At 69.8% G+C, this 111,226-nt stretch carries 115 protein-coding genes, 4 tRNA genes and 1 pseudogene (1 of these 120 cut by a window edge); 51 read left to right on the plus strand and 69 right to left on the minus strand.

Annotated elements, in window-relative coordinates; all coding sequences use genetic code 11:
* Positions 1–462: 462 nt before the first annotated feature.
* Together DDE18_RS19405 and DDE18_RS19415 are read left to right on the plus strand one after the other, a co-directional pair.
* Entirely contained in the window at positions 463–951 is a 489-nt protein-coding gene (locus DDE18_RS19405) for an ester cyclase (protein WP_165821248.1), read from the plus strand.
* An 847-nt stretch (positions 952–1,798) separates the two neighbouring features.
* Positions 1,799–2,272: a hypothetical protein gene (locus DDE18_RS19415; RefSeq protein ID WP_116573934.1), complete on the plus strand. Its 474-nt coding sequence runs from the start codon at positions 1,799–1,801 to the stop codon at positions 2,270–2,272.
* Positions 2,273–2,314: 42 nt separating this feature from the next.
* Here the strand turns inward: DDE18_RS19415 and DDE18_RS22660 are convergent, their stop codons facing one another.
* Positions 2,315–2,734, minus strand: a complete 420-nt coding sequence (locus DDE18_RS22660; RefSeq protein ID WP_133241278.1) for a hypothetical protein — start codon at positions 2,732–2,734, stop codon at positions 2,315–2,317.
* 294 nt (positions 2,735–3,028) lie between these two features.
* Between DDE18_RS22660 and DDE18_RS22665 the strand changes: the two genes are divergently transcribed.
* On the plus strand, positions 3,029–3,424 hold the full coding sequence (locus DDE18_RS22665; RefSeq protein WP_133241279.1) for a hypothetical protein: 396 nt from the start codon (positions 3,029–3,031) through the stop codon (positions 3,422–3,424).
* Positions 3,425–3,689: 265 nt separating this feature from the next.
* Here DDE18_RS22665 and DDE18_RS19425 read toward each other — a convergent pair whose 3' ends face one another.
* Together DDE18_RS19425 and DDE18_RS19430 are read right to left on the minus strand one after the other, a co-directional pair.
* Complete coding sequence (locus tag DDE18_RS19425) at positions 3,690–4,325, minus strand: dihydrofolate reductase family protein (RefSeq protein ID WP_245916884.1); 636 nt, start codon at positions 4,323–4,325, stop codon at positions 3,690–3,692.
* Positions 4,326–4,426: 101 nt separating this feature from the next.
* Entirely contained in the window at positions 4,427–5,005 is a 579-nt protein-coding gene (locus DDE18_RS19430) for a dihydrofolate reductase family protein (protein WP_116574063.1), read from the minus strand.
* Between the two features lie 287 nt (positions 5,006–5,292).
* Here DDE18_RS19430 and DDE18_RS19435 point away from each other — a divergent pair, with 287 nt between their 5' ends.
* The 3 genes from DDE18_RS19435 (at position 5,293) to DDE18_RS19445 (ending at position 6,705) form a co-directional block, all read left to right on the plus strand.
* Positions 5,293–5,631, plus strand: a complete 339-nt coding sequence (locus tag DDE18_RS19435) for an ArsR/SmtB family transcription factor (RefSeq protein WP_116573937.1) — start codon at positions 5,293–5,295, stop codon at positions 5,629–5,631.
* Positions 5,632–5,636: 5 nt separating this feature from the next.
* The gene (locus tag DDE18_RS19440; protein WP_116574064.1) at positions 5,637–6,134 is read left to right on the plus strand and encodes an SRPBCC family protein; all 498 of its coding nucleotides are present in this window, start codon (positions 5,637–5,639) and stop codon (positions 6,132–6,134) included.
* Positions 6,135–6,288: 154 nt separating this feature from the next.
* The gene (locus tag DDE18_RS19445) at positions 6,289–6,705 is read left to right on the plus strand and encodes a hypothetical protein (RefSeq protein WP_116573938.1); all 417 of its coding nucleotides are present in this window, start codon (positions 6,289–6,291) and stop codon (positions 6,703–6,705) included.
* A gap of 557 nt (positions 6,706–7,262) precedes the next feature.
* Here DDE18_RS19445 and DDE18_RS19450 read toward each other — a convergent pair.
* Positions 7,263–9,713, minus strand: coding sequence for a phytase (locus DDE18_RS19450; protein ID WP_245916886.1), 2,451 nt, complete (start codon positions 9,711–9,713; stop codon positions 7,263–7,265).
* A 677-nt stretch (positions 9,714–10,390) separates the two neighbouring features.
* Between DDE18_RS19450 and DDE18_RS19455 the strand changes: the two genes are divergently transcribed.
* From DDE18_RS19455 to DDE18_RS19475, 4 genes are all read left to right on the plus strand, one after another.
* Positions 10,391–11,830, plus strand: a complete 1,440-nt coding sequence (locus DDE18_RS19455) for a calcium-binding protein (RefSeq protein ID WP_133241280.1) — start codon at positions 10,391–10,393, stop codon at positions 11,828–11,830.
* A gap of 270 nt (positions 11,831–12,100) precedes the next feature.
* On the plus strand, positions 12,101–12,595 hold the full coding sequence (locus tag DDE18_RS19460) for a GNAT family N-acetyltransferase (RefSeq protein WP_116573941.1): 495 nt from the start codon (positions 12,101–12,103) through the stop codon (positions 12,593–12,595).
* Between the two features lie 86 nt (positions 12,596–12,681).
* Positions 12,682–13,053: a nuclear transport factor 2 family protein gene (locus tag DDE18_RS19465; RefSeq protein ID WP_165821249.1), complete on the plus strand. Its 372-nt coding sequence runs from the start codon at positions 12,682–12,684 to the stop codon at positions 13,051–13,053.
* A gap of 520 nt (positions 13,054–13,573) precedes the next feature.
* Positions 13,574–14,638, plus strand: a complete 1,065-nt coding sequence (locus DDE18_RS19475) for a glycoside hydrolase family 10 protein (protein ID WP_170313300.1) — start codon at positions 13,574–13,576, stop codon at positions 14,636–14,638.
* Between the two features lie 301 nt (positions 14,639–14,939).
* Here the strand turns inward: DDE18_RS19475 and DDE18_RS23125 are convergent, their stop codons facing one another.
* The 4 genes from DDE18_RS23125 to DDE18_RS24295 form a co-directional block, all read right to left on the minus strand.
* Positions 14,940–15,092, minus strand: coding sequence for a hypothetical protein (locus DDE18_RS23125; protein WP_165821188.1), 153 nt, complete (start codon positions 15,090–15,092; stop codon positions 14,940–14,942).
* 231 nt (positions 15,093–15,323) lie between these two features.
* On the minus strand, positions 15,324–15,668 hold the full coding sequence (locus DDE18_RS19480) for a VOC family protein (protein ID WP_116573944.1): 345 nt from the start codon (positions 15,666–15,668) through the stop codon (positions 15,324–15,326).
* Positions 15,669–15,828: 160 nt separating this feature from the next.
* Positions 15,829–16,068, minus strand: a complete 240-nt coding sequence (locus DDE18_RS19485; RefSeq protein ID WP_116573945.1) for a hypothetical protein — start codon at positions 16,066–16,068, stop codon at positions 15,829–15,831.
* 26 nt (positions 16,069–16,094) lie between these two features.
* A complete protein-coding gene (locus DDE18_RS24295) occupies positions 16,095–16,787 on the minus strand; it encodes a sulfite exporter TauE/SafE family protein (RefSeq protein ID WP_116573946.1) in 693 nt (230 codons plus the stop codon).
* 56 nt (positions 16,788–16,843) lie between these two features.
* Here DDE18_RS24295 and DDE18_RS19495 point away from each other — a divergent pair, with 56 nt between their 5' ends.
* On the plus strand, positions 16,844–17,188 hold the full coding sequence (locus DDE18_RS19495) for a cupin domain-containing protein (RefSeq protein ID WP_116573947.1): 345 nt from the start codon (positions 16,844–16,846) through the stop codon (positions 17,186–17,188).
* 106 nt (positions 17,189–17,294) lie between these two features.
* Positions 17,295–17,822 carry a maltokinase N-terminal cap-like domain-containing protein gene (locus tag DDE18_RS19500; RefSeq protein ID WP_116573948.1) on the plus strand — a complete coding sequence of 176 codons (528 nt, stop codon included), beginning with the start codon at positions 17,295–17,297 and terminating at the stop codon, positions 17,820–17,822.
* On the opposite strand, the gene DDE18_RS19505 is transcribed toward DDE18_RS19500, so the two are convergent.
* Positions 17,812–18,825 carry a nitronate monooxygenase gene (locus tag DDE18_RS19505; RefSeq protein ID WP_245916887.1) on the minus strand — a complete coding sequence of 338 codons (1,014 nt, stop codon included), beginning with the start codon at positions 18,823–18,825 and terminating at the stop codon, positions 17,812–17,814. The two genes, DDE18_RS19500 and DDE18_RS19505, sit on opposite strands and share 11 nt — an antisense overlap.
* A gap of 40 nt (positions 18,826–18,865) precedes the next feature.
* Positions 18,866–19,726, minus strand: a complete 861-nt coding sequence (locus DDE18_RS19510; RefSeq protein WP_165821251.1) for an acyl-CoA thioesterase — start codon at positions 19,724–19,726, stop codon at positions 18,866–18,868.
* Positions 19,727–19,816: 90 nt separating this feature from the next.
* Between DDE18_RS19510 and DDE18_RS19515 the strand changes: the two genes are divergently transcribed.
* Both DDE18_RS19515 and DDE18_RS19520 read left to right on the plus strand, forming a co-directional pair.
* Positions 19,817–21,031: an acetyl-CoA C-acetyltransferase gene (locus DDE18_RS19515; protein ID WP_116573950.1), complete on the plus strand. Its 1,215-nt coding sequence runs from the start codon at positions 19,817–19,819 to the stop codon at positions 21,029–21,031.
* A gap of 56 nt (positions 21,032–21,087) precedes the next feature.
* Entirely contained in the window at positions 21,088–21,588 is a 501-nt protein-coding gene (locus DDE18_RS19520) for a MarR family winged helix-turn-helix transcriptional regulator (RefSeq protein ID WP_116573951.1), read from the plus strand.
* Positions 21,589–21,612: 24 nt separating this feature from the next.
* Here the strand turns inward: DDE18_RS19520 and ettA are convergent, their stop codons facing one another.
* The 5 genes from ettA to DDE18_RS19545 form a co-directional block, all read right to left on the minus strand.
* Positions 21,613–23,295 (minus strand): energy-dependent translational throttle protein EttA, encoded by a 1,683-nt coding sequence (gene ettA / locus DDE18_RS19525; RefSeq protein ID WP_116573952.1) that lies wholly within the window; start codon positions 23,293–23,295, stop codon positions 21,613–21,615.
* A 49-nt stretch (positions 23,296–23,344) separates the two neighbouring features.
* Positions 23,345–23,761, minus strand: coding sequence for a single-stranded DNA-binding protein (locus tag DDE18_RS19530; RefSeq protein ID WP_116573953.1), 417 nt, complete (start codon positions 23,759–23,761; stop codon positions 23,345–23,347).
* A 163-nt stretch (positions 23,762–23,924) separates the two neighbouring features.
* Positions 23,925–25,580: a GTPase family protein gene (locus DDE18_RS19535; RefSeq protein WP_116573954.1), complete on the minus strand. Its 1,656-nt coding sequence runs from the start codon at positions 25,578–25,580 to the stop codon at positions 23,925–23,927.
* A gap of 46 nt (positions 25,581–25,626) precedes the next feature.
* Complete coding sequence (locus DDE18_RS19540) at positions 25,627–27,384, minus strand: dynamin family protein (RefSeq protein WP_245916888.1); 1,758 nt, start codon at positions 27,382–27,384, stop codon at positions 25,627–25,629.
* A complete protein-coding gene (locus tag DDE18_RS19545; RefSeq protein ID WP_116573955.1) occupies positions 27,381–28,499 on the minus strand; it encodes a PrsW family intramembrane metalloprotease in 1,119 nt (372 codons plus the stop codon). Before DDE18_RS19545 ends, DDE18_RS19540 begins: the two co-directional genes overlap by 4 nt.
* Before the next feature lie 60 nt (positions 28,500–28,559).
* On the opposite strand from DDE18_RS19545, the gene DDE18_RS19550 reads away from it, so the two are divergent.
* From DDE18_RS19550 to DDE18_RS19560, 3 genes are all read left to right on the plus strand, one after another.
* The gene (locus tag DDE18_RS19550) at positions 28,560–29,999 is read left to right on the plus strand and encodes an aminopeptidase P family protein (RefSeq protein WP_245916889.1); all 1,440 of its coding nucleotides are present in this window, start codon (positions 28,560–28,562) and stop codon (positions 29,997–29,999) included.
* On the plus strand, positions 29,978–31,216 hold the full coding sequence (locus DDE18_RS19555; protein WP_245916890.1) for a methyltransferase domain-containing protein: 1,239 nt from the start codon (positions 29,978–29,980) through the stop codon (positions 31,214–31,216). The genes DDE18_RS19550 and DDE18_RS19555 overlap by 22 nt, the downstream gene beginning before the upstream one ends.
* A gap of 62 nt (positions 31,217–31,278) precedes the next feature.
* Positions 31,279–31,355 (plus strand) — tRNA-Arg (locus DDE18_RS19560).
* A gap of 264 nt (positions 31,356–31,619) precedes the next feature.
* On the opposite strand, the gene DDE18_RS19565 is transcribed toward DDE18_RS19560, so the two are convergent.
* From DDE18_RS19565 to DDE18_RS19575, 3 genes are read right to left on the minus strand one after another with little or no spacing between them, the layout of a single operon-like run.
* Positions 31,620–32,645 carry an adenosine deaminase gene (locus DDE18_RS19565; protein ID WP_211754652.1) on the minus strand — a complete coding sequence of 342 codons (1,026 nt, stop codon included), beginning with the start codon at positions 32,643–32,645 and terminating at the stop codon, positions 31,620–31,622.
* Positions 32,642–33,379, minus strand: a complete 738-nt coding sequence (locus DDE18_RS23465; protein WP_211754653.1) for a DsbA family protein — start codon at positions 33,377–33,379, stop codon at positions 32,642–32,644. The genes DDE18_RS19565 and DDE18_RS23465 overlap by 4 nt, the downstream gene beginning before the upstream one ends.
* A complete protein-coding gene (locus DDE18_RS19575; RefSeq protein WP_116573958.1) occupies positions 33,339–33,866 on the minus strand; it encodes a MauE/DoxX family redox-associated membrane protein in 528 nt (175 codons plus the stop codon). Before DDE18_RS19575 ends, DDE18_RS23465 begins: the two co-directional genes overlap by 41 nt.
* A gap of 63 nt (positions 33,867–33,929) precedes the next feature.
* Here DDE18_RS19575 and orn point away from each other — a divergent pair, with 63 nt between their 5' ends.
* Entirely contained in the window at positions 33,930–34,592 is a 663-nt protein-coding gene (orn, locus tag DDE18_RS19580) for an oligoribonuclease (RefSeq protein ID WP_116573959.1), read from the plus strand.
* A 46-nt stretch (positions 34,593–34,638) separates the two neighbouring features.
* Positions 34,639–34,714: transfer RNA gene (locus tag DDE18_RS19585), tRNA-His, on the plus strand.
* Between the two features lie 60 nt (positions 34,715–34,774).
* On the opposite strand, the gene DDE18_RS19590 is transcribed toward DDE18_RS19585, so the two are convergent.
* Positions 34,775–35,725, minus strand: a complete 951-nt coding sequence (locus DDE18_RS19590; RefSeq protein ID WP_116573960.1) for a pirin family protein — start codon at positions 35,723–35,725, stop codon at positions 34,775–34,777.
* A gap of 75 nt (positions 35,726–35,800) precedes the next feature.
* Complete coding sequence (locus tag DDE18_RS19595) at positions 35,801–37,810, minus strand: sensor histidine kinase (RefSeq protein ID WP_133241281.1); 2,010 nt, start codon at positions 37,808–37,810, stop codon at positions 35,801–35,803.
* A gap of 76 nt (positions 37,811–37,886) precedes the next feature.
* Here DDE18_RS19595 and DDE18_RS19600 point away from each other — a divergent pair, with 76 nt between their 5' ends.
* Together DDE18_RS19600 and DDE18_RS19605 are read left to right on the plus strand one after the other, a co-directional pair.
* The gene (locus DDE18_RS19600; protein ID WP_116573962.1) at positions 37,887–39,455 is read left to right on the plus strand and encodes a phytoene desaturase family protein; all 1,569 of its coding nucleotides are present in this window, start codon (positions 37,887–37,889) and stop codon (positions 39,453–39,455) included.
* A 54-nt stretch (positions 39,456–39,509) separates the two neighbouring features.
* A tRNA-Lys gene (locus tag DDE18_RS19605) sits at positions 39,510–39,582 on the plus strand.
* A 200-nt stretch (positions 39,583–39,782) separates the two neighbouring features.
* Here DDE18_RS19605 and DDE18_RS24300 read toward each other — a convergent pair.
* Positions 39,783–39,845, minus strand: a pseudogene (locus tag DDE18_RS24300) (hypothetical protein); the annotation flags it as partial.
* A gap of 378 nt (positions 39,846–40,223) precedes the next feature.
* Between DDE18_RS24300 and DDE18_RS19615 the strand changes: the two are divergent.
* A complete protein-coding gene (locus tag DDE18_RS19615; protein WP_116573963.1) occupies positions 40,224–40,754 on the plus strand; it encodes a hypothetical protein in 531 nt (176 codons plus the stop codon).
* Positions 40,755–40,937: 183 nt separating this feature from the next.
* On the opposite strand, the gene DDE18_RS19620 is transcribed toward DDE18_RS19615, so the two are convergent.
* The 3 genes from DDE18_RS19620 to DDE18_RS19630 all read right to left on the minus strand — a co-directional run bounded on the left by DDE18_RS19620 (position 40,938) and on the right by DDE18_RS19630 (position 42,762).
* Positions 40,938–41,393, minus strand: coding sequence for a Clp protease N-terminal domain-containing protein (locus tag DDE18_RS19620; protein ID WP_165821252.1), 456 nt, complete (start codon positions 41,391–41,393; stop codon positions 40,938–40,940).
* A 169-nt stretch (positions 41,394–41,562) separates the two neighbouring features.
* Positions 41,563–42,108: a hypothetical protein gene (locus DDE18_RS22670; RefSeq protein WP_133241282.1), complete on the minus strand. Its 546-nt coding sequence runs from the start codon at positions 42,106–42,108 to the stop codon at positions 41,563–41,565.
* A 264-nt stretch (positions 42,109–42,372) separates the two neighbouring features.
* Entirely contained in the window at positions 42,373–42,762 is a 390-nt protein-coding gene (locus tag DDE18_RS19630) for a hypothetical protein (protein ID WP_116573966.1), read from the minus strand.
* 248 nt (positions 42,763–43,010) lie between these two features.
* Between DDE18_RS19630 and DDE18_RS19635 the strand changes: the two genes are divergently transcribed.
* Both DDE18_RS19635 and DDE18_RS19640 read left to right on the plus strand, forming a co-directional pair.
* The gene (locus DDE18_RS19635; RefSeq protein ID WP_165821253.1) at positions 43,011–43,559 is read left to right on the plus strand and encodes a P-loop nucleotide/nucleoside kinase family protein; all 549 of its coding nucleotides are present in this window, start codon (positions 43,011–43,013) and stop codon (positions 43,557–43,559) included.
* Between the two features lie 127 nt (positions 43,560–43,686).
* The gene (locus DDE18_RS19640; RefSeq protein WP_116573968.1) at positions 43,687–44,637 is read left to right on the plus strand and encodes a methylenetetrahydrofolate reductase; all 951 of its coding nucleotides are present in this window, start codon (positions 43,687–43,689) and stop codon (positions 44,635–44,637) included.
* A 383-nt stretch (positions 44,638–45,020) separates the two neighbouring features.
* Here DDE18_RS19640 and DDE18_RS19645 read toward each other — a convergent pair whose 3' ends face one another.
* Entirely contained in the window at positions 45,021–46,298 is a 1,278-nt protein-coding gene (locus DDE18_RS19645) for a low temperature requirement protein A (protein ID WP_245916891.1), read from the minus strand.
* Positions 46,299–46,765: 467 nt separating this feature from the next.
* Between DDE18_RS19645 and DDE18_RS19650 the strand changes: the two genes are divergently transcribed.
* The 4 genes from DDE18_RS19650 to DDE18_RS19665 all read left to right on the plus strand — a co-directional run bounded on the left by DDE18_RS19650 (position 46,766) and on the right by DDE18_RS19665 (position 50,536).
* A complete protein-coding gene (locus tag DDE18_RS19650) occupies positions 46,766–48,424 on the plus strand; it encodes an NAD(P)/FAD-dependent oxidoreductase (RefSeq protein WP_116573969.1) in 1,659 nt (552 codons plus the stop codon).
* 10 nt (positions 48,425–48,434) lie between these two features.
* Positions 48,435–49,229, plus strand: coding sequence for an SDR family NAD(P)-dependent oxidoreductase (locus DDE18_RS19655; RefSeq protein ID WP_116573970.1), 795 nt, complete (start codon positions 48,435–48,437; stop codon positions 49,227–49,229).
* A gap of 240 nt (positions 49,230–49,469) precedes the next feature.
* A complete protein-coding gene (locus tag DDE18_RS19660; RefSeq protein WP_116573971.1) occupies positions 49,470–49,820 on the plus strand; it encodes a UBP-type zinc finger domain-containing protein in 351 nt (116 codons plus the stop codon).
* Between the two features lie 134 nt (positions 49,821–49,954).
* Positions 49,955–50,536 (plus strand): DinB family protein, encoded by a 582-nt coding sequence (locus DDE18_RS19665; RefSeq protein ID WP_116573972.1) that lies wholly within the window; start codon positions 49,955–49,957, stop codon positions 50,534–50,536.
* A gap of 85 nt (positions 50,537–50,621) precedes the next feature.
* Here the strand turns inward: DDE18_RS19665 and DDE18_RS19670 are convergent, their stop codons facing one another.
* A complete protein-coding gene (locus DDE18_RS19670) occupies positions 50,622–51,569 on the minus strand; it encodes a sulfite exporter TauE/SafE family protein (protein ID WP_116573973.1) in 948 nt (315 codons plus the stop codon).
* A gap of 722 nt (positions 51,570–52,291) precedes the next feature.
* Positions 52,292–52,873 carry an AMIN-like domain-containing (lipo)protein gene (locus DDE18_RS19680; protein WP_211754654.1) on the minus strand — a complete coding sequence of 194 codons (582 nt, stop codon included), beginning with the start codon at positions 52,871–52,873 and terminating at the stop codon, positions 52,292–52,294.
* Positions 52,874–53,068: 195 nt separating this feature from the next.
* On the opposite strand from DDE18_RS19680, the gene DDE18_RS19685 reads away from it, so the two are divergent.
* On the plus strand, positions 53,069–55,096 hold the full coding sequence (locus DDE18_RS19685) for an ATP-binding protein (RefSeq protein WP_116573974.1): 2,028 nt from the start codon (positions 53,069–53,071) through the stop codon (positions 55,094–55,096).
* Positions 55,093–56,757 (plus strand): FAD-dependent oxidoreductase, encoded by a 1,665-nt coding sequence (locus DDE18_RS19690; RefSeq protein WP_116573975.1) that lies wholly within the window; start codon positions 55,093–55,095, stop codon positions 56,755–56,757. Before DDE18_RS19685 ends, DDE18_RS19690 begins: the two co-directional genes overlap by 4 nt.
* 274 nt (positions 56,758–57,031) lie before the next feature.
* Here the strand turns inward: DDE18_RS19690 and DDE18_RS19700 are convergent, their stop codons facing one another.
* Both DDE18_RS19700 and DDE18_RS19705 read right to left on the minus strand, forming a co-directional pair.
* Positions 57,032–59,017, minus strand: a complete 1,986-nt coding sequence (locus DDE18_RS19700; protein WP_165821254.1) for an Ig-like domain-containing protein — start codon at positions 59,015–59,017, stop codon at positions 57,032–57,034.
* A 158-nt stretch (positions 59,018–59,175) separates the two neighbouring features.
* A complete protein-coding gene (locus tag DDE18_RS19705; RefSeq protein ID WP_116573977.1) occupies positions 59,176–59,682 on the minus strand; it encodes a hypothetical protein in 507 nt (168 codons plus the stop codon).
* 194 nt (positions 59,683–59,876) lie between these two features.
* Here DDE18_RS19705 and DDE18_RS19710 point away from each other — a divergent pair, with 194 nt between their 5' ends.
* The 3 genes from DDE18_RS19710 to DDE18_RS19720 all read left to right on the plus strand — a co-directional run bounded on the left by DDE18_RS19710 (position 59,877) and on the right by DDE18_RS19720 (position 62,921).
* A complete protein-coding gene (locus tag DDE18_RS19710) occupies positions 59,877–60,809 on the plus strand; it encodes an endonuclease/exonuclease/phosphatase family protein (protein ID WP_116573978.1) in 933 nt (310 codons plus the stop codon).
* A 194-nt stretch (positions 60,810–61,003) separates the two neighbouring features.
* Entirely contained in the window at positions 61,004–61,390 is a 387-nt protein-coding gene (locus tag DDE18_RS19715; RefSeq protein ID WP_116573979.1) for a DUF2784 domain-containing protein, read from the plus strand.
* Between the two features lie 16 nt (positions 61,391–61,406).
* Complete coding sequence (locus DDE18_RS19720; RefSeq protein WP_116573980.1) at positions 61,407–62,921, plus strand: hypothetical protein; 1,515 nt, start codon at positions 61,407–61,409, stop codon at positions 62,919–62,921.
* 29 nt (positions 62,922–62,950) lie between these two features.
* On the opposite strand, the gene DDE18_RS19725 is transcribed toward DDE18_RS19720, so the two are convergent.
* From DDE18_RS19725 to DDE18_RS19745, 6 genes are read right to left on the minus strand one after another with little or no spacing between them, the layout of a single operon-like run.
* Entirely contained in the window at positions 62,951–63,250 is a 300-nt protein-coding gene (locus DDE18_RS19725) for a GroES family chaperonin (RefSeq protein ID WP_116574072.1), read from the minus strand.
* A gap of 40 nt (positions 63,251–63,290) precedes the next feature.
* Complete coding sequence (locus DDE18_RS19730) at positions 63,291–63,539, minus strand: DUF3618 domain-containing protein (protein ID WP_116573981.1); 249 nt, start codon at positions 63,537–63,539, stop codon at positions 63,291–63,293.
* Positions 63,536–64,291, minus strand: coding sequence for an energy-coupling factor ABC transporter ATP-binding protein (locus tag DDE18_RS19735; protein ID WP_116573982.1), 756 nt, complete (start codon positions 64,289–64,291; stop codon positions 63,536–63,538). Before DDE18_RS19735 ends, DDE18_RS19730 begins: the two co-directional genes overlap by 4 nt.
* A complete protein-coding gene (gene cbiQ / locus DDE18_RS19740) occupies positions 64,288–64,956 on the minus strand; it encodes a cobalt ECF transporter T component CbiQ (protein WP_116573983.1) in 669 nt (222 codons plus the stop codon). Before cbiQ ends, DDE18_RS19735 begins: the two co-directional genes overlap by 4 nt.
* 1 nt (position 64,957) lies before the next feature.
* Positions 64,958–65,266 (minus strand): PDGLE domain-containing protein, encoded by a 309-nt coding sequence (locus tag DDE18_RS23135; RefSeq protein WP_165821255.1) that lies wholly within the window; start codon positions 65,264–65,266, stop codon positions 64,958–64,960.
* A complete protein-coding gene (locus DDE18_RS19745) occupies positions 65,263–65,952 on the minus strand; it encodes an energy-coupling factor ABC transporter permease (protein ID WP_165821256.1) in 690 nt (229 codons plus the stop codon). Before DDE18_RS19745 ends, DDE18_RS23135 begins: the two co-directional genes overlap by 4 nt.
* A 56-nt stretch (positions 65,953–66,008) precedes the next feature.
* On the opposite strand from DDE18_RS19745, the gene bcp reads away from it, so the two are divergent.
* The gene (gene bcp / locus DDE18_RS19750; RefSeq protein WP_116573984.1) at positions 66,009–66,488 is read left to right on the plus strand and encodes a thioredoxin-dependent thiol peroxidase; all 480 of its coding nucleotides are present in this window, start codon (positions 66,009–66,011) and stop codon (positions 66,486–66,488) included.
* On the opposite strand, the gene DDE18_RS19755 is transcribed toward bcp, so the two are convergent.
* The 3 genes from DDE18_RS19755 to DDE18_RS19765 all read right to left on the minus strand — a co-directional run bounded on the left by DDE18_RS19755 (position 66,477) and on the right by DDE18_RS19765 (position 71,030).
* Positions 66,477–66,875: a hypothetical protein gene (locus DDE18_RS19755; protein WP_116573985.1), complete on the minus strand. Its 399-nt coding sequence runs from the start codon at positions 66,873–66,875 to the stop codon at positions 66,477–66,479. The genes bcp and DDE18_RS19755 overlap by 12 nt on opposite strands.
* Complete coding sequence (locus tag DDE18_RS19760) at positions 66,872–68,464, minus strand: glycoside hydrolase family 13 protein (protein ID WP_342748974.1); 1,593 nt, start codon at positions 68,462–68,464, stop codon at positions 66,872–66,874. Before DDE18_RS19760 ends, DDE18_RS19755 begins: the two co-directional genes overlap by 4 nt.
* 229 nt (positions 68,465–68,693) lie before the next feature.
* Positions 68,694–71,030 carry a helix-turn-helix transcriptional regulator gene (locus DDE18_RS19765; protein WP_116573987.1) on the minus strand — a complete coding sequence of 779 codons (2,337 nt, stop codon included), beginning with the start codon at positions 71,028–71,030 and terminating at the stop codon, positions 68,694–68,696.
* A gap of 199 nt (positions 71,031–71,229) precedes the next feature.
* Here DDE18_RS19765 and DDE18_RS19770 point away from each other — a divergent pair.
* Together DDE18_RS19770 and DDE18_RS19775 are read left to right on the plus strand one after the other, a co-directional pair.
* Positions 71,230–71,311, plus strand: a tRNA-Leu gene (locus tag DDE18_RS19770).
* 26 nt (positions 71,312–71,337) lie between these two features.
* The gene (locus DDE18_RS19775; protein ID WP_116573988.1) at positions 71,338–71,862 is read left to right on the plus strand and encodes a COG4315 family predicted lipoprotein; all 525 of its coding nucleotides are present in this window, start codon (positions 71,338–71,340) and stop codon (positions 71,860–71,862) included.
* On the opposite strand, the gene rdgB is transcribed toward DDE18_RS19775, so the two are convergent.
* From rdgB to DDE18_RS19800, 5 genes are all read right to left on the minus strand, one after another.
* Positions 71,859–72,515 carry an RdgB/HAM1 family non-canonical purine NTP pyrophosphatase gene (rdgB, locus tag DDE18_RS19780; protein ID WP_281258415.1) on the minus strand — a complete coding sequence of 219 codons (657 nt, stop codon included), beginning with the start codon at positions 72,513–72,515 and terminating at the stop codon, positions 71,859–71,861. The two genes, DDE18_RS19775 and rdgB, sit on opposite strands and share 4 nt — an antisense overlap.
* Position 72,516: 1 nt before the next feature.
* A complete protein-coding gene (gene rph / locus DDE18_RS19785) occupies positions 72,517–73,254 on the minus strand; it encodes a ribonuclease PH (protein WP_116573989.1) in 738 nt (245 codons plus the stop codon).
* Positions 73,251–74,090, minus strand: a complete 840-nt coding sequence (locus DDE18_RS19790) for an SGNH/GDSL hydrolase family protein (RefSeq protein WP_116573990.1) — start codon at positions 74,088–74,090, stop codon at positions 73,251–73,253. The genes rph and DDE18_RS19790 overlap by 4 nt, the downstream gene beginning before the upstream one ends.
* 156 nt (positions 74,091–74,246) lie before the next feature.
* Positions 74,247–75,056: an ABC transporter permease gene (locus DDE18_RS19795; protein ID WP_116573991.1), complete on the minus strand. Its 810-nt coding sequence runs from the start codon at positions 75,054–75,056 to the stop codon at positions 74,247–74,249.
* Positions 75,053–75,967 carry an ABC transporter ATP-binding protein gene (locus DDE18_RS19800; protein WP_170313301.1) on the minus strand — a complete coding sequence of 305 codons (915 nt, stop codon included), beginning with the start codon at positions 75,965–75,967 and terminating at the stop codon, positions 75,053–75,055. The genes DDE18_RS19795 and DDE18_RS19800 overlap by 4 nt, the downstream gene beginning before the upstream one ends.
* Positions 75,968–76,078: 111 nt before the next feature.
* Here DDE18_RS19800 and DDE18_RS19805 point away from each other — a divergent pair, with 111 nt between their 5' ends.
* Positions 76,079–77,263 carry a sensor histidine kinase gene (locus DDE18_RS19805; protein ID WP_116573992.1) on the plus strand — a complete coding sequence of 395 codons (1,185 nt, stop codon included), beginning with the start codon at positions 76,079–76,081 and terminating at the stop codon, positions 77,261–77,263.
* A complete protein-coding gene (locus DDE18_RS19810; protein ID WP_116574075.1) occupies positions 77,260–77,913 on the plus strand; it encodes a response regulator in 654 nt (217 codons plus the stop codon). Before DDE18_RS19805 ends, DDE18_RS19810 begins: the two co-directional genes overlap by 4 nt.
* A 247-nt stretch (positions 77,914–78,160) precedes the next feature.
* On the opposite strand, the gene DDE18_RS19815 is transcribed toward DDE18_RS19810, so the two are convergent.
* Positions 78,161–79,567 carry an NAD-dependent succinate-semialdehyde dehydrogenase gene (locus DDE18_RS19815; RefSeq protein ID WP_342748977.1) on the minus strand — a complete coding sequence of 469 codons (1,407 nt, stop codon included), beginning with the start codon at positions 79,565–79,567 and terminating at the stop codon, positions 78,161–78,163.
* Between the two features lie 343 nt (positions 79,568–79,910).
* Between DDE18_RS19815 and DDE18_RS19820 the strand changes: the two genes are divergently transcribed.
* Both DDE18_RS19820 and DDE18_RS23140 read left to right on the plus strand, forming a co-directional pair.
* Positions 79,911–80,525 (plus strand): VOC family protein, encoded by a 615-nt coding sequence (locus tag DDE18_RS19820; protein WP_116573993.1) that lies wholly within the window; start codon positions 79,911–79,913, stop codon positions 80,523–80,525.
* 171 nt (positions 80,526–80,696) lie between these two features.
* The gene (locus DDE18_RS23140) at positions 80,697–81,044 is read left to right on the plus strand and encodes a hypothetical protein (protein WP_165821257.1); all 348 of its coding nucleotides are present in this window, start codon (positions 80,697–80,699) and stop codon (positions 81,042–81,044) included.
* Positions 81,045–81,454: 410 nt separating this feature from the next.
* Here DDE18_RS23140 and DDE18_RS19830 read toward each other — a convergent pair whose 3' ends face one another.
* The gene (locus DDE18_RS19830; RefSeq protein ID WP_245916892.1) at positions 81,455–82,270 is read right to left on the minus strand and encodes an alpha/beta fold hydrolase; all 816 of its coding nucleotides are present in this window, start codon (positions 82,268–82,270) and stop codon (positions 81,455–81,457) included.
* Positions 82,271–82,277: 7 nt separating this feature from the next.
* Here DDE18_RS19830 and DDE18_RS19835 point away from each other — a divergent pair, with 7 nt between their 5' ends.
* Positions 82,278–82,997: an immunity protein Imm33 domain-containing protein gene (locus tag DDE18_RS19835; RefSeq protein WP_116573996.1), complete on the plus strand. Its 720-nt coding sequence runs from the start codon at positions 82,278–82,280 to the stop codon at positions 82,995–82,997.
* Positions 82,998–83,042: 45 nt separating this feature from the next.
* On the opposite strand, the gene DDE18_RS19840 is transcribed toward DDE18_RS19835, so the two are convergent.
* From DDE18_RS19840 to murI, 3 genes are all read right to left on the minus strand, one after another.
* A complete protein-coding gene (locus DDE18_RS19840; protein WP_116573997.1) occupies positions 83,043–83,228 on the minus strand; it encodes a hypothetical protein in 186 nt (61 codons plus the stop codon).
* A gap of 219 nt (positions 83,229–83,447) precedes the next feature.
* A complete protein-coding gene (locus tag DDE18_RS19845; protein ID WP_116573998.1) occupies positions 83,448–84,230 on the minus strand; it encodes an MBL fold metallo-hydrolase in 783 nt (260 codons plus the stop codon).
* Positions 84,227–85,081, minus strand: coding sequence for a glutamate racemase (gene murI / locus DDE18_RS19850; RefSeq protein WP_116573999.1), 855 nt, complete (start codon positions 85,079–85,081; stop codon positions 84,227–84,229). Before murI ends, DDE18_RS19845 begins: the two co-directional genes overlap by 4 nt.
* An 86-nt stretch (positions 85,082–85,167) precedes the next feature.
* Here murI and DDE18_RS19855 point away from each other — a divergent pair, with 86 nt between their 5' ends.
* Positions 85,168–86,193 carry an alkaline phosphatase family protein gene (locus tag DDE18_RS19855; protein ID WP_116574000.1) on the plus strand — a complete coding sequence of 342 codons (1,026 nt, stop codon included), beginning with the start codon at positions 85,168–85,170 and terminating at the stop codon, positions 86,191–86,193.
* Positions 86,194–86,222: 29 nt separating this feature from the next.
* Here DDE18_RS19855 and DDE18_RS19860 read toward each other — a convergent pair whose 3' ends face one another.
* The 10 genes from DDE18_RS19860 to clpS all read right to left on the minus strand — a co-directional run bounded on the left by DDE18_RS19860 (position 86,223) and on the right by clpS (position 93,698).
* Entirely contained in the window at positions 86,223–87,170 is a 948-nt protein-coding gene (locus DDE18_RS19860; protein WP_116574001.1) for a PLP-dependent cysteine synthase family protein, read from the minus strand.
* A gap of 9 nt (positions 87,171–87,179) precedes the next feature.
* A complete protein-coding gene (locus DDE18_RS19865) occupies positions 87,180–87,464 on the minus strand; it encodes a MoaD/ThiS family protein (protein ID WP_116574002.1) in 285 nt (94 codons plus the stop codon).
* Entirely contained in the window at positions 87,464–87,916 is a 453-nt protein-coding gene (locus DDE18_RS19870) for a M67 family metallopeptidase (protein ID WP_116574003.1), read from the minus strand. The genes DDE18_RS19865 and DDE18_RS19870 overlap by 1 nt, the downstream gene beginning before the upstream one ends.
* Before the next feature lie 83 nt (positions 87,917–87,999).
* Positions 88,000–88,905, minus strand: coding sequence for a carbohydrate ABC transporter permease (locus DDE18_RS19875; RefSeq protein WP_211754655.1), 906 nt, complete (start codon positions 88,903–88,905; stop codon positions 88,000–88,002).
* Positions 88,902–89,804 carry a carbohydrate ABC transporter permease gene (locus DDE18_RS19880; protein ID WP_116574004.1) on the minus strand — a complete coding sequence of 301 codons (903 nt, stop codon included), beginning with the start codon at positions 89,802–89,804 and terminating at the stop codon, positions 88,902–88,904. Before DDE18_RS19880 ends, DDE18_RS19875 begins: the two co-directional genes overlap by 4 nt.
* Positions 89,797–90,843 carry an ABC transporter ATP-binding protein gene (locus DDE18_RS19885; protein WP_116574005.1) on the minus strand — a complete coding sequence of 349 codons (1,047 nt, stop codon included), beginning with the start codon at positions 90,841–90,843 and terminating at the stop codon, positions 89,797–89,799. The genes DDE18_RS19880 and DDE18_RS19885 overlap by 8 nt, the downstream gene beginning before the upstream one ends.
* Before the next feature lie 10 nt (positions 90,844–90,853).
* The gene (locus tag DDE18_RS19890; RefSeq protein WP_116574006.1) at positions 90,854–92,266 is read right to left on the minus strand and encodes an ABC transporter substrate-binding protein; all 1,413 of its coding nucleotides are present in this window, start codon (positions 92,264–92,266) and stop codon (positions 90,854–90,856) included.
* Between the two features lie 87 nt (positions 92,267–92,353).
* On the minus strand, positions 92,354–92,824 hold the full coding sequence (locus tag DDE18_RS19895) for an NUDIX hydrolase (protein ID WP_245916893.1): 471 nt from the start codon (positions 92,822–92,824) through the stop codon (positions 92,354–92,356).
* Positions 92,821–93,405, minus strand: coding sequence for a DUF2017 domain-containing protein (locus DDE18_RS19900; protein ID WP_116574007.1), 585 nt, complete (start codon positions 93,403–93,405; stop codon positions 92,821–92,823). Before DDE18_RS19900 ends, DDE18_RS19895 begins: the two co-directional genes overlap by 4 nt.
* Positions 93,402–93,698, minus strand: coding sequence for an ATP-dependent Clp protease adapter ClpS (gene clpS / locus DDE18_RS19905; RefSeq protein WP_116574008.1), 297 nt, complete (start codon positions 93,696–93,698; stop codon positions 93,402–93,404). Before clpS ends, DDE18_RS19900 begins: the two co-directional genes overlap by 4 nt.
* Positions 93,699–93,724: 26 nt before the next feature.
* On the opposite strand from clpS, the gene DDE18_RS19910 reads away from it, so the two are divergent.
* Together DDE18_RS19910 and DDE18_RS19915 are read left to right on the plus strand one after the other, a co-directional pair.
* Complete coding sequence (locus DDE18_RS19910; RefSeq protein WP_116574079.1) at positions 93,725–95,011, plus strand: nicotinate phosphoribosyltransferase; 1,287 nt, start codon at positions 93,725–93,727, stop codon at positions 95,009–95,011.
* 54 nt (positions 95,012–95,065) lie between these two features.
* Positions 95,066–95,638 carry a nicotinamidase gene (locus tag DDE18_RS19915; protein ID WP_116574009.1) on the plus strand — a complete coding sequence of 191 codons (573 nt, stop codon included), beginning with the start codon at positions 95,066–95,068 and terminating at the stop codon, positions 95,636–95,638.
* Between the two features lie 9 nt (positions 95,639–95,647).
* Here the strand turns inward: DDE18_RS19915 and DDE18_RS19920 are convergent, their stop codons facing one another.
* Positions 95,648–96,205: a DUF1697 domain-containing protein gene (locus tag DDE18_RS19920; protein ID WP_116574010.1), complete on the minus strand. Its 558-nt coding sequence runs from the start codon at positions 96,203–96,205 to the stop codon at positions 95,648–95,650.
* A 32-nt stretch (positions 96,206–96,237) separates the two neighbouring features.
* Between DDE18_RS19920 and DDE18_RS19925 the strand changes: the two genes are divergently transcribed.
* The 3 genes from DDE18_RS19925 to DDE18_RS19935 are packed head-to-tail and all read left to right on the plus strand — an operon-like array spanning position 96,238 to position 98,634.
* The gene (locus DDE18_RS19925) at positions 96,238–97,044 is read left to right on the plus strand and encodes an ABC transporter substrate-binding protein (protein WP_116574080.1); all 807 of its coding nucleotides are present in this window, start codon (positions 96,238–96,240) and stop codon (positions 97,042–97,044) included.
* A gap of 40 nt (positions 97,045–97,084) precedes the next feature.
* Entirely contained in the window at positions 97,085–97,876 is a 792-nt protein-coding gene (locus tag DDE18_RS19930; protein ID WP_116574011.1) for an amino acid ABC transporter permease, read from the plus strand.
* Positions 97,876–98,634, plus strand: coding sequence for an amino acid ABC transporter ATP-binding protein (locus DDE18_RS19935; protein WP_116574012.1), 759 nt, complete (start codon positions 97,876–97,878; stop codon positions 98,632–98,634). The genes DDE18_RS19930 and DDE18_RS19935 overlap by 1 nt, the downstream gene beginning before the upstream one ends.
* 8 nt (positions 98,635–98,642) lie before the next feature.
* Here DDE18_RS19935 and DDE18_RS19940 read toward each other — a convergent pair whose 3' ends face one another.
* Positions 98,643–99,563 carry a LysR family transcriptional regulator ArgP gene (locus DDE18_RS19940; protein ID WP_116574013.1) on the minus strand — a complete coding sequence of 307 codons (921 nt, stop codon included), beginning with the start codon at positions 99,561–99,563 and terminating at the stop codon, positions 98,643–98,645.
* Between the two features lie 72 nt (positions 99,564–99,635).
* On the opposite strand from DDE18_RS19940, the gene DDE18_RS19945 reads away from it, so the two are divergent.
* On the plus strand, positions 99,636–100,235 hold the full coding sequence (locus DDE18_RS19945) for a LysE/ArgO family amino acid transporter (RefSeq protein ID WP_211754656.1): 600 nt from the start codon (positions 99,636–99,638) through the stop codon (positions 100,233–100,235).
* Positions 100,236–100,314: 79 nt separating this feature from the next.
* Entirely contained in the window at positions 100,315–101,229 is a 915-nt protein-coding gene (locus DDE18_RS19950; RefSeq protein WP_245916894.1) for an oxygenase MpaB family protein, read from the plus strand.
* Positions 101,230–101,235: 6 nt separating this feature from the next.
* On the opposite strand, the gene DDE18_RS19955 is transcribed toward DDE18_RS19950, so the two are convergent.
* The 3 genes from DDE18_RS19955 to hppD all read right to left on the minus strand — a co-directional run bounded on the left by DDE18_RS19955 (position 101,236) and on the right by hppD (position 105,311).
* A complete protein-coding gene (locus DDE18_RS19955) occupies positions 101,236–102,051 on the minus strand; it encodes an oxygen-binding di-iron domain-containing protein (RefSeq protein ID WP_116574014.1) in 816 nt (271 codons plus the stop codon).
* 64 nt (positions 102,052–102,115) lie between these two features.
* Positions 102,116–104,047 (minus strand): tetratricopeptide repeat protein, encoded by a 1,932-nt coding sequence (locus DDE18_RS19960; RefSeq protein WP_116574015.1) that lies wholly within the window; start codon positions 104,045–104,047, stop codon positions 102,116–102,118.
* A gap of 52 nt (positions 104,048–104,099) precedes the next feature.
* A complete protein-coding gene (gene hppD, locus DDE18_RS19965) occupies positions 104,100–105,311 on the minus strand; it encodes a 4-hydroxyphenylpyruvate dioxygenase (protein WP_116574016.1) in 1,212 nt (403 codons plus the stop codon).
* Between the two features lie 82 nt (positions 105,312–105,393).
* Between hppD and DDE18_RS19970 the strand changes: the two genes are divergently transcribed.
* Positions 105,394–105,858, plus strand: a complete 465-nt coding sequence (locus DDE18_RS19970; RefSeq protein ID WP_116574017.1) for an Lrp/AsnC family transcriptional regulator — start codon at positions 105,394–105,396, stop codon at positions 105,856–105,858.
* Here the strand turns inward: DDE18_RS19970 and DDE18_RS19975 are convergent.
* From DDE18_RS19975 to DDE18_RS19995, 5 genes are read right to left on the minus strand one after another with little or no spacing between them, the layout of a single operon-like run.
* On the minus strand, positions 105,855–106,493 hold the full coding sequence (locus DDE18_RS19975; RefSeq protein ID WP_116574018.1) for an IclR family transcriptional regulator: 639 nt from the start codon (positions 106,491–106,493) through the stop codon (positions 105,855–105,857). The two genes, DDE18_RS19970 and DDE18_RS19975, sit on opposite strands and share 4 nt — an antisense overlap.
* Positions 106,494–106,519: 26 nt before the next feature.
* Positions 106,520–108,295 carry a DEAD/DEAH box helicase gene (locus DDE18_RS19980; protein WP_116574019.1) on the minus strand — a complete coding sequence of 592 codons (1,776 nt, stop codon included), beginning with the start codon at positions 108,293–108,295 and terminating at the stop codon, positions 106,520–106,522.
* Positions 108,292–108,561, minus strand: coding sequence for a DUF3039 domain-containing protein (locus DDE18_RS19985; protein WP_116574020.1), 270 nt, complete (start codon positions 108,559–108,561; stop codon positions 108,292–108,294). Before DDE18_RS19985 ends, DDE18_RS19980 begins: the two co-directional genes overlap by 4 nt.
* A gap of 27 nt (positions 108,562–108,588) precedes the next feature.
* Positions 108,589–109,146: a YqgE/AlgH family protein gene (locus DDE18_RS19990; RefSeq protein WP_116574021.1), complete on the minus strand. Its 558-nt coding sequence runs from the start codon at positions 109,144–109,146 to the stop codon at positions 108,589–108,591.
* Between the two features lie 51 nt (positions 109,147–109,197).
* A complete protein-coding gene (locus tag DDE18_RS19995) occupies positions 109,198–109,722 on the minus strand; it encodes a hypothetical protein (RefSeq protein ID WP_116574022.1) in 525 nt (174 codons plus the stop codon).
* A 135-nt stretch (positions 109,723–109,857) separates the two neighbouring features.
* On the opposite strand from DDE18_RS19995, the gene DDE18_RS20000 reads away from it, so the two are divergent.
* Positions 109,858–110,589 (plus strand): TetR/AcrR family transcriptional regulator, encoded by a 732-nt coding sequence (locus DDE18_RS20000; RefSeq protein ID WP_116574023.1) that lies wholly within the window; start codon positions 109,858–109,860, stop codon positions 110,587–110,589.
* A 7-nt stretch (positions 110,590–110,596) separates the two neighbouring features.
* On the opposite strand, the gene DDE18_RS20005 is transcribed toward DDE18_RS20000, so the two are convergent.
* Positions 110,597–111,226, minus strand: the 3' portion of a protein-coding gene (locus DDE18_RS20005; protein WP_165821258.1) for a DUF3048 domain-containing protein. 381 nt of this gene lie beyond the right edge of the window; 630 of the gene's 1,011 nt are visible here — the last part of the coding sequence; its start codon lies off the right edge, out of view; it ends in the stop codon at positions 110,597–110,599.

A 111,226-nucleotide genomic window follows, 5' to 3' on the forward strand; every position in this document is an offset into this window, starting at 1 on the left:
GGCTCATGTGCTGCTCCCGCCTGTGTTCGCTCCGGAGTGGACGTCGAGGCGGGCATTGCTACTACGAGCAGGGCAGTCCCTTCTTGGGCCACACCTCGTCACGGTGCCCGGCAGGCGGCAGACCGATAGTGAGCCACACCCGGAAACGGGTGGGCAGCCCAATAGAGAGCGAACCCGCCGGGCACCTGGACCGAGTCTGGCCAGACACCGGCCCTACGGGAATCGTCTAGTAGCCCAGATCGACGCAGCCCTTCGGCGCTGGCTCCTGCGGCTCGCGCCTGTCGCCGGTCACCTCGATGCAACCGTCCAGCGCGATCTTCTGTGTGCCCATGAGCGGGCGCATGGACGGCTCTTACCCACTTGTGCGCGTTGTCGGTCATGCGATGGGCAGACGCGACGGGGCTTGTACGGTTGCGAAGGGCGTCACCGCTATTCAATGACCGGTCAGCAAGGGGGCCGAACGTGACAGATGTAGGGCGAAACAAGGAGGTCTCCCGGCGGTGGATCGAGGTCTTCAACCTGCGCGACGACGCAGCGGAGGCGGATGTACGAGCGCCCGAGTTCATTGCCTACCCGCCCGCGAGCCTCGACCCTGATCCGCTGCGCTCGGAGCCTTGGGCCAAGTTCTTGGCTGGCTTCGTCGAGGGCTTTCCCGACCTTCGCCTGACGGTGGAGGTTGCGGTGGGCGAAAACGACCTGGTGGCGCAGAGGATCCATTTCGAGGGCACGCACACGGGCGTATTCCAGGGGCTCCCACCGACTGGGAAGAAGGTGGCGTTCGAGGGGCTTGAACTCAACCGTCACGGCGACGACGGGCGGGTCGTGGAGCACTGGTTCCAGTTGGACACGCTCACGCTCCTTCAGCAGCTTGGCCTGATCGTCATACCCGGCCCTCGATTGCTGCCGCGAATCCTGGCCAGCCCACTCACGAAGTTGCGCAAGAAGCGCTGAGCGTCGCCTCGCGAAGTGGTGTCGGGAAGGGTCGCAGCCTGGACAGGACGAGGCGAGGCTATCCGGGCGATCACGAGTCCCGGGACCCGACGGGCCAGCGTCATGGTGGTCCTCAGGCCATGCGCCGCCCGCGCCCTCATCGTCGGCGAGCCGAACGACTGTCGGGTGCGTCTTTTCGCCGCCATTGGGCGTGGTAGAGGTGCCGGAGTCTGTTACGTCGCTCCCCCGCTACTGCCTGCGACGGGTCTACATGAACGAGCTACCGCCGATACGACAGGCGTCAGGATTTCGGACCGGGTTGATCGCACCGGAACCCGTAGATGCCTTAGGTCGCTAGGGGCCTCATCCTGCCTCCTTGCGCATGTTGACCGCAGTGGAAACGACCACTAGACGACCAGCGCACCCTTAAGTGGGCGAGCGTAGGGGCCCTAGCTGTACCCGGTCAGGACGTTGGCGCGAGGTATCCCGTGCGCCTCCACCGGCCTCGTCACAGGTGGCGAGCTTGTGCGGGAGTGGTCGGTCGCGCGGCCGCGCGGTGGGGGCGCGCCTTGAGCTTGGATCCGAAGCTCCGGAGAGATCGATGTCGGCGGCGAGCTCGCAACCGAGAACCCGACGATCTCGACGATGGCGCACACGATGGCTCCGAGCCCGCGCGCGGCCCTTTCGCACGTGGGGGAGCCGCCCGTGAACGGCACGCGGGTGAGGTCGGGGGCGATGTCCACAGATCTCGGAACCACCTTGCCGGCGACTGCCGATTTCTCGGGAACTCAGAGGAACGGGCACGCTTGGGTGGACCAAACAGCGCCGAAAGACGGATGGCGTACGTCGCCAACCTCGGGAGGAAGGGATGAGCATCAACGCACACACGTACGGCGACCACTACTCGGGCGCCGGCGGCGACCCCGGCAATGACACCGCGCGTCATGCGGAGCCGCCGAGCGGCTCTGACGGTTCACAGGCGGCGGCTCGCTTGCTGGAGTTGACCGCTCGCGAGATCGACCAGTGGCGCTCCGATGCCAAGAGCGAGGCCGCCGCGATCGTGGCAGGCGCCCACGAAGAGGCCGCCAAACTCGTGCGAGCCGCGCGCGAGGAGGCCGAACGCCTGGTCACCGCGGCGCGGGACGAGGTCACGCAGACGGTGAAGGACGCACGCGTGGAGGCAGACCGCGTGCGGGAGGAGACGACCGCGCTCCGCGAGCGCTGCGACGAGGACATCGCTCATCTCCAGCAGGTAGCGACCGAACACAGAGAGCGGCTTCGGAACCACCTCACCGAGATGCTCCACCGGGTCAACTCCACCCCCGGCGACCGCAACGAGTAGCCGCAAGCGGACCTCTGCCGGAGTTGGAGGATTGGCCGCCCGTCACTCGCCTTGCGCGTTGAGGTAGCTGAGCAGCCCGTGGATGCGGTGCGGCGAGGTGGCAGTCGGCACCTGCAAGCTGAGCCGGGCCACGCTGTCCAGGACGAACCGGCGGCCTTCCTGGGAGCCAGCCCACTCCGGGCCGGACAATGCATGGTTCCAATCGCCTCCCCACACGGTGGCCGCTGCGTTATCGATGGCGGCGACTGTGCTGGCCGTCATCGCCGCGGTCGTCGCGCCAATCCACGGGTCCCTGCTTCCACACGACCGCCATGGCAGGACCGAGGAACACACCACAACCGCATCGACTTCCGCCATGGCGGTCGCGCCATGCGGATCCGGTAGCGCAGTCAGCGGCTGGCGTGCTGCCACCGCCGCCCAGCGGCGTCGAGCCGCCATCCAATTACTGGTGGTGTGCACCATCTGTGATCTGGTCGAGGTGCCGGGCGTCCCAGCGCCCTTGCAGGTTCCATGTCCCGATGCGCACAGCCGGAGTGTGACCGACACGAGCGACCGGCGCCCACAATCGGGGGAAATCGGTTGGAGCCCGAGCCATTCAACCGACTGACCGTGGACACACCCGGGGCCGTCAGTTGGCGATGCCCAGGCGTGAGGACTGCCACAGTGGAACCCGACACCAGACGTCACCAGTTCGTGCAGCAGACCCGACTTCCGTTTCCAAGGACAGCCTCGGTCCGCGAATCGTAGAGTCCAGGCATGACCCGTACCAGAGCCGCCTGCGTTGCGGTCGTTGCGATGATCGTGACGATGTTTGCTCCAGCCCCGGTACAGGCCGGCGCGGTCGGCCCCTATTGGGGGATGAAATCCGCGGCAGTGGCCACGAGGCTGGGTTGCCTCAACTTCGGCGACAACGGAAGTGGCGCGATGCACTACTCGTCGGGGGTCTGCTGGCTCAACGGCCGAAGGGTCAACATCATCACCTTCCGCGGGCCAGCGCAGCAGGGTGAATGGAATGGATTCGCAGTGGCTTCGTTCGGCCCGCGGTTCTTCTGGGCCAACGGCAAGGGAGCGTTGATTGTCGCGCGGAACGGCAATCTTGCCGCAGCTCGAGTTGGAGCGCGCGCCCTCCCCGGAGTAGTGCGGCACGGCTGAACTCGATCCGCCGTTTGGTCTTGCTACCCATCTAGCGGCCGCGGACCGCAAACGCCCGGATCGCATGCGTAGGGTTTCCGGGACACATGTGGCAACTCACCATTGTCAGCGTCTTTTCGCCGCGAGCGGACCGCGCAGGAGATTGATCCATCGCTGACCCACCCGCCGGCTCTGCCGTGGGGGCGATGCGTGCCGCTTTTCCGCGGGGCTTCATTTGCCGCGAGGTACGAGTTCTTCGCGTGGCCCCCGACCATATCCCCACTGATCAGGTGCTGCCCGTCTCGTACCGCGGCCGACCGGTCGTGCGGTAGGTATGGATCGTGAGCCCCTTGGGGGTGGACCGCCAGGCAACCAGTTCGAGCCCTATGTCCGCTCCGGTGGCGGGGAAGAGTCGCCTGCCCTGGCCGACAATCACCGGGGAGATGAGCAGGACGATCTCGTCGACAAGCCGGTGGTCGAGCAGCCAGCACATCAGGGTGCCGCTGCCCCAGACTTGCAGCTCGCCGCCTGGCTCGGCCCTCAGCTCGCGGATGGCGGACTCGACGTCACCGGACAGGACGGTTGTATTCGCCCATTGCGGGGCTCTGAGCGTGGTTGACGCGACGTACTTGTGCCGCGTGTTCAACGCCGCGCCGACGGGGTTCCCCGGATCCATGCCCGCCCCCCAGGAGCCGGCGAAGATCTCGTAGGTGTGCCGACCCAACAGGAACGCGTCGTCGCGCTGAAACGCATCGCTGATGAACGCCGAGGCCTCGTCGTCGAGCAGGGGCGGGCCCCAGCCGAAGCGCTCGAATCCGTCGCTGCCATCCTCTTCCGGCCGACCGTCTTCGCGCCGGGTCCCGACCTCGATCCGTCGATGCCCTTGGGTCACTCCGTCGAGGGAGACATTGGTGATGGTCATCAGCTTCATGGTCGCAACTCCCTTTCGTACTCGGTCGTCGTTCGGTAGATCGGTCTTCGGCGCCGATCTCAGTCACCGGGCCGGGTGTGCATTGGATCGACTCAGACGTGCAGGTAGGGGCGGTAGATGAGCTCCTGGGTTCTGTCGTCGAGCGTCCGGCTCTCGATCAGCTCGAGGTCGAAGTCGGCCGCGCCTTGGAAGATCGGGTCCAGTCCGGTCTGACCTGTGATCACAGGGAAGATCGTCACCTGAACACGGTCGACCAGACCGGCGGCCATCAGCGCCCGGTTCAAGGACAGGCTGCCGTGCGAGCGCAACGGCACCTCGGACTCCTCCTTGAGCCGAGCGACGACATCGACGGCGTCGCCGCTCGCGACGGTCGCGTCCGGCCAGTCGAGGGGTCCTTCCAGGGTCCTCGACACCACCGTCGCCGGCAGGTTCCTCATCCGCGTGACCCACGGGTCACGCACATCGGACTCCTCGGAACTCGTGGCCAACATCTGGGCGAACGCCCGATACGTGTTGGCGCCAAAGACCATCCGCTGCTGCTGGTCGAACAAGACCAGTCGATGCTCGAGCAGCTCCGGTCCCTGCTTGCCCCAGTAACCGGACCAGTTGCCGCTGGCGGCGCCGTAGCCGTCGAGGCTCGAAAAGACATCGAAGGTGTAGATAGCGGTCATCATGCGCTCCCACGTGCGTTCGGCCCGCCCCTCGTGAGCGAACCTCTCAGCATGGCTACGAACACCCTCGCCCCCATACGACATCGCCTCCCCGAATTCAGCGAGGAGCTTCTGGTATCCCGTCCGAGCGGTCCAACCGCGACCGACGGTGCGTCACACCGCCGCCTGTCGGCAGTGACCGATGTGCCCCAACATGCCGATGTGGCGCTCATCGGTGCGCTGAGCCGAGCGAGACGCGGCGGGCCACGCCGCTTGCATAACATGTCCATATGGGTATGTAATTCACCATGGCCAGAGCAGCAACAACGAGCGACGCGTTCAACGCCGTGGCTGAGCCGCGCCGCCGCCAGATCCTTGAGCTCCTCGCGGAGGGCGAGCGTCCGGTTGCCGCCCTCGTCGAACGGCTCGGCGTGGCCCAGCCCCTGGTGTCCAAGCACCTGCGGGTCCTTCGAGAGGTGGGCCTGGTGAACGTGCGGGAGGAGGGTCGACGGCGCCTGTACAGGATGGATGGGCGACCGCTCCAGGACATCTACGTGTGGGTCAGCAGGTACCAAGCCGTGTGGGACGAGCGGTTCGACCTGGTCGACACCGTTCTCGGCGAGCTCAAGGCTCGAGAAGGAGAGTGATCCAGATGGTCCCCGCGAGCAAGGGCAGCGCCGTCGTGACGCTGCCGACTGACACCCAGATTCTGATCACCCGGGAATTCAACGCACCCGCGCCCCTGGTCTTTCGAGTCTTCACCGAGCCGGAGCTCATCCAGCGCTGGTGGGCCGGCCGGCACGGCACCGTCACCAGCGTCGAGGTCGACCTGAGGGTCGGCGGTTCGTGGCGCTACGTGATGGAGGCGAACGGGGGCTTCGAGGTCGCCTTCCACGGGGAGTACCACGAGGTCGTACCCGACCAGCGCCTCGTCAACACAGAGATCTTCGAGGGCGTGCCCGAGACCGACGCACCCCCAGCGCTGTGCACGTACACGTTCACCGAGCACGACGACACCACGACGCTCACCATGCTCACCGAGGTGCCCGACAAGGCGACCCGCGACGCGATCATCGACTCCGGCATGGAGTCCGGAATGCAGGATGGCTACGACATCGCCGAGGAGATCGCCGTCGAACTGGCCGGCTGAAGCCAGCCCGACAGGCATTACAGGAACCCGAGCCGAGCGCCCACAACTGCGGCGTTCCGCTCGGTCCTGCCGAGATCACGTCGTTGCCGCCGAGCGCGGGTGATCCTTGCGGCTTGTCACCTCGTCATCGCTTGCCGCGACCTACCCTTGAGCCGTGGCCAGACAACGGTGGCTCGAGATCGCGGCCATCTTCGCTGCCCTAGGTGGAGCATTATGGCTCGTCAAGCTGGGCTTCGTCGCCGCAGCCAGCGGGGGCGAGAACGCCGCGATCGCCACCTGCTACCTGGGCGGGTGGGCGTTCATGTGTGTCGGATCCACGTGGGCGGGAACTCGACTGGCGCTGCATCGCCCAGTCGTGGTTCTGGCAATCCTCGTGCTTCTCTCGCCGCTCCTGGTCTTCGTCTCCTACACGCTGATCGACGCTCTTGCCCAGCCCAGTTTGGGCCAGCTCGGTCCCGCGTGGTTCGAAGCGGAGGCCGGGATCATCGTGACGGGGCTGATTTGGCTCCTCTTGGGCCTCGCGGCGCTCCGCTGGAGCCGACTCGGGCGCAGTCGAGTTGGGCAGACCTGATGGCAAGCCGAAGTCAAGAGCGCTCGCCAATGGACGGACCTTCCGCCGAGCGCGCGATCTTGCCGATGTGCGGGCGTGGATCGGTGAGGCGGTCGCCCCGGCTTCACCTGATCCTCACCCGGCCAACTTTGAAAACCAGTTGAAGAATGCTCCTGTGGCGATGACCCCGAGTACCACGGCGACGAGCCATACGCCAGCCATGTCCAGACCTCATCGACCTCCGCCGGCGACAACTTCAACGGCGTCGCCACCACGACCACTCCCATCGACATTCAGGAAGTGTTGCGATGACTCACTGAGAGCGCCCGATGACAGGTCGGGCTTCGTCACATCGGCGTCGCCGGAGAGGTCCGGCACGGCAGCGGCGTTCATGGACTCGACGAGACGACGCTCGGCGGCGTGCTTGGCCGGACCGACCTGGCGCGGGCCTTCTTCTCTCGCTCGACGGCGAGGCTCTGCTTGCCCTGCACGGCGGCGAGAAGGTCGACCTCGGGGACGCCCTTGACGAAGGAACCTAGGCGGGGTGCCGGCGATCCCCAGCCGTCTTGTCGTCGGCCCTACTTGGTCGTGGCGCCGTTGTAGTGGTTGAGGATCTGGCTCGGTCTCAGGGCGGTGTCGGTGAAGGTGACCGACAACATCGCCGTGCCGCTGGCCGGAGACACCGTGAAGGACGCCGTGGGTGCCGGGGCAGGAGTTGTCGACGCTGCCAGGGGGACGTATTTGAGGTTGGCTGTGGTGCCGCCGCTGTTGGATTCGTCGTGGACCACCAGCGCCCCGTGCGGGAACCCGGGACCCAGCGATGCCCCCGTCACGGCGAGTCCGTCGGTGACGGACACTGAGTCGATGGACCCGTTCGACGGCACCGAGAACGAGCGGATGTGCGCGTACGTGACCCGGTCGTAGACCACGATCTTGCTGCTGCCTTGGCTGGATGCATACAGGTACCCGGTCTTGTCGGGGCCGTAGGCGATGTCGAGTCCCTCGACGTCGGCGGTGAGCCTGCCCGCGCCGACCTTGTCGACCGAGGTGCGGGTCGTTCCTCCACCGGGTTCGGCGTTGTACCGCCAGATGCCGACGTCCTCCTCACCGAAGTAGGCGTAGCCCAGGCCGTCGTCGGCGACGCAGCCTTCGGTTTGCCCACCTACGTCAAACGACCTGACCCTCGTCGCTGTGACCTCGCCGCCCGTGCTGCCCAGCTCGTATTGGTCGACCCTGCCGTCTGTGGCGGTGACGAACGAGTAGAACTTCCCGGTCGCGGGGGAAACGTAGAGGCAGAAGCCGTAGTTGCTGGATTGGGTGTAGAGGGTGCCCAGGCTCTTGGTGCTGCTCAACAGCCGGGTGGTTGGGTCGAGGACCCAGAACTCCTGGGAGGAGTTGCTGCGGTTGTTCGCACCAACCAGCACCACCGATGTGCCGCCGAGGCTGAACCCGGCGCGGAGGTCGACGTTGCCGATCTTGCCGTCCTCGCGGAACTGGAGCAGCGCCCCGGTCATGTCGAACACGCCGATCCCGCCGCCACTGTCGGCCTTGTTGTCGCCGATGACGACGCTGAGGGACGGGTCGGTGGCATTTGCGTAGATGGCGGAGTCGTCGGAGATGTCACCTGACCCGGACGGCCATGAGGCGGTTTCCACGGTGGGGAGGGCGGGGTCGGGTGGCAACAACGAACCGGTGGGTGCCGGAGGTGGTTGCGGCTCCTGCACCGTGACCGCGGCAGTTCGGGTGGCGGTGTCGAAGCCCGTCGCATTCGTGGCCCGCAACGACACCGTGTAGGTGCCGGCGGCGGTATAGGTGTGCGACGGGTTCTGCGCCGTCGACGTGGTGCCGTCACCGAAGTCCCACGACCAGCTCGTCGGGCTGCCGGTCGAGGTGTCGGTGAAGGTGACCGACAACGGCGCCGTGCCGCTGGCCGGAGACACCGTGAAGGACGCCGTGGGTGCCGGGGCCGGAGGCGGCTCCTGGACCGTGACCGCGGCAGTTCGGGTGGCGGTGTCGAAGCCCGTCGCATTCGTGGCCCGCAACGACACCGTGTAGGTGCCGGCGGCGGTATAGGTGTGCGACGGGTTCTGCGCCGTCGACGTGGTGCCGTCACCGAAGTCCCACAACCAGCTCGTCGGGCTGCCGGTCGAGGTGTCGGTGAAGGTGACCGACAACGGCGCCGTGCCGCTGGCCGGAGACACCGTGAAGGACGCCGTGGGTGCCGGGGCCGGAGGCGGCTCCTGGACCGTGACCGCGGCAGTTCGGGTGGCGGTGTCGAAGCCCGTCGCATTCGTGGCCCGCAACGACACCGTGTAGGTGCCGGCGGCGGTATAGGTGTGCGACGGGTTCGGCGCCGTCGACGTGGTGCCGTCACCGAAGTCCCACAACCAGCTCGTCGGGCTGCCGGTCGAGGTGTCGGTGAAGGTGACCGACAACGGCGCCGTGCCGCTGGCCGGAGACACCGTGAAGGACGCCGTGGGCGCCGGGGCCGGTGTCGTCCCCGCTGCCGGCCGCAACGCTGTCAGCCAGCCAGCCAGCGCGCGCGCCGAGCTCACCGTCCAGGTCTGCCCGCCGGTTGCTCCTGCGTCCTGTTGCGGACGATAGGCGTGCTCCGAGGCCTCGCCACTCGTCCGCTCCCACGCTTCCGTCCACCCCGCGGGTTGGGTCGTGGTGAACGTGCCGGCGTTGGCGCCCACGGCGCCGATGAGCATCGTCCCACCGGTCGTCGTCGTGATACTCGGGACCGTGATCGTGGTCCTGGCCGTGCTGCTGCTCGCCACGGACACCGACGTGTCGATGGGGCGTTCCACGTCGACACCCATGTAACGCGCCATGCCCCCACTCCAGACCTGGCGCGACGAGAGGGTCCAAGTCCAGCCGGTGCGCTGAGCGTCGCTGGCCGTCACCACGTGGTAGAACGCAAACACCGTGCTGGCGTTGCCGGCCCGCAACTTGCCCGGCAGCAGCGAGGTCCATCCCGCCGGGGTTGTGCTGAGGTTCGGCGTGTTGTCGGCAGTGAGGCTCGCCACCAGGACATCGCCCGCTACGGTTTCCACCGGCTTGGTCAGCGTCACCGAACGCGTCGCCGTGGTCTCAGCGACCGACGTCGCACCTCCGTAGCTCACGACTCCCGCGGCCATTGCCTGCTGGGTCGGCGACATCCCGACCCAAGCCAGGGCAAGCATCAGGGCGATCGCCAACCCTGGGGGCCAACCGACTCTCGATCGTGGACGTCGGATGTGGCTAGCTGAGCCAGCCATGAGGTTCCTCCGGGGGGCGCGGTGGACCTCGGGGTCCTGCATGGGCAACGAGGGGACGAGCGCCGGTACCCGAGGCAGGGCGCCCCTGCAGCACTGATCCGTCTTGCCGACACTCCAAGTTAGATCGGCACGATCGAGCGCCGCATCCCCAAAATGGGAACCAGGTTCCTGCGATGACTCGGACCACGTTCCATGCCAGCGCAGCGACCTGTGAGCACGTCCAGAAGCGCATTCTCATGCCGGGTTCCGCTCGCTCCTGCCGATGAGCGGGCGCACGTGCTGGCAGTGCTCGAGGCCGACGAACGTGGCGTTTGGAGGAACTTTGGCACGCACCGGCTGACGCCGGGCGCAAGTGCACTGGGCTCGCGGCCTGATCGGTCTTCCACCGATATCCCACTAACGCCGCTACCCTCAGCGGGCCAGTCCAACCATGGGGGAAGATCGTCTTGAATCGCACGCGTGCCCTGCACCGGCCCGTAATCGCCGTGCTGATGGCGGTGGCAAGCAGCGGAGCCGTCGTCGGTGCGCCCGCGCACGCCGACACCCCCACGTGCGACGGCAAGCCCGCAACCATCGTGGGCCCCGGACCCGGCAACGTCACCCATGGCACATCGGGCGATGACGTGATCGTGACCGTGGCAGAGGGAGCCAACAACTCCCCCACCGGCGCCATCTATACCTACGAGGGCGACGACACCGTGTGCATCGTCCCCGGTATCGGCCCAATCCCCCAATGGAACTCCCCAGTCATGTTCACCATCCTCACCGGGCCCGGCAACGACAAGGTCTTCAACCAGGAGCCCCGACCGACCAACAACCTGTCCGTCGTCCTCGGGCTCGGGTCCGACACCTACGTCGGTAACGACCGCGCCAGCGAGACCGTCTACGCCGGGGAGAACGTCCAGAATGAGTCGCTCGGACCCGACGACGCGAAGGACTTCATCTCCACCGCAGGCGGCATGGATTGGATCTACAGCGGCTCACCAGAACCGGGCAGCGTGAATGAGGACGTCCTCTCCACCGGCCTCGGCAGCGACCTCATCACCCACGCCGGAACAGGGACCACGATCGACAACGGCGTCGAAGCCGAAAAGGGCGACCGCCTCAACCTCGTCGCGGGCGGATGGAACCAGCATCCCGTCACCATCGACAACCGCACCCGGACTGCGACCGCGGACACCGGCGTGTTCCTCCGCTGGAACAACGTGCGCCTCTTCGAAGTCCGAGGCGACTCCCCGCTGCGCTTCGTCGGCTCCGACACTCTCGAAGGCCTGTACGTGAGGTCCTCCCTCCCCTTGAACGGGCGCATCAACGTCCCCGTCGACGCGTCCATGAACGGCGGCAACGACTACTTCTGGTTCTACAACGGCATCGCCCCAGGGCGGGTGGACGGCGGGGAGGGCACCGACTGGCTGACGCCCGAGGACCGCGACGACTGCACCGACATCACCTCAACCCTCAACGCCACGATGACATGCACCGTGGAAACCGCCGGGTCCACCGTCACCGACAACGTCGCACTGGCCGGGTGGGAACGCTATGCAACCTTCCACGCGCAACGGAACGCCACCGTCACCGGCACCACCGGACCCGACGAGATCTTCATCTACGCCTCCAACATCACCGCCCGAGGCCTCAGTGGCAAGGACACCATCGCGGCGGGCCAGGACCACACCCGCGCGGTCCTGCGCGGCGACCAAGGCGCAGACCGGCTCTACGGCGGCGACGGTAAGGACACCCTGCTCGGTGGACGCGGTGCAGACAGGATTCACGGACGTGAGGGCCGCGACCGCATCCTCGGCGGGAAGGGCAACGACACCGCCAAGGGCAACGCCGGGAACGACTACTGCATCGCCGAAGTGCGCCGCTCCTGTGAGAAGCCCTGACTCGCCACATGCGGTGCCGTGCCCATCTCCCTCTTCCCTCGATGGGCTGGACGCGCTGATCTGCCGCGATATGTGCGTCTTCTCGCCGTGCCGGGGTACCGCCCAAGTGCGTGCTCGTCGGGTTTTTCCTTCGGGTGAGACACGCTCACGCCCGTGGGTGCGAGCCATCCCCAACTCTCATGCCGCTCATGGTGCGCACTCGTGCCGATGAGCGATTTGCCGACCGCTTGTCGTAGCAGTGAGTTGCGACAACGCGGTTAGCTGCACGCCATGATGGTCGCTGCTGGCGTCACGATCCGCGCAACAGTCGCCGACGACGCCGAGGCATTGGCCCGACTCCAGGTCGACGTTTGGGAGGAGGCCTACGCAAACCTAATGCCAGCGACGGTGTTCGATGAGCGGCGGGCCACGATCGCGGAACGGATCGACCGCTGGCGCCGGATACTTGCCGAGGCGCCATCGCGCACAACCGTTGCGGAGTTCTCAGCCGGGCTCATTGGATTTGCCAGCGTTGGCCCGCCCCGGGCCGGCGACGTCAATGTCGACGAGGAGCTGTGGCCGCTGTATGTGCGGGCCTCGTGGTCGGGCAAGCGGTTGGGGCACGGACTGCTGATGGCGGCCCTGGCTGACCACCCCGCCTACCTCTGGGTGCTCCGGGGAAATGATCGGGCGATCGCTTTCTATCGGAAGCATGGTTTCGCCGAAGATGGCGTGACGCGAACGGATGAGTACGGCACCGAACTGCGCATGGTCAGGCACTCCTGAACTCGGCCATGCGGGCGATAGAGTGCCCGCTCTTGCCGGGGGCGCGCGCATGGTGAACAAGGCGAAGTCATGTCAGGGTGACAGTCGTGGATGCCGTCTGGGAGGTCATCGAACGCGCGGAAGCGCGCGCCACGGCGCTGGCCAACGCCGATGCTGGGCAGCTCGGACGGCTGTTGCATGAGGACTTTCGCTGGACAACCCACATCGGCCAGACGTTCAACCGCGAGGAGTACATCCGCCGAAACACGGAAGGGCAGACGGTCTGGCGGTCGCAGGAGCTGAGCGGTGCCAATGTCGCAATCGTGGCTGACACCGCCGTTCTGGTCGGCGAGGTCACCGATGTTGTGCTTCGTGTCGGAAGCCCTGAGACGTTCCGCATGCCGATAACTCAGGTGTGGGTTCGTCAGGACGATGAATGGAAGTGCCTCGCCGGCCATGCGGGGCCACGCCTGACCTGACGTCCGCCCGCTCATGCCGCGATCCGCTCGCCAGGCCGGCCGGAGACGGCCCGGCACGAAGGACACTTAGATCTGCTACGCGAGCAGCTCGATGGCTCCAGGGGCTTTTTGACGCCCAGAACGATGAATTGCCGGCGTCATCCTCAGCGCGCACTTGGACGGCCGCCGGGTGAGGAGGCCGATCCGTCAATGTTCCCCTGGTAGACCTCGCCAATATCTATTGCAGTGCTGTTGAGGTGCACCTGAACATGTCAAGCAGGGCGTTGCTCGCTGGGAAATGTTAGCGTTAACGAACGTTGTCAACAGCGAGGCCGATCCCTCGCGTCGGTCGACCCCAACGGTGCGAGCAGCGCGTCAATCGACAGCAGCTCGTGGGCGGGACCAGGCACCACGTCCCGGACACACACCGCCAGCCGTGCCCGCCAGGAATGGCTCGGCCGAGGACGCGCTCGCACAACCACCATGACGCCGGCCCCGACCGTCGCCCAGGCATCCCCACTCACAAGGAGAACGATCCGTCATGCCGTGGCTTAACAGGAAGTGCCGTCTCCTCAAGGTCGTGACAGCGGCGGCATGCATGGTCGTCAGCTCGGTCACTGCTCTCACCTCGAGCCCCCCGGCTCATGCCGCCGGGGCGACCACACTGGGTGCGGCAGCGGCCGGCAGCGGACGCTACTTCGGCACGGCAGTGTCCTTGAGCAAGCTCGGCGACTCGACGTACTCCACCATTCTCGACCGTGAATTCAACATGATCACCGCCGAGAACGAGATGAAGTGGGACACCATCGAACCCTCCCGAGGGTCGTTCAACTTCGCCCCCGCCGACTCGATTGTCAGCCACGCCTCCGCGCACGGTCAGCGAATGCGGGGCCACACCCTGGTCTGGCACTCCCAACTGCCCAGCTGGGTCAGTTCCATCACCGACGCCGACACCCTGCGCAGTGTGATGAACAACCACATCACCACCGCCATGACTCACTACAAGGGCAAGATCTACGCCTGGGACGTGGTCAACGAGGCCTTCGCCGACGGCAGCACGCAGCTCCGCAGCTCGGTGTTCGAGAACGTGCTGGGCAACGGCTTCGTCGAGGAGGCCTTCCGCACCGCCCGGAACGCCGATCCCTCGGCGACGCTCTGCTACAACGACTACAACATCGAGAACTGGTTCGACGCAAAGACCCAGGGTGTCTACAGCATGGTCAAGGACTTCAAGTCCCGCGGCGTACCCATCGACTGCGTCGGCTTCCAAAGCCACTTCGGCACCAGCGGCCCGCCGGCCAGCTTCCAGACCACCCTGTCCAACTTCGCCGCGCTCGGCGTGGACGTGCAGATCACCGAACTCGACATCGCGGAGGCGTCCACCACCGCTTACACCGACACCGTCCGAGCCTGCCTCAACGTCGCTCGCTGCACGGGCATCACGGTGTGGGGCATCCGCGACAGCGACTCGTGGCGCACCGGTGAGAATCCGCTGCTGTTCGACAACAGCGGCAACAAGAAGCCCGCCTACGGCGCGGTACTCACCGCCCTGGGCGGCAGGAGCAAGTCGCGCGGTGTTGCCAACGGCTCTCGAATTGTTCAATGAGGGCGAACACGCCAGCCGCCGTGCTCGTCACACAGATGCACAGATGCACAGTTGCATGGCCAGGCCGGGTGATGTGTCACCTGGAGTGGGCAAGCGGCGTGATGCTCTGCGCCCGCGCTGATCAGTTTGGAAAGCCCGCATCTGCCGCGAGTCGTGCGTCGCAATAGTGCGTCCTAGCGGCGCCAGTGACGCCGGAGCCGACGACCACGCGCCCGTCGCAAGCGCACTCTTCTGCCGCGAATCGCGCGTGGTGACCTGCCTCGTTCGACCCAGCGCGCAGTGCTCGTCGCAGCTAAGCGGCTCAGTCTTCGTCGGCGCCTTCTGCAGGATCCATGGAATGTGCCCGGATCTCGGTTTCGTCGAACTCGGGATCGCCCTCGGCGGGTGCTTCGCTGTGGACGCGGTCTTCCTGGACGTGGTCTTTGTCGCCGTGGTTGCCTGAGATCGCTGACATGTGTGAATCGCCTCGATTCTCGCTGGATCTCTCATGTCCCTGAATCCAGGGTAGGACGGCGCCGGGCAGCCGACCACGGGCGAAGGCGCCGTTCGCGCGATGACCGTTTAGGAGTCACGTCCTGCCCTCCCCATTGGGTCAACGATCTCCAACTCCTCGGTCCTTTCGCCCACGCACTCACATGCCGCTGATCAGATGGCGGCATAGCGTCCGCGCGTGCCGCTGATGCCGTCAGGGGCCAAGGACGCAGAACTCGTTGCCTTCAGGATCGGCCAACACGACCCAGGGTCGATCCCCCTGGCCGATGTCCACCCGCCGTGCGCCATGAGCGACCAGCCGAGCCACCTCGGCGTCCTGGTCATCAGGCCGGAAGTCGAGGTGCAGTCGGCTCTTGGCCTTCTTGCCCTCCTCGAGCCGGACGAAATCCAACCCCGGCGTGCGATCCGGCTCCGGGCGGATCTCGAACTCGTCAGCAGAGGAGTGGACGACAACCCAGCCAAGGGCGTCGGCCCACCACTGCCCCAAGGTCACTGGATTCAACGAGTGGACAATTACCTGTTCCCATTCCAAAGCCACCGGGCGAACTTAGACCTGCCAGGGCTTCAGGAACAGGCATTTTCATTGCGCGAAGCCGCTCGTCCTGGACGACGTCACTTCGCCGCCGATGTGCCGCCACCCGAACGCACGGATCTGCCGCAGACAGCGTCAGGGGTTACCTCGCGCCGCGCCGCGGCGGTCACTGGGTCGCGGCACCGAGCGCTGAGAGAGCGGAGATGAGGAGGAGGGCCATCACGACCTTGTCGTAGCGAGAGGCAGTGAAGCGACGGAAGAGATGTGTGCCCGCGACCTGACCTGCAAGTGCCGCGACGATCAACCATGGCCACGCCGGGTAGACCTCCCAGACACCCGCGGCGGCCAGGGCGATCACGCTGAGGGGAAGACGGGCCAGCGACAAGGCAACCAGAGTGTCGCGCATGACAGGTGGCGTGAGGTTTCTGTGGGTCAGGTAGAGCACCGTGGGCGGGCCGCCCAGTGAGTCGAGGTGCTCAGGGCACCCGAAGCGAAACCAGCCCCTGCGGCCCAGGTATTCGGCACGGCTTCTTTGCTCGGCTCAGCTCGCACCCGGATCGCGACTGCCGCGATGACCACGAGTGCCACCAGCACCTGGAGCCATCGGGCAGGAAGTTGGACGAGCAACACTGCCCCGGCGGCCATTCCCGGAACAGACCACAGGGCAAGCCGCCGCACTTCTGCGGAGACAGGCCGGGGCAGCTGCCTCCGAATGGCCAGGATCGCCAAGTCGCAGGCAGTCCCGGTGATAAGCACGGTCGAAATGGCGAACGGGCCGCCTAGGACGGCCATGAGGATCGGGGCGCTCAGCAACGCGTAGCCGAATCCGGAGACCGACTGCATCGTCGCACTCACCAAGATGAGCACCCACAGTGCCACGAGCACTCCGTCAACTGGGGCGCTCCACTCACCGCGTCGGACTCCCGGGGCCGAGGAGTGCCGCTGCCATGGCAGCACGGTAACAGCGGAGGCTGGTGCATCGAGCACGCCCGGACCTGCCTCGATCCGCGCAGGGGTGCGGGATAGAGGACGTTCACCCAGCTGGCCATGGGACTCGATCGCGTTGCCCTTTGAGTCGATAACGACGCGACCGCCTCCCATCTGATTCACGGGCGGGGGTGCCATCAGCGCCCCTCGTGCGGTATCTTGTCGACAGTTGACACTTAACTGAGGAGAACTTCATGCGTCCGTACGTGCATGTACCTGCGGCCAAGATCCTGGGAGAACTCGAGCCCAACGGACACCGACCCGGCTTCGACTCGGGCGATCCCAAGACGGCGATCCTGCGGTTCGACACCGAGGTCAAGACGGGCGTCTGGGAGTGCCAGCCCGGCGGCTGGCAGGCGACTCGCGAGGACACCGAGGTGTGCTACATCGTGAGCGGCCGCGCGACCATCACCGACGGTGAGACCGGCACGAGCTACGAGATCTCCGCCGGCGACGTCATCGTGCAGCCCAAGGGATGGTCGGGCCGCTGGGAAGTGACCGAGACGATTCGCAAGGTCTACTGCCACGGCTTCGACTGAGCGCCGTCTCACTCGACACGCCACCACGTGCGGGCCGCCCCTCAGCGAGGGGCGGCCCGAGGGCAATTCCGGCACCGGTGACCTTCGATCTGTAGGGTCTCGCGGCATGGCCATCGTGCACTCCTCTTCGACGATCCGGCCGACCAAGCCCGAGCTGCTAGAGGCGGTGCTCGGCGGGCCGGTCGAGGTGCTCGGCAGCTACCGGTTTGACGACCCCGCGGGCGAGGTCGGCGTCGAGGCGTTCGTGGTACGACGCGGCGCGCAGCTGCAGCACGTGGTCTTCACCTACCGCGGCGCGCCACTCGAGGTGGGCGACGCGCGGCTGGTGAGCACGATGGAGCACTCCGAACTGGGTCAGCGTTGGGTGTACGACGGCACCACCGACCCGGTCGCGGTCGATTGCTTCCGCCGGGCGGTCCTGGGTGAGCAGGACCAGGCGATCCTCGAGCTGTGGGAGGACGGCCGGATGGTCGGCACCCGGGAGCCGACAGTGCGGCTGATCGTCAGGGCCGGGGCAACGGCGGACGGCGCGACCGTGCGGATCGTCCGCAACCTGGGCGACGCAGCTACTGGTCCGGCGCTCGTGGCGAGCTGGACTGGAGGCGAGGCGGTCGTCGCCGGGCTCAGCGACTGACCAGGGCGCGGGTGATCTCCCCGGCCGGGACGCTGCGCGCCCGGGCGTGGCCGGTCCCCGACCACAGGTGCGCCACCTGCGGATCGCCAGCAGCCACCGCCGCGGCCCGGAGCGGCGCCGTGACGTGGTGGACGTGCGGATAACCGGCAGGCGCGTCCTGGTGGTCGGCCATGAACCGGTTGGCCAGGCCGCGGGCCCACCGGCCGGTGTAGGCGCGGGTCACTGCCGTCTCCCGGAACGCCGGGTCGGCCAGCGCCGCGCGGTGGACCGGGTTGGTGCCCGCCTCCTCGGCTAGGAGGTACGCCGTGCCGACCTGGGCCGCGACCGCGCCGTGCTCGAGCACGGCGGCCACGTCAGCCGCGGTGGCCACGCCGCCTCCCGCCACCACGGGCACGTCGACGGCACGGTGGACTGCGGAGAGGAGGTCCAGCAACGGGATGGAGTCGGGCTCGGCTGCCTGGTCCCACGTCCCGCGGTGCCCGCCGGCCTCGGGACCCTGGACTGCGAGTGAGGCGGCCCCGCGCGCCGCGGCCTCGCGTGCCTCCGCCACCGTCGTCACGGTGACAGTGGTGTGGATGCCGCGCTCCGCCATCCGTCGCAGGAGCTCGGGAGTGGGACAGCCGAACGTGAACGACACGACGTCCGGCCTGGTGTCCAGGACCAGCTCGACCTTGGCCTGCCACTCGTCGTCGTCCCAGCGCGGCGCTCCGAGCTCGGCTCCGAGGCTGGCAGCCTCCGGCTCCAGGGACCTGCGGTAGGCGTGGACGGCGTCGAGGTCCGGCTCGAAGTGCGAGACCAGGAAGAGGTTCACCCCGTACGGCGAGGACGTGGCTGCGCGCACGGCCTCGATCCCGCTGGCCACCTGCTCGGCCGTCTTGTAGCCGGCCGCGAGGAAGCCAAGGCCACCGGCGTCCGACACCGCGGCGGCGAGCTGTGGCGTGGAGGGGCCACCGGCCATGGGGGCACCCACGACGGGAGTCTGGAGATCGCGCAGGTCCAGCACGGCGTCCACGCTAGCGGTCAGCACAGCTGGCCTTGACTTTTCAGGCCCCCATGAACTTCACGAGCGCCGCCCGGTGGCCGTCCTGGATCGGCGCCGGGCGCATCGACGCCGGGTCCACGTTGACGATCACCACCTCGGCGCGGGAGAGCACCGCGTCGCCGTCGCAGATGGCCGACTCCAGCGCGACCGAGCTGGACCCGACGTGGGTGACCCACGTCCAGCAGTCGTAGGGCTGCTCCCGGAACAGGATCGGCAGGCGGTAGTCGACGTTCGTCTGGGCGACGACGACTTCGAGGCGCCGTTCGTCGTCCGCGGCCTGGCCGGCGTCGCGGAGCATGGAGACGCGGCCCTCCTGGAGGTATTCGAAGTACTTCACGTTGTTGACGTGGCGATAGACGTCCACGTCGGAGAAGCGCACGTGCACCGGATAGTGGGACGCGCCCTCGCGGCGTACCTCCTGGGAGCGGGACGTGCGCACCGGCTCCGCGTCCTCCAGGAACCGGACCAGCGCCTCCTGCTCCTCGGGGCGCAGGCGTCGCGGCCGCTCGGTGGCGAAGACGTACGGCGTGAGGACGGTGCTGGCGCGCAGGTAGACCTGGCGCCCGTCCTCCGTCTCGTCGAAGACCTCGTAGGCCAGCGTGAAGCTCGCGGCACGGATCTCCGTCACCCAGCACTCGATGCTGACCGGCCGGAACCGGAAGGTGAGCGACGAGCGGTAGGACACCTCGTGCCGCACCACCACGACACCCTCGGCGAGGTCATCCGCGCGGGAGTCCGGCGCGTGGGTCCGCAGCATGTCGACCCGCGCCTCCTGGAGGTAGTCGACGTAGACCACGTTGCTCACGTGGCCGAGCAGGTCGAGATCGGCCCACCGCATGGGGCACTGGTAGAGGTGACGCACGCCTCGATGCTCCCAGACACTGGCCGGGGTGGCGACAGCACGGTCTAGTCTGGCCGGGCACCGCATCCGCATCGAAGAACCGGAGTCCTGATGCCCGAGGCCGTCATCGTTTCCGCTGCGCGTACGCCGATCGGCCGCGCATTCAAGGGGTCGCTCAAGGACATGCGACCCGACGACCTCACGGCGATCGCCGTGCAGGCCGCGTTCGACAAGATCCCCGAGCTGGACCCCACCACGATCGACGACCTGCACCTGGGCTGTGGCCTGCCGGGCGGCGAGGCCGGCTTCAACATGGCGAAGATCGTCAACAGCCTGCTCGGCCTCGACTCCGTGCCCGGCACCACCGTGACTCGCTACTGCGCGTCCTCCGTCCAGACCACGCGGATGGCGTTGCACGCGATCAGGGCCGGCGAGGGTGACATCTTCGTCTCCGCCGGGGTGGAGACGGTCTCCCGCTTCGGCGCAGGCAGCTCCGACATCCGCGGCTGCGAGAACCCGAAGTTCGCCGACGCCCGAGCCCGCACGGAGAAGGCGGCGCAGGGCGGTGTCGACTGGCACGATCCGCGCGAGGACGGCCTGCTGCCCGACGCCTACATTGCGATGGGCCAGACCGCCGAGAACGTCGCCCGTCTGCGCGGCCTCGACCGCAAGGAGCTCGACGAGTTCGGCGTCCGGTCCCAGAACCTCGCCGAGAAGGCGATCAACGACGGCTTCTGGGCCCGCGAGATCACCCCGGTCACCACACCCGACGACACCCTCGTCTCCACCGACGACGGCCCGCGCGCCGGCGTGACCTACGAGGCGATCTCCCAGCTGCAGCCGGTGTTCCGGCCCGACGGCGTGGTGACCGCCGGCAACTGCTGCCCGCTCAACGACGGCGCCGCGGCGGTCGTCATCATGAGCGACACCAAGGCCGCCGAGCTGGGCCTCCGGCCGCTCGCGCGCATCGTCTCCACCGGCGTCTCGGGCCTCTCCCCCGAGATCATGGGCATGGGCCCGGTCGAGGCGACCAGGCGGGCGCTCGCCCACGCCGGCATGAGCATCGGCGACATCGACCTCGTCGAGATCAACGAGGCGTTCGCCGCCCAGGTCGTGCCCTCCTACCAGGACCTCGGCATCGACCTCGACCGCCTCAACGTCAACGGCGGTGCGATAGCGGTGGGGCACCCGTTCGGCATGACCGGCGCCCGCCTGCAGAACACCATGCTCAACTCGCTCGACTGGCACGACAAGACCACCGGCCTGATCACCATGTGCGTCGGTGGCGGCCAGGGCATGGCCCTCGTCCTGGAGCGCCTCGCGTGACCCGCCGCTCCGCGTTCTCGCCCGCCACCGGAAACTCGCCGAGTAGGCTCCCACCCATGCAGGAGATCCGCCCCGTGCCCCACGAGCCGAGGTGGCTCGACCAGGACCAGCAGCGCTCGTGGCGCGCGCTGCTCATGGGGATGACCCTGCTCATGGACCGGCTGGACGACGAGCTCCGCGAGAGCTTCGGCATCTCCCTGACGGAGTACGAGATCCTGGTCCGCCTCTCCGAGCGCCCCAACCGCTCCCTGCGGATGGCCCAGCTCGCCGACGCGCTGGCCCACTCCCGCAGCCGCGTGACCCACACGGTCGACCGCATGGAGCGCGCCGGCCACCTCGTACGCACGCAGACGCCCGACGACGGCCGCGGAGTGGTCGCCTCCCTCACCGACGCGGGCTACGCCCTCCTGGTGAAGGCGGCCCCCGTCCACGTCGAGGGCGTACGCCGGCACCTCGTCGACCTCGCGTCACCGGAGGACTTCGCGGCGCTGGGCCGGGTCATGAACGCGGTGGCTGACCAGCTGGTGCCGGGCCACCCGGAGGCCGAGATCCGCTGAGCAGACCCCGGCCCCGGGTCATGCTCAGTCGCGGGTGAGGCGGCGGTGCGTCACGCGGTGCGGGCGCGCCGCCTCCACGCCGAGGCGCTCGACCTTGTTCTCCTCGTAGGCGGCGAAGTTGCCCTCGAACCAGAACCAGTTGGCCGGGTCCTCCTCGTCGCCCTCCCACGCCAGGATGTGGGTGGCGACGCGGTCGAGGAACCACCGGTCGTGCGAGGTGACCACGGCGCAGCCGGGGAAGTCGAGCAGCGCGTCCTCCAGTGACGACAGGGTCTCGACGTCGAGGTCGTTGGTGGGCTCGTCGAGGAGCAGCAGGTTGCCGCCCATCTTCAGGGTCAGCGCGAGGTTGAGCCGGTTGCGCTCGCCGCCCGACAGGACCCCCGCCTTCTTCTGCTGGTCGGGGCCCTTGAAGCCGAACGACGCAACGTACGCACGGCTGTTCATCTCGAAGTTGGCGACCTTGATGTGGTCGAGCCCGTCGGAGACGACCTCCCAGACGTTCTTGTTGGGGTCGATGCCGCCGCGGCTCTGGTCGACGTAGGAGATCTTCACGGTCTGACCGACGTTGAGCTCACCGGCGTCCGGCTGCTCCTGGTCGGTGATCATCCGGAACAGGGTCGTCTTGCCGACGCCGTTGGGGCCGATGACGCCGACGATGCCCGCGCGGGGCAGCGAGAACGACAGGTCGTGCATGAGCGTGCGGCCCTCGAAGCCCTTGGCCAGGCCCTTGGCCTCGAGCACCACGTCACCGAGACGCGGGCCGGCGGGGATGTTGATCTCCGAGGTGTCGATCTTGCGCATCCGGTCGGCCTCGGCCGCCAGCTCCTCGTAGCGCGCGAGACGTGCCTTGCTCTTGGCCTGCCGCGCCTTGGGGTTGGAGCGGACCCACTCCAGCTCCTTCTCCAGCATCCGGGCGCGCTTGGCGTCCTTCTGTCCCTCGATCTTGAGCCGGTCCTTCTTGGTCTCGAGGTAGGTCGAGTAGTTGCCCTCGTAGGGGTGGGCCTTGCCCCGGTCGAGCTCGAGGATCCACTGGGCGACGTTGTCGAGGAAGTAGCGGTCGTGGGTGACGGCCAGGACGGCGCCGGGGTAGGACGCGAGGTGGCCCTCGAGCCACTGGACCGACTCGGCGTCGAGGTGGTTGGTGGGCTCGTCGAGCAGCAGCAGGTCGGGCTGCTGCAGCAACAGCTTGCACAGCGCCACCCGGCGACGCTCACCACCTGAGAGGTTGTCGACGAGCACGTCCGGCGGCGGGCAGCGCAGGGCGTCCATCGCCTGGTCGAGCCGGCTGTCGAGGTCCCACGCACCCGCGTGGTCGAGGTCGGTCTGCAGGTCGCCCATCTCGGCGAGCAGCTTGTCGAAGTCGGCGTCGGGGTCCGCCATCTGCTCGGAGACCTCGTTGTAGCGGTCGAGCTTGGCCTTGATCTCGCCGACCGCCTCCTCGACGTTCTCCAGCACCGTCTTGCCCTCGGACAGCGGCGGCTCCTGCTGGAGCATGCCGACCGTCGCGCCGGGGTCGATGATCGCGTCGCCGTTGTTGGGCCGGTCGAGCCCCGCCATGATCTTCAGCAGCGAGGACTTGCCCGTGCCGTTGGGGCCGACGACTCCGATCTTGGCACCGTGGAGGAACGAGAGGGTGACGTGGTCGAGGACGACCTTGTCACCGTGGGCCTTGCGCACGTTGCGCAGCGTGAAGACGTACTCAGCCATGGCGCCGAGCCTACGGGGCCCGGCGCCCCGGCCGACAACCGGCTGACCCTCAGGCAGCCTCCTCGCCCGATGCGCCCACCTGCTCGGGCGAGGGCACCGCCTCCACCTCGCGGCGCGGCTTGGTGAAGGCCGACGTGCCGTGGTTGAGGTCGTGGCCGACCGAGCTGGCCACCACGACCAGCTGGGTGCTCAGCGATCCGTCGGGCTTCTTCCACACGTCGGCGACCAGCCGACCGTGCACGAGCACCGGGTCACCGGTGCGCAGGCTCTCGGCGACGTGGCCCGCGAGGCGACGCCACGCCTTCACCTGGTGCCACGTGGTGGGGCCGTCCTCCCACTGGCCGTCGCGCAGCCGTCGCGGCGTGCTGGCCACCCGGAAGGACGCCACCTGCTGGCCGCCGGGCAGCTCGCGCAGCTCCGGCGCGGTGCCGACCCAGCCGGTGAAGGTGATGTAGGTGTCGTTCATCGTCGAGGCTCCTCGAGTCCGTCGGGCGGCGGGTCCGCCCGTCGCGACCAAGGCTCGGCATCCGCACCGACGCCGGGGGACCGCTCGGGCGCACGCCTGTGGAGAGCCCGCCGCGAGCGGGGGCTGTGCACGACAACTGGCCCGCTCCGCGGCGTACTCCACGTCACTTCAGGGCGGTCTGGAGCCCTTCGCGCACCTGGGAGTAAGACGCCAGCTCGGCCCGGATCGGCGCGACCACGAGGTCCTCGGAGACCTCGGAGATCGCATCGCGGAGCCGTCTGTCGGCCGCGCGGGCCCGGGACTTCGCGGTGAGGCCGACGAGCACCCGGCAGACCAGGGCCAGGACGACTCCCAGCCCCACTCCCCCGACCAGCATCACCGTCGGCAGCGGGAAGCCGTAGAGGTCGGGAGTCGGGATGTCGTCGAGCTGGAGGTAAGCCGCGCCGAAGAGCGCGCCCAGCCACACCGCGCCCGCCAGTGCGGTCAGGATCAGCACCCACTGGAGCACGCGGACCAGGCCGGCCCACCACGGGAGGCGCGCTGCGCCCAGGTCGGTCGCGGCGAGAGCCCGGTCGAGCCGGTCGCCCAGGTCGGGCAGCCGCGACACGGAGGCGCGGCGCACCGCCGTCGTCCAGGCGGGCGCCATCCCGTCGGAGACCTGGTCGGCCAGCTGGCGCACCTCGGTGTCGACCCGGGCCAGCTGGACGCCGGTCGCCCTGGGCACCGAGGTGCGCGCCCTGCCGGTGAGCTCCTTGCCGGCGCTGCCGAGGTCGAGGTGGAGCCGCTTGAGCGGGTCGGGCTTCAGCCTGGAGAACCAGGCGGTCACCGGCCAGCCGGTCGCCCGGTTGGCGCGGGTGCGGGTGGAGACCTCGACCGCCCGCACGACCGTGGGCACGCCCGCGGCATCGGCGAAGGCGTCGTTGAGGGCGGCCACGCGCTCCTTGGCAAGCGAGCGCGGGCGCGCGGTGCCGGACACCGCCTCGATCCGCTCGGCCGCGGCGCGCACGTCGGCGGCGAGCCGGGCCCGGGTGGCCTTCTTCTCCGCGACCTTCTTGGCGATCGTGGACTTGAGCTCGGGGATGCCCCAGCCGTGCTTGGCGCTCACCGCGATCACCGGGACGCCCTGGAGGCCGTCGGCGTCGAGGAGACGGCGTACGTCGGCGAGCATCCCCGCGCGCCGGTCCTCGGCGACGGTGTCGATGTGGTTGAGCACGACGAGCATGACGTCCTTGTGGGTCGCCAGGGGCGCGAGGTAGCGGTCGTGGATGGCGGCGTCGGCGTACTTCTGCGGGTCCAGGACCCACACCAGCATGTCGGCCAGCGCGACGAGACGGTCCACCTCGAGGTGGTGCGACACCTCGGTGGAATCGTGGTCGGGAAGGTCGAGGAGGACGACGCCCTGCAGGGAGGAGTCCTCGTGGCCGGTCGAGAGCATGGAGTCGCGGGTCACCTGGTGGCGCGGCGGGATGCCGAGCCAGGACAGCAGCTCCTCGGCGCCCTCATGACCCCAGACGCAGGCGGTGGCCCACGACGTCGTGGGGCGGCGTACGCCAACGGCGGACAGCTCGAGATCGGTGAGCGCGTTGAAGGTCGAGGACTTGCCCGACCCGGTGGCACCGGCGATCGCGACGACCGTGTGGTCGGCCGAGAGGCGCAGCCGGCCGGCTGCGCGGTCGACGACCTCGCGGGCGTCGTCGAGCACGGCGTCGTCGACACGGCCACGGGCCGCCTCGATCGCCTGCTCCAGCCCGCTGACGCGGGCGCCGATGTCGGAACTCCGGGCGACGAGCTTCTTCGCACCCTCGAGCAAGGACGTCATGGTCTCCCTCGACCGCAGCAGGACATGGTGTGAACAAGACTATGGGTCACGCTTGCATGCCCTCCCGGGGCTTCGCCGCGAACCGCAGGTCGTCGATGCGACGCGAGGCCGCGCGGAGCTTGTCCGGCACCTCGGGCGAAACCTGGAGGCTGTCGAGCAGGTCGAGGTAGCGACGACGCTCGGCGTCGAGCAGGTCGGCGACCTTGAGCTCCAGGTCGCGCCGGGCGCGCTCGGCCAGCGTGCGCACGGCCTGGTCGCCGAAGACCGCCTCGAGCAGCTTCTGTCCGATCACGGCCGAGCCGCCGGCGATCCCGGCCTCGGCACCCGTGACGCCTGCGGTGTGCGCGAAGACGACGACCATGAGTGCCACCGAGAGCCCGTTGACGCCGAAGGCGAGGAAGCGCGCGGTCGTGCGCTTGTCCGCACCCTCGGTGCGCACCATCTCGAGCACGTCGGACTGCCAGTCGCGCACGGCCCGCTCCGCACGGCGCCGGAAGTCGCGCGAGGCGCGGCCGAGGTCCTCGCCGGCGTCGGCGAGCAGCGCGTGGCCGGGCGCGAAGGAGCGCCACGATGCCTCAGCGCGCTCGGCGGCGGCCTCGGCGTGCTCGAGGATCAGAGTCTCGAGGCCCGACTCGACCGCGACGGTGACCCGCTCGGCCTGCTGGGGCTTGCCCTTGACCACGTTGACGAGACGGTCGCGCAGCCAGCCGACCCGGGTCTCGAGCGACTTGAGCAGCTCGCCCGTGCCGACGAACTCCTGCCACCGCGCCAGCACCTCGCCACGCAGCAGGGTGCCGTCGGCTGAGGCCTCCGAGACGGCCTTGACGGCCTGGTCGTACGCCGCGTTGGCGTCCTCGCGGAGCCGGCGTACCGCGTCGACCTGCTCGGTCGCGGCGTCGGCGACAGCGTGCGTGCGCCGGGCCAGGGTGCGGATCGCGCCGTCCAGGGTCTGTCGCACGACCGCGGAGCGCGCGTCGGCGTCCTCGGCCAGGGCGTCGAGCCACGACCGGATCTCGGCGACCGCTTCGGCCTCGAGGAGCCCTTCCTCGGAGACGGGGCCCTCGTGCACGACGAAGAGCGGCGAGTCCTTGAGCCCGCGGCTGGCCAGCATGCGCGCGAGGTGGGTCGAGACTGTCTCGACCGCGTCGGGCGGTGTGCGGTCCAGGACGATCGCCACGGCGGCGGAGCGCTCGGCCGCCTGGCGGAGGAAGTCCCAGGGCACCTGGTCGGCGTAGCGCGCGGCACTGGTGACGAAGAGCCACAGGTCTGCGGCCGCCAGCAGCTGGGCCGCCAGCGTGCGGTTGGCCGCCACGACCGAGTCGATGTCGGGAGCGTCCAGGATCGCGAGCCCGATTGGCACCGCGTCGGTGGGCACCAGCTGCAGCGCGTCGGGGTCGTCGGTCTGGCGGTTGACCCGCTCGAGCTCGGGCAGCAGGCGGTCGTGGCCGAACCACCTCGCGTCGGCGGGGTTGTGCACCAGGACAGGTGAGCGGGTGGTGGGCCGGAGCACGCCGGGCTGGGTGACCTTGTGCCCCACGAGTGAGTTGACCAGCGTCGACTTGCCCGCGCCCGTCGAGCCGCCGACGACCGCGAGCAGCGGCGCGTCGATCGTCATCAGGCGCGGGATCACGTAGTCCTCGAGCTGGTCGACCATCTCGCGCTGGGACGACCGCTCCTGCTCGATGCCGGGCATCTCCAGGGGCAGCCGGACCTCCTGGAGCGCGCCGCGCAGCCGCACCATGGCGGTCACCATCTGGGTGCCCTCCGCGGTCTCGGGCTTCATCGACTGGGGCTGGTCGCTCATCGGGTGGGCACCACCTGTCCGGGGAAGGAGATGTAGGGGCGTACGGCGCCGAGGCGGGCCACGTGTTCACGGCCCCGCTCGGCGAAGTCGACGGGTGCGGTGCCGCGCAGGTAGCGGTGGTGGAGGTAGGCCAGCTCGATGGCGGCCGCCTGGTACTCCCGCATCGCCCGCTCTGCCTGCCTTCCGCCGGTCTGGCGCGCATAGGTGCGCGCGTGGCGGCGCGCCCGGAGGTCGACGAGCCAGGGGATGTCGGTCGCCGGCAGGAGGCCGCGGCGGGCGGCGTCGTCCAGGGCCGCCGTCATCAGGCCACGCTCCGAGCGCCGGCGGTAGAGGGCGAAGACGATGATGGCCACGAGCGCCGGCAGCATGAGGGTGCCGTAGACCGCGACGAAGTGGTCGATGCCACCGAGGGTCGACCCGTTCCACAGCGCGTGGGTGAGCACCGCGAGGGCATACCCGGCGAGCGGCGCGACCAGCCGCACGATCCGGCTGCGCGACGTCACCGCCAGGCCCACCCCGATGCCGATGAAGGCCGTGAACAGCGGGTGCGCGAACGGGCTGACGAGGCAGCGGAGCACGAACACCGACGTCAGCGCCTCGGTGCCACCCGGGCCCAGGCCGTCAGTGCCGTTGTAGGCCGCCGCCAGGTAGAGGATGTTCTCGGTGAAGGCGAACCCGATGCCGACCATGCCGGCGTACACGATGCCGTCGAGGATGCCGTCGAGCTCGTGGCGGCGCCACCACAGCAGCAGCACCAGGAAGAGGCCCTTGGTGAGCTCCTCGGTGACCGGCGCGACGACCGCCAGGCTCTGCTCGCCGGTCACCCCGCCGCCGACCCCGATCCCCTGGAAGACCAGCGCGGCGGCAGTCGCCACGAAGGCGCCCCACGCCAGGCCGGCGACCAGCAGCGAGCGCGGCTCCGGCTCGTAGCGGTCGAGCCACATGAAGCAGCCGACCAGCGGACCGACCGGGAGGGCCGCGAGCAGGGTCGCGAGCACGAGCGACCCTGGGGCACCCGAGAAGGCGATCACGACCGACATGACCAGCGCTCCGAGCAGCACCAGAAGGGTCACGACGGCTGTGAAGGCCACGCTGTCGCGGCGGCGTCCTGACATGAGGCGCAGCCTAGCCCGCACACAGGGCCGGGCCCCCATCGTCCGGCGTACAGTGGCCGCGTGAGCGACACCACCCCTGACGTCACCGAAGAGACCACGCCGGAGACCCCGGCGCTCAAGACCGAATCGCACGATCCCGCCGTCCCGGAGGCCTATGCGGCCTTCATGCGCACGGGCTGGGGCGACCGAGAGCTCGACCTCCCACGCCACCCCGTGGCGTCGTACGCCGAGGCGCGGCGCGCCAGGCTCGCGGAGGCCTTCCCGGGCGAGCGCTTGGTGCTGCCGGCGGGCACGTTCAAGGCCCGGGCGAACGACACCGACTACCGCTTCCGTGCCGACACCGCGCACGCCTACTTCAGCGGCAACCAGACGAGCGACGCCGTGCTCGTCGTCGAGGACGACAGCCAGGTGCTCTACGCCAGGCCGCGGTCGAACCGCGACACCGACGAGTTCTTCCGCGACCGGCAGTACGGCGAGCTGTGGGCCGGGCGCCGCCCGTCGCTCAAGGAGATCTCCGACTCGCTCGGGCTCGAGGTGCGCCACATCGACGAGCTCGGCGACCGCCTGGCCGGGTCCGGCAAGACCCGGGTGCACCGCGGCGTCTCCACGCAGGTCGACGGCCTGGTCGCCGCCGACGACGAGCGCGACGCCGAGCTGGCGCGCTTCGCCTCCGAGATGCGCCTGGTCAAGGACGAGTGGGAGATCGGCGAGCTGCAGGAGGCGTGCGACATCACCACGCTCGGCTTCGAGGACTCGGTGCGCGAGTGGGACCGGGTGCTGGAGTTCGGCGAGCGCTGGATCGAGGGCACGTTCTTCCGCCGGGCCCGGGCGATGGGCAACGACATCGGCTACGACTCCATCGTCGGCGGCGGCAGCCACGCCACGACGCTGCACTGGATCGACAACACCGGCCCCATCACCCCGGGCACCCTCGTGCTGCTCGACATGGGCGTGGAGGGCCGCAACCTCTACACCGCCGACGTGACCCGCACGCTGCCCGTCGACGGCAAGTTCACACCGCTGCAGCGCGACCTCTACGACCTGGTCTACACCGCGCAGCAGGCAGGCATCGACGCCGTCCGGCCCGGTGCCCCCTTCCTCGCCGCCCACAACGCCGCGATGGAGGTGCTCGCCCACGGCCTCGAGGACCTCGGCCTCCTGCCGGTCCCGGCGACCGAGGCGCTCGACCCGGAGTCGAAGGTCTACGCCCGCTGGACCCTGCACGGCACCTCGCACATGCTCGGCATGGACGTCCACGACTGCGGCCGCGCGTCGGTCGACGTCTACCCCAAGGGCGACCTCGCCGAGGGGATGGTGCTCACGGTCGAGCCGGGCCTCTACTTCCAGGAGGACGACCTCCTGGTGCCTGAGGAGCTGCGCGGCATCGGCATCCGCATCGAGGACGACATCCTCGTCACCGCCGACGGCTCGCGGAACCTCTCCGCCGCCCTCCCCCGCACCTCGGCCGAGGTCGAGGAGTGGATGGGATCCCTGCGCTGACCCTCGACTGCCACCACTACGACGCGTTCCGGTGCCGCTCGTGCACGCTGCTCGAGCTGCCCCGGGAGCGCCAGCTCTCCGACAAGGAGGCGCACGCGCGCCGGCTCGTCGACTCACCCGTCTGGCTGCCGACGTTCGCCGGGGACGGCGCGGGCTTCCGCAACAAGGCCAAGATGGCGGTCGGCGGCACGGCCGGGTCGCCGACCCTCGGCATCCTCGACGCGTCGTACGCCGGCATCGACCTGCGGGACTGCGGCCTCCACTCCCCCGGCCTGACCGCGGCCCTCGACGTCGTCGGTGACTTCATCGCCCGCGCCGACCTCACGCCGTACGACGTGGCGCAGCGCCGCGGGGAGCTCAAGCACGTGCTCCTCACCGAGTCGCCCGACGGCGAGCTGATGCTGAGACTGGTGATGCGGTCGACCGCCACCGAGGCCCGCGTGCGCAAGCACCTGCCGTGGCTGATGGCCGAGCTTCCCGCGCTGCGGGTGGTCAGCCTCAATGTCCAGCCCGACCACAAGGCCGTGCTGGAGGGTGAGCGCGAGATCGTGCTGACGCCGGAGTCGACGCTGCCGATGCGTCTGGCCGGGATCGAGCTCGAGCTGCCGCCGAGGGCGTTCTTCCAGACCAACACGGCGGTGGCGGAGGCGCTCTACGCGCAGGCGCGGGAGTGGGCCACGGACATGGTCGACCGGAGCGCTCCAGCACGGTCCGGGACGTCTCCAGTCGACCACTTCCGGATCTGGGACCTCTACTGCGGCATCGGAGGCTTCGCGCGTGCCCTCGCCGGGCCCGGCCGCTCGGTGACAGGGGTCGACCTCACCCCCGGCCGGTCGAGCGAGTCCGGCCGGTCGAGCGAGTCCGGCCGGTCGAGCGAGTCCGGCCGGTCGAGCGAGTCCGGCCGGTCGAGCGAGTCCGGCCGGTCGAGCGAAGTCGAGACCGCCTTCGTCGCGGCAGACGCGACGCAGTGGGCACTCGCCCAGCCCGAGGCCCCGCACCTGGTCGTGGTCAACCCGCCCCGGCGCGGGATCGGGCCCGAGCTCGCCGAGTGGCTCGAGTCCGAAGGCGTGCAGCACGTCGTCTACTCGTCCTGCAACGCCGAGTCCCTCGCCCGCGACCTGGCGCGGATGCCGTCACTGCGGCCGGTGGAGGCCCGGGTGCTCGACATGTTCCCCCACACCACCCACTACGAGGTGATCGTGCTCCTCTCGCGCTGAGCCGCACCGCGCCGAGGGCCGAGGCCCGGGCTTCTCGACACATCGGGAACAATGGCGCCGTTGCCCTCGTAGCTCAGCTGGATAGAGCGCCGGACTTCTAATCCGATGGTCGCAGGTTCGAGTCCTGCCGGGGGCGCCAACCTGCACTGCCTCGGCGCGCCTCCGCGCCCACGGCCATGCGGCCGGTGAGGATGCAAGGCGAAGGCCCAGTGAGTATGAGTCACTGGGCCTCCTCTGATCCGAGGACCGCAGTCCCCGGAATCAGGTCTTCCGGGCCGAAGCCCTTCTGACACCTTCATGTGTACGCCCGGCCGCGAGCGTGGGCAAGACCGGGGACCACAAGATTCCGGCAAGACGGGCGGGCCGCGGCGTGTCGCGCACGACACGCCGCGGCACGGCTCCATCAGCCGGGAAGAGTGGCCCCTGCGTAGGCGTCGATCTCCGCCATTAGCCGCGCCTTCACGGCGTCGGGGGCGAACGAGGCGCGCACCGAGGCCCGCGACAGCTCCGCCACCCCGTCTGTGTCGAGGCCCAGCAGGCCGGCCGCGACGGCGTACTCCTGGTTGAGCGTCGTGGAGAACATCGGCGGGTCGTCGGAGCCGATCGCCACGGGCACGCCGGCCTCCACAAAGGTGCGCAGCGGGTGCTCGTCGAGGGTGGCCACCGCCCGGGTGGCGATGTTGGACGTCGGGCAGACCTCGAGCGCGATCCCGTGGGAGGCGAGGTACGCGAGCAGCTGCGGGTCCTGTGCCGCCGAGCAGCCGTGGCCGATCCGCTCCGCACCGAGCAGGCGCACGGCGTCCCAGACGGTCTGCGGGCCGGTCGTCTCGCCGGCGTGCGGCACCGAGCGCAGCCCTGCAGCGCGGGCCTTGTCGAAGTGCGGCTGGAACTGCGGCCGGGGCACGCCGATCTCCGGCCCGCCGAGGCCGAAGCCGACGAGCGCGTCGGTGCCGTGGTCGATCGCGTAGGACAGCGTGGCGTCGGCCGCGGGGATGCCGCTCTCGCCCGGGATGTCGTAGATCCAGCGCAGCACCAGCCCGAAGTCGCGCTCGGCGGCGACCCGTGCGTCCTCGATCGCCTCGGTGTAGGCCTCGATCGCGATGCCCCGGAGCACGGACGTGTACGGCGTGCAGGTGAGCTCGGCGTAGCGGAGTCGCTGTCCCTCGGCCATCTCGCGGGCGACCTCGTAGGTCAGCACCCGCACGTCCTCCGGGGTCCTGATCAGGTCGACGACGGCGAGGTAGACCTCGACGAAGTGTGCGAAGTCGCGGAACTCGAAGAACCGCCTCAGCTCCTCGGCGTCGGTGGGGACGCCGGCGGCCGGGTGGCGCGCGGCGAGCTCCTGGACGATCCGCGGCGACGCGGACCCGACGTGGTGGACGTGGAGCTCGGCCTTGGGCAGGCCCGCGATGAAGGCGTCGAGGCTCACTCGAGGCCCGCCATCAGGTTGTCGACCATCTCGTCGATCGTCGCACCCTCGACGGGCTCGTCGTCGAGCAGCACGGTCGGGGTGCCGACGACGCCTGACTGGGACGCGGCCTCGGTGGCGTTCTCCGCCCACTGCACGAAGGCGCCGTCCTCGATGAGCGGGGCGACCTCGGCCTCGTCGGCGCCCGCCTCGACGGCCAACTCGGTGAACCAGGACGTCTCCGGGAACGGGCCGGACTCGGCCGGCTGCTCCTCGAACAGCCGGTCGTGGAACTCCTTGGCCACCTCCGGCCCGGACGTGTCGAGGACCGCGCCGAAGGCGTTGGCGGCCTCGAGGGAGTAGGAGCCGAAGCGCTCGAGGAACACGACGGGGCGGTACTCCACCCGCGCCCGCCCCTCTTCGACAGCCGCGGTCAGGCCCTCGTCGGCGGCCCGCTCGAGGTCCCCGCAGAAGGGGCACAGGAAGTCCTCGTAGATCACCACGGTGTGCGGGGCGGACGCGTCGCCGAGCACCAGGCCGTGCTCCGACGACTCGCCCGGCGGGGTGGCCGGCTGGCCCGTGGTGTCCCGCGAGCTCTGCAGCCAGAAGCCGCCCGCGACGACGGCGACGATGACGACGAGCACGCCGCCGATCGTGAGCAGCCGCCGGCGGCGCTCGGCCGCCTCCTGCTCGACCACCGCAGCGGCAGCGCGATCAGCCCTGGACTGCGCGGCGGTCCTTGCCTTCTTGGACATCTGCGTCCTTCTCCTCATCAGTGGTCACAAACAGCAGTGAGTCGAGCGCCCACCGCGTGCGCGGCCGGACGACCAGCCACAGCGAGAGTGCCAGCAGCCCGACGTCGCGGGCGATCTCGCCGGGATACTTCTCCGACGCGCCGTCGAGCCGACCGCCGCCGCCGAAGCAGCCGCACTCGATCTCCATCCCCCTCGCCCACGCCGCCGCGATGCCGACGATGAAGGCGACGAAGAGCAGAGCCGACACCGCACCCATCAAGCGCGTCAGCAGCCCCAGCACGAGGCAGACGCCGACGACGACCTCGAGCACCGGCAAGAGGTGGCCCACCGTCGGCACGATCGCCTCGGGCAGCAGGTCGTAGGCCCGGACGGCCCGGACGCTCTCGTCGGGTCGCGGCAGCTTGAGGGCGCCCGCGAGGATCCACACTCCGCCAGTGACCAGCCTGGCGATCAGGCCGATGCCCTGGCTCACCGACTTCGACGTCACGTGGACCGACCCTAGGGGCTCGCCCTGAACCGATGCTGAGAGGCGTGGGTAGGCTGACTGGTCGTGAACGAACGACTCGTCTGGATCGACTGCGAGATGACCGGGCTCGATCTCGGCGCCGACGCACTCATCGAGGTGGCCGCGCTGGTCACCGACTTCGACCTCAACGTCCTCGGCGACGGCGTCGACGTCATCATCAAGCCCCCGGCCGAGGCGCTCGACCAGATGGTGGAGTTCGTGCGCAGCATGCACGAGACCTCGGGCCTGCTGGCCGAGCTCGACGGCGGTACGACGATGGCCGAGGCCGAGGAGCGGGTGCTCGCATACGTCCGCGAGCACTGCCCCGAGGGCAGCCGGCCGCCGCTCGCCGGCAACACGGTGGCGACCGACCGCGCGTTCCTCGCCCGGGACATGCCGACGCTCGAGGGCATCCTGCACTACCGCAACGTCGACGTCTCCTCGATCAAGGAGCTCTCGCGCCGCTGGTTCCCCCGCGCCTACTTCGCCGCGCCGGCCAAGCGCGGCAACCACCGCGCCCTGGCCGACATCCAGGAGAGCATCGAGGAGCTGCGCTACTACCGCGAGGCCGTCTTCGTCCCGCCGCCCGGGCCGGACTCGACGACGGCCCGGGAGATCGCGGCCCGCCACGCCGGCGCGCTCACCGGGCGCACCACGTCGGAGGCGGCCCCGGAGCCGGCCGCCCCCGATTCCGGAACTTCCGGCTGATTGCCCTACACTCTTCCTCGGCCTCGCGCCTCGTCGCGAGGGCATGGTGGGTATAGCTCAGCTGGTAGAGCGCCGCGTTGTGGTCGCGGATGTCGCGGGTTCAAGTCCCGTTACTCACCCCAAGGCCGAAGGCCCCCTCCTGTGGCAGGAGGGGGCCTTCGTCGTCGTTGTGAGCGGGCGGCTCAGCCGGCGGGGATGTGGCCGAAGTGGCCGCGCTGGAAGTCCTGGTAGGCCTGCAGCACCTCGTCCTTGGTGTTCATCACGAACGGGCCGGCCCAGGCGATCGACTCCCTGATCGGCTGGCCACCGAGCACCACGACGTCGAGCCTGGGCGAGCGGCTCTCCTGGCTGGCGTCGGCGGTGACCGTGAGGAAGTCACCGGCTCCCATCACGGCCGTCTGGCCGGACCGGATCAGGCGGCCCTCGATGCCGACCGTCCCCGAACCGCTCAGCACGTAGACCAGCGCGTTGTACGCAGGAGTCCACGGCAGCTCGAGCTGCGCACCGGGCTCGATCGTGGCGTGCACAAGCGACATGGGCGTGTGCGTGGACCCCGGCCCGACGGTGCCGTCCACCTCGCCCGCGATGACCCGGACGAGCGCGTTCCCGTCGTACGTCGTGACGAGGCCGACCTGGCCGGATCGGATGTCCTGGTAGGCAGGAGCCGTGGTCTTCGCCGCGCGGGGCAGGTTCACCCACAGCTGGATGCCGTGGAAGAGGCCGCCCTTCTGGACCAGCCACTCCGGCGGCGCCTCGATGTGCAGCAGGCCGGAGCCGGCCGTCATCCACTGGGTGTCGCCGTCCGTGATGGAGCCGCCGCCGCCGTGGCTGTCCTGGTGGTCGAAGACGCCGTCGATCATGTAGGTGACGGTCTCGAAGCCGCGGTGCGGGTGCCACGGGGTGCCCTTCGGCTCGCCCGGCGCGTATTCCACCTCTCCCATCTGGTCCATCATGATGAACGGGTCGAGACGGGCCATGTCGATGCCGGCGAAGGCCCGGCGGACCGGGAAGCCCTCGCCCTCGTAGCCGTGCGGGGCGGTGGTGACCTGCCACACCGGCCGCGGCTGGTCACCCAGCCCGGGGCGCCTCAGGCGGTTGAGGACGGTCAAGTCGTCGACGGTGATCGCGGGCATCGTGCACCTCCACGGAGCGATGGCGTCGGAGTGGCGCCGTTGCCGTGTCCAACGGTGGTTGAAAGTTGGATATTCCTAGCCGATGGCCGCCACACGCGGCAGTACCACCCGGAACTCGCTCCCCCGGCCCGGCTCGGAGTCGACCTCGATCCGGCCGCCGTGCAGCTCGACGATCTGCCACGCGATGGACAGGCCCAGGCCGGTGCCCTGGATCGCGGCGTCGGCTGCGGTGCTGCTCCGGAAGAACCGGCTGAACAGCCGTGGCTGCTCCTCGCACGGGATGCCGAGCCCGTTGTCCGCGACGGACACCTCGACGCCGTCACGCCCGCAGCCCACCCGCGTGACCACCTTCCCGTCCGCGGGCGTGAACTTCACCGCGTTGCCCATCAGGTTGACCAGCACCCGCTCCAGCTGGTCGGCGTCGGCCATCAGCATGACCGGTTCCTCCGGCACGTCGATGTCGAAGGAGACCCCCTGCCCCTGGGCCGTCGGGGCCACCACGTCGAATGCCGTGAGCGCCGTCAGGCGCAGGTCGATCTGCTTGCGGACCAGCACCTGCCCGGGGTCGCCCAGGCTGGACAGGGTGAGCAGGTCGTCGACGAGGTGCAGCAGCCGGCGGCTGTTGCCCGACACGCGGCTGAGGGCGTCGAGCTGCTCCGGCGTGAGCTCGCCGAACCCGCCGTCCTCGAGGAGCTCGAGGTAGCCCATGATGCTCGTGATCGGGGTGCGCAGCTCATGGCTCACGCTGGAGACGAAGTCGTCCTTGATCTGGTCGATCTCCCGCAGCCGCTGCCCCCTGAGCGCCTGCTCGAGGCTGCGCTGGGTCCGCACGCGCTCGGTGACGTCCTCGGCGGTCACGACGTACGCCGAGGGCTCGCCGCCGTCGTGGAGCACCGGGGCGAGCGTGACCTGGTGGACCCGGGGCATCCCGTCCTTGCGGATCAGCTCCACGTCGGTCGGGGCGACCGTGCGGGAGAGGGCGCGACTGACGTCTCCGCGGGTCGGGGCGACGCCGAAGCGGCTGGCGAGCCGGACGAGCTCGTGGCGGCGCAGGAACATCGTGACCTGCCGGCCGACCACGTCCGCCGACCTGTAGCCGAGCTGGGCCTCGGCCCCGTGGTTGAACAGGGTGATCTCGCCCTTCGGCGTGGTGACCATGATCGCGACGCCCCGGGCGCCGTCCACGATGCTCTGCAGGGTGGCCGCCTGGGCCCGCGCGCCCGCGGCCGTGTGCGACTGCAGGGCCACCATCAGGGCGAACGGCACCGCCACGAGCACGCACGCGATCAGGTAGGCCTGCAGGAACACCAGGGTCCAGCTGCTCCCCGTGGCCTCTCCGACTGCCGCGGAGAAAGAGCCGAGGCCCCGCATCGTCAGGACGTCGCCGGTCACCGCGACCACCAGCACCTGGCCGAGCGTCTCCCGCACGTCGAAGCGCAGGGCGGCCCAGGCCAGCGCAGGGAACATCGCCACCATGCCGAGGTGGCCGATCTCGTTGTGGACGGTGAAGGCGACGGCCGCCGAGCCCACCAGCAGCGTGACCTGCAGCATCCGCTCCCCCTGGCCGGCGACCGTGGTCCCGCGCCGCACGCGCATGAAGAACGGCACGAGGACGAGATAGCTGATGAGGTGGAAGGCCGCCGTGGCGAGCTGCTCGGGCCACGGCTGGCCTGCGGACCAGGCGGCTGCGGCCGCGCCCAGACCGCCGAGGCCGGCGCCCAGGACCGACGTGCGGGCGAGGACACGGAAGTCGACCGGCGAGAGAAGCGGAGGAGGACCCCCTCCGACGTGGAGCCGGTGGGCCACGACCAGCACGCCGAGCATCGTGCCGGCGGTGGAGGTGACCGCGAAGTGCAGGTCGGTGCCGGCGGAGAGGCAGGACAGGAACGTCACGACGGCCAGCACGCTCGTCAGCAGTGGCCACGCAGCGCGGGGCGAGCGGATCAGCAGGCCCGCGGCGAGTCCCACCGCGATGAAGTCACCGACCGCCTCGTCAGGCGGCATGGCGTCCCTCGCCGCCCACGCCCCCAGGGCGTAGGCCAGCAGACCCGCGACGTGGGCCGCTCCCACGCCCTGCGCTCTCACGCGGTCAGACTAGTCACGGGCGTCCCTCCCGAGAGGCGCCCACGCAGAAGTTGCCAGAACGCATAAGTTGTCGCAGGTGACCCCTTCCCGCACCCACGACGTGGTGATCGTCGGCGCCGGCCACAACGGCCTCGTCGCCGCCGCCTACCTCGCCCGCGCCGGCCTGTCCGTCCTGGTCCTCGAGCGACTGCCAGAGGTCGGTGGAGCCGCCGTCTCCACCCAGGCGTTCCCCGGCAAGCCGGCCCGGCTCTCCCGATACTCCTATCTGGTCGGGCTGATGCCCGACGCCCTGATGGCCGAGCTCGACCTGGACGTGCGGCTGGTCTCCCGCAGCACGGCCAGCTACACGCCGTACCTCCGCGACGGGCGCGCCGGTGGCCTGGTGGTGGAGCGCCCGGAGGGCGAGGCGACGCGCGCCTCCTTCCGCGAGCTGACCGGCGGGGACGAGGAGTACGCCGCGTGGCGCCACTTCTACGCCGACGTCGCCGACCTCGCACACGCCGTCGAGCCGACGCTGATGCGTCCACTCCCCCACGAGCGCGACGTCCGGGCAGCAGTGGACCCCGGCATCTGGCGCAACCTCGTCGAGCGGCCGCTGGGCGAGGCGATCGAGGCGCGCTTCTCCGACGACACGGTGCGTGGCCTCGTCGCCACCGACGCCCTGATCGGCACCTTCGCCTCGATGCACGACCCCTCGCTGGCGCAGAACCGGTGCTTCCTCTACCACCTCGTCGGCAACGGCACCGGCGAGTGGCGGGTGCCCGTCGGCGGCATGGGCGCCCTCACCGACGCGCTGGCTAGGGCCGCCACGTCGGCCGGCGCGACGATCGTGACCGGAGCCGGCGTGAGCAGCATCTCGCCCGGGCCCGACGGCGCCGAGGTGACCTGGCACGACGGCTCCGCCGACCAGAGTGCCACCGCGCGACGCGTGCTCGCAGGCGTCGCGCCATGGGTGCTGCGCATCCTGCTCGGCCAGGAGGAAGACGCCGACACCAAGCCCGCCGGCGCCCAGCTGAAGATCAACTTCCTGCTCGACCGGCTGCCCGCGCTGCGCTCGGGCGTCGACCCGGCCGCGGCGTTCGCCGGCACCCTGCACGTCGCCGAGGACTACTCCCTGCTGCAGCAGGCGTACGACGACGCGGCAGCCGGCTTCGTCCCGACCATGATGCCGGGCGAGGTCTACTGCCACTCGCTGTCCGACCCCTCGATCCTCGGCGAGCTCGCCGGGACCGGCGCACACACGCTCACCTACTTCGGCCTGCACACGCCTGCGGTGCTCTTCGAGGCCGACCCCGGCGCCAAGGAGGTCGCGGTGCAGCGAGCGATTGCGGCGCTCGACGAGCACCTGGCCGAGCCGCTGTCATCGGTCGTCTCGCGCGACGCCGAGGGCAATCCGTGCCTGGAGGCCAAGATCCCCCAGGACGTGGAGCGCGAGCTCGCGATGCCCGGCGGGCACATCTTCCACGGCCACCTCGACTGGCCCTGGGCGCCCAACCGGGCCCGCCTCGAGACACCCGCCCAGCAGTGGGGCGTGCAGACCGACCACCCGTCGGTGCTGCTCTGCGGATCGGGTGCCCGGCGGGGTGGCGCGGTGTCCGGGCTCGGCGGCCACAACGCCGCCCAGGCGGTGCTCGCGGAGCTGTGACCCTCGATTTCTCGTCGACGTCGGCCGCTGGTAACGTTGGCTCCGCTTCACCGGGCGCCATTAGCTCAATTGGCAGAGCAGCTGACTCTTAATCAGCGGGTTCGGGGTTCGAGTCCCTGATGGCGTACAAGACCGCAGGCCAGGACGCATCACACGTCCTGGCCTTCGCCATTCGCCACGGTTTTGGTCCTCTGGCCACACGTCCCTTAACGCGGCGTCGAGCGCGACGGCCGCCCGCGAGTCCACCGCCCGACGGCCCAGGTAGAAGTCCTGGGTCATCGACGTGCGCGAGTGCGCGAGCTGGTCAGCCACCAACCGGGCCGAGAGAGCAGCCTCGTCGAGGATCGTCGCGGCCGTCTTCCGGAACGTGTGCGACGTGATCCACGCCAACGTGTCGACTCCGCGGGCCTCTCGCAGCGTTCGCAGGATCCCGGAAGCCCCCGTTGATGTCCGGGAAGAGTGGCTGGTCCAGCCGGACGCCGGTCATGAACCGGCGTCGCAACACAGCGACCGCGCTCGCCGGTATGGGAAGGGTGCGCTCCCCGGCGGCGCTCTTCGTTCCCTTCCGGAGCAGGCCCTCGCCCTTGACGCGGATCAGGGTGCTCCGCGGGCTACGTGGTGGTGAGCCGCTCGTAAGGTGGCGATCTGGCGCAGGGACGGCGCGTCTCGACAACCGCGCGACCAGCGGCATGAGAGGACGACTCTCGTTCCAGTCCGCGGCGCCCGGAGATGGGAGAGCTCCCATGAGCGAGATGCGAGGATGACACCGTGAGCGTCGACGGGGGGATCGAGCAGCCGGGAGCCACGCCACCGCTGCCGAGGTCGATCTGGGTGCTCGCCTGGGCTTCGCTGGCGGGCCAGGCAGTGCTATGGCTCCGGGAGGGCGGCCGGAGCGACGACCAGGTGTCGCTTGTCGGGTCCGTCGTCCTCGGCGCCCTCCTCGTGGGCTACGTCTCCGCCGGCGTCGTCCGGGCCCGTACCGTCCGGCTCGTGCTCGCCTGGGTCGGGCTGGTGCTGGGCGTGATCGGTGGGCTCCTCGGCCTGGTCTCGGTCGACAATCTGGGCCAGGCGGTCCTCGCCGTGCTCGCGCTCGCCACCGCGGCGGTGGCGCTGGCCGGGCTGGCGAGGTTCCGCCGCACCGACTGGTACGCCTGGCAGCGCACGAAGCCGTCGGCCCACGAAGGCGCCCCGATCGGCCAGCTGGTCGCGATCGGTGTGCTCGTCGGCGTCCTGGGCGGCGTGCTGGGCGGACCGGTCGACGACCGAGTAGACGTGCGCATCAGCGTCACCGACCGCTGACCGGGTCCCCTCGTACCGGGCGCGATACGACGCCGTGCGCTGGTGATCTGGCCTGCTGGCGGGAACGGCGTTCGGCTGCGCCCCGTCCCCCACCCCGCTCATCGGCAGGAGCGAGCGGAACGCGGAGATTCGGGCGTTGCCAGGAACTCACGTGCGTCCCGGAACTCCTCGAGCCGAGTCCTCTCAGCCCTCCGGCGGCTTGTCTGCCGGACGGACCCTCGGCGGTCCCAAGGATCGAGAGGTTTCGGCTCGAACGGTCCCCATATCGATGTGGAGCTCGAGGAGCACGTGTGTGGCGATGCCCTCTCCCTCGCGCAGAATCCCGAGCAGGAGATGTGCTGGTGCGATGCGCATCTCTCCGTACATCTCGGCCTCCCGGCGGGCAAGATGGAGCACCTTGGACACGCGAGGCGTGAGCGGTAGCTCCCCGGCCGAGGCATCGGAGCCCACGCCGACGATCTCGCTGACCTTTGTCCGAACGGATCCGAGATCTGCGTGGGATGCGAGAATCCGCGCGACATCGCTGGCGCCGTCTCGCATGATGCCGAGGAGGAGGTGCTCGGTGCCGAGGTAATGGTGGTTCAGCCGCTGCGCCTCGGCCTTGGCGAACCCGAGCACCGCACGTGCGGCTGGGGTCATCGCTGACTCGGGTACCGGGGGTGGCAACCTCGATAGGCGCATGGCTCAGTTTGTCATCGCCTCCCGACTTCACTCTCAATCCGGCAAGACCACACGGGTCGCGGCATGAGCGTGCGTCGCGACTGAAGGGTCTGCTGGGCACACTTCGCGCTGTGTCGAGTGTCGCTTTTCAGAGGGGCGGCTCGACGGCATGCAAGCGAAGGACGGTGATCTCTGCTTGGTCCATCGCCGGGAACCCGGCACGCGTCAGGGCGTCGCGCATCTGCTGGCTGGCGAAACGTGTGCGCATCGCCTCCTCCGAGTCCCAGACGCCGACGATGTACAGCGAGTCGTCGCCGACCCCGCAATGGTGGCGCATCTCTCCAGGTGGCCCGCCGGCGTCCATGATCGCTCGATGGGCTCGGTCGTAGGCCTCGGTCAGTTCCTCGACATCTCCGCGGAAGCGTGCAATCAAGAGTGTGGGCATTCGCGCACCTTCCAGCAGGGTTCGGCCAGTCCAGGGTAGGCCCGAAGCGCGCTCGGAAGGCGAACCATCTGCGCGAGCGCTACTGGGTCCAAGCCGGGCGGTTGAGCCGTCGTCGACGCTGCTGCTGTTGCGGCTGGAGTCGCTTTCTTTCAGCTCCACGAAGAGCACATGAGTTGCAGTGTCACCGATGTTCTCCCCGTGATGCTGCCGGGCGGGCAGCCAACCGACCGTGCCCGCCTCCAGATCCACCTCTCGCTGCACGTCGCCCGAGACAGGACGCCTCCGAAGGAGCTCAACGTGGGAAGACGCCCTCGGTGCGAGCGCACATCGGTGTGACCGCGCGACCAGCGGCAGATCCGGATGGCCGCAGCGCACGCTCGAAGCCGGAGCAACGAGAACTTTGGCGAAGATTCCTAGGCGTTCTTTGCTGGTTGACGCGCCGACAGGGCGTGACCGGATGTTCTGTAGCTTCGCGGGCGACGCCAGGTCGGCTCCTTATGACCAGGCAGCGGATTAAGGCTCGAGGGTCACACCCAGCACCTGATAGAGGAGCAACGCCATGGCGAGGAAGACCAGGCTGGTGAATGCGATGTCCTCGAACCAGTCGACAACACCTGGATTCCGGTCCAGCAGGATCCTCGGGTTGTAGTAGAGGATCGATGCCGCGGTCACCGCGGCTGAGAACACGAGACCCACCCACGGCGCCCATTCGAAACCAGCGAAGAGAAGAACGATCACCAGGGCAGCGACTAGGTAGAGTGCGATGTTGTTCTTGACGAAGCTGGCGGTGGAGTCATGGGGCGAGACCCCGGCCTTCGCCGTCGCGCGATACATCTCGTATGTCAGCGAGAGAACGAACGCGGCAACGAGAATCCACGCCGCTTGCGTTACGAGATCAGTCATCGGTGCCTCCACGCTCGGGAGGAAATCCTGCGCAGGCTGTCACGGCCCCGGATGAGGTCGCTGGCGCCATGGGTGATCAGCGCCTCCTCTTCTTCGGTCCCATGGTCCCTCCGCGTGGCCGAACCGGACAAGCAGCCAACTGAGCAAGTACTGGGGACAACGCCCTGTCATCGGCAGGAGCGAGCGGAACGCGGCAGTTGAGCGCGCCACGATCCTCGCCCTGGCCGATCTCTGGCAGCATCGTCACCGTGGGGGCACGCCTGTTGATCGTGGTGTCGGGTCTGGCCGCCAGTGGCAAGACGACGGTCAGCAAGGTGCTCAGCCTTGGGCTTTGTATGCCGCTGATCGACAAGGACGAGATCCTCGAGGCGCTGTTCGACAGCCTCGGATGCGAGGACCGGGAACAGCGGTATCGCCTCAGCAGGGCGAGTGATGAGGTTCTTCACAGAATCGCCGCGTCCGCGAACACGGCTGTGGTCGTCAACTGGTGGAATCACGACTCCGCGCCCGCCAGATTGCGCGAGATCTCGGACTCGCAGGTGGAGGTCTTCTGCGAATGCCCCGTGGAACTTGCTGCGGCGCGGTTTGCTTCGCGCGAACGTCACTCGGGCCACCTGGATCACCTCCGCACGCCCGAGGAGCATGACGACGGGATCCGACGGATGCGCGAATCGTTCCGCGGCCCGCTGCGCCTGAGCGAGCACCTGGTCACGGTAGACACCAGGGATCCAGTGGACCCGGAAGTGTTGCTCGATCGAGTGCGCTCGGCGATGTCTGCGGCAGCAGTGGGTGGATAGGCGCAAACCACTACATGGACCCCTGCAACCTCATCCGCGCCATGCGCGGCAGATCCGGACGCTCTGCCTCAATTGTTGCTGCGCTCGCCTTGCGAGTCACGACATGTGAGCAAGCGGCCCCGTTCCGATGGCGGTCGACTACGGTCCGGATGTGGATCTGCAGCGACGCATCATCGAGGGCCAGGGCGAGTTCTTGCTCTTCGCGCTGACCCCGCCGCGACAGACGGCATCCCCCGAGAAGGCCCAAGAGATCGCCGACATCACGGCGAAGCGCCTTCAGCCTCTGGGGGTGGACGGCCTGATCCTCTACGACATCGATGACGAGAGCGACCGCAACCCCGAGGAGCGCCCGTTTCCGTTCCTTCCCACGATGGATCCGGCGGACTACCTGTCTCGGTATCTCAACGACTGGAACACCCCGGTCGTGGTCTACAGGGCTGTTGGCAAGTACGCCGAGTCGGAGCTCGAATCATGGCTCCGGGCCCAGGAGCCTGAGCGGCGACTGTCGGTCTTCGTCGGCGCGGCTTCGCGTGACAAGCCCGTCGCCACGTCCTTGGGACGTGCCCAAATACTGCGGACGCAGGCGCGGCCCGACCTGCTGCTTGGTGGTGTCGCAATCCCTGAACGGCACACGCGGAACGGAAATGAGCACCTGCGTCTACTGAGGAAGCAGGCGGCGGGCTGTTCCTTCTTTGTCACCCAAGTGGTCTACGACGTGAAGGCAGCGAAGAACCTCGTCTCGGACTATCGCTACGAGTGCCTCGCGCAAGGGCTTACTCCGGTGCCGATTGTCTTCACCTTTTCGGTGTGCGGCTCCACCAAGACACTCGAGTTCCTCAGGTGGCTGGGCGTGGACGTGCCACGCTGGATTGAGAACGAGCTCCTGCACGCGGACGACACCCTTGAGGCGTCCTTCGAGTACGCCCTAGCGGCCGCGCGGGAGTTGATCACCTACTGTCGACGCGTCGGCGCCCCGTTCGGGCTCAACATCGAAAGCGTCTCTATCCGGCGCGCGGAGATCGAGGCGTCCGTGGACCTCGCGGCCCAGTTGCGGGACGAACTGCACCGCTCGGACTAGCCGACCCGCTCCCTTCGGCATCGCGTGCCCTGTCCTCGGCATGGTCGGGCGCATCCGCGCGCTGGCGTCGGTCGGCGCTGAGCCCGCGATTTCGACAGTATTGTCTGGGCAGAACGTGCAGTCAGTATGCAGTGGTTTTCTTCACTGCGGTTCCAACATCCGCCAGTAGACCGCATGAGGCCCCCATCCACTTAAGGCGTCGACGGGTTCCGGTGCGATCAACCGGCGCCACAAGTTTGATCCCTGTTCTTCGGCGGTAGCTCTCCCGTGCAGATCCGTCGCTGGCAGCAGGGAGCGGCGTACTAGATCTCGGCATCTTTTCCCACGCCCAATGGCGGCGGCATGCCGCGTCTCTATCCCCGGACGAGGGGGGTGTATCCGCGCTAGGAACGTGTACCGAGCCGTTGCAAGATGGCTTCGACGTGCCGGTGGCCGACCAGCTCGTATCCGACGACGGTGACGATCGGAGCGAGCATGACCATCACAAAGCACACCGAGAGCGCAGCGCCCGCTGCCGACAGCGCGACCGCGGCTCCAAGGACGAGTGCCGTCGCGGCCATGAGCGCTAAGTGAAACCTGTCTCCCACTCGTACCAACGCGGTGTGCAGGCCGTAGAGGCAGATCACGAACACCCCTACCGGGAGTGCGACGCTCACCACAACCGAGGTTGCTCCGATGTGTGCCTCGCCCTCGATGAAATATGCGGCGACGTGCAAGCCGGCGCCTGTTGCGGCAAGCGCCGCCAGCAGCGGGATGTGGAGATATCCCCAAGCCATGGCGCGGTCCCGGTGGCGTCTCAGGACCCGCTCCGCGGGCACGATGAAGTACATCCACCAAAGACCAAAGGTCAGGCCAGTCCCCGCCGTCGCAATCAGCACAGCATCGGCGCTCCAGCCGTTCTCGTCGACGACCGCCGAAAGCGACGCCACCGTGCCGATCACGCCCTCACCCAAAGTGATGATGGTGAGGAGGCCGTACCTCTCGGCGATGTGGCCCGGGTGCCACGGAGTGCCACCCCGCCGGCCTTGGGCGAACCAAGGGGTCGCGAGCTCGAAGAGGATCAGTGCGAGACCGACAACAGTTGCCGCTCTCAGTGACGGCTGGACGACTGCGAGTGTCACCCACCCAGCCTGGGCGAGCGAGATCCCAACGGCGTACGCAATACAGGCGTCACGGTGCCTCGAGTCCGCCCGTGCGGCCCGCAGCCACAGCAGCACCATTGCGATGCGCATGACCACGTAGCCGGCGACCATGACCTCGTTTCCGAGGTGGTGGCCACTGTCGACGGCGCGAAACATCTGGGGAAGCCCCAACGCCAGGACAACGACGCCGGCCATCTGCAGCATCGTGATAAGGCGGACGACCCAATCCTGGGTGTCGAACGCTGAAGCGAACCACGAGTAACTGATCCATGCCCAGACGATCGCGAAGCAGGCGAAGGCGAACGCGAACAGACCCGAACCGTAGTGTCCCTCGGCGTACATGTGCGCGAACTGCTCACCAGCGATTCCGAACGCGACGACGAACGTCAGGTCGAAGAGGAGCTCCAGCGGTGTGGCCTGGCGATGCTCCGCGTCCGGATCCCGGCCAACCATAGGCACCATCCGGTGGGCTAACGAGCGGAAGCGAACCTCGTTTTCCTGTCCGACCATGTCGGTCATTCTCGCTGGGAGGATCGCCGTCGATCCATGCACCCTGGGGTTGGTCCTAGACGAACTGGCGGACCGGAGTCAGCGCTGACCAGAGCGACGCGGCACGGAGGCCTCGAGCCGGGACTGCTTTCGGGCGCGGGATCCGGGTCCCGGTGCCGCGATCACCGCCCCGATCGCGGGGTCGGCCTTCCCCACTGCTCCCTTCGAGAACAGTGATGCCAACCACGTGGTCCGCTCGGTAGGGTGCTCAGGGTGCCGCCGAGACAGCCACCGAGTCATAGCACACCGCTATCGCGACCTGAGGAGCAACGCGTGCTGTTCTCGGCAACCGGCGTCAACTCGAGCGATGGCCGGGCGTTCACTGGTGCGGCGGGGCTGGGTTGCATAGCCTCCGCAAGCGACGAGCCGCAAACTCAGTTGTCCCCCAGCCGGTCGACGGTCTTCCCTGAGTCGCCGAGCGGTGACCGGGTCCGCCTGTGACCAGCGTGGACGCCGTCCGGGCGCCCGCGATCGTGCTGGTGTCCGGCGATGTGGCCGACGAGCTGCGTGAGCAATTCTGGCGCTACTCGCGTGAGTACGAGCTGCACGTCGCCGGCTCCTGCGAGGAAGCCCTGCAACTGACCGAGTCGATCCTCGAGGGCGGATCGACCGTGGCGCTCTTCGTGTCGGACTCCCGGCTGCCCGACGACGACGTGATCAACGCGCTCCAGCAATGGCGCGCGCTCGTGCCAACCGCTCGACGGTTGATCGCGCCGCCATATGAGCGCTTCCTTGTCGACGGCCCCGCGTTGCGGCCCGGCCTGGCGGAGGGAAAGTACGACGCCTACCTGCTCATGCCGCGCGGCGTTAGGGACGAGGAGTTCCACCAGGCTGTCAGCGAGCTGCTCTCCGACTGGGGGTCGACGGCTGCCGACCCGGAGGTCTTCGCGGCCTCGATCGTGGCGGAAGGACACGATGCGCTTGTGTGGGCGATCCGCGACTACCTCGATCGGATGGGGTTCCCGAATCGGGTGTGCTCCCCAGCGTCCCCGGAGGGACAGGAGATCCTGGCCCGAGCCGGCGGAACGCCTTCCTTGCCGGTCGTCAGCGCTCTCGACCGCGAGCCGGTTTCGGCGTCCAGCGTCCGCGACGTCGCCATCGCCCTGTACGGCGTGCCCGACAAGGTCAACGTGCCGGACATTGTGGACCTGGCGGTGGTCGGCGCCGGGCCGGCCGGGCTCGCCGCTGCCGTGTACGGGTCCTCCGAGGGGCTCAGCACCGTCGTGATCGAGGCAGAGGCGATCGGAGGGCAGGCTGGCTCGAGCTCGATGATCCGCAACTACCTAGGATTCCCCCGCGGCATCTCCGGAATGCGCCTCGCGCAGCGCGCCCGAAGCCAAGCCCTCCGCTTCGGGACGCGGTTCTTCACGGGCCACGACGTCGTGGCGCTGGTCCCCGGCAGACCGCACACCCTCCAGACGACGGATGGCCGCGTCCTGGCCCGTGCGGTGGTCGTGGCCTCTGGGGTGCGCTACAACCGCCTGCGCGTCGAGCCGCTCGAGGCCCTCGTGGGCCTCGGCGTCTACTACGGCACGGCGATGTCGACGGCACGGGAGATGTCCGGCTCTGACGCCTTCGTCGTGGGTGGCGGCAACTCCGCCGGCCAGGCCGCCGTTCATCTCGCCCGCCACTCCCGCTCCGTCACGATCCTCATCCGCCGACCGAGCCTCGCCGAAACTATGTCCCGATACCTGATTGGGGAGATCGACAACAACCCCAGGATCACCGTCGAGCCGCTTACTCATGTGGTCGACGGCGGCGGCGACGGACGCCTCGAGTGGCTCACCACGGAGCGCATCGACACCGGCGAGCGGACGACCCGACCCGCGGCCGGCCTCTATCTCCTGATCGGCGCGTCCCCGCACTGCTCGTGGCTGCCACCGGAGGTCGCGCTCGACGAGTTCGGATTCGTCCTGACCGGACGCGACGTCCCACCAGAAACCTGGATCGGCGGGCTCCCTCCTGCCAGCCTGGCCACCACCGTCCCCGGCGTGTTCGCGGTCGGTGACGTCCGGGCGGGATCCACGAAGCGTGTGGCCACCGCCGCCGGCGAAGGAGCCTCGGTGGTGTCGTCCGTCCACACCTGGCTGAGCTAGAGGAGCCGCCGTGCACATCCTGCTGACCGGAGCCACCAGCGGCATCGGCCTCGCCGCAGCTGCCCGGCTCGCCGCTGGCCCGCACCACCTGGTTCTCCACGGACCAGAGCCCGAGGCTCGCGGCGCCCAGATCGCCACACGCCTCTCCCGCGGTGCCCACCCCGATGCGCGGATCACCTACGTGTCCGCCGACTTCACCGACCTTGCCACAGTGGAGCCTCTTGCCGACGCTGTGCGCAGGGACACCCCTGGCCTGGATGTGCTCGTCAACAACGCCGCGATTCCCGGCCCCCAATCGCTCACGACGGGCACCACGGGCACCGAGCTGACCTATCAGGTGAACTTCCTCGCCAGCGCACTGCTCACCCACCACCTGTTGCCGGCCCTGGTCCCAACCGGGCGGGTCGTCAACGTCGCGTCGGCGACCCACTTCAGTGCACAGCTCGACGTAGAGGACCTCGACTTCCGACGACGTGGATACGCCTCATCGGCGGCCTATGCGCAGTCGAAGCTGGCGATCGTGACCTACAGCAACTGGCTCGCCACGAGGATCCGACCGACTGTAGTGAGCATCCACCCGGGCGTCGTCGCCACCGACCTGCTCCACGCGATGTTCGCCGTCCGAGGCGTCCCGACAAGCGTCGGCGGCAGCAACCTCGCCGCGGCGGTGACCGCGGAGGTGCCAAGCGGCACCTATATGGATGAGACGTCGCCCGCCGAGCCATCCGCTGCGTCGATGGAACCTTCATCGCAGAAGGCGTTGGTCGCGGACACCGAACGACGGCTCGCGGTCAGCCTGCCCTGAGCAGCCCCGCCCCCGAGTGTGTCGGGTCCCAGAACTCGCGGATGAGGCGATGCCCACGCACACCGCGTCGACGCCCTGCCGCCGGCAACCCGTCAGCCGCCGGCCGCCGGCCGCCACGATGATGCTCGGTGAGCGGGCCCGCGGACATCATTCTGGCAAATCTCATAAGGTCACGGTCGACTTGCACGGCGGGTCGCAGTGCCTTATCGCCGACCTGCCGTCACGAGTAGATTCCGGAACATGGTCACAGAGATCGACGTACGCGCAGCTCCCAGCGGCACTGGCTGCGCCGACTGCGACGCGGCCGATCCACCCGGCTGGTGGGTCCACCTCCGCCGCTGCGCGACCTGTGGCCACGTCGGCTGCTGCGACACGTCGCCCGCCCAGCACGCCACCGCGCACGCGAGGAACACCGGACATCGCTACATCCAGAGCTTCGAGCCCGGCGAGGACTGGTTCTACGACTACAAGACCCAGAACTCATTCCAGGGTCCGGAGCTGGCACCGCCCACATCGCGGCCAGCGGACCAAGCGGTTCCCGGGCCCACAGGCCGCGTCCCGGCCGATTGGCGAACCCTGATACACCGTTGAGCGGGCATTACCGCCGACGGCGCGTTCGCAGCTGCGGCGCACCTTCAACTCGGCAAGACCGCGCACCATCGGCGGCAAATCCGGACGTCCCCGCCTCCCCCGCGCGATGGCGCGGGTAGGGCAGGGTGCACCGCATGAGCGACGACCAGAAGCAGCAGCTGCATGACTACCTGACTGAGACCCGTGAAGCGGTGATCTGGAAGGCCGAAGGGCTTTCGGAGTACGACGTGCGCAGGCCGCTCACACGTACCGGGACCAACTTGCTTGGACTGATCAAACATCTCTCGATCGTCGAGGCCTGGTACTTCGGGAAGACCTTCAACCGCCCGTTCGCGCCGCACCTGCCGTGGTGGGACGACGACGCGCCAGAAGGTGCCGATATGTGGGTGACCGCTTCGGAGAGCCGCCAGGAGATTCTCGAGACCTACCAGGCATCGATCTCGCATGCCGACGCGACGATCCGCTCGCTTGACCTCGACGCTCCCGGGCACGTGCCATGGTGGCGGCGACCAACTGTGACGCTGCACGCGATACTCGTCCACGTCCTCACAGAGACCGCTCGCCACGCTGGACACGCCGACATCCTGCGCGAGCAACTCGACGGGCGTACCGGGATGCGAGCAGGCAACTTGAACCAGCAGCCGCACGATGAGCAGTGGTGGACCGACTACCGCTCACAGATCGAAGCCGCCGCGCAATCCGCTGTTTCGAAGTGAGCCGCCTCGCTGATCGCTCCCACCTCAGTGCCGCCGATGTCCAAGGACCGACGATCTGTCAGTCGGATTGGTGCGCCTGCTTCCGTCAGATTGGCTCGGGAGTGCCCCTCTCCCGAAGGGCTGCATCCGGGCCGGGCGGAGGCTCATGAGGTGTGACAAGGACGGCGGCCGCGCGCTCATCCCTCTCGCGGCGCCAGGCTTGGCGGGCGACGGCGCCGATGACGGCGACCGTGAGCAGGATCAGGACGGCGTCGACCCAGCCCGGCAGTCCGCCCAAGGCGGCGACGATCGTGACGCCGTTGACCAGGACCACCAGGCCGCCGACCATCGTGCCCATCGGTGCGTGCGGGAGTCGGCCGGCCAGCCGGGCCGCGATCGGGGCCATGATGACCCCGCCGACGATCAGGCCGGTCACGGGCAGCCACGGGACCCCGTGCTGCGCAGCGCCGGTGAGGAAGCCGAACGAGACGGAGACGGCGACCAGAAACTCGGCGGCATTCACCGTGCCGACCACCTTGCGCGGCTCGTGGCGAGTGACGGTCATCAGGCTGGGCGTGACGACCGGACCCCAGCCGCCGCCACCCGTGGCGTCGACAAACCCGCCGAGCAGTCCGATCGGCGAGAGCCAGCGTGCGGTGTGGCCGTTCTGGGGCGTCGGGATCAGTCTGACCCCGAGGCCGAACCTGGCGAAGATCACCAACCCGAAGAAGACCAGCAGGCCCGACATCCAGGCCTTCGCCGAGACGAGGCTGATGTTGGTGAGGACGACGGCGCCCAGGAAGCCGCCCATCGCGCCGGGCAGCGCGACGCGGAGCAGGACCGCCGTGTCGACGTTGCCCTCACGCCAATGCGACAGCCCGCTGATCAGCGTGGTCGGCAACTTCGCCGCGTGCGTGGCGGCACTCGCCGTGACCGGCGCGATACCCATGAACAGCAGCACGGTGGCCGACGTGACGCCGAAGCCCATCCCGAGGGTGCCGTCCACGAGTTGAGCAAGTCCGCCCGCCAGGGCGAAGACGACGACGATCCACATGGCAACCCACCTCGAGTGATCCTAAAGCCTGTTAATAGTACAGGAGTACTTGACTTACATGTCAAAAGGGCACGCACGTGGTGAGGGGATCAGTCGGCCGCCACGCTTCGAGCTCTCGGCCGGGCGCCGCGTCGGCTGATGGTCGGACTGCATGGCGGCCGAGGGTCAAAGTCCGACCGCTGGACAACGCTCGGCGGGGCGTGTCGTCGAACGATTCATCCCGCTCGACGCGCCGAGAGGTTGATCGCAGGCGCGCTCAACTCGGCGCGTGTGCGCACGATCGGCGGCATGTGCGGATGTTCGACTCGCCCCTGGACTAGAAGCCACTGTCCCCGCCACGGGCGTGCGTGCCTGCCTCGTGGTCCTCCTTGGCACATCTCCGACAGCGCAGGAAGGTGCCTGTGGCTTCACCGTCGGCAGACGGAGGATAGGCGACCTGTCCTGGCCCTCGTCTTCCTCGCAAGCTGAGGCGCGCCCACCTACTCCGATTACCTGATCGGTCGGAGTCTTCGGCGGTGTTGAGACTTGTCCTACCATCGGCTGCTTGTTCCAGTGACCCCACGACCGATGCCTTGCAATGGTTGTCGGAACCTGACGCCGGCTTCGGTCTTGGTGTGCACCGATTCACCGGCGAGCCGCAGCCGCTCGTCGCAGGCATGCGCGGGTTCCTTTTCGTTGTGACCGCGCGACCGGCGGCATGTCCGGGAAGGCGCTCGCGCTGGTCAGTACCAGCGGTGTGCGACATCCACGACGACCGTGTGCCCGCCGCCGGGGCGGTTCAGGACGAACGCGCGCATCGGTAGCCTGGCCCGCACCCCGAGCCCGATCGTGGTCTGCCCCTCGAAGGTCCCCGCCCATGCGACCTGGCGGAATGTCCGGTAGCCGGCGACATCGACGAGTTCCCGCCGGTTGTCGGGCTTGTACGTGAGCCTGCCGTTGTCGTCGTACGCCGGGGCCTTGACGATGATGCGCAGCTTGGTGCCACCTCGGAGCGGAACGTTGGCGCCGGACCCGTCCTTCGTGACCCTCTTGACGTACTTGACCTGGTACCCGGGCTTGCCCTGGCCCTTGGCGTTGACGTCGACCACCAGCCTGTCGAAGCATTGGTGCCGGCCGGACCGGATGTTCGTGATCTGCTTGCTGGTATAGGGCGCTCGGGCTTTCATGAGCGACCCCCACTGCGCGTCACAGACCGATGCCGACGCCGTCGGCGCTGATGTGACCGCCGCGAGCGGCGCGATGCTCACCGCGAGGGCGAGAGCGAGCGGGCGCACGATGCGCCTACTTCGCTGGGAAGTGTTCATGGCGTCCTCCTTCTGGACACCTGTTGCACGCGGATCACGCAGACCTGGTTGACGTCCCCTGCCCTTCGTCGTTCTCGCCCCCCTTGGCCTGCGTGTTCCAGACGTTCTACGTGACCCCTGGACCCGGCGGCCAGACGACCGCTGGGGTGATTGAGTTCCGGCCCCGATCGGCCTCGGGGGCGCGATACTGATCGGATGGTGGAGCAACTGCTCACCGATCTTCCTGCCCAGCTCCCGGTCGCCGTCGCCGTGATCGCACCCGAGGGGAGGGTCGACTACGCCAACCCGAGGCTCGCAGAGCTGCTCGACACGACGTCCGGCGAGCTCGTCGGGCGCCCCGTCGACGACGTCATGGGTGAGCCGGGATTCCACGACGCCTTGACCGACGCCGACGACGGCGCCATGCGGGAGCTGCGCTGCCGGCGCGTGGACGGAACGGAGCTGTGGTTCGACGTGACCTGCCGGAGGATGGAGGGGAGCGAGGCCCTGCTGGTCGTGCTCGCCGAGACCACCGAGCGACACAAGTTGGCCGGCGAGGACGCCGCCCGCACCGCACTCCTCACCGAGCTGGCAGAGCTCCCGGAGAAGAATCCCGGCCCCGTCTGCAGGCTCGCCAGCGACGGCACCATCCTGATGGCCAATGCCGCCGCCCGCAGGTTCATCGGGGCGGGCGACATCCGGGGCCGGAACTGGCTGGAGCTGTGCCCGGGTATGTCCCAGGACCTCTGGCAGCAGGTTCTCGACGTCGAGCCAGGCTCCCCCGTCCGCGTTCTGCACGAGGCGGAGAAGGACGACGTCTACATCCTGTTCTCGCACGTGCGCTCGGACAACGGCGACCTCGTCTTCGCATATGGAGCCGACATCACGGCTCGGCGGAGGAACGAGAAGCTCCTGGCCGAGCAGGCCGCGACCCTCAGGGAGATGGCCAGGTTCCCGGAGATGAACCCCGGTCCTGTGCTGCGGATGGACATCGGCGCGAAGGTGCTGATGGCGAACGCCGCCGCCCGGAGTGTCTTCGGCGACGAGCTGATCGGTCGGAGCTGGCGGGATCTGTGTCCCGGCATCGACTCCGAGGCGTGGGACGCATTCCTCGCGGCCGAGGGAGCGGCGGTGCCCCATGAGGCCTGGATCGACGACCGGGCCTACGTGTTCGCACACCGCTTCGACCGGCAGAGCCGGCTGGTGTTCGTCTTCGGCGCCGACGTCACGGCCCAGAAGAAGGCCGAGAGCGCCCTGCGGCAGAGTGAGCGGATGGCCACCCTCGGCACCTTGGCCGCCGGCGTCGCGCACGAGCTGAACAACCCCGCGGCGGCCACCCGGCGCGCGGCCAACCAGCTCAGCGAGGCGTTTGCCGACCTCGAGGCAGCCCACCTCCAGCTCGACGCGGTCGCCGAGGTCGGTGATGCCCGCGAGGTGCTGCGCGAGCTGGAAGCACGCGCCCGCGAGCACGCCGTACGGCCGAGCGACCTGGGCACCGTCGAGCGCTCCGACCGCGAGGCGGAGATCGAGGACTGGCTCGACGACCACGACGTCGAGGGTGCCTGGGACCTGGCGCCCACGTTGGTGTCCCAGGGCCTGGACCCGGACGACCTCGACCGGCTTCTGGACCGGGTCGGTCCGCAGGGTCTGCCGGTCGTGCTCGCCTGGGCCAGCAGCGCTTTCCGGGTATACCTGCTCACCCATGAGATCGGGCAGGGCGCCGGACGGATCTCCGAGATCGTCGGTGCTCTCAAGAGCTACTCCTACCTCGGTCAGGCCCCCGTCCAGGCGGTCGACCTCCATGAAGGCATCGACAACACGCTGGTCATCTTGCGCAACAAGCTCAAGCACGGGATCGAGGTGCGTCGCGAGTACGGCGACGTCCCGCCGGTCGCCGCCTACGGCAGCGAGCTGAACCAGGTCTGGATGAACCTGCTCGACAACGCTGCAGATGCGATGAACGGCAAGGGGACGATCACTATCCGCACCCACCGGGACAGTGACTGGGCAGTGGTCGAGATCGTCGACGACGGACCGGGCATCCCGTCGTCGATCCAGCACAAGGTGTTCGACCCCTTCTTCACGACCAAGGAGCCAGGTGAGGGCACCGGGCTGGGACTCTCCACGACGTACTCCATCGTCACAGAGAGGCACCACGGCACGATCAGCGTCACATCGGTGCCGGGCGAGACCTGCTTCACCGTACGGCTCCCGATCGACGCAGTTGAAGGAGGTGCCCGATGAGCAAGCCGGTCATCCTGAGCGTCGACGACGACCACGAGGTGCTGGGCGCGATCGAACGCGACCTGCGACGCCACTACCGCGGCGAGTACCGGATCCTGAAGGCGAGCTCGGGACGCGCCGGGCTCCAGGCCGCCGTCGAGCTGAAGCAGCGCGGGACGCCGGTCGCGCTCTTCCTGGTCGACGAACGAATGCCAGGGATGTCCGGGACGGAGATGCTGCAGGAGGCGCGCAAGCTGCATCCGGACGCACGTCGGGTGCTGCTCACGGCGTACGCCGACACCGAGGCGGCGATCCGAGGCATCAACGACGTCGGCCTCGACCACTACCTGCTCAAGCCCTGGGACCCGCCGGACCTGCGTCTCTACCCCGTCCTGGACGACCTGCTGTCGGACTGGTCAGCGAACGTGCGACTCCCCTACGACGGCCTCCGGGTGGCTGGTGGGACCTGGTCACCGCAGAGCTACGCCGTCAAGGAGTTCTTGTCCCGCAACGGTGTGCCCTACCGCTGGCTGGACGTCGACGGCGACGAGTCGGTGCGAGAGCTCGTCACGAGCGTCACGGGAGACCCGACGCTGCTGCCCGTCGTCTTGTTCGCCGACGGGAGCACACTGGTCCGGCCCACCCACCAGGAGCTCGCGGAGAAGGTCGGGATGCGGACTGTCGCGAGCCGGCCGTTCTACGACCTGGTGATCGTCGGCGGCGGCCCGGCGGGTCTGGCGGCCGCGGTGTACGCCGCGTCGGAAGGGCTGGCCACGCTGATGGTCGAGCAGGAGGCTCCCGGGGGTCAGGCCGGCACCAGCTCGCAGATCGAGAACTACCTCGGCTTCCCGGCCGGAGTCTCCGGCGCGGACCTGGCCCGCCGCGCGACGGCCCAGGCCAAGCGCTTCGGGGCGGAGCTGCTCAGCGCACAGGAGGTGACGGCCATCCGCCGCGACGACCCGTACCGGGTCGTCCGTCTCGGCAACGGCACGGAGGTCTCGAGCTACGCCGTGATCCTCGCTCAAGGAGTCTCGGTGCGCACGCTCCAGGTGCCTGGGGTCGAGACACTGACCGGGCGCGGCGTCTTCTACGGGGCGGCGATGACCGAGGCTGCGACGTATCGCGGACGCCACGTCTGCGTGATGGGCGGCGCCAACTCAGCCGGTCAGGGCGCCCTGTTCTTCTCGAGGTACGCCAGCCGGGTCACGATGCTGGTCCGCGCCGACTCACTGCACAAGAGCATGTCCCGGTACCTCATCGACCGCATCGAGGCGGCGTCCAACATCGAGGTCCAGACCGGCCTGGAGGTGGTGGAGGTCTACGGTGCCGGCCACCTCGAGGGCGTCTCGGTCCGCGATGTGAGCACCGGCGACGTCCGATCGATTCAGCTCGCCGCGCTGTTCATCTTCATCGGCAGCGCGCCGCACACCGCGACGGTCGCCGATCTCGTGGAGCTGGACGAGAAGGGCTATGTGCTGACGGGACCCGATCTGCCCTCCGCCGCCAGCGGCCGACCTGCCGGCTGGCTGCCGGACCGGGACCCGTATCTCTTCGAGACCAGCGTGCCGGGCATCTTCGCAGCGGGCGACGTGCGCGCGGGTTCAGGCAAGCGAGTGGCGGCTGCGGTAGGCGAGGGCTCCGGTTGTGTCAGCGTCGTGCACCGCTATCTGGCCACCGTGTAGCGCCGCGCGAGGACAGGGACGGAGCAGTCGAGGGCTACTGGGTCTTCGCCGGAGGGCTCCAGCCGGCGTCCACGGCGACCGTCGTCGACGGCCAGGGTGAGACGCCGGTGATGACCGATGGCTCGTACCTCGAGACCAAGGAGGTCATCGGAGGGTTCTGGCTCTCGACGCTCCCGACCTCGACGAAGCGCTCAAGCTCGCGGCCGGGGGGTCCAAAGCGTGCCGGAGCGTTCACGGTGTCCGACGGCTGCAGAGGCCGCTCGCGTGGAGCGGCTCACGAGTAGCTCCTGGGCACGGTGTTGCTGATGCCGATGTTGCCCGCGTGGTCCGCCTGGGTGGCTTGCACGTAGATCTGACCGGGTCCGGTGCACACGAGCAGGAGGCAGGTTTGGAGGTCGCTGGACGTGTTCGTCCAGCCACCGGTGGTCTGGTTGACGGTCGCCGTACCGGCGTAGTCGGTGCTGCCGGACGAGCACGGGAACGCATTCTCGCTGCAGATGACGACATGGACGTTCCCGGCGTCTCCGCCGCCGATCCCGGCGGTGCCGGTGGTGGTGACGAGCCCGTTGCTGTAGGTGACGTGCGTGATGGCCACCGTGGGTGCGGTGGAGTCGATGGTCACAGTGATCCCGGGCGAGGCCGCGCTGGCGTTGCCGGCGGCGTCAGAGGCCGTGGCGTTGACCGTCTGCGCTTGCTGGGCGAGTGTGCCTGGCGTGATGGAGTAGCTGCCCCCGCCGGCTACACCGCTCGTGAGGAACATGCCGTCGCTGTACAAGGTGACCGTGGAGTCGGGCACCGCCGTACCCGCGAAGGTCGGTGTGGTGTCGTTGGTGATGTTGTCGGTGTCCGTGGTCCCAGCGGCTTGGGGAGACCAGGAGTCGCTGCCAGCGATCAGGTCCGGTGCGGACGGGGCGGCGGGCGCGGTGGCGTCGATGGTGATCATCGTGCCGGTCGAGGGGCTGCTGGTGTTGCCGGCGGCGTCGGTCGCTGCGGCGGTGATCGTCGCTGTCCCCTCGGCCAAGGACGTCGTCGCGATGGCGTAGCTGCCTTCGGTGGCCGCCGCACCGCTGCCGACGGCGACGCCGCCGCTGTAGAGGGTGACCGTGGTGCCGGCCTCGGCGGTTCCGGTGAACGTCGGCGTGGTCACGTGTGTGATCCGGTCGCTGTCGGAGGTCCCGGAGTCACTCTGGGCGGTCAAGGTGGGGGCGGAGGGGGCGGCGGGGGCGGCGGTGTCGCGGGTGACGCTGTCGTCGGTGCTGGTCGAGGGGTGGTTGCCGTTGCCCGCCAGGTCGTGTGCCGCCTCGCTGGCGACCCGGATCGTGACGGTGCCGTCGGTGGTCATCGCGGTGACCGCCACGTTGTAGGTCGCTCCGGTGCCGGTGACCAGGGCGGTCGCGCCCGCAGGAGCCCTGAGCTCCACGTCGTCCGCGGTGAAGCCGGTGACCGGCTCGGAGAAGCGCACGCCGTAGTTGATCGGCTCGCTGTTCGTGGGGTCGGCCTGGCCGGCTTGCTGGTCCACGGTCACAGCGGGGCGGAGGGTGTCGATGGTGACCTGGGTGCCAGACGATGCTGGCCCGGTGTTTCCCGCCCCGTCGGTTGCCGCCGCGGTGAGGGTCTGCGATCCCTCGCCTAGGACCGACGTGGTGATCGAGTAGGTGCCTGCGGTGGCCACGCCGGTGCCGACCGCGGTGCCGACCGCGAACACGGTGACCGTGGAGCCGGGCTCGGCCGTGCCGGTGAGCGTCGGTGTGGGGTCGTTGGTGACCCGGTCGGTGGGCGAGCTGCCGGTGTCGCTGGCGGTCGTCAGCTGTGGCGCGGAGGGGGCCTCCGGGGCGAGGGTGTCGATGTTGACCGTGTTGCTCGGGTTGCTCGCGGCCGTCCAGGTCTGGTGGATCGCGGTGACGACGTAGTGGTAGTCGCCGTCTGGTTGTGGTTGGTCCTGGCACTTCAGGCTGGTCGTCGGCGCTGACGGCGAGGTGCCGCAGGCGGCGCTCGTCGTGCCGTCGCCCTCTCGGGTGCGGGTGAGGAAGTACCCCTGTCCCGGGCCGCCCCCAGGAGCGACTGCTTCAGTCCAGGTGACCTCCACGGTGCCCGGTTCTTCCGACACGGAGCCGGTGACCTCCGTCGGGGGGAGCATGGTGCCGGTCGCCGCTGCTCCCTCGCCGCCAGCGGTGGCGGTCCAGTATGTCCATCCGGTGCCGGGCCCGAGGAACATGCCCACCAATGCGACCAGGCTGGCGATCAGGAGCGCCCTCGCCACGCGGCTCGCGTTGTGGGTGCGCCGGGCTCGGTGCCGGGGGGCCAGATGGCCGCCCGGCTGCCGCCGTCCACGCGAGATCCGAACCATGGCAATGAGCTCCAACAGGGAAGGGCAAAGAAGGTGGGAGGCGCCGAGGCGCCTCCCACCCCCAGTGATCATCAGCTGGCGGTGTAGCTGATCACCAGCTGTGCGTTCTTGCAGGCGTCCTGGTTCGCGGCGGTGTTGTTGAAGGCGATGGTCAGGTTGCCCCACGAGCCCACGTTGGCTCCGACGGGCACCTCGGCGCCAACGACTCCGGTGCCGGCGATGGTGTAGTCGGCTGCGGAGCACCCGTCGACCGGGTCGCCCAGCGCGTCGTTGACCTCGGTCACCTCGGCGGCCACGGCGGTGACGTAGACCGGCCCGTCGTTGGTGTTGGTGAACTTGCCGCTGAGCGGCTGGGTGCCCGACCCGGGGGCCAGGTTGGTGACCGTGCTTGTCTGGTGGACGGTGATGCCGGCCGTGGTGCCGGTGTCGGCACTACCGGACCCCGTGCCGGTGGCTGTCCAGTAGGCGAACGCGGCTCCGGCGATCCCGACGAGGAGGACCGTCAGCGCGACGACCCTCTTCTTCCGGCTGATCCTGCGCTTGCCGTGCGTCGCACCGTCAGTGGTCTGCTCCTGCATTGAGAGTTCCTTTTCAGTTCGGCAAGCCCGGCCAGCCCTGGAGTCCCGGGCCATGTGGCGGTGGCCTGCTTGTTCGTTGACATCTGCTGTATCGGGCGGCGGTCTCCGCGACTTGAGGACTGCATCCGTCCAATCTGCTGTCTCCATGGCCGCCCGGGCCGGGCCGCCCAGAACGGGCGTGCCACGGTGGGTGCATGCGACTCGGGACGTGGAACCTGGAGAACCTCTTCAAGCCTGGCGGGGACGGACCCACCGGCCAGGCCGAGTACGACGTGAAGCTCGCCGGACTGGCCGCCACCGTCACCGAGCTGGCGCCCGACGTGCTGGCGGTCCAGGAGGTCGGGGACCCCGAAGCCCTCGATGACCTGGTCGAGAGACTTCCGGGTGCCTGGGTGACCGCACTCGCCGACCCGGATCGCCGAGGCATCCGCGTCGGGTTCGTCTCGCGGCTAGCCCTGGCGGACGTGGCGCAGTTCGCAGACTTCCCCACGGAGCTCGGCGGCGTCCAGGTCGACGACGCGGGCGAGCGCATCGAGCAGATGGGTCGACCGGCCCTGCAGGCACGTGTCGATGCCGGCGGCACACGCCTCGACGTGATCACCACGCACCTGAAGTCGAAGCTGCTGACCTACCCCGGCGGCCGGTTCGGCCCCAAGGACGAGGGCGAGCGGGCGCGCTTCGCCGTCTACGCCCTCCACCGACGCGCCGCTGAAGCGGCTACCGTCCGGGCCGGCGCCGACGCCCTCCTTGAAGGAGACGGGACCTCCAGGGCGGTCGTCGTCGCCGGTGACCTGAACGACGAGCCCCAGGCCGCGACCACCCAGATCTTCCTCGGGCCCGGTGGTTCCGAGATCGGCACACCCGGGCACACCCAGCCTGACCGGGGAGACGGCCACCGACTCTTCAACCTGGCTCCCCTCATTCCCGAGGAGCAGCGCTACTCGCGCGTCTACCGCGGCCGCCGCGAGCTGATCGACCACCTGCTCGTGAGCCATGCGCTCCTCGACGACGTGACGGACGTGACCACCGGCAGCGGCAGGACGCCCTCGATCACCGACGACCCGAGGAGGCGTCGCAACGCACCGCAGTCGGACCACCGGCCGGTCGTGATGACGCTCGATATCTGACGCCTTGTGTCCTTCCCTGGCCAGAAATCTTCGCTCCACCGATTTTGCGGATCCCCGGGACCGGATCCGGATGGCTCTGGCATCATGGATACAAGCCCCGCAGGTGACCCGAGACTCCTGCGGGGCCTCTTACGTCTCTGGCCGGGACGCTGCGCTGCGGGTTCGGCGTAGCAGCCCAACGGGTACCTCACAGCATGTGGGGCAGCCTCGGCGACCTCGTGGTCGCGCTGCACGCCGCCTACCTGGTGTTCCAGGCGTTGGGCGGGTTGCTGGTGCTGTGGTTCGGACGTCAGGTCCTCCTGCTGCACCTGGCCGCCGTGACGTGGGGGATCGTGATCGTGGCGATGCACTGGCGTTGCCCGTTGACGGTGCTGGAGAAGTCCCTGCGGTCCCGGTCGGGCGAGGCGCCATACCCTGAGTCGTTCCTGGACCACTACGTCTTCGGCAGTTACCTGCCGGACGGCTCGCAACCATGGGTGTACGGCCTCCACCTGGTCGTCATCGTCGTCGTCTACCTGGTCCTCGCCGAGAGGTGGTTGGGCGCAGGAGGCGTCCGCCCAGCTCGCCAGGTCGCGACCTGACGGGTCGGGGGGCCTGGTGGCGATCGCGTTCGAACGACCGGCTCGGCGGACGCCCCGTGACTCCGTCGGCGTGCGTCGCTGGGTCACCTACGCCTGCGGCGTGGTCGTGCTGGTCCGGCTCATCTACGTCTGGCAGCCGCTGCGGTCCGATGAGGGCGGGTACCTCCTCGCCACACGGCACTGGAAGACCGGGGGCGAGTTCCTCTACGGCGACTACCACGTCGACCGGCCGCCCCTGCTCATGTCGATCTACCGGCTGGCCGCCCTGTCGGACTGGGATCCGATGATCCGGGCGCTGAGCATCCCGTTCGCCGTCGTCGCCGTGGCTGCCCTCGCCCGGGCCGGCTACCTCGTCGCGGGCGGCCGCGGTGCGTGCTGGAGTGCGGCCGTGGCCGCTGCACTCGTGACCTCTCCGGCGCTCGCCGCAGACCAGGCGGACGGGGAGCTGTTCGCTCTCCCGATAGTCGCGGCAAGCGTGGCCCTGACGCTGGAGGCGTGGCGCGCTCGCGGGTGCCGTCGCGCGTTCTGGTACGCCGTCGCGGCGGGCGTCTGTGCGGCCGCGGCACCGCTCATCAAGCAGAGCTTCCTCGACGGGCTGGTGTTCGTCCTGGCGTTGGTGACCGCTGACTCGGCACTGCGCCGGCGGGTGCTCCCAGGCCGGGCGCGTGTGGTGGCCGTCGGTGCGGGGCTCGGGGCGGTGGTGCCCCTCCTCGCCGTCCTCACGTGGGCACGCTCCGCCGGAGTCGACGGAACGAGCCTGTGGGCCGAGCTGGTGGCGTTCCGGGCGGACGCCTTCGCGGTGATCTGGCAGGACAGCATTCACAGGCCCCTCACGCGGGGCGTCCGACTCGTCGCGCTGGCCATCGTCAGTGGCATGGTGCCGCTCGCCTGGGCGTGGCGCCGCGCGACGCCCACCTCGCCCGAGCACTGGGCCGTCAGCTGCACACTCGTGTTCGCCGTGGCAGCGCTGCTGGCCGGCGGCAGCTACTGGCCCCACTACCTGCTGCAGCTGGTCCCCATGCTGGCCCTGGCAGCCGGCATCCGCGCCGCCTCGGACTCGGTCGCGGGCGCGTCGATGCGGTGGGCGGCGAGGGTCACCGTCCTCTCGGCGGCCGTGGCCGCTGTCGTCACCACCGTGGCGTACGCCGCGGTCCCGGGCGTCTGGTCCCTGCAGCGCACCGGCACCTGGCTCGCCGAGTCCAGCCACCCGTCCGACACCGCGGTCGTGGTCTACGGTCATCCGTCGGTCCTGGAGGCAGCCGACCTGCGCTCCCCCTACCCGTACCTGTGGAGCCTGCCCGTGCGCACCCTCGACCCGGAGCTCGCGAGGTTGCGCGCGACCCTGGCAGGGCCCGAGGCCCCGACCTGGATCGTCCAGACCAGTGCGTTGAACTCCTGGAACATCGACGAGGGCGACCAGCTGCGCTCGGTCATCAAGGCCCGCTACGACGTCGTGGCCACGATCTGCGGCCATGCCGTGTGGCTGCGCTCGGACCTGACCCGTCCGGCTGCTGCACCACCAGCCTGCTGAGCTCCGCGATCCACAGCTGTCACCGGCAGCTAGAGGTAGAGCCCGGTGGAGCCGGCGTCGAGCCGCTCGGCCGCCACCGCATGGATGTCGCGCTCGCGCATCACGACGTAGACCTCGCCGTGGACCTCGACCTCCGCCTTGTCCTCGGGGTCGAAGAGGACCCGATCGCCGACCTCGACGGCGCGGGCGTGCGGACCCTTGGCGATGACCTTGGACCAGGCGAGGCGGCGCGCGCCCATGGCCGCGGTGGCCGGGATGACGATCCCGCCCGAGGAACGGCGCTCCCCCGCATCCCGGTCGAGCTCGACCAGGATCCGGTCGTGGAGCATCTTGATGGGGGCTGACCCCTGGGCGTCGCTCACGGAAGGATCAGCGGGTGAGCTTGCGGATGACGGCGAGGAGCACGATCGCGCCCACGACACCGCCGGCGACCTTGATGATGTTGTCCGTGCGCGGCGCCCCCGTCTCGAGGTCGACGAAGTGCGACTTCACGGTCGTCACCTCGCGCCCGACGATCGTCTTCGGGTTCGCGCGGTAGGCGAGCTGGTCGATCGTCTGCGCGAGACGCTGACGCGTCTCCTCGATCTCACGCTCGAGCGAGCTCAGTTCGTTGGTCACGCGGGAAGGTTACCAATCGCCCGCGGGTCGAACCCCCAGGGCAGCTCCAGCCGGTGGGCCCGCATCAGCGCATCGTCGGTGAGCACGTCGAACGTGCGACCGTCCGCCACGACCACCCCGTCACTGAGCACGACGGAGCGAGGGCAGAGCTCCAGGGCGTAGGGCAGGTCGTGCGTCACCATCAGCACCGTGACGTCCAGGCTGCGCAGGATGTCGGCCAGCTCGCGGCGGCTGGCCGGGTCGAGGTTGGAGCTGGGCTCGTCCAGCACGAGGATCTCCGGGTCCATGGCCAGGACCGTGGCCACCGCGACCCGGCGGCGCTGGCCGAAGGAGAGGTGATGGGGCGGGCGGTCCGCGAAGTCGGCCATGCCGACCTTGTCCAGCGACTCCATCACCCGCCGCTCCAGCGCCTCACCGCGCATCCCCATGTTGGCGGGGCCGAAGGCGACGTCCTGCCGCACCGTGCCGAGGAACAGCTGGTCGTCGGGATCCTGGAAGACGACGCCGACGCGGCGTCGTACCTCCTTGTGGTTGGCCCTGACCACGGGCAGCCCGCTCACCGTGACGGTGCCGCGCCCAGGGGCGAGGATGCCGTTGAGGTGGAGGACGAGCGTGGTCTTGCCGGCGCCGTTGGGCCCGAGGAGCGCCACCCGCTCGCCCGGGTGGACGTGGAGGTCCACGCCGAAGAGAGCCTGGTGGCCGTCGGGGTAGGCGTAGGCGAGGCCACGGACCTCGAGGGTGGGCGCGCTCATGAGGGCAGCGACCCGTCGTAGCCACGGGAGAGCATGGCGAGGTGGACCCGTTCCCCGCGCTCGTAGGAGCGGATGAACAGCGACCCCATGGCCCGCGCGAGCACCGGCCAGTGCCGCGGGGAGCGGGGCTCGCACCCGCGGGCCCGCATCGCCGTCGTCATCCGGCCCAGCTCGCCGGTGACCACGTCGAGGTAGCGGATCATGAAGCCCATGATCTGCACGAGCAGGTCGGGCATCCGGAGTCGCTGCAGCCCGCGCAGCAGGTCGGGCGCCTCCGTCGTGGCCGCCAGAGTCAGGGACGCCAGCACACCGAGCGTGCCCTTGGCCAGCAGCGCCCCGGCCGCGACGAGGCCCGGCTCGGAGAGGCTGAGGCCGAGCACGTCGGTGCGCGGTCCCGTGGCGACGAAGGGCACCAGCAGCGCGAAGACCACGAAGGGCACCTCGACGACCATGCGCTTGGCGAGGTAGAGCGGTGGCACCCGGCTCGCCGCGACGACGCCGAGCAGCAGGACCGCCTGCACGCCGTGGAAGGTCCACCAGCCGGCGGGCGTCGCGACGACGACGAGCATGAACGCCACGAGCGCGAGCAGCTTGACGTGCGCGGGAGTCCGGTGGACCGGGCTGTGCCCGTGGTAGTGGAGGCGATGCTTGTGGCCGGCGCCCATCTCAGCCGTCGCTCGCGGCAGGGTCCCGGCGTCGCACCAGCCAGAAGAGCCCGCCGCCGAGCACGGCGACCAGCGCGACGCCGGCAACGCCGGCGAGTCCCCCACTGACGCGGGAGTCCTCCACCCCTCGGGTCTGGTAGTCGGCGAGCGGGCTGTCGGCGGTCGCCGAGTCCTCGGCCGTGTGGCCGAAGCCGGCCTGCTCGGCCACGTGCTCCAGCCCGTCCGGGTGGGCGCTGGCGTAGTAGCTGGCGACGCCGGCGACGAGGAGGCAGACCAGCAGGCCGAGGGCCAGGAACGTGCGCGTCCTCATCGGGCCACCACCTCACGGATCTCGAGCTCGCGCTCGGCCAGCACCGGCCGCGCGCCGTACACCAGGTCGGGCCGGACGGCGACGACGCTGCCGACCACCAGGCCGGTGATCACTGCCTCCCCCACGCCGATGACGGCGTGCCAGGAGAGCATCGCGACCAGGACGGTGCCGGGGTCGACGGGTGCCTGCCCGCCGACCGTGAAGAGCAGGGTGAAGACCGCGGCGGCGGCCGGCACGCTGGCGAAGCCCGCGAGCGCGGCGGCGGGCGCGATCGAGGACGTTCGCCGTGGCAGCACCCGCCGCGCACCGGCGAACACGACCCAGCCGACCACGACCGCCACGAGGGCCATCAGCGTCACGTTGGTGCCCAGCGCCGTGATGCCGCCGTCGGCCATGAAGAGGGCCTGGACCAGGAGCACCACGCTGAGGCAGAGGACGGCCGACCACGGGCCTACGAGGACCGCGGCCAGGGCGCCGCCGAGCAGGTGTCCGCTGGTGCCCGCCGCGACCGGGAAGTTCATCATCTGTCCGGCGAAGACGAAGGTGGCGACGAGGCCGGCCATGGGAGCGGTACGGTCGTCGAGCTCACGGCGGGCCCCGCGCAGGGCCAGCCCGACCCCCGCCATCGCCACCACCCCCGTGGCGAGCGAGGTGGGCGCGTCGAGGAAACCGTCGGGCACATGCACGCCGTCCACCTTATTGCATATGGTTTGCAACAACCACGCCGACCCAGGAGCGCCCCATGACCGACCGCCTCGCCCCCGGTGACACCGCACCCGACTTCACCCTGACCGCCGACACCGGCGAGCAGCTCACGCTCTCGGACCTGCGCGGCCGCAAGGTGATCGTCTACTTCTACCCCGCCGCCATGACCCCCGGCTGCTCCAAGCAGGCGTGCGACTTCACCGACTCCCTCGACTCCCTCCGGGGCGCCGGCTACGAGGTGCTCGGCATCAGCAAGGACGCCCCCAGCAAGCTCGCGAAGTTCCGCGAGCGAGACGCCCTCACGCTCACCCTGCTCTCGGACGCAGACCTCGGCGTGCACCGGGCCTACGGCGCCTACGGCACCAAGAAGCTCTACGGCAAGGACGTCGAGGGGGTCATCCGCTCGACCTTCGTCGTCGACGAGGACGGCAAGGTGGAGGTCGCGCAGTACAACGTCAAGGCCACCGGCCACGTCGCCAAGCTGCGGCGCGAGCTCGGGCTCGCCTCAGACGTGTGACCCGCCGCCCACCACGGTGGAACGGCAGACCTGGCGCGGCAGGTGGACGGCGCCAGGTCCGCCGGGACGAGGTGACACATTGGCCGCGAGGACGGCCGTCCGGGCACCGGCCTCGTGCCTGGTCAGGACGAGCTGCTCGACCACGGTCACGTGGCGCAGGTCCGGGACGACGACCCCCCAGGCGGCCTCTTCGCGGGTCACCTCGCCCATCAGCGCGTCGAATGCGCCCGGGTTGTCGCCCCTCGCCACGTAGACGGTCCCGAGGCTGAACTCCTCGCGGTGGGCGAAGGCCTGGAGCTGGGCCTCCACCCTGGGGAGCTCGGTGCCGCTCCTGAGCACGTCGGTACGGATGTAGCCGAGCAGCAGCGGCCGCGGATTGTTGCTCATGAGATCTCCTCGAGAAGGAACCACGCGGCGCTGTCCGGCGGGAGCTTGTCCCCGACCTCGGGGTCGCTGCCGAGCAGCAGCCGCGCCCCGGGAGGTGGGCACACCGGCCGGGGGGAGCAGTTGACGATGCACGCGAATCCGTCGCCGCGCGTGAACCCGAGCACGCCCGGCTCGGTCGGCAACCACCGGAACCCGCCCGAGGACAGGGCTGGGACGCGGTGTCGCAGGGCGATGGCCTCGCGGTAGAGCTGGAGCATGGACTCGCCGGACTCGAGCTGTCGATCCACGGTGTAGTAGTCGAACCAGTCGGGCTGCGGGAGCCACGTGGGGGTCTGGGTGCCCGGGGGGCAGAAGCCGAACGAGTCCTGTCCGGAGGCCCATGGCAGGGGGACCCGGCAACCGTCCCGGCCCCGTCGAGCACCATCGGTGCGGCGGAACATCGGGTCCCTCAACACGTCGTCGGGCAGGTCGGTGACCTCTGGAAGACCGAGTTCCTCGCCCTGGTAGAGGTACACCGAGCCCGGCAGCGCGAGCATCAGCAGCGCGGCCGCCCGGCCCCGGGTCAGCCCGAGGTCGACATCGCCTGCAGTGACGCCGGGAGCACCCCCGCCGTACCGCGTGACGGATCGGGGCATGTCGTGGTTGTTGAGCACCCAGGCCACCGGGGAGTCGTGGGCGGCGACGGTCTCCAGACCCCGGTCGATCACCTGCGACAGCGAGTCGGCGTCCCAGGGCGTGCGCAGGAACTCGAAGAAGAAGCTCTGGTGCAGCTCGTCGGGACGCTGGTACGCCGCGAGCTCGCCGGCGTCCAGCACGCCCACCTCGCCGACCAGCATCCGCTCGCGACCGGTCTCCTCGGTGTACTCCTCCGCGAGGATTCGCCAGCTGCGCCAGACGTCGTGCACCTCGGGCTGGTTCCAGGCGTACGGGTTGACCGGGTCGCCGGTGAGCTCGTCGTCGATGGCGAACTCGTGGTCCGGCAGACCCTCCCGCTTGTGGAGGCCGTGGGCCACGTCGATGCGGAGGCCGTCCACACCGCGGTCGAACCAGAACCGGAGCACCTCCTCGAAGTGCTCGACGACGTCCGGGTGGCGCCAGTTGAAGTCGGCCTGCTCGGGGGCGAAGGAGTGGAGGTACCACTGGCCGGGCGAGCCGTCTGGTTCGCTGATCCGGCGCCAGGCGGGGCCGCCGAAGACGGAACGCCAGTTGTTCGGGGGCAGCTCGCCGTGGTCGCCGGTGCCGTCGGCGAAGTGGAAGCGGAGGCGCTCGGGGCTGCCCGGTCCGGCGGCCACGGCGGCGGTGAACCACGGGTGCTCGATCGAGCAGTGGTTGGGCACGACGTCGACGATGACCCGGATGTCCAGCCGGTGGGCGTCGTGGACCAGCCGGTCGAAGTCAGCCAGATCGCCGAACTCGTGGTGGACGGCCAGGTGGTCCGAGACGTCGTACCCGTGGTCGTGCTGTGGAGATGCGTAGAACGGATTGAGCCAGATCCCGTCGACCCCGAGGCTGCGCAGGTAGGGGAGCCTGGCGCGAACGCCACCGAGATCTCCGATCCCGTCTCCGTTGGAGTCCTGGAAGCTGCGCACGTACACCTGGTAGATGACGCCGTTCCGCCACCACCCAGGGATGTCTACGGTCCGGCCACTGCGGCTGGAGGTTGTGATCGGTTCGGCAGACATCAGGGGGCCCTCGGGTGGTGGGGAACGGCGTACCCACACACTCCCCCGAGCCCCACTTCCCCAACATCGGGACAGATACGGGGATCGGTACGTAGATGGCGTCGAGTACGTACGTCGGGCTGCCGCCGCGTCGTCGTCAGCGACCCTGTTGCTCGGCCACCCAGCTGGCGACCTGGGAGCGGGAGGTGACGCCCAGCTTGGCCAGGATGTGGTCGACATGAGTCTCGGCAGTGCGTTGCGAGATGATCAGCCGGGCCGCGATCTCCTTGTTGCTCAGTCCCTCCGCGAGGAGCCCGGCGATCTCCCGCTCACGTCGGGTCAGCCCGCCCGCCGCGCTCGGCAGCCCGCGACCGGGCGAGGCCGCCTCGCCCCCGCTTCCGGCGTCGGCGTCCTCGCCAAGGGCGAGCGACACCGCTTGCTCGAAGGAGTACGCCGCGCCCTCCGCGAACGCCTTCGCGTACCGCTCGGAGCCCAGCGCCTCACGCACGTGATCCTCCGAACGCTGGTCGAAGGCGTTGTAGGCGTTCGTCTCGTCGACTCTTGCCCCGCTCGTCCGCCAGATCGCCTGCGAGGCACCGAGCAGCCGGGCCGCCCCCTCGTCGGGAGCGGTGAAAGCGGCACACCAGGAGAGCGCCTGGACGCCGAAGCTGATGCCGGTCAGGTCGTGCATCGTGAGGAACAGCCGGACGCAGTCCCTCAGGGTTCGCGTCGCCTCGGCATGGGCACCTGCACCCCACTGGGTGATGCCGACGCTCCACAGGCCGTAGGCCTTCGACGACATGGCCCCGTGCTCCTCGGCCAGGGCCAGGGCCTGTCGGGCGAACTCGTCGGCACGAGGATCGCCGAGGAAGAAGGTGGCCGCAGTGAGCAGGATCAACGTGTCGAACTCGCCGAGCGGGTCGCCGACCGCCCGGAACTCGCTCCGCGCCTCCTCCAGGAGCCCGATGGCGGCCGGCAGATCACCCTGGTAGAGCGTCGCGTGCCCCCGGCACTCCTTGATGCGCGCGTGCAACCGGTCGTCGTCGAGCCCTGCGGCGATCTCGGCGCACTCGGCCAACATCGCGGCATTGCGGTCGAACTCCGTGGCGAACATGGCCAGATAGCTGGCGGCCCACAGCGCGTACGCACGGCTCCTGGTCGGTTCGGTCGCCAGGTCCAGCGCCTGCAGCAGGGACCGGTACCCCTCCCTGAGGAACCCCGCGAACCAGAAGTTCCAGATGGGCGCGGCGATCTCGAACGCCGCGGCAGCCTCGGATTTGTCCGTGAGGCAGAACTCCAGGGCGGCCCGCAGGTTGCCCTGCTCCCGCCGGAGCCGGATGAACCAGTTGGCCTGATGAGAGCCGAAGCTCTCGGCGTCATACTGCTGCGCCAGGGACCGGTAGTGGTCGCGGTGCCTGAATTGCAACGCCCGCAACTCTTCCTCGTCGAGCCGCGCCGCGCCGTACTGCCGGATCGTCTCGAGCATCTGGTACCACGCGGTCGTGTGCTCGGTCGCCTGGATGCGGACCAGGATCGACTTGTTGACCAGGCTCGCGACCAGGTTCAGGACGTCGTCGCGCAGGATCCCTCCCCCGCTGCAGACATCCTCGGCCGCCTCGAGATCGAAGCCTCCGGAGAAGACCGAGAGCCGCGCCCACAGAAGCTGCTCCGCGGGCGAGCACAGCTCGTAGCTCCAGCCCACCGTCGCGTCCAGTGCCTGCTGCCGGGCGGGCGCGGCGCGTCTGCCGGTGGTGAGCAACCGGAAGCGGTCCTCGAGGCGCTCCAGGATCTGCACCGGCGAGAGGGTGCGCAGCCACACCGCGGCGAGCTCGATCGCCAGCGGGATGCCCTCGAGCTTCCGGCACAGCTCCACCACGGCGTTGCGGTTGCCGTCCCCGAGCTCGAACTCGGGGGCCACGGCCGCGGCGCGGTCCAGGAAGAGTGAAACGGAGTCGTAGTGCGCGGCGTCGCCGGCCCTGACCTTGGCTTCAGGCGTCGACAGGGGTGGGACCACGAGGATCTGCTCGCCCTCGACGCCGAGCACGTGCCGGCTGGTGGCGAGGATGCGCAGGCCGGGTGCCGCGGCAAGCAGCTTGCTGGCCAACACAGCGCAGGCGTCGGTGAGGTGCTCACAGTTGTCGAGCACCACCAGGAGCTTCTTCTCCTCCAGGTACGCCGCGAGGTCGCCAGCGGGATCCGCGGAGACCTGGCGGAGCTCGAGGGTGTTGGCCACGGTGTGCGGGAGCAGCTGGGGGTCGTGAAGGGCGGCCAGCTCGACGAACCACACGCCGTCGGGGAAGGTACGCCGGACCTCGGCCGCCATCCGCAGCGCCAGCCGCGTCTTGCCGACCCCACCGACGCCGGTCAGGGTCAGCATCCGGCTGCTGGCCAGAAGCTTCCGCGTCTCGGCGAGCTCGCGTCGGCGCCCCACAAAGCTGGTCAGCTCGACGGGCAGGGCGCCCCGACCTGACGTCGTCGACTTCGTGGTTGCCATACCGGATTCCGCCCTCTGTGTTCGGCCCCGAGACAGCCATCGGATCGCTGGGCCCCCAAGGCCCGGCACCCTAGCGGCCCACAGTCTACGGCCGCCCCACCGCTGCGCCGCGTGTTCGCACAACTGCCGGGCACCATCGTCCGACACACAGGTGGCTGACTGGGTGCGGGACGCCGCCAGTTCATAGACTGACGCCCTTGCCGAAGTGGTGGAACTGGCAGACACGCAGGTTTTAGGTACCTGTGCCTTCGGGCGTGGGGGTTCGAGTCCCCCCTTCGGCACTGATGCGGTGCGGCAGACTGTCCGCATGCTGATCCGACTGGCCGTGGCCACGCTCGGCCTCACCCTGCTCGTGAGCTGTGGCGGAGCGGAGGACGCGCCGGCGGGGGACGCGCCGGCGGACGGCCCCACGGAGACGGACAGCGCGACGGAGCCCAGTGAGGAGCCGACGGAGGAGCCACACGCCGCGGCCGGCACCAGCGTCGTCCTGCACGACAGCCAGTTCGGGCCGATGCTGTTCGACGAGTCCGGCCAGGCGATCTACCTCTTCGACGTCGAGACGACCTCGGAGCCGGAGTGCTACGACGCCTGCGCCGAGGCCTGGCCCCCGGTGCTCACCGAGGGCGAGCCGGTCGCCGGCCGCGGCCTGAAGCCAGGCCTGCTCGGCACCACGAAGCGCACCGACGGCACCGTCCAGGTGACCTACGGCGGCCACCCGCTCTACTTCTACGCCCACGAGGGCAAGCACGAGGTGCTGTGCCACGACGTGTTCCTCAACGGCGGCAACTGGTACGTCGTCCAGGCCGACGGGTCCGCCGCCCCACCCGGCTAACCCGCCGAAAGCAGCTCGGCCGCCCGCGGTGCCAACGCCCGCAGGGCACGGCCGCGGTGGGAGATCCGGTCCTTCTCCCCGGGATCCAGCTCGGCCGAGGTCCGGCCCTCGGCGGCGTGCTCGTCGGCGACGAACAGCACGTCGTACCCGAACCCGCCGCTCCCCCGCGTCTCCCGGATGATCCGCCCGCGCATCACCCCGTGCTCGACCAGCTCGACGCCGGAGGGGTGGGCCAGCACGACGGCGCACTCGAAGTGGGCACCGCGGCGCTCGTCGGGCACGTCGGCCAGCTGGGCGAGGAGGAGCTCGTTGTTGCGGTCGTCGGCACTCGTCTTGTCGTCGCCCGGCGGCCCGGACCAGCGAGCGGACAGCACGCCGGGCATGCCGTTGAGCGCGTCGACGCAGAGGCCGCTGTCGTCGGCGATCGTCGGCAGGCCGGTGGCCGCGAGGCCGGCGCGGGCCTTCAGCAGGGCGTTGCCCTCGAAGGTCGGCTGGTCCTCGACGGGTTCGTCGTACGCCGGGACGTCGTCGAGGCCGACCACCTGCACGTCGGCGAGGTGCTCGGCCAGGATGCGCTGCATCTCGGCGAGCTTCTTGGCGTTGCGGGAGGCCAGGAAGACGCGGTGGTTTCGAGGCGCCGCTTCGCTCCGCACCTCAACCACCGAGGCCGAGAGCTTCCCGCTGGATGCGGGTGAGGTCGGCGCAGCCCTTCTCGGCGAGCGCGAGCAGGGCGTCGAGCTCGGCCCGATTGAACGGTGCACCCTCCGCGGTGCCCTGCACCTCGACGAACGCACCGGAGCCGGTCATCACGACGTTCATGTCGGTCTCGGCGCGCACGTCCTCCTCGTAGGGGAGGTCGAGGCGCGGGACGCCGTCGATGATGCCGACGCTGACCGCGGCGACGGACCCGGTGAGCGGCTCCCCGGTCAGCGCGCCGACCGAGCGGAGGTGCGCGACGGCGTCGGCGAGCGCGACGTACGCACCTGTGATCGCGGCCGTGCGGGTGCCGCCGTCGGCCTGGAGCACGTCACAGTCGAGGACGATGGTGTTCTCGCCGAGCGCCTTGTAGTCGATGACCGCGCGCAGCGAGCGGCCGATCAGGCGGGAGATCTCGTGGGTGCGACCGCCGATGCGGCCCTTGACCGACTCGCGGTCGGAGCGGGTGTTGGTCGAGGCGGGGAGCATGGCGTACTCCGCCGTCACCCATCCGAGCCCGGAGCCCTTGCGCCAGCGCGGCACGCCCTCGGTCGCGGACGCGGCGCAGAGCACCTTGGTGCCGCCGAACTCGACGAGCACCGAGCCGGCGGCGTGGTCGAGCCAGTGGCGGGTGAGGGTGATCTTGCGGAGCTCGTCGTCGGCGCGGCCGTCGGCACGGGGAGAGGGCGAAGTCATGCTCCGACCCTAGTGACCGCGGTGAGGCCGGGCTGCTCCGGCATCGCGATCACCGGGGCGGCCGACTGGGCGCGACGCGCGCGCTGCGACTCGACCCAGGCCATCCGCACGGCCCACGTGGCGAGGTCCCCGGCCCGGCGGCCGAACCACGGGAGGCCCTCCACCACCAGCCACGCCAGGTCGGTGCGCAGGCCCGGGACGTAGGGGGTGTCGGTCTCAGCGGGCGGCGGCGTGAAGACGAGGCCCTCCGCGGCGAGGACCGCGGCCCAGCGGCGGGCGAACATGCGGTGGCCGCCCTCGGCGGGGTGCACGCGATCGCAGGCCCAGTAGTCGCGCGTGAACACCTCGGGGCAGTGCGCGAGGTCGACGCGCAGGCCGCCATGACGCGCCACCACCTCGTCGTACGCGTCGTTGACGAGCGCGATCCGCGAGGAGAAGGCGCGCCTGACCCGCGCGGGCAGGCGCAGCATCGACGGGTGGTCGTGGAAGCGCGCGGTCATCAGCGTGGCGCCGGTGCCGGCCAGGGCGTCCGCCGCCGCCAGGACGTCGCGGCGCACCCCGGCGGGGTCCCACGTGGAGCGCATGGTGTCGTTGATGCCGACGATCAGGGAGGCAAGCTGCGGCGGGTGCTCGAGCGCGAGCGGCACCTGCTCGCGCAGGAGGCTGCCCGCGGTGGCACCGGCGACGGAGAGGTTGCTGAAGTCGACGGCGTACGCCGTGGACATGGCGTCGGCGAGGAGGCGTGCCCAGCCCCGGAAGGACCCGGCCTGCTTGTCGCCGATCCCCAGCGTGATGCTGTCGCCGAGGGCCGTGAAGCGCAACGTGCCCGACTGCATGGCCCGAGGATCGCCGCTGGCGGTAGCACGCGGGGATGTGCCGGTGACGGGTGCCGCAACGGCCGGTGAAGGCTATGGAATAGCCGGGTCCGGTCATCCCCGTGAACGACCGGACCCGGCGACGGCCCCCTCCCCCGTGGGGGCCAGCTTGTGGAGCTACTTGAGCTCGGCCTGCCTGACCCTCATCAGCCCGCCGACCAGGGGAAGCGCGACCCAGACCAGGCTGGTGACGGCCACCTGCGCGTAGACGGTGACGTCGGCCGCCTCGCCTCCCGCCAGCGGCGTCGTGGCGAAGCCGAGGTCGAGCCAGGGGACGACGTCGGGGCCCCAGCTGACGAGCCCGAAGAGCGGCCCGTAGACCATGAACGGCAGCAGCATCGCCACGACGTAGAACATGGCGACCGCAGCCGGCGTGCTGAGCAGCACGAGGCCGAAGCCGAAGGCCATCAGGAAGTAGAGCAGCTGGGTGATCAGCGTCCAGCTGAGCGCGCTGGCATCGAGGCTCCAGTCGGCCGGGGTGTCGCCGAGCGCACCGTAGAGGGCGTTGGTCACGGCCCCGACCGCGAAGCCCAGGACGGTGGTGGCCAGCGCCAGCAGGAGGACCATGACCAGCTTGGCGGCGATCGCCCGCATCCGGTGGGGCTCGAGGGCGAAGGTCACCAGGCCGGTGCGCTGGCTCCACTCGCTCGTCACCGAGGTGATCGCGAGCACCGGCAGGAGCAGGCTGAACGGCACCATCATGATCTGGGCGAGGGTGACCGGGGTCAGCTCGATGTCGTTGAGCAGCGTGACGAGGAGCGCGATGGCGGCCGCGGCCACGAGCAGCACGCCGGTGAGCAGGAGCAGCCAGAAGCCCGAGCGGGTGTCGCGCATCTTGCGCAGCTCGACGGAGACCAGGCGCGAGAAGGGCACCGCGTCGTCGTGGTCCAGCTCGATCTGGACCGGCTCGTCGGCCAGGGCGGTCATGCGGCCACCTCCGCGTTGCCGAAGGACTCGCGCTGCTCCTCGGCGGTGAGCTCGAGGAAGAGCGACTCCAGCCCGCCGTCGGCAGGGCGGAGGTCGGAGAGGACCAGGCCGTGCTCCGCGGCGACGCGGCCGATGTCCACGGGCGCGGCCTCCACCCGGAAGCCGTCGCCGGCCGGGACCGTGACGTAGCCCGTGCGCTCGAGGGCCGCCGCCATCGCGGACGGGTCGACGGCGGTCACGAAGGTGCCGGTGCCCCGCCCCTGGAGCAGCGCGCGCTTGTCGCCCTGGGCGACGATCCGGCCGCGGCCGATGAGCACCATCTCGTCGGCGATGAGCTCGACCTCGTTGAGGAGGTGGCTCGACAGCAGGACGGTGCCGCCGCGATCGGCGTACGACGTGAGGAGGTCGCGCATCCACCGGATCCCGGCAGGGTCGAGCCCGTTGGCGGGCTCGTCGAGGATCAGCACCGCGGGGTCGCCGAGGAGCGCGTGGGCGATGCCGAGCCGCTGGCGCATGCCGAGGGAGTAGTGGCGCACGCGGCGGCGCGACTCCGTCTCCGAGAGGCTGACCAGGTCGAGCATCTCGTCGACGCGGGACGTGGGCAGGCCCATCAGGTGCGCGCCGAGCGCGAGCACCTCGCGCCCCGTGCGGCCGCCGTGCTGCGCGGACGCGTCGAGGAGGACGCCGACGTGGCGGCCCGGGTTGGGCAGGTCGCGGTAGGAGTGGCCGCCGATGGTGATGCGGCCGGATGTGGCCGGCGTGAGGCCGGTCATCACCCGCATCGTCGTGGTCTTGCCCGCGCCGTTGGGGCCGAGGAAGCCGGTGACGCGCCCCGGTCGACAGACGAACGAGACGTCGTCGACGGCCACGAAGTCGCCGTAGCGCTTCGTGACACTCTGCACGCGGATCATGCGCCACAGCGTGCCCGGCGAGCGTCCGCGGCACATCGGTCGCAGGGCTGGACCTGACCCCGACCAAAGTAGGGGGTCGAGGGGCTCCCGGGCGGCTTAGGGTTCTCCCCGATGGACACCACCGCCCCGATCGACCGGCCGACGCCCGAGCGGACGCGCCCGGAGCTCACGCCGTCCGCCCACGCGTGGCGGTTCGCCGGGTGTGCGGCCATCTCCCTCGTGGTCTGGTCGCAGGCCGCCGAGGCGGAGTGGAACGAGGTGCGCTGGCTGTTCTGGGTCGAGGTGCTGCTCGGCCTGGCCGCCTTCGTGGTGGTCCTCTTCCGCCGGCGCTGGCCCGTGACGGTGGCCCTCGTGGTGGCGCTGATGAGCGCGGTGTCGGGCCTCGCGGCAGGTCCCGCGACCCTCGCCGGGGTCTCGGTCGCCACCTATCGCCGCGCGGTGCCGATCCTGGTCGTCGGCCTGGTCAACCTCGCCGCCGCCCAGACCTACTCCTACACCGCACCCTTCGAGATCAGGAACCACTGGAGCGTGGTCTTCCTCATCAACGTCGTCGTCAACGGCGCGATGATGGGCTGGGGCATGTTCATCGGCTCCCGGCGCGAGCTCATCTGGTCCCTCCAGCAGCGCGCGCTGCGCGCCGAGGCGGAGCAGGCGCTGCGGGTCGACCAGGCGCGCACCAACGAGCGGGCCCGGATCGCGCGCGAAATGCACGACGTGCTCGCGCACCGCATCACCCAGGTCTCGATGCACGCCGGTGCCCTGGCGTTCCGCGACGACCTCGCCTCCGACCAGCTGCGCGACGGGCTCGGCCAGATCCAGGGCCAGGCCAACGAGGCCCTGCACGAGCTGCGCGGCGTCCTGGGCGTGCTCCGTGACGACGCGACCGGCGTCCGGGCGGACGCGCCGCAGCCGACGTACGACGACATCGAGACGCTGGTCGCGCGGGCCTGCGCGAGCGGCACGCGGATCGACCTCCTCGACGAGGTCGACCGCAGCGAGGGGCCCGTGCCCGACGTGGTGGGGCGCACGGCGTACCGCCTCGTCCAGGAGGGCATCACCAACGCCCGCAAGCATGCGCCGGGAGCGCTGCTGAAGGTGCACCTCGCGGGCAGCCCCGCCGACGGCCTGCACCTGCGGCTGCGCAACCCGCTCGGCTTCGGCACCAGCGCCGCGCCCGGGGCGGGCCTGGGCCTCGTCGGTCTCGCCGAGCGCGTGGAGGTGCGCGGTGGCCGGCTCTCGCACCGGGTCGATGGCGGGATGTTCGAGCTCACCGCCTGGGTGCCGTGGTCGGCATGACGGTCCGGGTGCTGATCGTCGACGACGATGCCCTCGTCCGGGCGTCCCTCGTCCTGATGCTGGGCGGCCAGCCCGACCTCGAGGTGGTCGGCGAGGCCGCGGACGGCGCCGAGGCGATCGCGAGGGTCGAGTCGCTGCGGCCCGACGTGGTGCTGATGGACATCCGGATGCCGCGGCTCAACGGCCTCGAGGCGACCCGCGCCCTGCACTCGCGTCCCGACCCCCCGGCCGTGATCGTGTTGACCACCTTCGACGCCGACGACTACGTGCTCGGTGCGGTGGCCGCGGGGGCCGACGGGTTCCTGCTCAAGGACACGCCGCCGCCCCACATCGTGAGTGCCGTACGCCGGGTGGCCGACGGCGAGCCGATGCTGTCCCCGTCGGCCACCCGGACCCTCGTCGAGCGCCTGCGCCACGACTCGACAGCCGACCGGACCGCCGTGGCCGAGGAGCGGATGGCCCAGCTGACGCTCCGCGAGCAGGAGGTCGCGGTCTGCATCGGTCGCGGACTCAGCAACGCCGAGATCGCGGCGGAGCTGCACCTGTCGGTGCCGACGGTCAAGGCCCACGTGTCGCGACTGTTCGACAAGCTGGGCTCGAGCAACCGGGTCCAGGTGGCGATGGTCGTGCACGACGCGGGGCTGGTGTAGGGGCCCGGCTCCGCGCGCCAGCCCCTCGGTGTCCGGGGCTGCGCAGGCCATGAGAGAGCCACACGCGATGCGTGGGCAGCCGAAGGGCGAGCGACAACCCCGGCCACCGAGCCGACACCAAGATGTGGAAACGCTGGGGCAGATTCGTTGATCTTGGCTTGGCCGGTGGCCGTGGTTGGTCGCCTCTGATCTGCTGGCCTAGTGGGCCGACGTAGAGGCGATGCAGACGTCGCCGGTACCGCACGACCTATGCGACAACCCGGACGAGCTTCTTGTTCACGAACTCATCCATGCCGAGCCGGCCCAACTCGCGGCCTATCCCGGAGCGTTTGATACCCCCGAACGGAAGCTCGACGCCGCCTGCACGAACACCATTCACGAAGACCATTCCAGCCTCGATCCGATCGGTGACGCGCGTGGCTTGCTCGGGGTCGACCGTGAATACATAGGCACCGAGGCCGTACGGCGAGTCGTTGGCAAGGTGCACGGCTTCGTCTTCGGACCGGACTCGAAACACCATGGCAACGGGTCCGAAGAGCTCTTCGAGATAGACGTCGTGGTCGGGTGTCACCCCGGTGAGCACGGCGGGTGGAAAGTGGGCCCCGCGCCGGTGACCCGCCGAGACCAGCTCGGCACCTTGAGATACGGCGCGCCGGACTTGATGCTCGAGCCTGGCTGCAGCCTGCTCCGACGACAAGGGTGGGAGATCGGCGGCGAGCAGGCGTCGTGTGAACTTCTCCAGGAACGCGTCGTAGAGGTCGTCGGCCACGATGAACCGCTTGGCCGCGTTGCACGACTGGCCGGTGTTGTCGAGTCGCGCGGCCACCGCGGATGCGACCGTGGCGTCGAGGTCTTGGGTGCTCAGCAAAATGAATGGGTTGGACCCGCCAAGCTCCAGCACCACCTTCTTCAAGTGGCGTCCGGCGATCTCCGCAACCGCTGCACCGGCACTGTCCGAGCCGGTCAGGGAGACGCCATGCACCCTTGGATCCGCGATCACACCCGCGACCTGCTCGTTGGTTGCATACACGTTGACGTAGGCCCCATCGGGAAACCCTGCCTCGAGGAACAGCCGATGAAGGGCGGCTGCCGACTCTGGACACTGCGGTGCATGCTTGACCATGACCGTGTTCCCCACCGCCAGGTTGGGAGCTGCAAACCGACCGACCTGGTAGTACGGGTAGTTCCACGGCATGATGCCCAAGATCGCGCCAAGGGAGCTGCGCCGAATCAGCGCCGACCCGGTACCACTGATGACTTCGACATGTTCGTCTCGAAGGAACGAGGCGGCGTTCTCGGCATAGTAGGAGTAGATCGACGCGGTGAAGTCGACCTCGGAGAGCGCGTCAGCGTAGGCCTTGCCTGTCTCCTGGACGATGATGCTCGCGAGGTCGTCGCGCTGCTTCATGTGCAGGTCTCCCACACGCCGTAACAGTGCAGCACGTTCGGCGATGGACGACTTGCTGGCCCATCCCTGGTAGGCGAGGTCCGCGTCGGTGACGGCCTGCGTCACTTCGTCATCCGTCGCAGTCGGGTACTCGCGCACGAGCGACCCGTCGGCTGGGTCGATGACCGCGTATCTCGTCATGCGTGCTGTCCGTTCGTCGATGCTGAGGCACTCAGCCCACTGGTCCGGCGTCGCCTTCCCGTCCATGCACTCCGTTGCGGTCAAGGGCGACCAGTCGGCGGCTCAGCCATGTGCTCAGGTCGGCGACCTCACAGCGCTCGCTGCATCGGTGTCCGATGCAGACCTGCTTGCTTGCCTCAGAAGATCATCACGACCGACCGTCTAGTTGTCAACAGTCTACCGTTGAACAGGAAATCGCCGACCCTAGTCCTGCGGGACGCAGGGGCCTGCTTCACCGATCTCTCGCCCACGATTCACCTCGTGATCCGCCCTCTCAGCCGCCGGTCGGGCGCGGTCGCGCCGATGACAGGGCGTGGGGTGGCGGGCAGGCTGGGCCTGTCCGACCCGCGCTGCTGGCTGTGGAGTGTGCATGCTGATCGATCACCTCATCTATGCCCATCCCGACCTCGACGCTGCTGTGGCCGAGATCCATCGCCGGTTTGGTGTCGAGGCCGGCGCGGGCGGCAGCCACCCGAGCCGAGGCACGCACAACAAGCTGCTTGCGTTGGGGCCGAGGACCTACCTGGAGCTCATCGCCCCAGACCCCGGCCAGCCAGCCCCGGCGACGCCGCGGCCTTACGGAGTTGAGGGCATCACCGAGGGCGGTCTGGTCGGATGGGTGATCGCGGTCGAAGACATCGAGGCCGCACGCACGTACGCGCGCTCGCACGGATTCGACCCCGGCCCAGTGATGGAAGGGCGCCGGGAGGACGCAACCGGCAGGCTTCTGCACTGGCGGGTGACCGCCAATGCCCAGGTCGCCGGCGTGATTCCGTTCCTGATCAATTGGGGAGACACCCGTCATCCGGCGGTCGATGCACCGGTCGGCCTCACCCTGCGCTCTCTGTGGGTGGAACACCCTCGGCCGACCGAGATCAGGACGGAGTTGGCTGCGATGGGCGCCGACGTGGAGGTTCGCCGAGCACCTCGACCTGCCCTGGTGGCCCGGATAGGCGGCCCCCATGGCGACGGGGAACTACGCTGACGTGCACGACTGAGCGGGCGGTCCACAGTGCACTGCAATGTGCCCCAGACAGCGTGGGCTGCGGACATCCGCCGATGCCGCGGAGCGCGCTCGTGCCGATGTGCTGTCGAACAAGCGGCGACGGTTCGACTCCCGACTGTCGGCCCGCGTTACGGTTCTGCACCGCTTGAGGTGGGAGCAGCGATCGTTCACAGCATCAACGCCTCGTTCACGCGCGAGGGTGATTACGTCCTCGACGGCGGCGGGCGTGACGCAATGGTGCCGAGCGTCGAACGCACCGTTCCTGCCGGTCGGATCACCTTCAACCTGCACGAGCGGCGAATCACCGTCGCAGGGCACAAGCCCTTCGTGCGACTCACCCAGGTGGAGAAGTTGACCGTGGGTGGGCACAACCCGAAGAAGTCGCAATTCACCTTCATCGGCAGCGACCGGGCCGACACCTTCGGTGTCGGGCGCGGCTCCGTTCGAGCCCTACGGTCGCGGCGGAAACGACAACCTGTCCGGCGGCAACGTCAATGACCTTCTCGACGGTGGCCGGGGACGCGACACCCTGAACGGCCTCCTCGGACTCCTGGGCGGCGCGTGGATGCGCTGTTCCTGTCAACAAGCTTCAGAGACTGAAGTGTTGAGGATCCTGTGTAGACACCACTCCACGCTGCTGCATCAGACCGAGGGAAATCCACCTCACCCCAATGCTCGGTGATCGAGCCCTCGCGGATGCGATACACCGACGTGGCGGTGACGTCCAGTTCACCCCGTGGCAGGGATCGGGTCCATGTCCTCAGCGAATCGGCCTTGAGTCCCTCCCTGCAAGACAGCTCTGGGATCGGTGGCGGCTCGTGGTCGACGACAGTTTTCGTAGACAAGCTCGTCCAGCACTGGTCGCGGCAGCGGACGGCGATGAGTGCGGACCAGACCCGGGGAGTCGGTCAGGACTGCTCGCCAAGCCATCGGGTCAGGCAGGTTGCCAGGACCGCTGGCTGGTCCAGTTGGATGAGGTGACCAGCGCCCTCCACCACCTGTGTCTTGGCCCCGGGGATGATCGCGGCCAGCCGATGAGCACGGTCCACGGGAATCCATTCGTCCTGCTGTCCCCAGACGACCAACACCGGTGATTGGATTTCGGCATACAGGGGCTCGACCTCGTCGGTGTACCGCTGGTCTGCCTGAGCGATCTGGCGATAGAAGGCTGCCTGTCCCTCAGCGCCGCGCCACGGCGAGACCAGCGACTCCAAGTCACGCGCGGTCAGGCCGGCGTGGCTGGCGCCCGCGATGTAGGAACGCACCACCCCCTCGTGGATGGCCGGCGGAACTGCGCTGAACACCTCGGCGTTCTCCCCGACGAGCCGGAAGAAGTCCGAACCCCACGGCGCCAGCGCCACGACGTCGACCAGCGCCAGCGATGCGAAGGCGGCCTGGTGCAGCAGATGGGCCCTCAGTGCGACCGCACCGCCGTAATCGTGCGCGACGACATGTGGCGACTGCAGCTCCCAATGGGCAAGCAGATCGGCGAAGAGTTCGCCCTGGACGTCGAGGGAAACCGGATGCTCGGCGTGCTTTGACGACTTCCCGTATCCCGGCATGTCCCACAGGTACACCGTGTAATCGGCGGCCAGTCCCTCCGCGTATGGCCGCCAGAGCTCGGACGACCACGGGGTGCCGTGACAGAACACGACCGCAGGACCAGAACCTAACTGCTCCCAGCGCACCGCGCGGCCCCGCCAGGAGAACGTCTCCCTCAGCACGGGCGCCATGCTGTCACAGGCGAGTGATTCGCCCGGCCGCTTTCGGCGCGAGCCGCCGGCCATGCCGCCGAACGGGCGGTCTGTCGGGTTCAGGCAGGATGGGACTGTGACGGATCGTGTAGTCGACTATCGGCTGGCCAACGCGGAAGAGCGGCACGCCGCCTCTCCGAGGACGTTCTTCATCCCGCCGCGGTCCGAGCGCGAGAGCCTGTCGCCCGGGGACCCGGCGAAGTTGCTGTTCGAGCTCGTCGATCCCGGAGCAGGAGAGCCGGGCGCCGAGCGCATGTGGGTTGAAGTGCTCCGCGTGGACGGGACGCGCTACGTCGGTGCCCTGATGAACGCTCCACGTGCGATCACCACCCTGGAGCGGGGTGCAGTCGTTGAGTTCGGTCCCGAGCACGTCATCAGCACGGAAGCGACCTGGCCCCTCCTGGAGAAGAACATGTTCGTCAGTCGCCGTAGCCACGAGCAAGATGTCCGGCCGGGCTACGTCTATCGCGAGGATCCCGACAACGACCGCGATTCTGGATGGCGGGCTCTCGTGGGAGACGAATCCCACGAGGAGGTCGACGACCCGGGAAACGTCCTGCTCCAAGCCGTGGGTTTCCTGCTCGACCGCTGGCCCGAGCTGCGGCCCGTCCTCGAGACTGATCCGATCAACGGGTCGTGGGCCTGGGATGGAGCGGCCGAACGTTATGTGACAGTTGGTGACCAGGAGGGCGACTAGCGAGTCCGTCCTGTCGTGCGCCCGCACAGTCGCCGCGGGACGCCTTCAGGAATCGGATCCTGCACCTGAACGGGGACGCGGAACCGTGGGCGTCACTCCCAGGATGCGATCGATCTCCGCCCGCGACAGGGGTGTCCGCGACACGCTGGCGGCCACGATCAGCTCGGCGGTCAGCTCGACTTCCTCGAGCAAGGCGTGGTCGACCAGATCGACATCGTATTGGTCATCCATGCGGCTCACCTGCGCCTACGTGACTTCGGGCACGCCAACTGCGGCCCGAGTTCTTCCACCAGTGTGAACGTCTCGGCACCCCTTGCCGAGCGATGTCTGAAAAACCACCCGAACGGGCTACCGATCGCGCCCAGGAGAGCCAGGCCGGGTGCCGCCCTGATCCTCAAGCCCGCAGAATCCTGTCGATCGACTTGCCCGTGGCCAGCTGGTCGAACTGCCTCAGACGTCGTACGTCGTGCCGGCACGCGCCAGGTCGAGCGGGCCTTCCCACGTCGTCCGCGCCTCGGCGAGGGCGTCGGCGGGGTCGTGCCACGGCGGGACGTGGGTGAGGAGCAGCCTGCCGACACCCGCGGCGGTGGCGGTGCGGCCGCAGTCGGAGCCCGTGAGGTGGATGCCGGGCGGGTTGTCGTCCCGGTCGCGGAAGGCGGCCTCGGCCAGCAGCAGGTCGGCGCCGCGCGCGGCGTCGTCCAGGGCCTCGCAGGGCGCGGTGTCCCCGCTGTAGGCGAGCGTCCTGCCACCCGCCTCGACGCGGAGCGCGTAGGCAGGCACCGGGTGGAGCACCGGCACCGGGGTCACGGTGAAGGGCCCGACCTGGACGGCCCCGTCGTACTCGAGGAAGTCGAACTCCTCGTTCATGCCCGGGTTCTCGTCGAGGTCGTAGGCCTTCGCCATCCGACGGGCCGTGTCGACGGGGCCGTGGACGGGAATCTTCGGCTGGGCGCCCTTGGGGTGGTACTTGCGCAGGACGTAGTAGCCGCACAGGTCCAGGCAGTGGTCGGCGTGCAGGTGGCTGAGGAAGACCGCGTCGATCGTGAGCGGATCCGCGTGGCGGTGCAGCGCGCCGAGCGCGCCGCTGCCCAGGTCGAGGAGGATCCGCCAGGGGCGGTCCTCCCCCGAGCCCGAACCGGAACCCGAGCCGGACCCGGCCTCGAGGAGGTAGCAGCTGGCCGGGGAGTCGGGTCCCGGGTAGGACCCGGAGCAGCCGACGACGGTGAGCCTCATGCCAGACCTCCTGCGAGCTGGGTGGCGCCGATCCCGGAAGCACTGATCCCGGATGCACTGAGCAGCTCGGAGCCGAGGAACCGGCGTCCGATGGTGGCGAACTCCTCGGGACGACCCGTGGTGGCGAACGCATAGGTGGGTTCGCCGTCCTCGCGCATCAGTCCGGTGCGCGTGAGCATCTTGTAGACGTCCTTCGCGCACTCGTCGGCCGAGCTGACCAGGGTCACGCCGTCGCCCATCACCAGCGAGATCACGCCGGTGAGGAGCGGGTAGTGGGTGCAGCCGAGGATCAGGGCGTCGACGCCGGCCTCGACCAGCGGGTCGAGGTAGTCGTGGGCCACCTCCAGCAGCTCGTCGCCGCCGGTGACGCCGCGCTCGACGAAGTCCACGAAGCGGGGGCAGGCGCGGATCGCGAGCTCGACCTGCGGCGCCGCGGCGAAGGCGTCCTCGTAGGCCATCGACTCGGCCGTGGCCCGGGTGCAGATGACTCCGACCCGGCCGGACCGCGTCGCGGCCACCGCGCGGCGGGCAGCCGGCAGGATGACCTCGACGACGGGCACGTCGTACCGCTCCCGGGCGTCGCGCAGCATCGCGGCGCTGGCCGAGTTGCAGGCGATCACCAGCGCCTTCACCCCCTGCTCGTAGAGGTGGTCGAGGCACTCGAGCGCATACTCACGCACCTCGCCGATCGGCTTGGCGCCGTAGGGCTGCCGGGCGGTGTCGCCCACGTAGACGATCGACTCGTGCGGCAGCTGGTCGATGACCGACCTCGCGACGGTCAGGCCACCGAACCCGGAGTCGAAGATGCCGATGGGGGCATCGGCCCGTTGATCGGCAGAGTGGGACGGCACGGGACCAAAGGCTAGGTGCTCGGACGCCGTCCGACACAGCTCTCAGGCACGTTGGTCCAGTCACATCGTGACCTAGGGTGGCGCCCATGTCGTCGCGTCGCCTCGGTCTGGTCGCTCCCCTGCTCGCGGTGTTCCTCGCAGGAGGTGCCTGCGGCACGCTCCAGGAGGCGCCGTCCGCGGCCACGGAGGCCCCGCCGGTCGACGCGGTCGTGGCGATCTCGATCGACGGCCTCAACCCCGCGGCGATCCGGTGGCTGGGCGAGGCGGGCACCCCGACGCTGCACCGGCTGATGGAGGACGGCGCGAGCACCCTCAACGCCCGCACGGAGTTCGAGCAGACCGAGACGCTGCCCAACCACACCGGCATGGTGACCGGCCGCCGCATCGACAGGAGCACCGGCGGCCACGGCGTCACCTGGAACGACGACCGACGCCGGCCCCGCACGGTGCAGGCGGCCGCCGGGCACACGGTGGAGTCGGTCTTCACCCAGGTGCACGGAGCGGGCGAGCTCACCGGTCTCTTCGCGTCCAAGACCAAGTTCAGCCTCTTCGACCGGTCGTGGCCCGCAGCCGTGGACGTCTCGACCATCATCGAGGACGACCGTCGGCTTGCCCGCGCCGTACGACGTGACCTGGCGAGCACGGACCGTGCGTTCCGGTTCGTGCACTTCGCCCTCCCGGACCGGACCGGTCACGACAAGGGCTTCATGTCCGCGGCCTACCTCGACGCCGTACGCGGCGTGGACCGGCTGGTCGGCACGCTGCTCGACGCCATCGAGTCCGACCCCGACCTCGCGGGCCGGACGGCCGTCATCGTCACCTCGGACCACGGCGGCAAGGGCCCGAGCCACTACCAGGCCGCCCGGCTGGCCAACTACCGCGTGCCCTTCTTCGTCCTCGGACCCGACGTGGCCGCCGGTGCCGACCTCTACGCGCTCAACCCCGACTACGCCGACCCCGGCCGCAACCGGACGACGTACGCCGATGCGCTCCAGCCGGTGCGCAACGGGGCCGTGGCCAACCTGGCGCTCGACCTGCTCGGCCTGCCCCCCGTGCCCGACAGCGAGCACGCCGTCCAGCAGGACCTCGACGTCGGCGCGCTGCAGCCCTGATCAGCCTGCCCGGGCCACGAGGCCGAGCCTCAAGCCCACAGCTGGCCGTCGAGCCGCTCCTCCGCCTCGTCGACCGTGCCCTCGTAGGCACCGGTGGAGAGATACTTCCAGCCGCCGTCGGCGACCACGAACGCGATGTCGGCCCGCTCCCCCGCCTTGACCGCCTTCGCGGCCTGGCCGAGAGCGGCGTGCAGGATCGCGCCGGTCGAGATGCCGGCGAAGATGCCCTCCAGCTCGAGCAGCTCGCGCACCCGGCGTACGGCGTCACGCGGGCCGACGGAGAACCGGCTGTCGATCAGCGAGGCGTCGTAGAGCTCGGGCACGAAGCCCTCGTCGAGGTTGCGCAGGCCGTAGACCAGCTCGCCGTAGCGCGGCTCGGCGGCGACGATCCGCACGTCCGGCTTGGCCTTGCGGAAGAACCGGGAGACACCCATCAGGGTGCCGGTCGTGCCGAGGCCGGCGACGAAGTGGGTGATCTCGGGGAGGTCGGCGAGGATCTCCGGACCGGTGCCCTCCTCGTGCGCGAGGGCGTTGCCGTCGTTGCCGTACTGGTAGAGCATCACCCAGTCGGGGTGCTCGGCGGCGATCTTCTTCGCGACGCGCACGGCCTCGTTGGAGCCGCCGGCGGCCGGCGAGGAAACGATCTCGGCGCCCCACATCCGCAGCAGCTGGCGCCGCTCCTCGGAGGTGTTCTCCGGCATCACGCAGACGATGCGGTAGCCCTTGAGCTTAGCCGCCATCGCCAGCGAGATACCGGTGTTGCCGCTGGTCGGCTCGAGGATCGTGCAGCCGGGACGCAGGGTGCCGTCCTGCTCGGCCTGCTCGACCATCTTCAGGGCCGGGCGGTCCTTGATCGACCCCGTCGGGTTGCGGTCCTCGAGCTTGGCCCAGATGCGTACGTCGGGAGTCGGCGACAGCCTGGGCAGCCCGACCAGCGGGGTGCCGCCGACGGACGCCAGCAGGTCGTCGTACCTCATCGCGCCCGGTCAGCCCCCGGCGACGGCGGGCAGCACGACGACCTGGTCCCCGTCGGCCAGCTCGGCCTCCAGGCCGCCGATGAACCGGACGTCCTCGTCGTTGACGTAGACGTTCACGAAGCGACGCAGGTCGACGCCGCCGCCCTTGTTCTCGACGAGGCGCTCCTTGATCCCCGGGTGGTTGCCCTCCAGGTCGTCCAGGAGCGCGGCAAGGGTCGCGCCCTCGCCGGTCACGGCCTTCTCGCCGCCGGTGTACGTGCGCAGGATCGTGGGGATCCGGACCTCGATGGCCATCAGGAAGCACTCCTCGACTGGGATTGGGGTAGTTCGGGGACGACGCGGACCTCTTCCTCGGTCACCTCGCCGTCGACGATTCTGTAAGACCTGAACTCGACGGGGCCCTCGCTATTCCCGTGCTCGCGTGTGCTGACCAGCACGTAGTGGGCTCCGGGCTCGCTGGCGAGGCCGATATCGGTGCGGCTCGGGTAGGCCTCGGTGGCGGTGTGCGAGTGGTAGACGATCACCGGCTCCTCGTCGCGCGCCCACATCTCCTTGTAGAGCGCGAGCAGCTCGGTGGAGTCGAACTCGTAGAACGTGGGGCTGCCGGCAGCGTTGACCATCTCGATCATCCGCTCGGGCCGGTCGCTGCCCTCGGGGCCCGCCACGATGCCGCACGCCTCGTCGGGATGGTCCCGCTTCGCGTGCGCGACGATCGCGTCGTAGGTCGCCTGGTCGAGGGTCAGCACGGTCGAGATGGTAGGCGACCTCGGCCGCTTCGCGAGCCGACGCCCAGTCGGCGGACCCCGGGTGCGCGGCGCGGGCGGGGGGATCAGCCCTTGACCGCCCCCATCGTGAACCCCGCGATGAACCGGGCCAGGAACAGGTTGAAGATCAGCGCGATCGGGACGGCGATGACGATGTTCGAGGCCTGCAGCGACTGCCAGTGGAACACGTCGCCGCGGACCAGCTCGGTCGGGATCCCGGTGCTGACGACCTTCTCCGAGGTCGGCGAGATGAACGCCAGCGCATAGATGAACTCGCTGGCGGTGAGCGTGAACGCGAACACGACCACCGCCACGATGCCCGGGAACAGCAGGGGGACGACCACTCGGAGGAACGCGCCACCCCGGCTGTAGCCGTCGATCATGGCCTGCTCCTCGACGTCCTTCGGCAGTGCCTTCAGGAAGCCGATGAGCAGCCAGATGGAGACCGGGAGCGTGATCGTCGGGTAGATCAGCACCAGCGACCAGGTCGAGTCCTGGAGCCCCAGCCAGACCACCATCCGGGTCAGCGACAGGAACAGCAGGCTGGGCGGGATCAGGTAGACGAAGAAGATGGCGATGCCCAGCGTCCCCGAGCCGCGCAGGTCCAGCCGGGTGAGCGAGTACGCCGCGGGCACGCCGAGTGCCAACGTGATCAGCACGACCAGCAGGCCGACCCACAGCGTGTTCCAGGCGAAGGTGGGGAACGTGGTCTCGGTGAACAGGAACCGGACGTGGTCGAAGGTGGCCGGCTGGTTGTAGGCAAACGGGTTGTTCTGCGGGTTGTAGAGGTCGGCGTTCAGCTTCGTGGCCGTGATCGAGCTCCACAGGAACGGACCGGCGCTGGCCAGCGCGGCCAGGATCGCCAGCGTGTAGAGGCCGACGCGTCCCATCACGTGCCGTCGGGCGTAGTGCCGGCGCACCCGCCCGGCGTCCTCGGCGGCCGCGTCCAGCGTGACGGGAGGCGTCGTCACAACGTCTCCATCCGTCGTACCGCCCTGAGGATCAGCACCGCAGCGATCAGCAGCAGGGGGAAGAGGAACAGCGCGATCACCGCGCCCTGGCCGATGTCGCCGCCGCCGATGCCACGCAGGAACGACCAGCTGGCCAGCACCTGGGTGGCGTTGTTGGGCCCGCCGCGGGTGAGGATGTAGACGACCGCCATGTCGGTGAACGTGAAGATCGCCCCGAACAGCGCCGCCACCGCGATCAGCGGGAACGTCAGCGGGATGGTCACCTCGAACATCCGCCGCCAGTAGCCGGCCCCGTCGATCCGGGCGGCCTCGTCCATGTCGCGCGGGATGGAGAGCAGGCCGACCATCATGATCACCGCCGCCAGCGGCACCAGCCGCCAGACGTGCACCGCGATCACGGAGGCCATGGCCAGGTTGGGCCGGCCCAGCCAGTAGAGGTTGGTCTCGATGAGACCCAGCTCGCGCAGCACCCAGTCGATGGGCGAGTAGATCGAGTGCAGCAGCCACAGCCAGCTCACGCTGGACAACGCGACCGGGGTGGTCCACGGGAGCAGCACCAGGAACCGGACCACCCACTTGCCCCGGAAGTCGGCCACCAGGATGTTGGCCAGGATCTTCCCGAACAGCACGATGAAGAACATCGACACGGTGGTGAAGACCAGGGTGTTCCACAGCGACTGCCAAAACACCGGGTCGTCGAAGACGCGGCGGAAGTTCTCCAGGCCGGCCCAGTCGTACGTCGGGTCGCCGGAGGTCACGTCGCTGAACGCGAACGCGATGGCCAGGCCGAACGGGACCGCGACCAGCGCGATCACGTAGACCACGGTCGGGGCGAGGAACATCCAGCCGAGCACGCCGTCGCGGTCGACCAGCCGGGTCCGGTGCGCCACGTCAGCCATGGGTCGTCGTCACCGGCATCGGGTCGGCGCGGCGCCCGGTCCCCTCGTCGAAGAACCGCAGCCTGCGCACGTCGACCGCGAAGTCGTGCACGCCCTCGGCGATCGGCTCGGTCAGCGTCGCCGGCAGCCGGGAGATCACCCGGGTGTCCTCCCCGAAGCCGGAGATCGTGCCGTAGACGTGCCGGTCGCCCGAGAGGTGCTCGACGCGGTCCACCGCGAAGGGAAGCACCACCTTCTCCCCGGCCACGTCGTGTGCGGGCAGCAGGTGCTCCGGCCGGAAGCCGACCAGGGTGGACGAGCGGCGGACCAGGTTCATCGGTGGCGACCCGATGAACCGGGCCACGAACGTGTCGGCCGGGTCGTCGTACACCTCGACCGGGTGTCCGACCTGGCGGACCCTTCCGCGGTCGATCACCACGATCCGGTCGCCGAGCCCCATGGCCTCGGCCTGGTCGTGGGTCACGTAGATGGTGGTGGTGCCGACCCGGCGCTGGAACCGCTTGAGCTCGTCACGGGCGCTGGCCCGGAGCTTCGCGTCGAGGTTCGACAACGGCTCGTCGAGCAGGAACACCTGCGGATCGCGCACCATCGCCCTGGCCAGTGCTACGCGCTGCCGCTCTCCCCCGGAGAGCTGGCGGGGCCTGCGGTCCAGCAGCTCGCCCAGGCCGAGCAGGTCCGCCGCCCACCGAGCCTGCTTCTCCCGGGCCGTCCGGTCCAGGCCCTCGGCCTTCAGCGGGAAGACGATGTTGCCGAGCACCGTCTTGTGCGGGTAGAGCGCGTAGCTCTGGAACACCATCGCCACCCGCCGCGCGCGGGGTGGCAGCCCGTTGACGATCGACCCGCCGATGACCACCTCGCCCTCGGTGGGCTGCTCGAGGCCGGCAATCGTGCGCAGCAGGGTCGTCTTCCCACAGCCGGACGGCCCGAGCAGCACGAGGTACTCCCCCTCCGCCGTGGCCAGGTCGATGCCGTCGAGGGCGTGCACATGGCCGCCGTCGTACTTCTTACGCAGGCCCCTGACCTCGACGGCGACCGCCACCCGGATCTCCTCAGCCGCCGATGAGCCCGCGCCGGCGCCAGTTGCTGAAGATCCTCTCGCACTCGGCGTGCGCCCGCTGGACGGACTGCTCGGGGCTCATGTTCCCGCGCACCGCCCGGGCGAACATGTTGGGGATCACGTAGGTGCCGAGGATCTCGCCGATGGCCGGGCTGGAGGGTCCCGGGTGGCCGATGCTCGCGCTCCACTCTGCGGCGGTGTTCACGTCTCCGAGGAAGGCCAGCTTGTCCGACGGGTTGGACCCGAACGGGTCATCGGTCAGCCAGTCGCCGAGGTCGGGGGCGAGCGACGGCCAGGACGGGAAGTCGTAGAGCTGCGACTCGTACGTCGCGAGCGCGAAGTTGTCGGAGAGGTGCAGCAGGAAGGCCTTGGCCGCGTCGGGGTTCTGGGCACCCTTCGGGACGATGTAGTTGTACATGACGTGCTGGGCGGCGAGTGCCGTCGAGGGTCCCTCGAGCGCGGGCACGAAGAACGTGTCGTCGGCGACCTCCGGGTTCACCTCCTGCAACGACCGGTAGGCGGAGATCGAGTTGAGGATGTAGCTGAGCTTGCCGGCGATCAGGCCCTCGTTGTTGCTCGCGGCGTTCCAGGCGAACACCTCGTCGGTCATCGCGTCCCGATAGAGGGAACCCATGAACTCGACCGCCGCTATCGTCTCCGGCGAGTTGAGCACCACCTGCTCGTTCTCGTTCTGGATCGACGCCCCGTAGGACCACAGCAGCGCGTGGCCGGCCATGTTGGAGTCGATCTCCTGGGACATGCCCAGGCCCAGCTGCACGTCCTGCGACTTCATGATCTCGGCGCCGCCAGTGAGCAGCTCCTCCCACGTCGTCGGGCCGTCCGGCAGCCCGACCGGCTCCCACAGGCTGCGTCGGAAGTTGCCCGGGTCGGGCACCCAGCCGGGCGAGAACGCGTAGTACTTGTCGGTGTGCGGGTTGTAGCTGGAGTCCCTGCAGATGCCCAGCTGCTCGCCGTACCGCTGGCTCGCCTCCTCGTTGATGTCCCGGAGATCGAGCACGCTGGGCTCGAACTGCGACAGGGTGGCGATGTACTGCATCAGGTCGTGCCCCTGGCCGGCCTGCAGCTCGGAGGCGATCTGCGTCGGGACGTTGGCGACGTCGACGTGGTCGACGCGGACGTCGACGCCGACCTCCTTGCCCCAGTCGGTGGCGAACGCGTCGAACCACTCGTCGTGGCTGGCCACGAAGTGGCTCCACAGCAGGATGCTCAGCGTGCCCGAGAGCTTGCTCGCCGGTTCGTTGAAGGTCGGGCTCGGCTCACCCCCGGCGCCCTGTTCGGTCGGGCTCTCGGGTTCACTGGCACATGAGGCAACGGCGGCGCCGAGGCCGGAAAGTGCCGCGATGCGCAGGACCTCTCGCCGGGTCCACGAGTTCGTCGGTGCCATGTCCGCTCCTGGAGTCGTCCACCCTCGACGGTACGCCTTGCTCCGGTACCCCGAAAGGCCGGCGACATGACGTGCCCGAGCGACTCCTCAGCGGTGGAAGCGGGCCTCGCGCTCGTCGGCGAGACCGGCCTCGACACGCGCCCGCATGTGGGCCGACAGCGGCGGCAGCGCGTCGATCGGCCACCACCGGGCGTCGGTCGACTCGTCGTCGGCTGGATAGGGCTCGCCGCTCACCCAGGAGCAGGCGAAGGTGAGGTCGAGGTACGCCGCGCGGTCGCCGTTGTCGTAGACCACCTCGGGCAGCACGGACGCCGACGCCAGCCGGTCGACGCGGATCACGACCCCGGCCTCCTCGAGCGCCTCGCGTGCCGCCGCGACGGCCGGCTCCTCCTCCGGGTCGACGATGCCGGTGATCGGCGTCCAGTGACCGTTGTCGCTGCGCCTGACCATGAGCAGCTCGTCGCCTCGGCGTACGACCGCCGTGACTCCGGGCAGCCAGAGCGGGTCGGTGCCGACCTTGCGGCGCATGTCGAGCACGAAGTCGGGGATCGGGCTCACGCCGTCAACGCCTCGACGAGCGACTCCTGCAGCCAGCCGATCCACTCGTAGATGTCGTGGGCCTGGGCGCGCGGGTCGTCGTCGGGCAGGGAGTGCCAGTAGGCCTCGTCACCCTCCTCGACGCCCAGGCGCGAGGCCAGCGCGAGGCGGATGTCGGTGAACGAGCGCATCCAGGTCTCGGCCTCGGCCTCCTCGAGCTCGACGTCGATCATCAGCCCGTCCTCGGTGAGCTCCGGCGGCAGGCCGGCCTCCTCGAGGCTGTCGATGATGGAGACGGCGGCCGCGGCCTTGCCGTCGCGCAGCGTGCCCTCGGTGTAGCGGCGGAACTCCGCCGACGCCTCCTCGTCGTCGGTGTAGGCCGACGGGAAGAGCCGCTGGAGGACGGGGTCCTCGGGCTCGGTCGTGGGACCGGAGAAGTCCATCATCGCCTCGAAGGGGTCGCGGCTGTCGTCGGGCACCGCGCGCTCGTTGCGCAGCAGCTCGACGATCTGCGAGGCCAGCGAGCGGATCAGGTCGGCCTCGAACCCCGTGAAGGTGGCGATGATGCGGCGGCTGCGGCGGTGGCGGGCGAACCCGCTCATGAAGCCCGCTCCATCGTCGCCCAGAGGCCGTATTCGTGCATGGCCTGCACGTCGCGCTCCATCTCCTCGCGGGTGCCGGTCGACACGACCGACTTGCCGTCGTGGTGCACCTCCAGCATCAGCTTCTCCGCCTTCGCCTTGTCATAGCCGAAGTACTTCTGGAAGACATAGGTCACGTAGCTCATCAGGTTGACGGGGTCGTTCCAGACGATCGTCACCCACGGCTTCGCGAGGAAGGTGATGTCGTCGGGCGTGAGCGTCGGGTCGACCTCGACGGGGCTGGCGGCGGTCACCGGACCATCGTGGCACAGTGACCTCCGTGACCCGCTCTACGGCGCTCCTCACCGACCACTACGAGCTGACCATGGTGCAGGCCGCACGCGGCTCCGGCACGGCCGACCGCCGGTCCGTCTTCGAGCTCTTCCCGCGCCGCCTCCCCGAGGGGCGTCGGTACGGCGTGGTGGCCGGCGTCGGCAGGGCGCTCGACGCGATCGAGGCGTTCCGCTTCGACGACGCCGCCCTGGGGGTGCTGGAGGACGTGGTGGACGCCGGCACGCTCGAGTGGCTCGCGTCGTACCGCTTCTCCGGCGACGTCTGGGGCTATCCCGAGGGCGAGGCCTACTTCCCCTACTCCCCGCTGCTCGTCGTCGAGGGCACCTTCGCGGAGGCCGTCGTGCTCGAGACGGTGCTGCTGTCGATCTACAACCACGACTCCGCCATCGCGTCGGCGGCGTCCCGGATGACCCTGGCAGCCGGCGACCGACCCTGCATCGAGATGGGGTCGCGGCGCACCCACGAGGAGGCGGCGGTGGCGGCCGCGCGCGCGGCGTACGTCGCGGGCTTCACGCGGACGTCCAACCTGGCCGCGCAGCTGCGGTACGGCGTGCCGACAACCGGCACGGCGGCCCACTCCTTCACGCTGCTGCACGACTCGGAGGCCGACGCGTTCCGCGCCCAGGTCGAGTCGCTCGGCGTCGGCACCACGCTGCTCGTCGACACCTACGACGTCGCCGAGGCCGTGCGGCTCGGCATCGAGGTGGCCGGCCCGTCCCTCGGCGCGGTGCGGCTGGACTCCGGCGACCTCGGCGTCGTCGCCGAGGAGGTGCGCGCGCAACTTGACGCGCTCGGCGCGACCGGGACGCGGATCCTGGTGACCAGCGACCTCGACGAGCATTCGATCGCCGCGCTCGCGGTCGCCCCGGTGGACGGCTACGGCGTCGGCACCCAGCTGGTCACGGGCTCGGGCCACCCGACGTGCGGGTTTGTCTACAAGCTCGTCGCCCGCGAGGGTGACGACGGCACGATGGTGTCGGTGGCGAAGAAGTCGCAGGACAAGATCTCGATCGGCGGCCGGAAGTATGCGCTGCGCCGCCGCTCGACGTCCGGCGTGGCCGAGGCCGAGGTGGTCGGCATCGGCGCTCCCCCGGCCGACGACGGCGACGGCGACCGCCCCCTGCTCGTGCCGCTGGTGAGCCGCGGCGAGGTCGTGGGTCGCGAGCCGCTCGACACCGCGCGCGAGCGGCATGCGCTCTCCCGCGCCGAGCTCCCCCGCACGATCCAGATGATGTCGCACGGCGAGCCGGTGATCCCGACGGAGCACGTGTAGGCCGCGCGCCCCGCCGGGGTGGCGCACCCGCCCACCCGCGCTAGCCTGAGCGACATGGCGCGAGCACTGATCGTCGTCGACGTGCAGAACGACTTCTGCGAGGGCGGCTCCCTGCCCGTGAGCGGGGGCGCCCAGGTGGCGGCCGACATCGGGGCGCTGCTGCACCGGTGGACGGCCAAGGGGCCGGACGCCCCGGCGTACGACGTCGTGGTCGCCACCAAGGACCACCACATCGACCCGGGCGGGCACTGGTCGCGCGAGCCCGACTTCGTCGACAGCTGGCCCGTCCACTGCAAGGTCGGCACCGACGGCGAGGCGTTCCACCCCAACCTCGACCCGCAGCCGTTCGACGCGATCTTCCTCAAGGGCGAGCACCAGGCGGCCTACAGCGGATTCGAGGGCCGCACGACCGACGGCACCCCGCTCGCCGACTGGCTGCGCGGGCACGGCGTCGACACCGTCGACGTGTGCGGCATCGCGACCGACCACTGCGTGCGGGCCACTGCCCTCGATGCCGTGCGCGAGGGCTTCACCACCCAGCTGCTCAACCACCTCTGCGCCGGCGTCGCGGAGGACACCACGGCCGCGGCACTCGACGAGATGCGCACCGCGGGGGTCACCTTCTGACCGACGCGGTCAGGAGCACCACTTCGCGGTGATCGCCCGCAGCACGGTGAGGTTGCGGTTGGTCGCGACGCCGAGCCGCTTCTCCACCCACGCGTTGCCGAGCCGAGCGGCGTGATAGCTCTCGCGCTGCTCCAGCGCGAGGTGCACGGCGCGGCCGCGGATCCGCAGGTGCTCACCGTCGGCGGAGACGTCGTACGACACGCGCTCGGCCTCGGCGACGACGTCCGGCGTGGGCTCCTGCTTGAGCAGAGAGACGTAGTGGACGCCGATGTTGCCGAGGTCAGCGGCGAACTCGTCGGCGTCCGCGACGACCTGGCAGAGCTCGGCGGGAGTGAACGCGATCGTCGGCACCTCGAAGCCGCGGTCCTCGACGTAGGCCTTCTCGAGCGCGGCCTCGACCTTCGCGCGCGAGCGCATCGGCGTGCTCACCAGCAGGTTGCCGGTGTTGATGTGCGTCTGCACGGAGGTGAAGCCGGCGGCCTCGGTCGCCGCGACCAGCGCGTTCTTGGGGAACTTCCGCTTCGCTCCGAGATTGATGGCGCGCAGGAAGGCGACGTAGGTCGGCATGGCAGAAGTATGGGGGTCTAGTGTGGTTCGGCATGAAGCTCGGAAAGCTCACGACAGTCGCCGCCATCGCCACGCTCGGCACCGCCCTGTCGGCCTGCGCCGCCGACACCGAGACCACGACCACCGAGTCGGGGGTCAACCTCGTGCAGGAGGGCACGCTGACCGTCTGCACACACCTGCCGTACAAGCCCTTCCAGTTCACCCAGGGTGACGAGATCGTCGGCTTCGACGTCGACATCGCCAACCTGGCCGCCGAGACCATCGAGGACGGGGTCGAGCTCCGGGTCGTCGACGTGCCGTGGGAGACCATCACCACGGGCGAGGCGCTCAACACCGGCAAGTGCGACCTGGCGCAGGGCGGCATGACGATCACCGACGAGCGCGCCGCCGTCATGGACTTCACCGACCCCTACTTCGAGGCCACCCAGGCGCTGCTGACCAAGACCGGCTCCGGCTACGCCGACCTCGAGAGCCTGGCCGGCAAGAAGATCGGCGTTCAGGAGGGCACCACCGGGGAGATCTACGTCAACGAGAACGCGCCCGAGGACGCCAAGATCGTCTCCTTCGAGGACCTCGCCCTGCTCCAGGCCGCCGTCAAGACCGGCCAGGTCGAAGCGGGCGTCAACGACAACGGCGTCCTCTATGACTACGCCAAGGAGAACCCCGACACCGAGGTGACGGCGGAGTTCGACACCGGCGAGCAGTACGGCATGTCGGTCAAGAAGGACGGCAACGACGAGCTGCTGAACGTGTTCAACGAGGCTCTCGAGAAGGCCGAGTCGGACGGCACCTACGAGGAGATCTACAAGAAGTGGTTCGGCGAGACCCCGAGCATGTGACGCCCTGCCGCCCTGACGAGACCTGACCTCGAGGAGCCTCATGGCGAGTCCACGACAGCGCGCTGCGCGGGCGCGCTACATCCAGTACGCCGTCCTGGTGGCCGTCGTCGTCGCGGCCGCCTTCCTGATGGACTGGGCGCAGATCCAGCGGGCGTTCTTCAACATCGAGGTGGCCCGGGACATGTTCCCGCGCGTCCTCACCATCGCCCTGAAGAACACCGTGATCTACACAGCCTGCGCGTTCGCCTTCGGGCTGGCGCTCGGAGTGGTGCTGGCCCTGATGCGGCTCTCGAGCGTCGGTCCCTACCGGTGGATCGCGACGGGGATCATCGAGTTCTTCCGCGGGGTGCCGGCGCTGGTGGTCTTCCTGGCCATCGGCACCGGCGTACCCACGGCGTTTCCGGGACGGGAGATCCCCGGTGACGTGCTCGGCCAGGTCACCGTCGCCCTCGGGCTCGTCGGCGGCGCCTACATGGCGGAGACGATCCGCGCCGGCATCCAGGCGGTGCCGAAGGGCCAGCTGGAGGCCGCCCGCTCGCTCGGCATGTCCCACGGCAGGGCGATGGTGAGCGTGGTGATCCCCCAGGCGTTCCGGATCATCCTCCCGCCGCTGACCAACGAGCTCATCCTCCTGACCAAGGACTCCTCGCTGGTCTACGTGCTCGGCGTCTACCTCGAGACGCAGGAGCTCACCAAGTTCGGCCGGGAAACCATGAACACCACGAGCAGCCTGACCGCGCTGGTCGTGGTCGGCTTCTGCTACCTGCTCATCACCATCCCGCTCGCGATCATCGTGCGCCGGATGGAGCACCGCGCGGAGAGGGCCCGCTGATGACGACCGAGATCCGCCCGGACCGCGGGGCCGCCGCGATCGACGTCCGCGACCTGCACAAGCAGTTCGGCGACAACGAGGTGCTCAAGGGCATCGACTTCCATATCGACAACGGCCAGGTCGTCTGCGTGATCGGGCCTTCGGGCTCCGGCAAGTCGACGCTGCTGCGCTGCGTGAACATGCTCGAGACGCCGACGAAGGGGCAGATCTTCGTGGAGGGCGAGGAGATCACCGACCCGGACGCAGACGTCGACCGGCTGCGCTCGCGGATCGGCATGGTCTTCCAGCAGTTCAACCTGTTCCCCCACATGACGGTGCTGCGCAACCTGTGCATCGCTCAGGAGAAGGTGAAGGGCCGCTCGCGCGCCGAGGCGGTCGAGGTGGCCAGGCGCAACCTCGCCAAGGTGGGCCTCGCCGAGAGGGAGTCGGCCTACCCCGCCCACCTCTCCGGCGGCCAGCAGCAGCGGGTCGCGATCGCGCGGTCGCTGTCGATGGACCCCGACATGATGCTCTTCGATGAGCCTACCTCCGCCCTCGACCCCGAGCTCGTCGGCGACGTGCTCGCCGTGATGAAGGACCTCGCCAGCGAGGGCATGACGATGATGGTGGTCACCCACGAGATAGGCTTCGCCCGCGAGGTGGGCGACAAGCTCGTCTTCATGGACGACGGCGTGATCGTCGAGGAGGGCGACCCGCGTCAGGTGCTGGCCAACCCCCAGCACGAGCGCACGCAGGCCTTCCTCTCCAAGGTGCTCTAGGCCCGAGGTCACCCACGGGACGCCCCGAGCCACTCGTGGGCGGCCGCGACCATCGCCTCGGTGAGGTCGGTCATCACGGCCGACCCGAGCCGCCAGTGCTGCCAGAACAGCGGCACGTCGGTGTGCCGTCCCCGCGCGATCTCGACCAGCCGGCCCTGCTCGAGGTCGTCGACCACCTGGACGAGCGGGATCATCCCCCAGCCCATCCCGCGGCGTACGGCCGTGTCGAACTCCCCCACGCTCGGGATGTAGGTCGCCGGCGGCGCGAGGTGGCGGCGCGTGAGCTTGCGGATGAAGTCGTGCTGCTGGGTGTCGCTGCGGTCGAAGACGACGATCGGCGCCCGCTCCAGCGCGCCCGCCGTCGGGCCCTCGGGCAGCTGGGTCGCGACGTAGTCGGGCGTCGCCACCGCGACGTACCTCATCCGGCCGAGCCGGACCACCCGGCAGCCCGGCACCGGCCGCGGGTCGGACGTGATGGCGGCCATCACGTCGCCCCGGCGCAGGCGCTCGGTGGTGCGGGTCTGGTCCTCGCGCAGCACCTCGAAGGTGACGCGGTGTGCCGCCTGCACCCGGACGAGCGCGTCGATCAGCCAGGTGTAGAGGGCGTCGGCGTTCACGGCCACGGGCACGGAGGTGTACGACGCGTCCGCGCCGCCGTCGTCTTCGACCAGCTCGGCGATCGCCTCCCGCTCCAGCAGCTCGGTCTGGGACGCGAGCCGGACCAGCACGTGACCGGCCTCGGTGGGCTCGAGCGGCTTGACCCGGTGCAGCAGGACCCGCCCCACCCGGGTCTCGAGCGCCTTGACGCGCTGGCTCACCGCGGAGGGGGTGACGTGCAGCTCGCGTGCGGCCGCCTCGAAGGTGCCGAGCCGGACGGCGGTCGCCAGCGTGCGGAGCGCGACGGGATCGAGCTGCGTGACGTCTTTCATAGCAAGAGATACTAATGATCCTTGTAAATCCTTCGCTGGAGTTAAGGCAGCTCCGTGCCTAGCGTTGTCCTCGTGCTGAGCATCTACTTCACCGGTCTGCTGACCGGCCTCGCCCTCATCGTCGCCGTCGGCGCGCAGAACGCCTTCGTCCTCCGCCAGGGGATCCGCGGCGAGCACGTGCTGCCCGTGGTCGTGGTCTGCCTGCTCTCGGACGTCGCCGCGATCACCGCCGGCGTCTCCGGGCTCAGCGTGGTGCTCGAGCGCTGGCCGGCGGTGCTGCCGGTGGCGCAGGTGCTCGGCGGCGTCTACCTGCTCGCTTTCGGCGTGCAGTCGGCGATGCGGGCCTGGAAGCCGCAGGCGCTGACGGCCGAGGGCGGCGCCTCGATGTCGGCCGGCCGCGCGGTGCTGCTGGCCCTGGCGCTCACCTGGCTCAACCCGCACTTCTACCTCGACACCCTGCTCATGCTCGGGACCGTGGCCAACAGCTTCGGCGACCACCGCTGGTGGTTCTTCCTCGGTGCGGTCTGCGCGAGCGCGGCGTGGTTCCCGGCGCTCGGCTTCGGCTCGCGCCTGCTGCGGGGCCTGTTCGCCCGGCCGTCCGCGTGGCGCGTGCTCGACTCCGGCATCGCCGTGGTGATGGGCTGTCTGGGCGTCGGGTTGCTGGTGCACTGATCGCGAACAATCGCGCGGCGGCGTGGGCCTGCTGGTGCACTGAGCCCGCACCGGCCGCACCGCGCCGTACGCTGGCAACGTGGACGTGATCACCGACCTGAGGGACCGGCTGGGGGCCGATCTCTTCCGCCGCGTGGCCGGCCCGGAGGGCCCGCGCCACCGGCAGCGCATCCACGGCACGCCCGGACCGCGCTGGTTCGCCGCCGGCTCCCCGATCACCCAGGTGCACGGCGACGCGTGCATGTTCATCGGCGGCATCCGGGCGGTCCTGCTCCAGACGATGCACCCGGCCGCGATGACCGCCGTGGCCGAGCATTCGGGCTACCGCGGCGACATGTGGGGCCGGCTGGCCCGCACGAGCCAGTTCCTCGCGGTCACCACCTTCGGCCCTGCACGGCAGGCCGAGCAGGCCGTCGAGGCCGTCCGCCGCATCCACGACCGGATCACCGGCACGCTGCCCGACGGCACGCCCTACGCCGCGTCCGACCCGCACCTGCTCGCCTGGGTGCACGCCGCCGAGATCGACAGCTTCCTGCTCGCGCACCAGGTCTACGGCGCCCGCCCGCTCGACCAGGCCGGCCGCGACGAGTACGTCGCGCAGACGGCCGAGGTCGCGCGGCGCCTCGGCGTCCTCGACCCGCCGACCACCGAGGCCGAGCTGCAGGCGACGCTGAGCGCCTTCCGACCCGAGCTCCGGGCGACGCCTGCGGCGCGGGACGCCGTGCACTTCCTGATCCTGCACCCGGACCTGCCGCTGGTCGCGCGGCCCGCGTACGGCGCGCTGGTGGCCGCCGCGGTCGGGCTGATGCCGCGCTGGACCCGCGTGCCGCTGCGCCTGCCGTGGCTGCCCGTCGCCGAGCGCACCGCGGTGCGGGCCCTCGGAAGCGGCGCGACGGGGACGATCCGCTGGGCCCTGACGAGCGGTCACGCCGAGGCGCGGCGGCTACGCGCGACCGCCGAGGGAGCACGCCTCGACGAGGCAGATGCGTCCTAGTCGGCCCTAGGCCGACGCCGCCGCCTCCATCTCGGCCTGCATCGCGTCCAGCATCGCGGTGAACTCGACGTGGCTCGGCGCCTCCATGGGCGTCGCGTCCGGCGTCCTCGCGAGCACCTCGAGGAACCGGTCGAGGGAGGCCCCGGTGGCCGCCGGCAGGTGCGCGGAGAAGATCCGGGTCGGCCGCAACCGGCGCACGCCCTCGAGCACCTCGGCGAACTTGTCCCGGTCGAGCATCGTGCTCCACGGGGAGTCCATCACCGCCCAGGCGAGCATGCCGCCCGCGAGGACCTCCTCCGGGACCTCGGTGACGTCCTGGGTCCGCTCAGGCAGCGTCGCACCGAAGGAGTCGACGGTGAAGAGGCTGCCGGTCGACTCGTCGAGGAACCCGATCGTCATCGGGTTGTCGTAGAGCGGCGGCGCGACGGCGCGCAGGGTGCGGTCGCCGACGGAGAGCCGGTCGCCCGGCCGGATCGCGTGCACGCGATCAAAGGGCACCGGCCACCAGGTCGACATCCGCATGGCCGACAGGGCATGGGTGACGAGTCGGGCCTGGGGCGCCGCCTCGAGGATGCGCTGGACGGCACCGGTGTGGTCGGCGTCGTCGTGGGTGAGCCACAGCCACTTCAGGTTGGCCAGACCGATGGCGTCGTCGACCGCGTCGAGGAGCTGGTCGGCCTCCTGGGCGACGCCGGTGTCGACGAGCACCGGCTCAGCCGCTTCGAGGAGGAAGGCGTTAATCGTGAGGACCCCGTCGGGGCCTAGCGGGAAGGAGACCGGCATCACGTGGACGTCGGGAGTGGGTCGGTAGGGGTTTTCCATCAGAGCCTCCAGGGTCGGGTCGTTCCTGCCCGGAAGGCGTTCAGGTCCTCGGTGTGCCGTTCAGTCAGGAGTGAACGACCCAGCGGACCGGATCGGAGGGGTCCGGCTCGAACGCGCAGTAGAGGCCGGTCCGGACGCGGCGGTCCAGGACCTCCCCTGCCTCTGGCACGTCGTCCCGGATGCGCGCGATGGCGGTACGCACCGAGCGAGTGACGTTGAGCCGGGCCCGCTCGGCCGCCGACGCCGCCCTCCGCGAGCGGCCGGACAGCCCGAAGGCGGCAGCGAGCTGGGCGACGAGCTCGTCGCACTCCTCCTGGAGCTGCGCGGCGCGCTCGTCCTCGCCGAGCGCGAGCAGGTCCTCGACCTCGTCGCGCAGCTGCTCGACCCGCCGCCGGTACGCCTGCCGCGCAGTGCCATCGAGCAGCTCCCCGGCGTCACCCAGCCGGTGCCGGTCGGGCCCGTCGCGCACCACACCCTCGATCTGGTCGACGAGGTCGAGCACGTGGCGCTCGACGCCCGGGCTGGCCATCAGCGTGGCAAGGTAGCGGAGTCCCTTGGTGTGGGCGAGCCGGATCCGTACGCCGTTGAGCTCCACCGCCCAGGCGTCCTGCTCGCACCGGAGGGTGGCCGTCTGGGCGGCGGTCTTCCCGTAGGCCAGCCGCCCGAGGAGCTCGAGATCGCCGGGCGGCAGCGTCACGTCGAGCCAGGCGAGGACGCTCGCCGCGCGGCCAGCCTCGACCTGCGCCGCCGCACGATTGCCGGCTCGCTCGTGCAGGCGGGCCAGCTCGAGTCCGAGCGAGACCTTCATGACAGGCAGCCCGACCGGCAGTGCGTCCACCGCCTGCTCCATCGCGGTGATCGCGCCGACGAGGCCGCCCTCGGCAGCCAGCACGCGGGCCTCCCCGGCGCCGGCCAGAGCCGCCAGGCGCGGTACGGCGAGGCCGGTGGCGCGCTCGGTCATGAAACTGCAGGCCTGACGGGCCGCCTCCACGTGGCCAGCCGCCAGCTCGGCGTCGGTGAGGATGGCCAGCAGCTCGACGGCGCGGAGCACGTCGGGTCCGACCATGCGCAGCCCGCGCGAAGCGGTGGCGATCGCAAGGTCTGTGTCACCGCGGGCGAGGTGCAGACGAGCAGCCGGGAGCAGGGCCTGCATGTGGGCCTCCTTGCCGAGCAGCAGCGCCTCGGCTTCGGCGAGCCGCCCCTGCCGGGTGCGCAAGTCGGCCAGGGCGATCGCCGGGTGCCAGCTGGCCAGCGGCATGCAGGCCTCGAACTCAGCCACCGCACGAGTCAGGACCGCCTCGGCCTCGGCCCAGCGCCCGAGCTCCATGAGCGCGGTCGCCTGGACTGCGTCGCAGTGGCCGCTCAGGAAGACCTGGCCGCCTGGGGCCGGACCGACGAGCCCGACGCGGCGCAGGTCGTCGAGCCAGTGACCCGCGCGGTCGAAGGCGGCGGCGTAGTAGCAGGCGGTGAAGAAGGAGCAGACGCCCATGCCGGCGGCGTCCTGGTCCTCGGCGGGCCCGCACCAGAGCGCGACCGCCTCGTCGAGCATGCTCATCCCCTCGACGAGGTTGCCCGCCTGCACCTGCGCGAGCCCACCGTCGGCGAGCGCCTTCGCCTCGAGGTCGACGTCCCCGAACCTGCGGGCCCGGTCGAGGGCGAGCTGCGCCCGCCTCAGCAGCTCGTGGGGGTCGTCGACGTCGCAGCCGAGCCCCGCGAGAGCCACCCAGCCCTGCTCCACGCACTCCGGCTCGTCCTCCAGCAGCCGGGCGGCCCGGTGGAACCACGCGCGGGCTGCCGCCCGGTTGCCGCCGAAGGTCTCGAACGCCCAGCCCAGGCGCGCACAGGCCATCGCCGCCTGGCGCGGGTCGCCGGACGCGGCGAACCGGCGCACGTCAGCCGACAGCTGGTCCATGCCGCCCTGGATGTCGCCCTCGTCGAAGGCGGCCATGGCGGTGAACTTCGCCGCGCTGGCATGCGCCTCCGGCTCCGTGGCCACGCTTCGATCGTAGGACGACGGGGGCGTCGCACCTAGCGGGTCGCCCGGGGAGTCAGAGGTTGCCGCGGGCCTCCTGCTCGCGCTCGATCGCCTCGAAGAGGGCCTTGAAGTTGCCCTTGCCGAAGCCGAGCGAGCCGTGCCGCTCGATGAACTCGTAGAAGACCGTCGGTCGGTCCCCCATCGGCTTGGTGAAGATCTGCAGGAGGTAGCCGTCCTCGTCGCGGTCGACCAGGATCCGGCGCTTCTTCAGCTCCTCGATCGGTGCCCGCACCTCGCCGATGCGCGCCCGCAGCTCGGGGTCGTCGTAGTAGGAGTCCGGGGTGTCGAGGAACTCGATGCCGTTGTCGCGCAGGAGGTCGACCGTGCGCAGGATGTCGTTGGTCGCGAGGGCGATGTGCTGGCAGCCGGCGCCGTCGTAGAACTCGAGGTATTCGTCGATCTGCGACTTCTTCCGCGCGATCGCCGGCTCGTTGAGCGGGAACTTCACCCGGTGGTTGCCGCTCGCGACGACCTTCGACATGAGCGCGGAATAGTCGGTCGCGATGTCGTCGCCGATGAACTCGGCCATGTTCGTGAAGCCGAGGACCTTGTTGTAGAAGGCCACCCACTCGTCCATCCGGCCGAGCTCGACGTTGCCGACGCAGTGGTCGATGGCCTGGAAGAGCCGCTTCGGGTGGCCCTCGCGGCGCGAGACGGTCGTGCTGCGCGCGACGTAGCCCGGCAGGTAGGGGCCGTCGTAGCGGGAGCGGTCGACGAGCGTGTGCTGGGTCTCGCCGTACGTCGCGATCGCCGCCGTGCGCACCGTGCCGTGCTCGTCGGAGACGTCGTGCGGCTCCTCGAGGATCGTGGCGCCCATCTTCCGCGCGTGCTCGATGCACCTGTCGACGTCGGGCACCTCCAGCGCCAGGTCGACGACGCCGTCGCCGTGCTTGCGGTGGTGGTCGAGGGCGGGGCTGTCGGGCGTGACGCCACCGGTGAAGACGAAGCGGGCGGAGCCCGAGCGGAGCACGTAGGACTTGGAGTCACGGTGCCCGGTCTCGGGGCCACGGTAGGCCTCGAGCTCCATGCCGAGGGCCAGCTGGTAGAAGGTCGCCGTCTGGGTGGCGTTGCCCACGATGAAGCCCACGGCGTCCATCGCCGTGACGGGGAACGGGTCGTGGGAGGCGTCGTACTCCACCAGTCCGACGAGCTGCTTGAGCTGGTCGAGGGTCAGGCCGGCCTGCTCCTCTTCGTGGGTCAGGACGGTGAGCGTGGAGTGGGTCATGGCTCCACTGTGGCCGTGGGCGCACAAGGTGTGCAACAGTACGACGAAACGTTGAGCAGGTTGCACAGTGGAGCGTGATCTCGTGGACGATCTGGACAGCAGACTGCTCGACCTGTTCGCCGTCGAGCCACGGATCGGCGTGCTGGAGGCGTCCCGCCGCCTCGGCGTCGCGAGGGGCACCGTGCAGGCGCGGCTGGACAGGCTCGCCACCACCGGCGTCATCACCGGGTGGGGCCCTGAGCTCTCCCCCGAGGCGCTCGGCTTCCCGGTGACCGCGTTCCTCACCCTGGAGATCCGCCAGGGCGCCGGCCACGACTCGATCGCCGCGCACCTGGAGACGATCCCGGAGGTGATCGAGGCGTGCACGATCACAGGCGCCGGCGACATGTGGGCGCGGGTGGTGGCCCGCTCCAACGCCGACCTCCAGCGGGTCATCGACCAGGTGCTCGCCGAGCCCGGCATCGAGCGGTCGACGACCGTGATCGCGCTCGCGACCCAGATCCCCCACCGGGTGCTGCCGCTGGCGCGGGTCGCGGTCGGCCGCTAGCGCAGGCGGTCGGCGACCTGCTCGGCGGCGGCCACCACGCGGGGCGCCACGACACCCTCGTCGATGGCGCCGTCGAGGGTCACGATCCCGACGCTCGCCTGCAGGCCCTCCACGCCGCGGACGGGTGCCGCGAGGCCGTGGGCTCCGCTCTGCAGCTCGCCCGTCGTGACGGCGTACGGCGTGTCGTCGCCGCGGCGGAGGATGCCGATCGCCTTCCCTGCCGCGCCGTGGCTGAGCGGGTGGCGCGAGCCGACCCGGTAGGCGACGTGGAAGTCGGTCCAGGTCGGCTCGACGACGGCCAGCGCCAGCGCCTCGTCGCCGTCGGCGACGGTGAGGTGGGCGGTGCAGCCGATCGCGTCCGCCAGCTGGCGGAGGACCGGCACGGCCTGGTCGCGCAGCAGCGGGTGGACGGCCGAGGCCAGGTGGAGGATGCCGAGCCCGACCGAGAGCCGGCCGCGGGAGTCGCGGCGCAGCAGGGCGTGCTGCTCCAGGGTGCTGATCAGCCGGTAGACGACCGTGCGGTTGACGCCGAGGGCCGCGGCCAGCTCGGTGACGGTCATGCCGTCGGACGACTCCGCCAGCACTTCGAGCACCCGCAGCCCACGGTCCAGGGTCTGCGAAGTCTCGGCGGCCATGCTCCCAATGTAGCCCTGTGGCAGCCCTACGAGGTCTGCCGCATAGCCCACTCCCGGATGCGGGTGATCCGGGCGTGCAGCTGCTCCGCGGTGGCCACCGCGGCCGGCGGGCCGCCGCACTCCTTGCGCAGCGTGGCGTGGGTGACGCCGTGCGGCTGGCCGGTGCGATGGTGCCAGGCCGCCACGAGTCCGTTGAGCTCGCGGCGCAGCACGCCCAGCTGCTCGTGGGTGGTGATCTCGGCGACGGTGTCGGGCTCGCGCGCCGCGGAGGCCTTCTGGCGCCTGGCCCGCTCGCTCTGCCGCGAGTGGAGCAGGTCGCGCACCTGGTCGGGCTCGAGCAGGCCCGGAATGCCGAGGAAGTCCATCTCCTCCTCGGACCCCACGTGCACCTCCCCCGAGTGCCCGAACTCACCGCCGTCGAAGACGACGCGGTCGAACGACGCGGTCGAGCCGAGCGCCTCCCACTGCATCTCGAGCTCGTCGGACGCCGACTCCCCCGCGTTGGCCTGCGCCAGCAGGTCCTTCTCGGCGGCGAAGATGTCGTCCTCGTCGGTGACCCTGCGGCCCAGGACATGGTCGCGCTGCATCTCCATCTCGGAGGCATAGCTCAGCAGGTGCGGCACCGACGGCAGGAAGACCGACGCGGTCTCGCCCCGCGCCCGGGCCCGGACGAAGCGGCCGACAGCCTGGGCGAAGAACAGCGGCGTCGAGGTGGTGGTGGCCCACACGCCGACGCACAGGCGGGGCACGTCGACACCCTCGGAGACCATCCGCACCGCGACCATCCAGCGCTTGTCCGACTCGCTGAACTGGCTGATCCGCTTCGACGCCGCCTTCTCGTCGGACAGCACTACGGTCGGCGCCTCACCCGTCAGGGAGCGGAGAAGCTTGGCGTAGGAGCGCGCCGAGTCCTGGTCGGAGGCGATCACCAGCCCGCCGGCGTCGGGCACGTGCCGCCGCACCTCCGTGAGCCGCTTGTCGGCGGCCGCGAGGACGGAGGGGATCCACGATCCGGAGGGGTCGAGCGCCGTGCGCATTGCCTGCGCGTGCATGTCCTTGGTGAGCGGCTCGCCCAGCCGCGCGGCGACCTCGTCGCCGGCGCGGGTGCGCCAGCTCATCTCGCCGGAGTAGGCCATGAACAGGACCGGCCGGACGACGTGGTCGGCCAGCGCGTGGGCGTAGCCGTAGGTGAAGTCGGCTACGGAGCGCGGGATGCCGTCATCTCCGGGCGCGTAGGTGACGAACGGGATCGGGTTGACGTCGGAGCGGAACGGCGTGCCGGTCAGCGCCAGCCGGCGGGTCGCCGGCTCGAACGCCTCGCGGACGCCCTCGCCCCACGACAGAGCGTCGCCCGCGTGGTGGATCTCGTCGAGGATCACCAGCGTCTTGAAGCGCTCGGTGCGGATCCGCATCGCGAGCGGGTTGACCGCGACGCCGGCATAGGTGACGGCGATGCCGACGTAGTCCTGGGAGGTCTTACCCTTGCCGGCGGCGTACGTCGGGTCGATCGGGATGCCGGCCCGTGCAGCAGCCTCGGCCCACTGCGTCTTGAGGTGCTCGGTCGGCGCGACCACGGTGATCCGGTCGACGATGCGCCGGCCGAGCAGGTCGGCGGCCACGGTCAGCGCGAAGGTCGTCTTGCCGGCGCCGGGGGTCGCGACGGTCAGGAAGTCACGCGGCGAGGCCTCGGCGTACCTGTCCATCGCGGCCTGCTGCCAGGCGCGCAGGAGCGGGGCGGTCCCCCAGGCGGCGCGGTCGGGCCACGCCGGTGAGAGGGGGACGGCCTCGGGCCGCCCCGTCACGCGTCGGAACCGTCGCCGTCGTCCCCGGGCTTCATGGACTCCCAGATCTCCTTGCACTCCGGGCAGACCGGGAATTTCTCCGGCGCCCGCGAGGGCACCCAGACCTTGCCACAGAGGGCGATGACGGGCGTGCCCATCACCATCGCCTCGGTGAGCTTGTCCTTGGGGACGTAGTGGGAGAACCGCTCGTGGTCACCGTCGTCGGTGGGGAGCGTGCGTCGGTCCTCGATCGTCTGGGTGCCGGGTGAGAAGCCGAGGGTGCTCATGATGGGCCAGCCTACGTCACGGGGAGGTCAGTTGAGCTCCGGGTCGAGCGGCCTGGTGGAGTGCCAGGCCAGGTCACCGGGCTGCCGCCGCAGCACGTCGCGCCAGAGCCCGGAGGGGTCCTGGCGGAAGGCGTCGCTCTCCTCCGACGGCACGACGTACCAGTCCCCGCCGGCGATCTCCCCCTCGAGCTGCTGGGCACCCCAGCCGGCGTAGCCGGCGAAGACCCGCAGCCCCGCCAGGGAGCCGTCGACGAGCTCGACGGGCGTGTCGAGGTCGATCACGCCGAGCCGGCCGACGATGTGGCGGAAGCCCACCGGCTCGTCGCGGGGGTCCTGGAGGAGGGCGACCGCGATGGCTCCCTCCGTGCTCACGGGGCCGCCCCGGAAGAGCACCTCGGGCTCCGCCACGACACCGGCCCAGCCGTCGAGGACCTCGGCGACGAGCACGGGCGAGGGGCGGTTGAGCACCACGCCCAGGGCACCCTCGGGGGTGACGTCGAGCATCAGCACGACGGTGTCCACGAAGTTGGGGTCGTGCAGCTCGGGCGTCGCCACCAGGAGGGCTCCGGGCGCCACGTCGGTCATGTTCCCATCATGACCGATCGACCCGAGCGCAGGCCCGGGCAGTGCGCGGCGTCAGGCCGCGATCACCGCCCGCAGGCGGTCGACCAGGGAGAGCGGCTCGGTCGGCTGCGGCGCGGCAGGACCGGCGTACGTCGCGTGGGCGCGCTCGGCGATCTGCGCGCCGACGCGCGCGGCGAGAGCGTCGTCGATGGCGGCCTTGCCGGACATCACGGCGAGCATCCCGTGCTCCTTGGCGTTGGCGGTCGCGATGGCCCGGGCCACCTCCTCCGACGTCGGGGCAGCGCTGTAGTGGTCGAGGATCGCCCGGATGCCGGGGATCTCGTCCGCGGCGCCGTGCCAGGCGGCGACGACGGCGGCCTCGAGATCCATCGGCTGGACCATGAGCTCGCGCTCGATGCGGCCGGCCAGGCGGGTGTGCCAGCGCAGCTGCAGGGCGCCGAGGAGGTCGAGCTCGTCCGTGAAGGTCTCCCGAACACCGGCGACGTCCAGGGGCAGGCGTCCGTCGCGGCGCGCGTCGGCCACGGCGATCACCTCGCGGAGCACCTCTCCGCGGCGGTGGAAGGACTTCCAGGTCATGGCAGTCTCCTGTCTCATCTGGTTCCCACATACTGTGAGTACGTACTGAGAGTATGCGTCCGACCGGGGGTACTCAAACCTGGAACCACGTGAGGCCAGACACATCCGAGCGACCCGGATCCCTAGACTGCGGGGATGACCAAGACGCCGGGCAAGCTGATCCCGAAGGTGCCGAGCCCCAAGGTGCCCAGCGTCCCCGGCGCCGTCTCCCGGCGAGCCCACTACTCGGCGACCACCAAGCGCGCACTGATCGACGTCGCCGAGGAACTGTTCACCGCGAACGGCTACGCCGGCACCTCGCTCGACTCGATCGTCGCCGGGGCGCGCGTCACCAAGGGTGCGCTCTACCACCACTTCAGCGGCAAGCGCGCGGTCTTCGAGGCGGTCTTCGACCGGGTGGAGTCACAGGCCGGCCAGACGATCACCCAGGCCCTCAAGCGGCAGAGGGACCCCTGGTCGAGGGCCATGGCCGGGCTCGAGGCGTTCCTCGAGGTCGTCCAGCAGCCGACCTACCGCCGCATCGTCATCCAGGACGGCCCCTCGGTGATGGGCTACGAGCGCTTCCGCGAGCTGGAGGAGCGGTCGACGTTCGCCACGATGACCGACATCGTCCGGGCCCTGCTCAAGGCCGGCGACTGGGACGTCGACGAGGCGATGCTGAAGACCTTCACGACCATCTTCTTCGGCGCCATGTCGTCGGCCGGCGAGTCCGTGGCCACGAGCGACGACACCGCGCAGGCTGCGGCCCGCGTCGAGGCAGCCATCGGCTTCCTCCTCGCCGGCCTCCAGGGCCTCGCCGACCGGGGCGCCGCCGGCCCCTCCCCGCACGTCGACGACGAGGACGAGCCCGAGGCCGCAGGGGACTGAGCCCGGGCTACTTCGCCCAGGTGACGTTGCCCGACTGGGCCGGGACCAGCTCGATCCAAGTGTGGCCGGCGGGCACCTTGAGCTCGCCCTGCCTGGTGCGGAGCTCGATCGGGCCCTTGAGGCCCTGCTTCTGCCAGGTGCCGCGCACCAGCCGACCGCCGTGGAAGAGCAGCGCCTCGCCCTTGCCCTCGAACTTGGTCTCCGGCACGAAGGCACCCGAGGGGTCGCGGTAGCCCGCATCGCCGACCTGCACGCGCAGGACGAGCACCGTGTCGGTCGGGAAGCGGTCGCCCTCGCCGGCGTAGGAGTTGGTGTTGACGTAGCGGCCGCCTTCGAAGCGCCAGCTCGTCGTGTGCCCGCCGAAGAACGCCTCCAGGGACGTCACCTTGGCCCCCTTGGGCAGGTCGTCCGCGGTGCCGAAGTCGAGGTAGGGCTTCGGCTGGGTCTTGCGGGCGCGGGTGCCGATGTCGGCCAGGTCGGCGAAGAGGTTGTACGGCGCGTAGCGCCCGCTGGCGCGGTAGACCCCGGGCGCCCCCTCGGTGACCCAGGGGATGCCGGCACCCTTCACGCGGCCCAGCGTCACTGCCGCGGCGCCGCTGGTGACCACGGTGGCACCGTCGGGGACGATGCCGATGTC

This window comes from Nocardioides gansuensis (assembly GCF_003076135.1).
GTDB lineage: Bacteria > Actinomycetota > Actinomycetes > Propionibacteriales > Nocardioidaceae > Nocardioides > Nocardioides gansuensis.

Coding starts and splice junctions, on each gene's coding strand:
- DDE18_RS19660 (WP_116573971.1), top strand. CDS start 49,470: ATGGTCACAGAGATCGACGTACGCGCAGCTCCCAGCGGCACTGGCTGC.
- DDE18_RS19545 (WP_116573955.1), bottom strand. CDS start 28,499: ATGTCAGGACGCCGCCGCGACAGCGTGGCCTTCACAGCCGTCGTGACC.
- DDE18_RS19995 (WP_116574022.1), bottom strand. CDS start 109,722: ATGACCTGGAAGTCCTTCCACCGCCGCGGAGAGGTGCTCCGCGAGGTG.
- DDE18_RS19925 (WP_116574080.1), top strand. CDS start 96,238: ATGAAGCTCGGAAAGCTCACGACAGTCGCCGCCATCGCCACGCTCGGC.
- DDE18_RS19915 (WP_116574009.1), top strand. CDS start 95,066: ATGGCGCGAGCACTGATCGTCGTCGACGTGCAGAACGACTTCTGCGAG.
- DDE18_RS19680 (WP_211754654.1), bottom strand. CDS start 52,873: ATGAACACTTCCCAGCGAAGTAGGCGCATCGTGCGCCCGCTCGCTCTC.
- DDE18_RS19725 (WP_116574072.1), bottom strand. CDS start 63,250: ATGCTCCACGACCGGATCCTGGTCGAGCTCGACCGGGATGCGGGGGAG.
- DDE18_RS19890 (WP_116574006.1), bottom strand. CDS start 92,266: ATGGCACCGACGAACTCGTGGACCCGGCGAGAGGTCCTGCGCATCGCG.
- DDE18_RS19530 (WP_116573953.1), bottom strand. CDS start 23,761: ATGAACGACACCTACATCACCTTCACCGGCTGGGTCGGCACCGCGCCG.
- DDE18_RS19765 (WP_116573987.1), bottom strand. CDS start 71,030: ATGGCAACCACGAAGTCGACGACGTCAGGTCGGGGCGCCCTGCCCGTC.
- DDE18_RS19710 (WP_116573978.1), top strand. CDS start 59,877: ATGCGACTCGGGACGTGGAACCTGGAGAACCTCTTCAAGCCTGGCGGG.
- DDE18_RS19735 (WP_116573982.1), bottom strand. CDS start 64,291: ATGAGCGCGCCCACCCTCGAGGTCCGTGGCCTCGCCTACGCCTACCCC.
- DDE18_RS19755 (WP_116573985.1), bottom strand. CDS start 66,875: ATGAGCAACAATCCGCGGCCGCTGCTGCTCGGCTACATCCGTACCGAC.
- DDE18_RS19670 (WP_116573973.1), bottom strand. CDS start 51,569: ATGTGGATCGTCGTCGTCTTCGCCCTGGCGGGCGGACTTGCTCAACTC.
- DDE18_RS19705 (WP_116573977.1), bottom strand. CDS start 59,682: ATGCAGGAGCAGACCACTGACGGTGCGACGCACGGCAAGCGCAGGATC.
- cbiQ (WP_116573983.1), bottom strand. CDS start 64,956: ATGGGCGCCGGCCACAAGCATCGCCTCCACTACCACGGGCACAGCCCG.
- DDE18_RS22660 (WP_133241278.1), bottom strand. CDS start 2,734: ATGGTGCACACCACCAGTAATTGGATGGCGGCTCGACGCCGCTGGGCG.
- DDE18_RS19440 (WP_116574064.1), top strand. CDS start 5,637: ATGGTCCCCGCGAGCAAGGGCAGCGCCGTCGTGACGCTGCCGACTGAC.
- DDE18_RS19630 (WP_116573966.1), bottom strand. CDS start 42,762: ATGACTGATCTCGTAACGCAAGCGGCGTGGATTCTCGTTGCCGCGTTC.
- DDE18_RS19840 (WP_116573997.1), bottom strand. CDS start 83,228: ATGGATGACCAATACGATGTCGATCTGGTCGACCACGCCTTGCTCGAG.
- rph (WP_116573989.1), bottom strand. CDS start 73,254: ATGACTTCGCCCTCTCCCCGTGCCGACGGCCGCGCCGACGACGAGCTC.
- DDE18_RS20000 (WP_116574023.1), top strand. CDS start 109,858: ATGACCAAGACGCCGGGCAAGCTGATCCCGAAGGTGCCGAGCCCCAAG.
- DDE18_RS19495 (WP_116573947.1), top strand. CDS start 16,844: ATGCGTCCGTACGTGCATGTACCTGCGGCCAAGATCCTGGGAGAACTC.
- DDE18_RS23135 (WP_165821255.1), bottom strand. CDS start 65,266: ATGAGGACGCGCACGTTCCTGGCCCTCGGCCTGCTGGTCTGCCTCCTC.
- DDE18_RS19800 (WP_170313301.1), bottom strand. CDS start 75,967: ATGATCCGCGTGCAGAGTGTCACGAAGCGCTACGGCGACTTCGTGGCC.
- DDE18_RS19820 (WP_116573993.1), top strand. CDS start 79,911: ATGCTGATCGATCACCTCATCTATGCCCATCCCGACCTCGACGCTGCT.
- DDE18_RS19855 (WP_116574000.1), top strand. CDS start 85,168: ATGTCGTCGCGTCGCCTCGGTCTGGTCGCTCCCCTGCTCGCGGTGTTC.
- DDE18_RS19940 (WP_116574013.1), bottom strand. CDS start 99,563: ATGAAAGACGTCACGCAGCTCGATCCCGTCGCGCTCCGCACGCTGGCG.
- DDE18_RS19535 (WP_116573954.1), bottom strand. CDS start 25,580: ATGACGTCCTTGCTCGAGGGTGCGAAGAAGCTCGTCGCCCGGAGTTCC.
- DDE18_RS19835 (WP_116573996.1), top strand. CDS start 82,278: ATGCTGTCACAGGCGAGTGATTCGCCCGGCCGCTTTCGGCGCGAGCCG.
- DDE18_RS19900 (WP_116574007.1), bottom strand. CDS start 93,405: ATGAGCGGGTTCGCCCGCCACCGCCGCAGCCGCCGCATCATCGCCACC.
- DDE18_RS19475 (WP_170313300.1), top strand. CDS start 13,574: ATGCCGTGGCTTAACAGGAAGTGCCGTCTCCTCAAGGTCGTGACAGCG.
- DDE18_RS19975 (WP_116574018.1), bottom strand. CDS start 106,493: ATGGCCGCCGAGACTTCGCAGACCCTGGACCGTGGGCTGCGGGTGCTC.
- DDE18_RS19590 (WP_116573960.1), bottom strand. CDS start 35,725: ATGCCCGCGATCACCGTCGACGACTTGACCGTCCTCAACCGCCTGAGG.
- DDE18_RS19805 (WP_116573992.1), top strand. CDS start 76,079: ATGGACACCACCGCCCCGATCGACCGGCCGACGCCCGAGCGGACGCGC.
- DDE18_RS19880 (WP_116574004.1), bottom strand. CDS start 89,804: ATGGCTGACGTGGCGCACCGGACCCGGCTGGTCGACCGCGACGGCGTG.
- DDE18_RS22665 (WP_133241279.1), top strand. CDS start 3,029: ATGACCCGTACCAGAGCCGCCTGCGTTGCGGTCGTTGCGATGATCGTG.
- DDE18_RS19690 (WP_116573975.1), top strand. CDS start 55,093: ATGAGCAAGCCGGTCATCCTGAGCGTCGACGACGACCACGAGGTGCTG.
- DDE18_RS19795 (WP_116573991.1), bottom strand. CDS start 75,056: ATGACCGCCCTGGCCGACGAGCCGGTCCAGATCGAGCTGGACCACGAC.
- DDE18_RS19845 (WP_116573998.1), bottom strand. CDS start 84,230: ATGAGGCTCACCGTCGTCGGCTGCTCCGGGTCCTACCCGGGACCCGAC.
- DDE18_RS19935 (WP_116574012.1), top strand. CDS start 97,876: ATGACGACCGAGATCCGCCCGGACCGCGGGGCCGCCGCGATCGACGTC.
- bcp (WP_116573984.1), top strand. CDS start 66,009: ATGACCGACCGCCTCGCCCCCGGTGACACCGCACCCGACTTCACCCTG.
- DDE18_RS19485 (WP_116573945.1), bottom strand. CDS start 16,068: ATGCGCGACACTCTGGTTGCCTTGTCGCTGGCCCGTCTTCCCCTCAGC.
- DDE18_RS19930 (WP_116574011.1), top strand. CDS start 97,085: ATGGCGAGTCCACGACAGCGCGCTGCGCGGGCGCGCTACATCCAGTAC.
- ettA (WP_116573952.1), bottom strand. CDS start 23,295: ATGGCTGAGTACGTCTTCACGCTGCGCAACGTGCGCAAGGCCCACGGT.
- DDE18_RS19860 (WP_116574001.1), bottom strand. CDS start 87,170: ATGAGGTACGACGACCTGCTGGCGTCCGTCGGCGGCACCCCGCTGGTC.
- DDE18_RS19430 (WP_116574063.1), bottom strand. CDS start 5,005: ATGACCGCTATCTACACCTTCGATGTCTTTTCGAGCCTCGACGGCTAC.
- DDE18_RS19500 (WP_116573948.1), top strand. CDS start 17,295: ATGGCCATCGTGCACTCCTCTTCGACGATCCGGCCGACCAAGCCCGAG.
- DDE18_RS19640 (WP_116573968.1), top strand. CDS start 43,687: ATGGCGGTCGACTACGGTCCGGATGTGGATCTGCAGCGACGCATCATC.
- DDE18_RS19955 (WP_116574014.1), bottom strand. CDS start 102,051: ATGGAAAACCCCTACCGACCCACTCCCGACGTCCACGTGATGCCGGTC.
- DDE18_RS19865 (WP_116574002.1), bottom strand. CDS start 87,464: ATGGCCATCGAGGTCCGGATCCCCACGATCCTGCGCACGTACACCGGC.
- DDE18_RS19920 (WP_116574010.1), bottom strand. CDS start 96,205: ATGCCGACCTACGTCGCCTTCCTGCGCGCCATCAATCTCGGAGCGAAG.
- DDE18_RS19790 (WP_116573990.1), bottom strand. CDS start 74,090: ATGCAGTCGGGCACGTTGCGCTTCACGGCCCTCGGCGACAGCATCACG.
- DDE18_RS19425 (WP_245916884.1), bottom strand. CDS start 4,325: ATGACCATCACCAATGTCTCCCTCGACGGAGTGACCCAAGGGCATCGA.
- DDE18_RS23125 (WP_165821188.1), bottom strand. CDS start 15,092: ATGTCAGCGATCTCAGGCAACCACGGCGACAAAGACCACGTCCAGGAA.
- DDE18_RS19665 (WP_116573972.1), top strand. CDS start 49,955: ATGAGCGACGACCAGAAGCAGCAGCTGCATGACTACCTGACTGAGACC.
- DDE18_RS19715 (WP_116573979.1), top strand. CDS start 61,004: ATGTGGGGCAGCCTCGGCGACCTCGTGGTCGCGCTGCACGCCGCCTAC.
- DDE18_RS19515 (WP_116573950.1), top strand. CDS start 19,817: ATGCCCGAGGCCGTCATCGTTTCCGCTGCGCGTACGCCGATCGGCCGC.
- hppD (WP_116574016.1), bottom strand. CDS start 105,311: ATGACCCACTCCACGCTCACCGTCCTGACCCACGAAGAGGAGCAGGCC.
- DDE18_RS19460 (WP_116573941.1), top strand. CDS start 12,101: ATGATGGTCGCTGCTGGCGTCACGATCCGCGCAACAGTCGCCGACGAC.
- DDE18_RS19815 (WP_342748977.1), bottom strand. CDS start 79,567: ATGGACGGGAAGGCGACGCCGGACCAGTGGGCTGAGTGCCTCAGCATC.
- DDE18_RS19985 (WP_116574020.1), bottom strand. CDS start 108,561: ATGAGCACCCTCGGCTTCTCACCCGGCACCCAGACGATCGAGGACCGA.
- DDE18_RS24295 (WP_116573946.1), bottom strand. CDS start 16,787: ATGGCACCCCCGCCCGTGAATCAGATGGGAGGCGGTCGCGTCGTTATC.
- DDE18_RS19990 (WP_116574021.1), bottom strand. CDS start 109,146: ATGACCGACGTGGCGCCCGGAGCCCTCCTGGTGGCGACGCCCGAGCTG.
- DDE18_RS19685 (WP_116573974.1), top strand. CDS start 53,069: ATGGTGGAGCAACTGCTCACCGATCTTCCTGCCCAGCTCCCGGTCGCC.
- DDE18_RS23465 (WP_211754653.1), bottom strand. CDS start 33,379: ATGTCCAAGAAGGCAAGGACCGCCGCGCAGTCCAGGGCTGATCGCGCT.
- DDE18_RS19620 (WP_165821252.1), bottom strand. CDS start 41,393: ATGACCCCAGCCGCACGTGCGGTGCTCGGGTTCGCCAAGGCCGAGGCG.
- DDE18_RS19540 (WP_245916888.1), bottom strand. CDS start 27,384: ATGAGCGACCAGCCCCAGTCGATGAAGCCCGAGACCGCGGAGGGCACC.
- DDE18_RS19810 (WP_116574075.1), top strand. CDS start 77,260: ATGACGGTCCGGGTGCTGATCGTCGACGACGATGCCCTCGTCCGGGCG.
- DDE18_RS19775 (WP_116573988.1), top strand. CDS start 71,338: ATGCTGATCCGACTGGCCGTGGCCACGCTCGGCCTCACCCTGCTCGTG.
- DDE18_RS19415 (WP_116573934.1), top strand. CDS start 1,799: ATGAGCATCAACGCACACACGTACGGCGACCACTACTCGGGCGCCGGC.
- DDE18_RS19435 (WP_116573937.1), top strand. CDS start 5,293: ATGGCCAGAGCAGCAACAACGAGCGACGCGTTCAACGCCGTGGCTGAG.
- DDE18_RS19520 (WP_116573951.1), top strand. CDS start 21,088: ATGCAGGAGATCCGCCCCGTGCCCCACGAGCCGAGGTGGCTCGACCAG.
- DDE18_RS19645 (WP_245916891.1), bottom strand. CDS start 46,298: ATGACCGACATGGTCGGACAGGAAAACGAGGTTCGCTTCCGCTCGTTA.